The organism is Exiguobacterium alkaliphilum 12/1, assembly GCF_000714435.1.
In the GTDB taxonomy this organism is placed as follows: domain Bacteria; phylum Bacillota; class Bacilli; order Exiguobacteriales; family Exiguobacteriaceae; genus Exiguobacterium; species Exiguobacterium alkaliphilum.
The window spans coordinates 1-80988 of record NZ_JJMW01000060.1 but is presented as its reverse complement, the minus strand read 5'-3'; the positions used below and the strand labels follow the sequence as shown (position 1 = coordinate 80988).

Annotated in this window: 78 protein-coding genes; 58 read left to right on the top strand and 20 right to left on the bottom strand. The window is 54.2% G+C overall.

The genetic code is table 11. The features are described from left to right. Positions 1–35: 35 nt before the first annotated feature. From RT52_RS12480 to RT52_RS12470, 3 genes are read right to left on the bottom strand one after another with little or no spacing between them, the layout of a single operon-like run. Positions 36–254 (bottom strand): YhzD family protein, encoded by a 219-nt coding sequence (locus RT52_RS12480; protein ID WP_034808348.1) that lies wholly within the window; start codon positions 252–254, stop codon positions 36–38. Positions 255–296: 42 nt separating this feature from the next. After that, positions 297–1388: a DNA polymerase IV gene (dinB, locus tag RT52_RS12475; protein ID WP_034808346.1), complete on the bottom strand. Its 1092-nt coding sequence runs from the start codon at positions 1386–1388 to the stop codon at positions 297–299. 36 nt (positions 1389–1424) lie between these two features. Continuing rightward, positions 1425–2348 (bottom strand): CorA family divalent cation transporter, encoded by a 924-nt coding sequence (locus RT52_RS12470; RefSeq protein WP_051690365.1) that lies wholly within the window; start codon positions 2346–2348, stop codon positions 1425–1427. A 115-nt stretch (positions 2349–2463) separates the two neighbouring features. Here RT52_RS12470 and RT52_RS12465 point away from each other — a divergent pair, with 115 nt between their 5' ends. Continuing rightward, positions 2464–3390, top strand: a complete 927-nt coding sequence (locus tag RT52_RS12465) for an HD domain-containing protein (RefSeq protein ID WP_034808345.1) — start codon at positions 2464–2466, stop codon at positions 3388–3390. Positions 3391–3431: 41 nt separating this feature from the next. Here the strand turns inward: RT52_RS12465 and RT52_RS12460 are convergent, their stop codons facing one another. Then, a complete protein-coding gene (locus RT52_RS12460) occupies positions 3432–4421 on the bottom strand; it encodes a peptidylprolyl isomerase (RefSeq protein WP_051690364.1) in 990 nt (329 codons plus the stop codon). Positions 4422–4572: 151 nt separating this feature from the next. On the opposite strand from RT52_RS12460, the gene RT52_RS12455 reads away from it, so the two are divergent. Then, positions 4573–4911, top strand: coding sequence for a DUF1878 family protein (locus RT52_RS12455; protein WP_245175541.1), 339 nt, complete (start codon positions 4573–4575; stop codon positions 4909–4911). Here RT52_RS12455 and RT52_RS12450 read toward each other — a convergent pair. Further along, on the bottom strand, positions 4895–5458 hold the full coding sequence (locus RT52_RS12450; protein ID WP_034817778.1) for an HTH-type transcriptional regulator Hpr: 564 nt from the start codon (positions 5456–5458) through the stop codon (positions 4895–4897). The genes RT52_RS12455 and RT52_RS12450 overlap by 17 nt on opposite strands. 60 nt (positions 5459–5518) lie before the next feature. Beyond that, positions 5519–5806: a hypothetical protein gene (locus tag RT52_RS12445; protein ID WP_245175540.1), complete on the bottom strand. Its 288-nt coding sequence runs from the start codon at positions 5804–5806 to the stop codon at positions 5519–5521. Positions 5807–6049: 243 nt separating this feature from the next. Between RT52_RS12445 and RT52_RS12440 the strand changes: the two genes are divergently transcribed. After that, entirely contained in the window at positions 6050–6379 is a 330-nt protein-coding gene (locus RT52_RS12440) for a hypothetical protein (RefSeq protein ID WP_034817776.1), read from the top strand. Positions 6380–6416: 37 nt separating this feature from the next. Here RT52_RS12440 and RT52_RS12435 read toward each other — a convergent pair whose 3' ends face one another. Further along, the gene (locus tag RT52_RS12435; RefSeq protein ID WP_034817775.1) at positions 6417–6845 is read right to left on the bottom strand and encodes an HIT family protein; all 429 of its coding nucleotides are present in this window, start codon (positions 6843–6845) and stop codon (positions 6417–6419) included. A 131-nt stretch (positions 6846–6976) separates the two neighbouring features. Here RT52_RS12435 and RT52_RS12430 point away from each other — a divergent pair, with 131 nt between their 5' ends. Continuing rightward, entirely contained in the window at positions 6977–8023 is a 1047-nt protein-coding gene (locus RT52_RS12430; protein ID WP_034817774.1) for a hypothetical protein, read from the top strand. A gap of 52 nt (positions 8024–8075) precedes the next feature. Here the strand turns inward: RT52_RS12430 and RT52_RS12425 are convergent, their stop codons facing one another. Then, positions 8076–8327 (bottom strand): GlsB/YeaQ/YmgE family stress response membrane protein, encoded by a 252-nt coding sequence (locus RT52_RS12425; RefSeq protein ID WP_024371796.1) that lies wholly within the window; start codon positions 8325–8327, stop codon positions 8076–8078. Between the two features lie 167 nt (positions 8328–8494). Here RT52_RS12425 and RT52_RS12420 point away from each other — a divergent pair, with 167 nt between their 5' ends. Together RT52_RS12420 and RT52_RS12415 are read left to right on the top strand one after the other, a co-directional pair. Next, on the top strand, positions 8495–9232 hold the full coding sequence (locus RT52_RS12420) for an ABC transporter ATP-binding protein (protein ID WP_034817773.1): 738 nt from the start codon (positions 8495–8497) through the stop codon (positions 9230–9232). After that, entirely contained in the window at positions 9229–10359 is a 1131-nt protein-coding gene (locus tag RT52_RS12415) for an ABC transporter permease (RefSeq protein WP_034817772.1), read from the top strand. The genes RT52_RS12420 and RT52_RS12415 overlap by 4 nt, the downstream gene beginning before the upstream one ends. A gap of 35 nt (positions 10360–10394) precedes the next feature. On the opposite strand, the gene RT52_RS12410 is transcribed toward RT52_RS12415, so the two are convergent. Next, positions 10395–11693 carry an ammonium transporter gene (locus RT52_RS12410; RefSeq protein ID WP_034817770.1) on the bottom strand — a complete coding sequence of 433 codons (1299 nt, stop codon included), beginning with the start codon at positions 11691–11693 and terminating at the stop codon, positions 10395–10397. A gap of 128 nt (positions 11694–11821) precedes the next feature. On the opposite strand from RT52_RS12410, the gene RT52_RS12405 reads away from it, so the two are divergent. From RT52_RS12405 to RT52_RS12330, 16 genes are all read left to right on the top strand, one after another. Beyond that, a complete protein-coding gene (locus RT52_RS12405) occupies positions 11822–12127 on the top strand; it encodes a MerR family transcriptional regulator (RefSeq protein WP_034807472.1) in 306 nt (101 codons plus the stop codon). Positions 12128–12243: 116 nt separating this feature from the next. Beyond that, positions 12244–13293, top strand: a complete 1050-nt coding sequence (hemE, locus tag RT52_RS12400; RefSeq protein ID WP_034807470.1) for a uroporphyrinogen decarboxylase — start codon at positions 12244–12246, stop codon at positions 13291–13293. Further along, entirely contained in the window at positions 13290–14219 is a 930-nt protein-coding gene (hemH, locus tag RT52_RS12395; protein WP_034807469.1) for a ferrochelatase, read from the top strand. The genes hemE and hemH overlap by 4 nt, the downstream gene beginning before the upstream one ends. Next, the gene (gene hemG, locus RT52_RS12390) at positions 14212–15597 is read left to right on the top strand and encodes a protoporphyrinogen oxidase (RefSeq protein WP_034807467.1); all 1386 of its coding nucleotides are present in this window, start codon (positions 14212–14214) and stop codon (positions 15595–15597) included. Before hemH ends, hemG begins: the two co-directional genes overlap by 8 nt. Before the next feature lie 88 nt (positions 15598–15685). Then, on the top strand, positions 15686–16573 hold the full coding sequence (locus tag RT52_RS12385; protein WP_235193426.1) for a Cof-type HAD-IIB family hydrolase: 888 nt from the start codon (positions 15686–15688) through the stop codon (positions 16571–16573). A gap of 69 nt (positions 16574–16642) precedes the next feature. Continuing rightward, a complete protein-coding gene (locus RT52_RS12380) occupies positions 16643–17632 on the top strand; it encodes a lipoate--protein ligase (protein WP_034807464.1) in 990 nt (329 codons plus the stop codon). Positions 17633–17788: 156 nt separating this feature from the next. Further along, positions 17789–18262 carry a PTS sugar transporter subunit IIA gene (locus tag RT52_RS12375; RefSeq protein ID WP_034807462.1) on the top strand — a complete coding sequence of 158 codons (474 nt, stop codon included), beginning with the start codon at positions 17789–17791 and terminating at the stop codon, positions 18260–18262. Positions 18263–18364: 102 nt separating this feature from the next. Continuing rightward, positions 18365–19909 carry a fatty acid--CoA ligase family protein gene (locus tag RT52_RS12370; RefSeq protein ID WP_034817767.1) on the top strand — a complete coding sequence of 515 codons (1545 nt, stop codon included), beginning with the start codon at positions 18365–18367 and terminating at the stop codon, positions 19907–19909. Between the two features lie 89 nt (positions 19910–19998). Next, positions 19999–20301 (top strand): metal-sensitive transcriptional regulator, encoded by a 303-nt coding sequence (locus tag RT52_RS12365; protein ID WP_034807456.1) that lies wholly within the window; start codon positions 19999–20001, stop codon positions 20299–20301. Positions 20302–20313: 12 nt separating this feature from the next. Further along, positions 20314–22428: a heavy metal translocating P-type ATPase gene (locus tag RT52_RS12360; protein WP_034817765.1), complete on the top strand. Its 2115-nt coding sequence runs from the start codon at positions 20314–20316 to the stop codon at positions 22426–22428. Continuing rightward, positions 22421–22627, top strand: coding sequence for a copper chaperone CopZ (gene copZ / locus RT52_RS12355; RefSeq protein WP_034807450.1), 207 nt, complete (start codon positions 22421–22423; stop codon positions 22625–22627). Before RT52_RS12360 ends, copZ begins: the two co-directional genes overlap by 8 nt. A gap of 316 nt (positions 22628–22943) precedes the next feature. Continuing rightward, entirely contained in the window at positions 22944–23606 is a 663-nt protein-coding gene (locus RT52_RS12350; RefSeq protein WP_034807448.1) for a response regulator transcription factor, read from the top strand. Next, positions 23606–24976 (top strand): HAMP domain-containing sensor histidine kinase, encoded by a 1371-nt coding sequence (locus RT52_RS12345; RefSeq protein ID WP_034817783.1) that lies wholly within the window; start codon positions 23606–23608, stop codon positions 24974–24976. Before RT52_RS12350 ends, RT52_RS12345 begins: the two co-directional genes overlap by 1 nt. A gap of 126 nt (positions 24977–25102) precedes the next feature. Beyond that, positions 25103–25573, top strand: a complete 471-nt coding sequence (locus RT52_RS12340) for a competence protein ComK (protein ID WP_034807445.1) — start codon at positions 25103–25105, stop codon at positions 25571–25573. A gap of 87 nt (positions 25574–25660) precedes the next feature. Beyond that, complete coding sequence (locus tag RT52_RS12335) at positions 25661–28729, top strand: efflux RND transporter permease subunit (RefSeq protein WP_034817763.1); 3069 nt, start codon at positions 25661–25663, stop codon at positions 28727–28729. A gap of 125 nt (positions 28730–28854) precedes the next feature. Continuing rightward, complete coding sequence (locus tag RT52_RS12330; RefSeq protein WP_034817761.1) at positions 28855–29265, top strand: hypothetical protein; 411 nt, start codon at positions 28855–28857, stop codon at positions 29263–29265. 28 nt (positions 29266–29293) lie between these two features. Here RT52_RS12330 and RT52_RS12325 read toward each other — a convergent pair whose 3' ends face one another. Together RT52_RS12325 and RT52_RS12320 are read right to left on the bottom strand one after the other, a co-directional pair. Next, a complete protein-coding gene (locus RT52_RS12325; protein ID WP_034817759.1) occupies positions 29294–29650 on the bottom strand; it encodes a hypothetical protein in 357 nt (118 codons plus the stop codon). A 54-nt stretch (positions 29651–29704) separates the two neighbouring features. Next, on the bottom strand, positions 29705–30085 hold the full coding sequence (locus RT52_RS12320; protein ID WP_051690362.1) for a truncated hemoglobin: 381 nt from the start codon (positions 30083–30085) through the stop codon (positions 29705–29707). Between the two features lie 159 nt (positions 30086–30244). On the opposite strand from RT52_RS12320, the gene addB reads away from it, so the two are divergent. The 9 genes from addB (at position 30245) to RT52_RS12275 (ending at position 45776) form a co-directional block, all read left to right on the top strand. Next, on the top strand, positions 30245–33685 hold the full coding sequence (addB, locus tag RT52_RS12315) for a helicase-exonuclease AddAB subunit AddB (protein WP_034817757.1): 3441 nt from the start codon (positions 30245–30247) through the stop codon (positions 33683–33685). Beyond that, positions 33669–37271 (top strand): helicase-exonuclease AddAB subunit AddA, encoded by a 3603-nt coding sequence (gene addA / locus RT52_RS12310; protein ID WP_034817756.1) that lies wholly within the window; start codon positions 33669–33671, stop codon positions 37269–37271. The genes addB and addA overlap by 17 nt, the downstream gene beginning before the upstream one ends. Before the next feature lie 113 nt (positions 37272–37384). Further along, positions 37385–37747, top strand: a complete 363-nt coding sequence (locus tag RT52_RS12305) for a response regulator (protein ID WP_021066686.1) — start codon at positions 37385–37387, stop codon at positions 37745–37747. Then, positions 37744–40302, top strand: a complete 2559-nt coding sequence (locus RT52_RS12300; RefSeq protein ID WP_034817755.1) for a sensor histidine kinase — start codon at positions 37744–37746, stop codon at positions 40300–40302. Before RT52_RS12305 ends, RT52_RS12300 begins: the two co-directional genes overlap by 4 nt. Positions 40303–40417: 115 nt before the next feature. Beyond that, entirely contained in the window at positions 40418–40798 is a 381-nt protein-coding gene (locus RT52_RS12295) for a YisL family protein (protein ID WP_034817754.1), read from the top strand. 101 nt (positions 40799–40899) lie between these two features. Further along, positions 40900–41901, top strand: coding sequence for a class I SAM-dependent methyltransferase (locus RT52_RS12290; protein WP_034817753.1), 1002 nt, complete (start codon positions 40900–40902; stop codon positions 41899–41901). 71 nt (positions 41902–41972) lie between these two features. Continuing rightward, a complete protein-coding gene (locus tag RT52_RS12285; protein ID WP_152545886.1) occupies positions 41973–43496 on the top strand; it encodes a phytoene desaturase family protein in 1524 nt (507 codons plus the stop codon). Next, a complete protein-coding gene (locus tag RT52_RS12280; protein ID WP_034817752.1) occupies positions 43493–44968 on the top strand; it encodes a phytoene desaturase family protein in 1476 nt (491 codons plus the stop codon). The genes RT52_RS12285 and RT52_RS12280 overlap by 4 nt, the downstream gene beginning before the upstream one ends. Continuing rightward, entirely contained in the window at positions 44937–45776 is an 840-nt protein-coding gene (locus RT52_RS12275) for a phytoene/squalene synthase family protein (RefSeq protein ID WP_034817751.1), read from the top strand. The genes RT52_RS12280 and RT52_RS12275 overlap by 32 nt, the downstream gene beginning before the upstream one ends. A 422-nt stretch (positions 45777–46198) precedes the next feature. Here the strand turns inward: RT52_RS12275 and RT52_RS12270 are convergent, their stop codons facing one another. The 6 genes from RT52_RS12270 to ybaK form a co-directional block, all read right to left on the bottom strand. Continuing rightward, the gene (locus tag RT52_RS12270; RefSeq protein ID WP_034807207.1) at positions 46199–47665 is read right to left on the bottom strand and encodes a phytoene desaturase family protein; all 1467 of its coding nucleotides are present in this window, start codon (positions 47663–47665) and stop codon (positions 46199–46201) included. Positions 47666–47688: 23 nt separating this feature from the next. Next, positions 47689–48756: a glycosyltransferase family 2 protein gene (locus tag RT52_RS12265; protein WP_034817749.1), complete on the bottom strand. Its 1068-nt coding sequence runs from the start codon at positions 48754–48756 to the stop codon at positions 47689–47691. Then, the gene (locus RT52_RS12260; protein WP_034807211.1) at positions 48753–49451 is read right to left on the bottom strand and encodes a lysophospholipid acyltransferase family protein; all 699 of its coding nucleotides are present in this window, start codon (positions 49449–49451) and stop codon (positions 48753–48755) included. The genes RT52_RS12265 and RT52_RS12260 overlap by 4 nt, the downstream gene beginning before the upstream one ends. Next, on the bottom strand, positions 49417–50166 hold the full coding sequence (locus RT52_RS12255; RefSeq protein WP_034817748.1) for a carotenoid biosynthesis protein: 750 nt from the start codon (positions 50164–50166) through the stop codon (positions 49417–49419). The genes RT52_RS12260 and RT52_RS12255 overlap by 35 nt, the downstream gene beginning before the upstream one ends. Positions 50167–50256: 90 nt before the next feature. Continuing rightward, positions 50257–50955: a CDP-diacylglycerol--serine O-phosphatidyltransferase gene (gene pssA, locus RT52_RS12250; RefSeq protein WP_034807214.1), complete on the bottom strand. Its 699-nt coding sequence runs from the start codon at positions 50953–50955 to the stop codon at positions 50257–50259. A gap of 17 nt (positions 50956–50972) precedes the next feature. Further along, entirely contained in the window at positions 50973–51437 is a 465-nt protein-coding gene (gene ybaK / locus RT52_RS12245) for a Cys-tRNA(Pro) deacylase (RefSeq protein WP_034817746.1), read from the bottom strand. 155 nt (positions 51438–51592) lie between these two features. On the opposite strand from ybaK, the gene RT52_RS12240 reads away from it, so the two are divergent. After that, positions 51593–52330 carry an enoyl-CoA hydratase/isomerase family protein gene (locus tag RT52_RS12240; RefSeq protein WP_034807217.1) on the top strand — a complete coding sequence of 246 codons (738 nt, stop codon included), beginning with the start codon at positions 51593–51595 and terminating at the stop codon, positions 52328–52330. A gap of 66 nt (positions 52331–52396) precedes the next feature. On the opposite strand, the gene RT52_RS12235 is transcribed toward RT52_RS12240, so the two are convergent. Both RT52_RS12235 and RT52_RS12230 read right to left on the bottom strand, forming a co-directional pair. Then, complete coding sequence (locus RT52_RS12235; protein ID WP_034817744.1) at positions 52397–53755, bottom strand: MATE family efflux transporter; 1359 nt, start codon at positions 53753–53755, stop codon at positions 52397–52399. Between the two features lie 156 nt (positions 53756–53911). Continuing rightward, positions 53912–55696, bottom strand: coding sequence for a glycoside hydrolase family 13 protein (locus RT52_RS12230; protein WP_034817742.1), 1785 nt, complete (start codon positions 55694–55696; stop codon positions 53912–53914). Between the two features lie 374 nt (positions 55697–56070). Here RT52_RS12230 and RT52_RS12225 point away from each other — a divergent pair, with 374 nt between their 5' ends. The 11 genes from RT52_RS12225 to RT52_RS12175 all read left to right on the top strand — a co-directional run bounded on the left by RT52_RS12225 (position 56071) and on the right by RT52_RS12175 (position 69024). Next, positions 56071–57339, top strand: a complete 1269-nt coding sequence (locus RT52_RS12225; RefSeq protein ID WP_081852711.1) for an extracellular solute-binding protein — start codon at positions 56071–56073, stop codon at positions 57337–57339. Positions 57340–57444: 105 nt separating this feature from the next. Beyond that, complete coding sequence (locus RT52_RS12220) at positions 57445–58797, top strand: carbohydrate ABC transporter permease (protein ID WP_051690361.1); 1353 nt, start codon at positions 57445–57447, stop codon at positions 58795–58797. Position 58798: 1 nt separating this feature from the next. Beyond that, positions 58799–59632 carry a sugar ABC transporter permease gene (locus RT52_RS12215; RefSeq protein WP_024371837.1) on the top strand — a complete coding sequence of 278 codons (834 nt, stop codon included), beginning with the start codon at positions 58799–58801 and terminating at the stop codon, positions 59630–59632. 23 nt (positions 59633–59655) lie between these two features. Continuing rightward, positions 59656–61167, top strand: a complete 1512-nt coding sequence (locus RT52_RS12210; protein WP_034817738.1) for an alpha-amylase family glycosyl hydrolase — start codon at positions 59656–59658, stop codon at positions 61165–61167. Positions 61168–61208: 41 nt separating this feature from the next. Then, a complete protein-coding gene (locus RT52_RS12205; RefSeq protein ID WP_034817735.1) occupies positions 61209–62252 on the top strand; it encodes a LacI family DNA-binding transcriptional regulator in 1044 nt (347 codons plus the stop codon). Between the two features lie 450 nt (positions 62253–62702). Next, positions 62703–62942, top strand: a complete 240-nt coding sequence (locus RT52_RS12200; protein ID WP_034817732.1) for a transposase — start codon at positions 62703–62705, stop codon at positions 62940–62942. Between the two features lie 308 nt (positions 62943–63250). Continuing rightward, positions 63251–64216 carry a YsnF/AvaK domain-containing protein gene (locus RT52_RS12195; protein ID WP_034817731.1) on the top strand — a complete coding sequence of 322 codons (966 nt, stop codon included), beginning with the start codon at positions 63251–63253 and terminating at the stop codon, positions 64214–64216. An 81-nt stretch (positions 64217–64297) separates the two neighbouring features. Further along, a complete protein-coding gene (locus RT52_RS16050; RefSeq protein ID WP_024371841.1) occupies positions 64298–65107 on the top strand; it encodes a YsnF/AvaK domain-containing protein in 810 nt (269 codons plus the stop codon). Next, a complete protein-coding gene (locus RT52_RS12185; protein WP_034817729.1) occupies positions 65107–65514 on the top strand; it encodes a general stress protein in 408 nt (135 codons plus the stop codon). The genes RT52_RS16050 and RT52_RS12185 overlap by 1 nt, the downstream gene beginning before the upstream one ends. Before the next feature lie 218 nt (positions 65515–65732). Further along, positions 65733–68030, top strand: a complete 2298-nt coding sequence (locus RT52_RS12180) for a glycoside hydrolase family 65 protein (RefSeq protein WP_034817727.1) — start codon at positions 65733–65735, stop codon at positions 68028–68030. Between the two features lie 145 nt (positions 68031–68175). After that, positions 68176–69024, top strand: a complete 849-nt coding sequence (locus RT52_RS12175; RefSeq protein WP_034804420.1) for a YitT family protein — start codon at positions 68176–68178, stop codon at positions 69022–69024. 334 nt (positions 69025–69358) lie between these two features. Here the strand turns inward: RT52_RS12175 and RT52_RS12170 are convergent, their stop codons facing one another. Beyond that, complete coding sequence (locus RT52_RS12170) at positions 69359–70171, bottom strand: Cof-type HAD-IIB family hydrolase (RefSeq protein WP_034817725.1); 813 nt, start codon at positions 70169–70171, stop codon at positions 69359–69361. 163 nt (positions 70172–70334) lie between these two features. Here RT52_RS12170 and RT52_RS12165 point away from each other — a divergent pair, with 163 nt between their 5' ends. The 15 genes from RT52_RS12165 to nfsA all read left to right on the top strand — a co-directional run bounded on the left by RT52_RS12165 (position 70335) and on the right by nfsA (position 80934). Then, on the top strand, positions 70335–70529 hold the full coding sequence (locus RT52_RS12165) for a YjzD family protein (RefSeq protein ID WP_034817723.1): 195 nt from the start codon (positions 70335–70337) through the stop codon (positions 70527–70529). A 68-nt stretch (positions 70530–70597) separates the two neighbouring features. Continuing rightward, positions 70598–71017 carry a thioredoxin family protein gene (locus RT52_RS12160; RefSeq protein ID WP_034817722.1) on the top strand — a complete coding sequence of 140 codons (420 nt, stop codon included), beginning with the start codon at positions 70598–70600 and terminating at the stop codon, positions 71015–71017. Next, on the top strand, positions 71014–71790 hold the full coding sequence (locus tag RT52_RS12155) for a phosphatidylserine decarboxylase (protein ID WP_051690359.1): 777 nt from the start codon (positions 71014–71016) through the stop codon (positions 71788–71790). Before RT52_RS12160 ends, RT52_RS12155 begins: the two co-directional genes overlap by 4 nt. A 129-nt stretch (positions 71791–71919) precedes the next feature. Beyond that, positions 71920–72546 carry a YqeG family HAD IIIA-type phosphatase gene (locus tag RT52_RS12150; RefSeq protein WP_024371850.1) on the top strand — a complete coding sequence of 209 codons (627 nt, stop codon included), beginning with the start codon at positions 71920–71922 and terminating at the stop codon, positions 72544–72546. Positions 72547–72680: 134 nt separating this feature from the next. Further along, positions 72681–73793 carry a ribosome biogenesis GTPase YqeH gene (gene yqeH / locus RT52_RS12145; protein ID WP_034804410.1) on the top strand — a complete coding sequence of 371 codons (1113 nt, stop codon included), beginning with the start codon at positions 72681–72683 and terminating at the stop codon, positions 73791–73793. Further along, entirely contained in the window at positions 73790–74575 is a 786-nt protein-coding gene (gene aroE, locus RT52_RS12140) for a shikimate dehydrogenase (protein ID WP_034817720.1), read from the top strand. Before yqeH ends, aroE begins: the two co-directional genes overlap by 4 nt. Positions 74576–74580: 5 nt before the next feature. Beyond that, entirely contained in the window at positions 74581–74877 is a 297-nt protein-coding gene (yhbY, locus tag RT52_RS12135) for a ribosome assembly RNA-binding protein YhbY (RefSeq protein WP_034776635.1), read from the top strand. Then, on the top strand, positions 74874–75443 hold the full coding sequence (locus RT52_RS12130; protein WP_034817717.1) for a nicotinate-nucleotide adenylyltransferase: 570 nt from the start codon (positions 74874–74876) through the stop codon (positions 75441–75443). Before yhbY ends, RT52_RS12130 begins: the two co-directional genes overlap by 4 nt. Then, positions 75433–75990, top strand: coding sequence for a bis(5'-nucleosyl)-tetraphosphatase (symmetrical) YqeK (gene yqeK / locus RT52_RS12125; protein ID WP_034817714.1), 558 nt, complete (start codon positions 75433–75435; stop codon positions 75988–75990). Before RT52_RS12130 ends, yqeK begins: the two co-directional genes overlap by 11 nt. A 10-nt stretch (positions 75991–76000) precedes the next feature. Next, positions 76001–76348 carry a ribosome silencing factor gene (gene rsfS, locus RT52_RS12120; RefSeq protein WP_034804400.1) on the top strand — a complete coding sequence of 116 codons (348 nt, stop codon included), beginning with the start codon at positions 76001–76003 and terminating at the stop codon, positions 76346–76348. Beyond that, complete coding sequence (locus RT52_RS12115) at positions 76348–77073, top strand: class I SAM-dependent DNA methyltransferase (protein WP_034817711.1); 726 nt, start codon at positions 76348–76350, stop codon at positions 77071–77073. Before rsfS ends, RT52_RS12115 begins: the two co-directional genes overlap by 1 nt. Positions 77074–77210: 137 nt before the next feature. Then, positions 77211–77789 carry a DUF2238 domain-containing protein gene (locus RT52_RS12110; protein ID WP_034817709.1) on the top strand — a complete coding sequence of 193 codons (579 nt, stop codon included), beginning with the start codon at positions 77211–77213 and terminating at the stop codon, positions 77787–77789. 109 nt (positions 77790–77898) lie between these two features. Further along, entirely contained in the window at positions 77899–79368 is a 1470-nt protein-coding gene (locus tag RT52_RS12105) for a catalase (RefSeq protein WP_034817708.1), read from the top strand. Between the two features lie 68 nt (positions 79369–79436). Beyond that, complete coding sequence (locus RT52_RS12100) at positions 79437–80123, top strand: hypothetical protein (protein WP_051690358.1); 687 nt, start codon at positions 79437–79439, stop codon at positions 80121–80123. 61 nt (positions 80124–80184) lie between these two features. Beyond that, positions 80185–80934, top strand: a complete 750-nt coding sequence (gene nfsA / locus RT52_RS12095) for an oxygen-insensitive NADPH nitroreductase (protein WP_034817706.1) — start codon at positions 80185–80187, stop codon at positions 80932–80934. Positions 80935–80988: the final 54 nt, after the last annotated feature.

Sequence of the window (80988 nt, the reverse complement as noted above, 5' to 3'; positions counted from 1 at the left end):
AGAACTGGCTAGTTATGTCCCAGCCTCGTTTCTTGTTATGAGGCTGTCCCTTTTAGCTTCCCAGGAAGCTTGCAACGCTCGAAATAAATCATTTGGCCGTGCCGGACGATGCGTGCCCCTTTCCCATCATGGTTCGCCTCACGAAGCCGCAAGAGCCCTTTCTCCTTCGCCTCGTGATCGTCCTTCGCGTCGAGCGTCTCGTTCAAGACGATTGTGCCATCGTTTTCAAACGCGGTGATCATATACTGTGCCATCTCCATTGCCCCCTTTGTATCTCCATTGTACTGAATGGTCATTCATTCTTCAAGGGGACGTGTCGCGAGCTCCTCGAACGTGAGTTGACGCGCCGTCTCCGTCCGCGGGATTAATTCGGAGGCCGTCATCCCAATCAAACGGACGGGTTCACTGATTGCCATCTCATCGAACAGACGACGGGCGAGCCGTTTAATCTCGTCATGGTCGTGTGTCGGATGGTTCAGTTTGATTTGATGGCTCCGTGCCTGGAACTCACTCGTCTTGATTTTAATCGTCACGGTCTGGCAACTGAGCTCACGACGGTCGAGTTGACGCAAGACGTCCTCGATTTCCGGGACGACCCGTTCAAACACTTCTTCCGGGTCATCGAGGTCGAAGGCGAACGTCGTCTCAGAGCCAATCGATTTCCGTTCCCGTGTGGGGACGACCGGGCGACTATCGCGGCCGTGGGCGAGTTCAAACAGTTGTGTCCCACGGTCATGGCCGAAGATGGCTTTTAGTTGTGCGACGTCTGCTCGCTGCAGATCGGCAATCGTCTCGAAGCCGTGCTTGAATAAGATTTGCGCGGTCACTTTTCCGACGCCGTGCATCGTGGTGATCGACAGGGGGGCGAGGAACGTTTCGACTTCTTGCGCCGTGACGACGGTCAGCCCGTTCGGCTTTTGAAATCCGGACGCGATTTTGGCGACGAACTTCGACGGGGCGACACCGGCCGAGGCAGTGAGCCCGGTCCGGCGTTTGATTTCTCCGAGGATATAACGGGCCACATATGTGCCGGACGTGCTCATGAGCGCGTTATCGGTGACGTCTAAATACGCTTCGTCGAGCGACAACGGTTCGACGAGTGGGGTGACCGATTTGAAGATGGCCATGACTTGCTCGCTCACTTGGCGGTACGCTTGAAAGCGAGGTTTGACGAACGTCGCCTGAGGACAGAGCGCGAACGCCCGTCGAGATGACATGGCGCTGTGGACGCCGTACTTTCTTGCCTCGTACGAACAGGTCGCGACGACACCACGGCTATGGGGTGCTCCTCCGACGATGACGGGCTTGTCGCGAAGATGAGGCCGGTCCCGCTGCTCGACCGAGGCGTAAAACGCATCCATGTCGACGTGGATGATGAGGCGTTCCATGTCATTCTCCTTTCCATTCAAATCAATTTAAGTCTATTATACCGAACTTTTGTTCGATGTTTTATTTTTCTGCCTCTTGATTGCTTGCTTCGTGTTCACTTGCGTCGGAAACTGTAGGAGCGAGCCGATCCAATTCTTCCGTTTCAACCACACTTGGATGATGACGGTGAAGAGGAGAATCATCGCCCAGGCGAAGACGTAACCGAGCGGCCAGTCGAGCTCGGGCATCTCTTTGAAGTTCATTCCCCAGATGGCGCCGAACGCGACGACGGGGGTCGTCAGCGCCGTGAAGACGGTGAGCGCCTTCATGATCTCGTTCCCGCGAAAGTTCGAGAGCGTCGCGGCGAGGTCGGTCATGGCGATGACGTCGTCCTGATAGTGTTCAATCGATCCGAGCAGTCGTTCGACGCGATACGTCGCGAGCCGGTAAGGCTTCAACTCGTTCAAGTCCATGTCGAGGAACGCCTCCCGACCGGCCTGTAACAGTTCGCGATACGGGACGACTGTATCTGACCAACGTTCGATTTCGCTGCGGAGCCCGAAAATCTCATTCATGAACTCAGGCGGCACTTGTCCGCTCATCTCACGCTGGGCAATCATGAGACGCTCCTCGTACTCGTCAATCCCGTGAAAGTAATAGTCCATTCTCTCGGCGAGCAGCTCATAGAACGCTTCAAGCGGCGTCTCATAATGTTTTGCTTTGACGACTTCACAAAACAAATCGTCAAACCCGATCGTCCATAAGAAATCAGGCCCGACAAAGTAGTGTCCGACCTTTTGAGGTTCCCGCTCAAGCTGTTCATAGTCGAGGGTGAGCGAGCCGTATAGATAGCGATCGCCGACGATGATTTTCGTGACTTTCGCTGTCGTCAGTTGATCGAGCCAATACGTGTACGCCTCCTCGTAACGCTGATCGATGTGCACGGACTCCTCGGGCCGTGTGTACCAGTTCCACTTCATCTTCCATTCCTCCAATTCCATTCTCTATCCACTATTCCCGAATTGATAAGAAAGTTGGCATCTCGGAAGAAGTTTCGTTAAGATGGAGGTACTGAATTAGAGAGAGGTGCTAGCATTGGCGACAAAAATCGGACAGCTCAAAGTGGGCGACACGTTAGACCAATATGTGATGATTAAACAATCTTACCGGGGACTGGCCGGGAACGGGAAGCCGTACTTGACGCTCATCTTATGTGACGAGAGCGGGGAGATTGAGACGAAGCTGTGGGACAGCGCCGACACGGACAAGTATGCGATGAAAAAAATCGTCCACGCCTCGGGTGAGGTGATGGATTACCGTGGACGCACGCAACTGAAGCTGAAGCAAATCTCCATCATCGAAGGGGAGACCGACATCGCACCGTACGTCCGCTCCGCCCCGGTCGCGAAGCCGGAGCTCGAAGCGACGATCCGCTCGTATATCGATGCGATTCGTCACGACGGGATGCGCCAGCTCGTCCAGTCGATCGTCGACCGGAATGAAGAGGCGTACTTGACGTATCCGGCGGCCGTGCGGCACCATCACGCCGTCTACTCAGGCCTCGCTTTCCACGTCATGTCGATGTTGAAACTCGCCGATGCGATGTGCGACCTGTATCCGCAATTGAATCGGGACTTGCTCGTCTCGGGTGTCGTCTTGCACGATTTGGCAAAAGTGATTGAACTGTCGGATGCGATCACACCGGAATACACGCTCGAAGGCAAGTTGCTCGGACACTTGTCGCTCATGGCATCCGAAATTGAAGTCGTGGCCCGTGAGCTCGGTACCGACCGCGAAGTCGTGACGCTGCTTCAGCATCTCGTCCTCAGCCACCACGGCAAGCCGGAGTGGGGATCGGCGAACGCACCGCAACTTCCAGAAGCGGAGATGCTGTTCTTCATCGACAATATCGACGCACGCATGAACATGTTCGACAAGGCGTTCGAAGGCGTCGAGCCGGGGACGTTCACAGAACGCGTCATGGCGCTCGACAATCGCGCTTTCTATAAACCGAACCTATGAAAAAACGGTCGCTCTCATTTGTGAGGGCGACCGTTTATGGCTTATTGTTCAGTTGATTCTTCAGCTGGTGCTTCTTCAGAGGCTTTCACAGCTTCTTTGACTGCATCGAACTGTTGCGAGGCTTTCGCGTCTTTCACGTCGACGTTATATTTTTCAATCAACTCGGCGTAAATCTTGTTCGCATCAACCGATGCTGCTTTCTCGGCTGCGAGTTCTTCACGGATGCGATCTTTCTCATCCTCGAGCTTCAAGTCTTTCTCTTTGCGGTCGACGACTTTAATGACGTGGTATCCGAACTGTGATTGAATCGGCTCAGAGATTTCGCCGACGACATCTTCACGGAACGAGTACTCTTCGAATTCAGGCACCATCGCACCGGCTGAGAAGTAGCCGAGGTCGCCGCCTTGTTCACCAGAACCTGTATCCGTCGATTTCTCTTTCGCGAGTTCTGCGAAGTCCGCACCGTCATTCAACTGCTTGATGATGTCTTGTGCTTCCTCTTCCGTCTCGACGAGGATATGGCTCGCTTGGACTTCAACGTTTTCCTTCGCGAACTGTGCTTCGATTTCTTCGTCCGTCACGTCGACGAGCTCAGATTTCGCTGCATCGACGAGCATCTGGCCACGGAGTGCCTCTTTGAACTCGTCCGTGCCGCTCATGCCGGCTTGTTGAATCGCTTGTTCGAACTCTTCTGTCGAGTTGAACTGTTCTTCTGTTTTACTGTACTCTTCTTCGACTTTGTCTTGCTCGACTTTGTCGCCGTACTCTTTTTCGAGAAGTTCGTTCATCGTCTCTTGGAACGCGAGTTGTGGGACCATGCGGTCGTAACTCATGTTCGCGATTTCACCGCGTGTGATCTCGCCGCCTTCGAATGAGACGACAGTCGAATCGTCCGATGCGCCGCCGCCGTTTGTCGCAGCGTACGTGCCGCCTGCGCCGATGACGAGAGCGAGTGCAGATGCGCCGACGAGGGCGCCCGTTGAAAACTTCTTATCTTGTTTCTTTGGTTCGTTTGTCATTCCGTTTGACATATATTCCACCCCTAAAAATCAATAAGTTTCTATGTCCGACTATATCACATTTTCTAAATCATGACAGCTGTTCTGTTGCCTGTACAGTATCATAGCACAGAAACGTATCGTATAATGGTAAAAGAGAATGTGAAATGATGGGGTGGGAAACGTGTCGTTAGAAGAGAAAATGAAACAATTGTCATATCAAATGGAGCTGTTGATGCAGTCGGTCGACTGGTCGGACCGGCCCTTCGAATATGAAGTCATTCGGGCGAACTTGACACGAGACGACGTCGAAGCGTTCTACGCCTTGTTAGAGGAGATTCGCCAACAACAAACCGAGCAAGGGCGCTACGGTTTGTCGTCCGTAGAACCCTTGCTCGTCAATTTCGTCGGCATGTTACACCCGGCGCTCGAACCTGAAACAATCTTGGCGGCGTGCGTCAAGCAACAGATTGCGCTCGACGTGACCGAACCGCTCTATCGGCAGGTCAAGCTTCTTTCGTGATGTCGTCGTCTTCCGGGCGACGACCGGCTTCTTCGGTGATCATCTTCGACGTCTCTGCGAAAATGTCCATGAAGTTGTCCCCATAGAGGCGACGGACGATCGCGGTGATGTCCGTCAAGTCCGGGTACTTCCCATAAAGTTCTTGGAGCGGCAACGAAGCACGGAACACGCCGTTTTCTTCCGGGTCGAACGCATGAATCGTCTCGAGCAAGAGCGCCTCACCTTCTGGCGTCAATTGGACGTACGTGTTGCGCTTGTCGGTCTCTTTCTTTGAGAACGTGAGCAAACCGCGGTCTTCTAACTTTTTCGAGAAGTTGAACGCCGTCGAGACGTGCATGACGCCGTACTTGGCGATTTCCGAGATTGAGGCGCCCCCGAGCGCGTGCGCAATCCACAAGATGTGATGCTCGTTGATGTTCAAATCGAACGGTTTAATCCAATTTTGCCAGTCCTTCTCGACCGTCTTCCACAATGCTTTACTGAGTTGAATGATTTTATGGCTATACAACATGGCCTCAGGGCCAGTGAACTCTTTTTCTTGCTCCATCTCGATCCACCCTTTCCGGATACAAAGTGACTAAAACGACGGACGATGAGGACAGACCGCTTAGTTGGTCTGTTTCGCTTTCGCTTCGGTCATATCTGACTGTACGTTTGAAAGCTCGTTAAGGTTTCCTTGGATCCGCTCGATTGAAGGCTGAATGTCTTGCTGATAGCGTTCGACTTCGGCTTTCACTTGCTCCGTTAATTCTTTCCCTTGCAGTTTTCCTGCTTGCGCGACATGCGACGCGTTGGCCGCTACTTTTTGGAATTGTTCTTTCAACGTAGTGATTGTAGACGCGCGATGTTGCGTCGAAGCGGCATCGTTCGCCGTTCCGCGCGCGAGTTTTTTCACGGTCGCAACCCCTAAAAACGCTACGACGAAGCCGAAAGCAACCCAATCTCGACGATTGTGACTCGACAATACATTCCCCTCCTTAAGCACGATGATGCTAGAATACATTCTTTTCATATTATTTTACCAAAAAAGAGAGATTAAAAACCTATATCTCAAATAAAATTTTTCAGAACATTCAATTTTGACCGAAAAATCTTTTTATTTTAAAATATAGGTAAAGGAAGGTGACCTCCAGTGAATATGCAAAAGCGTTGGGTCGATGACATGTTGGACCTGTACAACGCGGCGAAACGACTCGGAGATGACACTTGGGCACATACGATCATGAAAGCACTCGAGGCAGGGTACGAAGCATCGGAGTTGAATGAACAAGAGCGCAAACAAACGATATTAGAAAAGCGCCTCATGGAAATAGATGCCCGCCTACACGAATTAAGAAAACAATTTGAACATGCCGAATCTGTCAAATCGCGTCAGCAGCTGTACGAACAGGCGATCAAATTACAAGTCGAACGGGCGCAAATCGAGGAGGAGCGGAAACGCCACCACGATTCGATCAATTCGACATAAAAAACGGACCAGGCGTCGTGCGCCTGGTCCGTTTCGTTCATACGTGCGTTGAGATGTTCGCCGCCAATGTCTTGAGGGCGTCTTGTGAATAGTCGTCGGCGTGCGTCTCCCACTTGGCCCCGAACCCGTCGTCATGACCGAAGCGCGGAATGAGGTGGATATGGAAATGGTACACGGTCTGACCGGCGATCTCCTCGGCGTTCGACAAGATGTTCATACCGATTGCGCCCGTCTCGCGTTGAATCGCGTTCGCAATCCGTGGCACCGTTTTGAATACGTCCGATGCGACCGCCTCGGGCAATTCGTATATGTTCCGGGCGTGATGTTTCGGGATGACGAGCGTATGACCGTTCGTCACTTGCGAGATGTCAAGAAAGGCGACGACAGACTCGTCCTCGTAGACTTTGTGAGACGGGATCTCACCTTTGACGATTTTACAAAAAATGCAGTTATCTTCAGTATGCATGGCACGTCCTCCAATCGAATAGGAATACTCGTCTCCATCATAACACGGAAGCTCGGGCGGAAGAACGATTGTCCGAATCGATGCACCTCCTCTACAATAGAGGGAACAAAAACGGAACAGGAGGCAGACACGTGAATTATGAGCGTAAAAAAAGACATGACCGGAAGCGACGGCTACGAATCGGTCTCCTGAGCGCGACTGTCTTTCTCGTCGCGGCTGGACTCATCTATTTCTTAGGATATCAACCGGCTGCTGAAAACGAACGGATTCATGTTCGATTCAAAGAAGCGCTGTTGACCGAGGATGTCGGATTTTTTGAACAGAACGTCGAATATGCGAACGAGCCGCTCACACGGGCCGAGACGCTCCGCTTCATCCGCTGGTTGAACGACGAACCGAGCATTCGTAGCGAGGCGATCGCCGAAGTCGTGACCGACCGTGAAGACGCAGCAGCGAGCGGGGATGGCTTATTCCGACTGATTGACACAGGGGAAGGGCGGTTCGGCTTCTCCGATTATCGGATTGAGCTGTTACCGAAACAATTGACCGTGACGACCGATGTCCCGTACACGAACGTCTGGGTGGACGGGATTCAAGCCGCGCGACTCGAAGAAGCGGGGGAGACCGTCACCCTCGACCGGATGCCGGGACGATACGACGTGAAAGCGGTCGCGGTCGTGGACGGGACGACACGGACACAGGAAGAGACGGTGACGCTTGTCGACGTGGACGAGCTCGCCTTCTCCCTGCGACCGGAGACGAGCGAAGTGATCGCGGGACAGTTCGACCTCGATCGGACCGAGCTGATTGAAATCGAGGTCGAGGCGCAGACGGGCCATGCCATCGAAGTAATTGACGGGCTTATGAATAAGCGAACGGACGCGGTCAAGGAAGCCGTCGGCGAGCCGGTGAGCGAAACGGAGCGCGTGTGGCGCTATGACGGGTTTGACGTGACGTTTGACGGCGGTCGCGTCAGTCGCATCGACATCGATCTCGCCAAAAGCCCGGATGACTTGATTGCGTTGATTGGTGAGCCGGCCGAGCGAATCGAGGTGGACGGTGGGACGGAGTGGCGTTACGACCGGCCGCTCCTCGAGTCAATTTTCACGTTGTTCGGTTTTCAAACGGATAAACGCTTCTTGGAACGGGACGGCAAACTGTACGTCGTCATCCGCTGAACGAGAAACGGGACCCTCGATGATGAGGGTCCCGTTTTCGGTAGGCATGTGATTAGCGTTTACGCATTGATTTCATGACGAACGATACGATCAAGATCAAGATAATCGCACCGAGAAGTGCTGGTACGATGGCAATGCCGCCAACTGCAGGACCGAAGTCTCCGAAGATGAGGCCGCCAAGCCAAGCACCGATGATCCCGGCAATGATGTTCCCGATGACGCCACCTGGCACATCCTTACCTAAAATAAGACCTGCTAACCAACCGATAATACCCCCGACAATTAACGTGATAATCCAACCCATAAAAACATTCTCCTTTCTGTTTTGTCCATTGTCCTTCTTAACAATTTTATGGAACAATGGAAGTATTGAATAAGTTTTAAAATGCCTTACAGTTCAGATTATTCCCATGTGACAGCTTTTAAAACATATATCACAAAAAAAAGTTGAAAATGAGGGGTGGAGTTTTCATGTTGCACGTCGACAAGTTGAACGGCGGTTATATAGGAAAGCAAGTGCTGCACGATATTTCGTTTGAAGTGAAAAAAGGGGAGCTCGTCGGGCTGATAGGGCTAAACGGAGCCGGGAAGTCGACGACGATTAAACATATTTTAGGACTGCTCAATCCGTTGTCCGGGACGATCACGGTCGACGGGGAGACGTTAGAATCTTCCGAAAAAAACTATCGTAAAAAAATAAGCTATATACCCGAGACCCCTATTTTGTATGAGACGTTGACGCTCCGGGAACACTTGGCGCTCATGGGCAAGGCGTATGGCTTACCAGACGAAGAGTTAGAAGAACGGACGCTGCGTCTGGCGAAAGATATGCGGATGGAGAAGCAACTAGGCTGGTTCCCGTCGGTCTTCTCGAAAGGGATGCGTCAAAAGGCGATGATTTTATGTGCGCTCGTGACGAAGACGCCGCTCCTCATCGTCGATGAGCCGTTCGTCGGACTCGACCCGCTCGCGATTCGACAGCTGCTGCGATTGTTTGACGAATATAAGGAAGACAGCGCCATCTTGATGTCGACCCACATCCTTGAGACGGCGGAACGCCACTGTGATCGCTTCGTCTTCTTACATCAAGGCGTCGTCATCGCGACCGGTACGGCAGCGGAATTGCGTCAGACGTACGGGCTCGACGCGCTCGCGTCGCTCGATGATATTTACGTCGAGGCGATTGAGGCCGAGGAGCGGAAACGATGAACGTATTTCGACAACGGTTTGGTGTCTGGGTCGAGGACGTCGTGAAATATAGCCGCTACGTGGCGAACGGCGGCCTATTGTTCACGCTCTACTTCACGCTCATCTACGGCGCTTTCGTCTATAATCAATTTTTGAGCGGGCTCGACGCTTCGTTCCCGAGCGCCTGGGTCGTCGCGCTCGCGTTCTTGGTCTTGCCGCTCGGTCACCGACCGCGGACGCTGTTGCAAGAAGCGGATCAAGTCTTTTTACTACCGGAACTCGGAAACATCCGGGCTTATATGAACGGTGTTCGCCTGTTCAACGTCGTCTTTGCGTCTGTACGTGCCGTCCTGCTCATGCTTGTCGTGTTGCCACTTCTCGTCCGGACGCTCGACGTCACGCCTGGCGAGGTGCTCGCAATCATCGCGACGAGCGTCCTGTTGTCTGTCGTCGGCCGCCTAGCGAAGCTTGAAAGCATCCGTTACGTCGGGGTCGTCAGTGCCTTCTTCAGTGCGGGCGTCATGCTCGTCGGATTCCCGATTGTCACGCCGGTGCCGCCGCTGTTGGCGCTCATCTATTTACACATCAAACGAAACGAACGCATCCCGCTCGCGGACTGGCTCGTCCTCGAACAGGCGAGCAAGGCACAGTTCAACCGGGTCGTCAGCTGGTTCGTCGATTTGCCGGACATGCGAGAAGAGGTGAAGGCACGACCGTTTATCGTGAACGTCATGAACCGTTATTTACTTAAACGTACCGACGCGGCCCGATACGTGTATGGGTTACGGATCGTGCGGTCGAACGACTCGCTCGACTTGATGTTCCGGCTGTCGCTCGTCGCCATTCTGGTCATGTGGTTGTCTGGCGGTTGGTACGTCGGGTTGGTCGTCCCGCTCTTCGTCGGCTTGACGGCGCTCCAACTCGTCCCGCTGTTCAAACGACTCGACTCCGTCTCGATCGCGTCATGGCTCCCGATCACGCGCGCCGAGCGGCTGGCCGCCTACAAGTGGTGGACGCTCCGTCTCCTCGTCGGGCAAGCGCTCGGACTCGGAATTGCGTCGCTTCTATTTGGCGGGACATGGGACGCGCTCGTCGGGCTCGTCTTGGCTTATGGAATCGTGCGCTATTATTTGGCTAGATTAAAATAAAACGAAGGACACCCGCTAGGCGAGTGTCCTTCGTTTTATTTCTTAGGAGACATGACCGAGACGCTCGATCCGAGGATTTTCGGGAGACGTGTCGGTGTATCCGGTTGTTCTTCGATTTCGCCGTAAGCCGAGATGCCGTGCTCGGCGATATCGAGTCCGATGTCTTCTTGCTCTTCCGTGACGCGAAGCCCAATCGTCACGTCGAGAAGTTTCAAGAACGCATAGCTTCCGCCACCGGCGATGACCATGGCAATCAAGACGCCGAGCGCCTGAACGCCGAGCTGACCGAGACCACCACCGTAGAAGAGACCGGCCGAGCCGATACCTGTGATGTCAACGAGTCGTGGTGAGGCGAAGAAGCCAAGGGCGAGCGTCCCGATGATTCCGGCGACGCCGTGAACCGAGAAGGCGCAGAGCGGGTCGTCGACGTATTTCGCCATGAGGAGGCTCGTCCCGTATGTGGCGACCGCGGCGAGCGCCCCGATGATGACGGCAGCCCACGGTTCGACGAACGCACAAGCGGCCGTGATGGCGACGAGCGCCCCGAGGACACCGTTGACGACTGTCGGGATATCGGCTTTCTTCCGGTGGACCATGACGATGGCGAGCGCCCCGAGTGCGCCGGCAGCCGTGGCGAGCATCGTCGTGAGGGCGACGTAGCCGAAGAACCCGTCAGCGACTGACATCGTCGATCCGGCGTTGAACCCGAACCAGCAAAGCCAGAGGACAAGTCCGCCGACGACCGTTAGGACGTGGTTGTGACCAGCGAGCGACTCTGTCTTCCGACGTGGTTTTAAGATGATCGTTGCCATGAGCGCGGCCATCCCGCCTTGAAGGTGGACGACGGCCGAACCGGCGAAGTCTTGCATCCCCATCGATCCGAGCAGTCCACCGGCCCAAACCGAGCGGGCGACGATCGGATAGAGGATGGCGACGAAGAAGATGCCGAATAGGACGTAAGCAGAGAGCTTAGCCCGTTCTGCGAATCCACCCCATGCGATGGCGAGTGCGACCGCGACGAACGATAACTGGAACAAGAACTTGATGTCGATCGAGACGTTTGCCCAGTCTAAGCTTGTGAACGAACCGTTCAAGAAGAACCCTTCCGTTCCGAACCAGCGCGTCCCGTCCCCGAAGGATAGTCCGAATCCGACAGCCCAAAAAGCGAGTGCCGCCACAGAGAGGCTGATGATTTGTTTGACGGCGACGTGCCCGGCGTTTTTCGCCCGGAGCGTTCCCGTTTCAAGCAGGCCGAAGCCGAGTTGCATCGTCAAAACGAGCAATGCCGCGATGAGTACGAACAGCGTGTCCATATAATACATAATGTCTTCCATGTTGCGATTCCTCCTTTTTTTCATCGGTGTGGGTGAAAAGTTGTTTTCAGTGTAATGCGAATAAACAAGGGTGGATTGCATTTTGTCAGATTATCTGACATAGTTTTTTTAAAAGGAGGATGGGTGTGGTGGACTATAAAACGAAGAAAGTGATCGGAATGGGCGTCATCACGGAATTGACGGGGCTGTCTGAACGCCAAATTCGTTATTATGAAGCGAAGGGACTCATCTTCCCGGAGCGGACGAAAGGTGGTTCACGCAAATATTCTTTCCATGACGTCGAGCGCTTGATTGACGTCGCCTCGAAACTCGAGGACGGGTGGCGTATCCAAGATATTAAAGAGCGAGAGAAGCGTCTGTCGGCGAAACAGCGTGACGATCTCATCCGTGGACAGCTCAATTCGGCGTTCCGGACGTATCCGACAAAGAAATGACACAAAGAAAACACAATGAAAATGCTTCACATTAGCATTATTCTAATTAATTTCTGTATAATGTTTTTGAGTTCACATACCTATAGAAGAAGAGTGTAGGAGAATTAAAGAGGGGAATGACGCGACGTATGAACGATACTATTTTAAGGGCGTTTCGAGGAGAGGCGACGGACTATGTGCCAGTCTGGTACATGCGCCAAGCGGGACGCTACCAGCCGGAATATCGGGAGATTAAAAAGACGAGGACGTTATTCGAGATCACACACGACCCAGAATTGTGTGCGTATGTGACCGAGCTCCCGATCAAACAACTCGGCGTCGACGCGGCCATTCTATATAAAGACATCATGACACCGCTCCCGTCGATGGGCGTCGATGTGGAAATCAAGAGCGGCATCGGTCCGGTCATTGATAACCCATATCGGACGATGGCCGACGTCGAGAGCTTGAAGCCGCTTAACCCGGATGACATCTCGTACGTGTTCGAGACGATCCGTTTGCTCCGGCAGCGCCTCGACGTGCCGCTCATCGGCTTCTCGGGCGCGCCGTTCACGCTCGCGAGCTATATGATTGAAGGCGGTCCGTCACGGAACTACCATCGTACGAAAGCGCTCATGTACGCGGAACCGGACGTATGGAACGCGCTCATGGACAAGCTCGGCGACATGGTCATCACGTATGCGAAAGCGCAGGCCGAGGCCGGGATTCAAGCGTTCCAGCTGTTCGACTCATGGGTCGGCACGCTCAGCCGGAAAGACTACGCCCGCTACATCAAGCCGACGACAGAACGGATCTTCCGTGAGCTTCGTGGACTTGATATCCCGCTCATCATGCACGGCGTCGGGGCGAGCCACCAAATCGAGGAATGGCACGACTTGCCGCTCGACGTCGTCGGCCTCGACTGGCGTCTATCCGTAGATGAAGCACGCGGACGTGGCATCACGAAAGCGGTCCAAGGAAACTTAGACCCGTCATACTTGCTCGCACCGTGGCCGGTCATCGAGGCGAAAGTGAAAGAAATTCTCGATGAAGGCATGAAGCAACCCGGATACGTCTTCAACTTGGGACATGGGGTGTTCCCGGAAGTCGATCCAGCCGTACTCGTCAAATTGACAGCGTTCATTCATGACTACTCACGTGAAAAAATGGGAGGAAAATCATTATGAAAACAGTCGGATTACTCGTCATGGCATATGGGACACCATACAAACCGGAAGACATCGAGCGTTACTACACGCACATCCGTTATGGCCGTAAGCCATCACCGGAAGCGCTTCAGGACTTGACGGAGCGCTACGAAGCGATCGGTGGCGTGTCACCGCTCGCGAAAATCACGGTCGACCAAGCCGAAGCGCTTCGCGACATCTTGAACGAGCGTCACGTCGGCGAAATCGAGTTCAAATTGTATATCGGTTTGAAACATATCGAACCGTTCGTCGAGGATGCGGTCGCGCAAATGGCGAACGACGGCATTAAAGAAGCGGTGTCGGTCGTATTGGCCCCGCACTACTCGTCATACAGCGTCAAGTCGTATAACGGCCGCGCCCACGAAGAAGCTTCGAAATACGGCATCGAGATTCGTTCGGTCGAGTCGTGGTATGACGAGCCGAAGTTCATCAACTGGTGGGCCGAAGCGATCAAGGCGACGTTCGCGAACTTGCCGGTCCCGGCCGAGAAGGCTTGCTTGATCGTGTCGGCGCACAGTCTTCCCGAGAAGATTTTGGCAGGCGGCGACCCGTACCCGGATCAATTGAAAGAGACGGCGGACAAGATTGCGTTAGCCGCTGGCGTACCGCATTACGAAGTGGGTTGGCAGTCGGAAGGGAACACACCTGACCCGTGGATCGGACCAGACGTGCAAGATTTGACGGCTGAACTTTATGAAAAGCATGGATACGAAGCGTTCGTCTATACACCGGTCGGTTTCGTAGCGGATCACCTCGAGGTGCTCTTCGATAACGACGTCGAGTGTAAAGTCGTCTGTGACCGCTTAGGCGTTCACTATGCGCGTCCGAACATGCCAAACGCGGAGCGGAGCTTCATTGAAGCCATCGCCGATCGCATGGAAAGCGTGATCGTACATCATGCGTAATGTAACGATTGTCGGTGGTGGGATTACAGGTCTCACCGCCGCTTTTTATGCCGAGAAATATTTGCCGGAGGACGTGACAATCACGCTGCTCGAGGCGACGGACCGTCTCGGCGGAAAAATCGACACGTTCGAGACGGGGGAGTTCGCGGTCGAACGGGGACCAGACTCTTACGTATTCCGCAAGACGGCGATGACGGAGTTGATTCATGAGGTCGGCCTTGGTGACGAGATCGTACGAAACGGTGTCGGTCAGGCGTACGTCCTCCATCATGACGGCCTGCATCCCATCCCGAAACAAACGGTCATGGGCATCCCACTCGACGTCGATGCGTTTAAGGACACGACGCTCTTATCGGAAGAAGAACATGCCGCGCTCCGAGCGATGCTACTCGCGCCACCGGACGTTGAACCGCCGAAAACGGACGTGTCGCTCGGATTATATCTACGTGAGCGCGTCGGCGACCCAATCGTCGACCGGTTGATTGAACCGCTTCTTTCCGGGATTTACGCGGGAGATATCGACAAGATGAGCGCCTTGTCGACGTTCCCGCAGTTCATCGAAGGAGAGAAAAAGTACGGCAACCTGTATGAAGGGATGCGCCATCTTCGTCCCGAACAGCGTGTCGCCGAAGTCGGGGCGAAGAAAGTCGGGCAGTTCGCCTCGCTCAAGCGTGGCTTGAAGTCGCTCACCGACCGGCTCGCGGAGCGCCTTGAGCGGACCGAGGTCGTCTTGAACTGCTTCGTCGAACACGTCGAAGAGGTCGAGGACGGGTACCGGTTGCTCACGAATCGTGGCGACAAGGAGGCCGACCACTTAATCTTGACCGTGCCGCCGCGCCTCATCCGTCAGTTTTTACCGAAAGTCGACAGCGACTTCTTGGCGGACATGAAACCACACGCGACGGCGACGTGCTCGCTCGTCTTTAAACAAGACGACATCGAGTTGCCGTTCGTCGGGACCGGGTTCGTGACGAGTCAAGAAGCGGACGTGACGATCACAGCGTGCACGTTCATCGACCAAAAATGGCCGCACGCCGTACCGGAAGGGTATCACGTATTGCGTGTCTTCCTCGGGCGTCCGGGGGCCGATGACATCGTCGAGGCGTCCGATGAGACGATCGTGTCGACCGCGCTCGGTGACCTCGGCCGCTTGATGACGATTAAAGGTGCCCCGATTGAAACGGTCGTCAGTCGTCTACGCGACGGCTTGCCGCCCTACGCCGTCTTCCATTCGGACCGGGTGCGTGCCCTCCGAGCCGAGCTGGGCCGGGTCTATCCTGGCGTGCTCTTAGCGGGCATCGCCTACGACGGGATTGGCATGCCGGACTGCATCAAGAGCGTCCATGAACAAGTCAAAACGTTAGGTGAGCACGTGTAAGCTTTTTGTGAAGAGAGGTGTTGGATTTTTCCGAACGCCTCTCTTTTTGTTATAGTTAAGGGCGAAACAGAAAAAGGAGTGGATGTTGATGGCAACGTACAAACTGTTCGTATCGGATATGGATGGCACGATTTTGCATAACCACACGCGGATCGCGAAAGAGACGGCCGAGGTCGTCCGCGAGGCGGAAGCACAAGGGATTCGCTTTGCGATTGCGACGGGACGTAATTATTTCAACGCGAAAGAGATTCTCGATGAGGTCGGCCTGTCGTGCCCGATCGTCTCGTCGAACGGGGGACGGGTGTTGACGGAGACGGGTGAGGTGCTCCACGAAATCGACTTGACGACCGAGGACGCATTAAAAGTCGTCTCCGTGCTTCATCAAGACCACAAGTATGCGGACGTCTTCTATGAGATGTACTCGGAGGCCGGACTCGTGGCGAGCCGTATGGATTTAATCGAAGCTGCAATGGAGAACTTGAAGCAAAACGGTGACGATCGTTCGCTCGAGATGTACGAGTTCTTCCGTAAACGTTATTACGTGAACGAAGATGTGAAACTTGTGGAAGATATCGAACATTTCATCCAACACGAGGCGGGACGCGTCTATAAGTTCATCGCCTTCTCGAGCCATTTTGAGAAGATGTCTGCCTTGTGGGCCGAAATCGATGAACAAGTCGACGGCGTCTACGTGACTTCGTCGGGCGACGACAACATCGAGGTGATGGCGAACGGGGCCGATAAAGGACACGGCGTCACGAAGCTCGCCGAGCATTTCGGCGTCGACTTGTCAGATGTCGTCGTCATCGGCGATAACTTGAATGACGTCCCGATGTTCGAAGTGGCCGGGAAAGGCATCGCCATGGCGAACAGCCACGAAGAATTGATTAAAATCAGTGACCACGTGACGGAGCGCCATGACGAATATGGCGTCGCGAAAGCATTGAAGCGCGTCATGAACGGCGAATGGAAGTAATTCATTTGTCGAGCTGAGCGGTCGTCTCGTATAATGAACGTATGACTAGTCACTAGGAGGACAAACAGCGTGAAATTCATCTTCAATCCGGATATCCGGGACCCAAAGCTCAACTTGGCGGTCGAGGAGTATATCCTCAAGCATTTGAACGTCGAGCATGAGGATTACTTCTTGTTCTACATTAACGGGCCGTCCATCATCATCGGCAAAAACCAGAATACGTCGGAAGAAGTCAATTTGAAGTATATCGAAGAGAACGGCATCGACGTCGTCCGTCGTCTCTCAGGCGGGGGTGCCGTCTATCATGACGAGGGCAACTTGAACTTCAGCTTCATCACGAAAGATGACGGCAACTCATTTAACAACTATAAGAAGTTCACGCAACCGATCGTCGATGCGCTCAAACAGCTCGGTGTCGAAGCCGAGCTGACGGGACGCAACGACATCCAAGTCGGCGAACGTAAAATCAGCGGTAACGCCCAGTTCACGACACGCGGTCGCATGTTCAGCCACGGCACGCTCATGTTCAACTCGAACATCGAAGAAGTCGTCAACTCGCTCAACGTCTCGGAAGAGAAGATGCGCTCGAAAGGAATCAAGTCGGTCCGGAGCCGCGTCGCGAACATCACCGAGTTTTTGGAAAGTGAGATGGCGATGGAGCACTTCATCGAGGCACTCCTTCATTCAATCTATGATGGAAAAGAACCAGAGCGTTACGTGCTTCGTGACGAAGACTGGGAAATCGTCCAAGACATCTCGAAGGAACGTTACGCGAACTGGGACTGGAACTTTGGCAAGTCACCGAAGTTTGATGTCGAGTCGAAACGCCGCTTCCCAATCGGAACGATTGACGTCCGCTTGAACGTCAACAAAGGGACGATCACCGAGGCGAAGATTTACGGTGACTTCTTCGGTGTCGGCGATATCCATGACGTCGAGCAAGCGCTCGTCGGGACGCGTTTCGAACGAGGCGCGATTCGGGAACAATTGTCACACCTTGACATCAAACATTACTTCGGCAACGTCGAGCTCGAAGAACTCGTCGATCTTATTAGCTGAAGCGGCTCTACGGTCAGGATGGTCTCAACGCGAGACCATCCTTTTTTGGCAGTTTCGTGAAACATTGACGGTGGCGTTGCGACGGCTCGGGTAGAGGCGTATCATATTCAGTGCAAGCGCTTTCGTAACGAGCGACGACGTGGAGGAGGAATCAAGATGTACCGTTTCATCACAGAATGGATGGACACGAACCAATTGTGGGTGACCGATCAAATGACGTTCGATCGGGCTGTACAGGCGATCGGCTTAGAATTAGAAGGGAGAGGCATCGTCGACGGAACGTTCACCCGGGCAGTGCTCGAACAGGAGCGGACGATTCCGTCCGGCGTGGCGGATGTGGCCGTCCCGGTCGCCGTCATCGATGTACCGCGTCACGTGACGCGAGAAGATGGGATCACGCTACTTCACTTGAACCATCCGTTCGACGTCCTCAGCATCACCGGCGAACCGGTCCGGGCCGAGATGTTGTTTTTTGTCACAGCGACGACAGAGGCGCGACGGGAAGCGTTCCATAAACTGATGGACGATTTGCTGATGGATGATGAGACGCTTCAGGCACTCGCGCACATAAAGAGTCGAAGCGGATTGTACCATTTGCAGACGATGGATTTGAAAGCGTTTTCTTCCTGAACAGTTTCATGTACAATAGAACTAACTAAAAAAGAGCGCGGAGCCCGTGCTCTTTTTTACGGCGTAAAAGTGAACCGTCATTCATTCAAAAGGGGGATTACTATGGCAAACTTAGTCACGGCGTTACGAGATGTAGTGGCTGAACATCCAGCAAAAGCGGCCTACGTGTTTGGGGAAGACACGGTCAGCTACGAACAATTTTTAGGACAAGTGCAGGCGATGGCGTCGACGCTTGAAGCAAAAGGGGTCAATCAAGGCGACCACGTCGCCCTCGTCCTCGGCAATAGCCCGGCGTTTTTGATTTCATACTTCGCGGTGCTCGCACGGGGCGGGGTCGTGATCCCAATCAACCCTACATACACGCCCGACGAGATGGCGTATATCTTACTTGATGGGGACGTGAAGGCGATTGTTGGCTTATCGCCGCTCATCGCCCAAGCGAAAGCGGCGCTGTCGCAACTGCCGCAATTGAAACTCGTCGTCTCGGTACCGTACGCCGACGTGCCGGCCGAAGCTGAACGTGGCGCCATCGAGTTCTTACCGTTCGCCGACGCGCTTAAAGGCTCAGGTGGGACGTTACACTTCGTCGACGAAGAGGAAGTCGCCGTCATCTTGTATACGAGCGGGACGACGGGCAAACCGAAAGGAGCCCTCTTGACCCATCGGAATCTATACTCCAACGCGCAATCGATAGGGGAATATTTGGAGATCACTCCGGACGACAAAGCGCTCGCCGCGTTGCCGATGTTCCATGTCTTCTGTCTCACGGTCATCGTCAATGCGCCGTTACTACGCGGGGCGACCATCGTCATTCTGCCGAAATTCTCGCCACAGGACGTGTTCGACTTGATTCCGAAGCATCGCGTCACCATCTTCGCGGGCGTGCCGACGATGTACAACTTCCTCCTGCAGACCGCGCTGAAAGTCCCGGCCTATACGTCGGCTTTGAAGCACGTCCGTATCTTCGTCTCCGGCGGGGCGAGCCTTCCGGTCCAGTTGCTCGAGACGTTCGAGACGACGTTTGAATGCAAGATCCTCGAAGGGTATGGCTTGTCTGAAGCATCTCCGGTGACATGCTTCAACCCGCTCCACGGGGAACGGAAAGCCGGATCGATTGGACCGTCCATCGTCCATGTGGAGAATAAGATCGTCGATGAGCTCGGAGAAGAGGTCGGTGTCGATGAAGTCGGGGAGCTCATCGTCCGCGGGCCGAACGTCATGAAAGGCTACTATAAGCTGCCTGAAGAGACGGCGGTGACGCTTCGAGACGGCTGGCTCTATACGGGCGACTTGGCTAGACGGGATGAAGACGGCTACTTCTACATCGTCGACCGGAAGAAAGATATGGTCATCGTCGGCGGCTATAACGTCTATCCGCGCGAAGTCGAAGAAGTGTTGTATCAACATCCGGGAATCGTCGAAGCGGCGGTCATCGGAGTACCGGACGCCGAGCAAGGCGAGGCGGTCAAGGCGTTCGTCGTGACGCGGGAGGACGTCTCGATCGAGGACATCCGTTCGTTCGCGGCGACGAAGCTCGCGAAATATAAGCAACCGACGCAAATCGAGTTGATTGACGAGTTGCCACGGAACACGACCGGGAAGATTTTACGGACCGTCTTGAAGAGCGAGGCGTTCCAAAACAGTTGAACGAAGGGGCGACGTGTTGTCGCTCTTTTTTGAGCACTACATTTGACACCTTTACGGGGTAGGGGTATATTGGTGGTGAGGTGATAACCATGGAAGAATTCATGCATGAGCAACCGATCGTCCCGCGGGACGATGCCGAACGGGAAGCGCTCAGCAAACGGCTGCGCCGGATCGAGGGACAAGTCCGAGGGATTCAAAAGATGGTCGAGAACGACCGTTACTGTGTCGACATTTTGACGCAGACGTCAGCGATTCAAGCCGCGCTCAAACAAGTCGAGTTGCATTTGCTCGAACGACATATGCGGAAATGTCTCGTCCATGCCAGTGAGACGGAAAATATGGACCCGTACATTGACGAATTGATGACAATCGTCAACCGCATTAAAAAGTAGGGAGGTCTGTTCATGAAAACCGTCGAACTCTCGATTCAAGGGATGACGTGCGCCGCATGTTCGGCCCGAATCGAAAAAGTGTTGAATAAGATGGACGGTGTCGAAGCGACCGTCAACTTGCCGCTTGAGACGGCGACGATCCGTGTCGAAGACGGCATCACCGAGGAAGAGCTGATCGCCCGCATCGAGAAACTCGGTTACGGGGCAGCACACAAAGTCGAGATGACGCCAAAGCGGGACTTGCGTCCGCTCGAACGGAAAGTACTCATCTCGTCGCTCCTATCGGCCCCGCTGTTGCTCGTTATGATCACGCACATCCCGGGGTTCATGTTTCATGCCGATTGGCTCATGAACCCGTGGTGGCAGTTCGCCCTGGCGACGCCGGTCCTGTTTTGGATTGGGGCGCAGTTTTATCAAGGGGCATACAAGAGCTTGAAGAGCGGCAGTGCGAATATGGACGTCCTCGTCGCGACGGGGACGTCGGCTGCCTACTTCTATTCGGTGTTCGAGATGCTCGCTCACCCGATGCACCCGGCACTCTACTTTGAGACGAGTGCGGTGTTGATCACGCTCGTCCTCGTCGGGAAATGGCTCGAGGCGCGGGCAAAAGAGAAAACGACCGATGCGCTCAAATCGCTCTTGTCGCTTCAGGCGAAAGAAGCGATTCTCCTCGTCGATGGTGAAGAACGTGCCGTGGCGGTCGAACTCGTCCGCGCCGGAGATATGCTCGTCGTCCGACCGGGTGAAAAAGTACCGGTCGATGGACGAATCATCGAGGGTGAGACGATCATCGATGAATCAATGTTAACAGGTGAATCGATTCCGACTGAAAAAGCGATGGGCGCAGAAATTGTCGGCGGGACGATCAACCGGTCGCACCGCGTGGTGATGCAGGCCGAACGTGTCGGCAGTGAGACGATGCTCGCTCAAATCGTGCGCGTCGTCGAGCAGGCCCAGACCGATAAAGCTCCGATTCAACGGCAGGCCGACCGCATCTCCGGTGTCTTCGTCCCGATTGTCGTCGCCATCAGTGCGGTCACGTTCGCCGTCTGGGCGTTCGGGTTCGGTAATTTGGATATGGCGATTCGATCCTCGATCGCGGTACTCGTCATCGCCTGCCCATGTGCCCTCGGTCTCGCCACGCCGACGTCCATCATGGTCGGGACAGGCCGTGCCGCCGAGCAGGGCGTCTTGTTCAAAGGTGGCGGTCAGCTCGAGTCGTTGAACGGGGCCGACATCGTCGTCTTTGATAAGACGGGTACGCTCACGAACGGGACGCCGGAAGTGGTAGCCACGTTCGGAGATGAGACGTTGATGCGCCAAGCGGTCATGGCTGAGCGCCAGTCAACGCACCCGCTCGCGACGGCGATTGGGAAGCTTGATGGGACGGGGCGGGTCGAACAAATGGAAGAGCTCGCCGGTCGAGGATTGAAAGCGGTCGTGGATGGGAATGAACTTCTCATCGGTTCGGTTCGCTTAATGGAAGAAGCAGGATTCAGCTTGCCCGATTGGAAGATGGGAGCGATGACGCCGGTGTATGTGGCGGATGCTTCCGGGATCCAGGCGGCGTTCGGATTGAAGGACCGCTTGAAACAAGGGAGCCGTGACGTCGTGGCCGAACTCGCGAAGACGCGGGCCGTCTACGTCTTGACCGGTGACCGTAAGGAAGTCGCGCTCGATGTGGCCCGTGAACTCGGTATCCCCGCGTCGAACGTGATCGCGGAGGTGCTCCCCGTCGAGAAGGCCGACCACGTCGAGGCGCTGAAGAAAAAAGGCCGCGTCGCCATGGTCGGGGACGGCATGAACGATGCCCCGGCGCTCGCCGTCGCAGACGTCGGCATCGCTTTTGGGAGCGGCACAGACGTCGCCTTGGAGGCGGCCGATGTGACAGTGATGGGCAAAGACGTCGTCGGTGTGAACCGAGCCCTCGAGATGAGCCGGTTGACGATGAAAAACATCCGTCAAAACTTGTTCTGGGCGCTCGCCTATAACAGCCTTGGTATCCCGGTCGCGGCGGCGGGGCTACTCGCGCCTTGGATCGCCGGCGCGGCGATGGCGTTCAGTTCGGTCTCGGTCGTCTTGAACGCGTTACGATTGAAAACACAAGGAGGACATCCACATGAATGAAACGGTATTGAAAGTAGAAGGCATGACATGTAACCACTGCAAGGCGGCCGTCGAGGGCGCTTTGACGGAATTAGAAGGTGTCGAGTCGGCAATCGTGTCACTCCAAGACCACCGCGTCGACGTGATTCATAACGATCACGTATCGGTGAAAAAAATGATTGAAGCGATTGAAGAGCAAGGCTACGACGTAAACGCCTGACCGAGATCCCGCCCTTGAGGCGGGATTTTTTTGCGTTTTCCATCGAGACAGAAATGTGCTATATTATAGGTGATAATGAGAATCGGTATCAATGAGAGGTGGGGTTACGATGGAACTCGTCATGATTAGTGGCGTCGTGGCGCTCGTGAGCGGAGGAGCGGCTTTCTTGGCTCAACAATTACGCGGACAGACGTCCCGTTAAAGAGGGGAGACCCTCTTTTTTTGTCGAGCAATTGCAGGTTTAGACGTAGTCCTTCCCATCATTTATCCATAATTGTTTGATATGATATGTAAAAACGTTGCAGGAGTGAATCGGATGTATACAATCTATTTGGTCGACGATGAAATCAACTTGAATAAAATGCTCGTCACATATTTAGAGCAGGAAGGTTACCGGGTCCGTTCGTTCGCCGACGGTGCCTCGGCACAAGCGGCGATTAAAGATGAGCCCGATTTATGGGTACTAGACATCATGTTGCCGGACCTTGACGGGTTCCAGCTATTGAAACAAATCAAGGCGACGAACGCCAACACCCCGACGATTTTTATCTCGGCACGCGATGAGGATATCGATAAGATTATCGGGCTCGAGATGGGGTCGGACGACTATATCGCCAAGCCGTTCTTGCCGCGCGAACTCGTCATCCGTGTCAAAAAGCTGATCGATCGCGTGTACGGCTCGAAGTCCAATGAGCATATCGAGTACGGCGAATACACGATTTATCCGGACAAGCGGCTCATCAAACACCAAGAGGACGATATCGATTTGACGTCGAAAGAGTTTGATTTGTTGCTCCTCTTCCTCGAGCATCCCGGTTCGGCGTTGTCGCGCGAACAGATTCTCGAGGGTGTATGGGGACACGATTACTTCGGTTCGGACCGGGTCGTCGATGACTTGGTCCGCCGTCTGCGCAAGAAGTTGCATCGACTCGAGCTCGAGACGCTCTACGGCATCGGGTATCGTCTCGTCAAACCGTGATGTTCGAGCAACTCAAGCCGAAACGGCTCATGTGGAAGATTTGGGTGCTCATCCTGCTCATCATCGTCACGCTCGCGCTCATGATTCTCCTGACGGTCCGCTCTTCGATCGCGCAATTTATCGATGAACAAGTGTACGAGACGCTGCAGGACGTCGATTATTACCTCGGCAATACGAACCAGCTCGAGAACATTCCGCAAAATCCGATCGAGTATGACCGGCGCCAACAAGAATCGCGCTCGGTCAATCAGCTCATCTTTTTGCCGAACGGTCGCATCATTTATGGTTCGGCTCCGCTCGAGTTGACGAATCGGATGTATCGGGAAGCGATTGAACAGACGAGTGAGATCGCGAAATACCAGACGACGATTGACGGAGAGGACGTCTACTATATCATCCGTCAAAACGAATACGACGGGACGCTCATTTATCAGGCGTCTTACGCCTGGGATGCGTATCGCCGTGAGCTCGTCTCGACATTGTTCTGGCGCATCTCCATCTTGATTGGGGTCATCAGTCTGTTGTCGCTCATCCCGGCGCTTTGGATGTCACGTGAGTTGACGAAACCGATCGTCGAGATGGAACGAGCCGTCGAGAAGATTTCGAATCGGCAATGGGAGACCGTGCTCCCGCTCGCAAGAGAGGATGAGCTTGGACAGTTGGCGCGCTCGATTGATGCGATGCGACTCGAACTTCAAGAGCAGGACTTGGCGCAGCAGGCGCTCCTCCAGAACATCTCGCACGATTTGAAGACGCCAATCATGGTCATTCGCGGTTATGCGCAATCGATTGGGGACGGGATTTACCCGACCGGTGATTTGAGAGGGTCGGCCGAAGTGATTGACGAAGAAGCGTCGCGTCTTGAGAAAAAAGTCGTCGATTTGCTTTACGTCACAAAACTCGAATATTTTAAAGGACAGGAGATGCGGCTTGAGCCGATCAATCTCGACAAGCTGATGGAGTTGCTCGTAGCCCGTTTCAAACTGAGAGGGGACCTCGAGTGGGCGGTGACCGGGCACGCCGGAGAGATGCTCGGGGACGGCGAGCAGATTCGGGTCGCATTCGAAAACGTGCTCGACAACGCCCTTCGCTATGCGCAGTCGTCGATTCGAATCCATTTGAATCGCACCGACGCCGGTGTCGAAATTGTCATTGCAAACGACGGTCCGCCGGTCGACGAAAACCTCGACTTGTTCCATCAATTCTCTAGAGGCAAGCAAGGCAAGTTCGGGCTCGGCCTGTTCATCGTCCAACGTATCGTGACGTTGCATCACGGCGAGGTCACGTTAGGAAATACGGCGGACGGAGTGGCTGTGCGTTTCCGTTTCCCGCATTCGAAAACCGTTCAAATCTCAAATTCAGACGAATGATTCTCAAAAACCAGCTGAAACGGCTGGTTTTTTTTATTGGCAATGGGGAAATCCGATTTGCGGCTTTCATAAGAACTTGATATGAATAACGTGTAAGGCACAATAAACGGTATGGAGGATGAACAGATGACGCAGTTGACGAATGACACAAGAGCTTTGATTCCGGTGTTTAACGAGTATGGGGAAGCCGAGACGCTCGTCTATCAGCCGGACGGGATTCATCGGATGAAAGGGGCACCGATGCAGTTGCTCGAGCACGCTTGTCTCTATTATGGGTCGAGCATCCAAGGGCGCATCGAGGCGGCGCGACACGTGCTCGGTCCGCACCGGAAAACACCGGTCGTCATGGATTGGCATGCCGACGCGGTCTTCTTTCCGACGATTGCGAAAGAGAGCCCGGACTGCGCATGGATCAACTTTCAGCATGTCACGGACATCAAGCCGGGGGCGAACGGCACGCGCATTCAATTTTTGACAGGCGAGTCCGTCCAAGTGAACGTGTCCGACCATACCGTCTCGCGTCAGAAGCAACGTTCCATCGAAATCTCCTACGCTTTCCAAAAACGGTTTCACGGCAGCACATTGAAACAAACGTAAGCATTGAAATCGATGTGGAACCCCTCTATGATGAAGAAGAATAGTTCATATGTGTATTTGCACATTATCTGAAAGCGAGGGGTCCATATGTTTTTTCAACAAATGATTGAGCGAGGAAAACTCGTCATCGTGTTTTTACTCGTCGCAATCATCGTCGGCGTGCTCACGTTCTTCCAACTGCCGAAGCGTGAAATCCCGGAGACGAGCATCAACATCGTGCTCGTCCAGACGCCGTATCCAGGGGCGACCGCTGAAGCGGTCGAACGGAACGTCACGAGTGTGCTCGAGGACGAATTAAGGAACATCGAAGGGGTGGAGAACGTGACCTCCCTCTCGGCGTCCGAGTTCTCAAACATCACGGTCGAATACGAGGACGGCTTGAACAAGTCCGAACTTCAGGCGAACGTGCGCCAAGCCGTGTCGGATGCCCAGTCGCGTCTGCCGGATGAGGCGCTCCCGCCGACCGTGAACGATTCGGTCGGTCAACTTCCGGTCGCCTCGTACTTGTTGACGGGGGATGACCGTGAATCACTCGAGACGATTCGAGGCAACGTCGAACAGTTAGAAGAACGCCTGTCCCGCACGGCCGGCGTTACCGGCGTGACGGTTAAAGGGCTCCCGGAAACGGAGTTCGTCGTCTCGCTCGATTCGGAAGCGCTCGGGGAACGCCAACTCGCCTTCCCAGACGTGTTGACAGCCATCAATGAAGAGTACAAGACGACGCCGCTCGGACGTCAATCGACGGAAGACGGCATCTATCAGCTTGCGATCGATAGCTTGACGAACGTCAATGACATGGACCAAGTCGTCATCGGATCGTTCGAAGGCGAGCCGGTGTTGCTCGCAGACGTCGGTACGGTCGAGGAGGCACCGAAAGCGGTGACCGACCTCGTCTCGCTTGACGGGAAGCCGGCCGTCTCGTTCACGGTGACGATTGAACCAGGTCAAGACATTCCAACGCTTCAGGAACGGGTCGACGAAGTCGTCACATCGGAAGTCGGCAACCTCGACAGCGTCGAGCTCGTCACGTACTCCGATCAGGCGGAAGCGGTCGATGCGATCTTCTCCTCGCTCACGCGCGAGTTTTTGATCGCGATGATCGCGGTCATCGTCGTGACGACGATCGGCTTGACGTTCACGGGCTCGCTCATCGTCAGCTTGGCGATCCCGCTCTCGTTCTTGCTCGCGTTGATTCCCCTCCGCTTCACCGGGGTCGATTTGAACCAAATCTCGATTATCGGCGCGATTATCGCCCTCGGGATTCTCGTCGATGACGCCATCGTCGTCAACGACAATATTTTACGTCGATACCGGAAAGGGGACTCGGCGATGCTCGGGGCCGTCCGTGGGACGAAGGAAGTGTGGGGCTCGATCGTCACGTCGACGCTCGCTGTCGTCTTCGCCTTCTTGCCGCTGACGTTACTGTCGGGCGCGAACGGGAACTTCATCCGGGCGCTGCCGACCGTGCTCGCTTTATCGGTGCTCGCATCAATGGTCATCAGCTTGACGCTTGTCCCGATCGCGCAATATTGGCTGAACCGCAAGCAAGTCCGCGTCTCGAAACGCGAGCCGGGTTGGCTCGGTGGACCGCTTAACCGGTTGAGCAACTTCTATGCAGATAAATTGCTCCCGCTCGTCGCGAAACGGCCATGGACGTTCGGTCTCGTCGGCTTCGTCCTCACGACGGCGCTCTACGGCCTCATCTTGTTGACGCCGTTCGAGTTCTTCCCGGCAGCGAACCGCCCGGAAGTCGTCACGAGCGTCACGTTCCCGGTCCAGACGAACCTTGAAGAGACGGAACGTCGCTTGAGGCAGATGGAAGCCGAGTTCCGAGACGTCGACGGCGTCGTCGAGACGTCCGTCTTCGCCGGAAGTGGATTGCCGAGTCTGTTCACGGGTGGGCTAGACCAGTCAGGCGAAAACACAGGACAGATCGTCGTCCGCGTCGATAACGATCAAATTGACGCGATTCAACTGATTGACCGCTACACGACACAATTACGTGAAAATTATCCTGACGCGGAGATTTTCTTAGAAACGCAACAGCAAGGACCACCGGCTTCGGCCCCGGTCGAGTTCACGATGCGCGGTGAGACGATTGATCAGCTTGTCGAAGCCCGCGACACGGTGAAAGCCGAGCTCGAGGCGATAGAAGGTGCGCTCGTCCTCGACGACATCAAAGAGCCGTTCCAGACGCTCACGTACGAGCTCGACCGTGAAGCGATGGCATCCGCCGGTGTGACGGCGAAGACGATCAGTGATCAAATCCGTCTCGTCACAGACGGGGTGCCAATCGGAACGTTCGACGACGGCGTCGAGCAACGTGACGTCAAAATCGTCATCGATGCTGAGGCGAACCGTGAGGCGCTCGCACTAGACGACATTCTCGTCCCGGTGCAAACGGAGGCCGGTCCGCCGGTCGCCCCGCTCAGTACGTTCGTCGATGAGACGACGACCGAGCAAATTCAACAAATCCCGCGGGAGAACGGAGAACGCACCGTGACGCTTCGCATCTATCCGACCGAAGGGATGGACGAGGAAGCGTTCAGAGCGGACGTCGATCGCGTGCTTGAGGACGCGCAAGCCGGCTTGACTGACGATGGCATCTCATTCGCCCAGACCGGGTCGAGTGATACGCAAAACGAGTTCTTCCTCGAACTCGCGACGTTGTTCGTCGTCGTCTTGTTCTTGATCTTCTTGATTATCGCGTTCCAGTTCAACTCGTTGTCCTTGCCGCTACTCGTCTTGTTCACGATTTACTTGGCCATCGCTGGCGCGGTCGTCGGTCTATTCGTGACGCAGACACCGTTTAGCTTCATGGCCTCGATGGGGATGGTCTCGCTCGCCGGAATCGTCGTCCGGAATGCGGTCGTCTTGTTCGAATTCATCGAGCAGGGCATTCGCCAAGGGATGGCGGTCACGACGGCGGTATATGAGGCCGGCCGGGCTCGGATTCGTCCAATCTTGTTGACGGCGCTCACGGCGGTCGTTGCCCTGTTGCCGGTCGCCCTCGGTAGTGATCCGCTCTTCAAGCCGCTCGCGATTGGGATTGTCTCGGGAATCATGTTCTCGACGATTCTCACGCTCGTCCTCGTGCCGGCGTATTACCTGATTTTGGCGAAACGTCGCCACCGTGACAAACCGTTCACGGAATGACTTGAGACCGGCCGCCGTGCCGGTCTTTTGTCTGTCGGCTGTTTCGGCAGCGGGAGAGATGTTTTTTTGAGATGCTCTATGGGTATAATAAGAGAAGGACTTCACAATATTGGAGGGAATCAACGATGAATGATTCATACACATGGTTAAATCGCCGGACGATTCGCCCGGCTTATAGTGCGACAGGGGGACGGGCGTGGACGAGTGAGCGCGTCGTCCGTCCGGATGCGGCGCGTGGAAAGACGGTTCGTGGTGTGAAACGCGTCCGTCGCCCATTCACGGACGAGCATGGCAACCGCCGCTACACGACGAGTCGTGTCGTCATCACCGATGCGGCGCGTAAAGCACGGGCGAATGGACATGGCGAAGCGGCCGTTCAATTCGAACTGTCGGTGCCGACGCCGTATGAGCGCGTGCGTGAGATGATTCCGACGAAGAAAGTGCTCGTCCCGGTCATGGCCGGCCTCGCCGTCGCCGGTGGGATTGCCGGTGCGGTCTATGCGCTGCGGAAGAAAAAGCGAAACAAGAACAAATAAAAAAATCGCCCGGGCTGGGGCGATTTTTTTATTTGAGACGGTCGGCGAGAATTCGGTTCAATTCGGTTTCACCGAGTTCACGCATTTCGTCCTCGTTCTCTTGGTCATACGACTCATCCGTGAAACGTCCCACGAATTCGACTTTTCCGTTCCCGAGTTCACGGAAGACGAGGTTTTTTCGGTCGTTATAAAAGACGACACGATATTCCCGTCCGTTCTCATGCATATAGTTGAACACGCCTTTAATGTGGTCCATGTTCTTTTCTTCAGGCTGATCCTCTTCTTCGTCATCCTCATCGAGCGCATCGGCGAGGACAGCCGTAGGCTCGACTTCTTCCGTTTCTTCCTCAGAGGAAACGGCTTCTTTTTTCTCTTCTTCTGTCATGACAACGACCTCCTTTACTTACTTTCCTATCATACCCGCTTTTTGAGAAGCTGACTACTCAAAATGGTGGGAGCAGACGCGAACGACGTTAGACGAGGACATAATCAAGCGATGGAACAGCTGTCGTTTGATCGGTTCGGGCGCCTCGACCGTCTTGAGCGCCTGTTCCATGCAACCGAGCCAATGCCCGGCGTGTGTCTCCGAAATCGGGTGGTCCCGATGAATCATCGCCAAGTTTCCACCGCCACGTCGTTCCGTATACAGTTTCGGCCCGCCGAGTAGTTGAGTCAGAAACTCAAACTGATGTTGTTTTACCCGCTCTTTGTCATCCGGAAACAGCGGCAGTAAGACCGGATCGGCGTAGACGAGGTCATAAAATGCCTCGACGAGTTGTTTGACGCCGCGTTCGCCTCCAAATTGTTCATATGCACTCATCATCCATCCCCCTCATACCTTTAGTCTAATCGATTTTCATGGAGCATGGGTAAAGGAAAGGGTTAGTCTTTTTTTTGCTTAGGTGAAACGGAGGTTTCGCTCTACAAACCGGGAGCGATACGTCATAATAAAGAAAAAAGGGAAGGGGTGTTCGCCTAAATGACGGTCACTTTTCATGTCGGACGTTCCGGGAGCGGAAAGAGCGAAACGATGATGCGTCACATCATCAAGGAACTCAAACGCGACCCGAGCGGACCGACCATCTACTTATTGGTACCGGACCAAATGTCATTTGAGATGGAACGGAAGATGGCGATGACGGACGGCTTGACGGGTTCGACCCGAGTGCAAGTGTTATCGATGCGCCGCCTTGCGTTCTTGCTCATGCGTGACCACGGCATCTCGACCGAACAGTTTTTGGATCAGACGGGGACGCATCTGTTGTTGCGTCGCGTCGTCGAGATGAACGAGGAGCGGCTGACACTGTTCCGACGGACGATGAACCAATACGGGTTTTATGAGGAGTTGAACACGCTCATCACGATGTTGAAGCGTGGGCTCGTCGACCCGGAACAATTGCTCCGCTTGAGCGAGCAAGATCCGCATCGGGCGTTAAAGTTACAAGACTTATCGATTCTATATGAAGGGTTCATGGCGATGACGGCCGGTAAGGCGCTCCATGCGGAAGACTATTTCAACGTCATGCTCGAGCTGTTACCAGAGGTTGACTTGACGGGCACGCAGTTTTACGTCGACGGGTTCAACGAGTTCTCCGAGCAAGAGCTCGCCGTCCTCGTCGCGATTGCCGAGAAAGCCCCGCTGTCGGTCTTATTGACGATTGATCCGGACACGCTCTATCGGCCGAATCCGCTCTTCGGTCCGACGCAGCGGACACTCATGCGGTTCAAAGAACGACTGTCCGAGTCACGAATCAGCTCGACAGACGTGCCGCACGATGGCGCGAAGCGGTTCACGCATCCGAGTCTCGCCTATCTCGAGGCGACGTTCGGCCAAATGACCGCGGCACCTTATACGCGCGAAACGAACCACGTCTCGCTCGAGGCCGCCGTCGATCGGACGGTCGAGGTGGAGGCGGCTGTCCGTGAAGTGATGCGGCTCGTCCGCGAAGACGGGTACCGCTATCGAGATATCGCCTTCGTCTCGCGTTCGCTTGAAGCGTATGGGGACTTGGCATCACAGGCCCTGCAGAAAGCGGCATTGCCGTTCTTTCTCGATGAGCGGCAACCGATGCTCGACCATCCCGTGGTCGAACTGTTGAAGGCGACCGTCGACATTGCCCTCCGCGGCTATCGGGAAGAGCCGGTGTTCCGCGCGCTCAAGACGGAGCTCGTCTTACTCGACGCCGAGCATCGCCGCACGTCGGTCGATCGACTCGAGGCGTTCGTCATCGAACGCGGCATCAAGCATTACCATTGGCACGACGAGTGGCAATTGAAGCGCCGGGCTGAGGACGAAGCGAAGCTTACCGGGGAAGAACTCGATCTCGAGACCGCGCTCAACCGTTATCGCCAGACCGTCGTCGACACGTTCGACCCGCTCCTGGCTGACTTGAAGGCGGCCAAGACGATGCAGGCATACACGCATGCCATCTATCACTTTCTGGAGCGAATCGATGTCGCCGCTTGTCTATCGTATTGGCGCGACGAGGCGCTCGAGGACGCCCGATTGCTCGAGGCCCGCGAGCATACGCAAGTTTGGGACGCGGTGTTGCACTTACTTGAACAGCTCGAGGCGGCCGCGCCGGAAGAGACGCTCTCGACGGAACTGTTCTTGCAGATGATGGACACCGGACTCGATAGTCTGCGTTATGCCCTCGTGCCTCCGTCGCTCGATCAATTGACGGTGACGGATTATGTCCGGGGGCGTCTCATCGATAAGAAAGTCATCTTTTTACTCGGGGCGAACGAGGACCAAATCCCGCTCGTCGCGACGCAGTCGAAACTGTTGACCGACCACGATCTCGACTTCATGCATGAGCATGGCGTACGGGCCGGAAAAGCGACCGAGCATCTGTTTGACGATGAGACGTATTACGTCTATAAAGCGCTGACGGCACCGAGTCATCGGTTGTACGTCAGCTATGCGCTAGTCGACCGGAGCGGGAAGGCGATTCAGCCGGCTGGGTTCGTCGCCGACATCAAGACGCGCCTGTTGAATGGCGCCGTCGTCAAGACACACTTCGCCGAGGCCGGTGAGCATCGTCCGGCCGATCAACTTCGCTTCATCACGAACGTCAACCAGACGGCGGCCGTGACCGCACTCGAGTTGCAACGCCTCAGCCGACACTATCCGATTCAAGACACATGGTTCGCTGTTTATAACGAGCTACTCAAGCATCCGGAAGGACGCGCGCGCATCCGTCTGTTGACGAGCGCCTTGTTTTATCAGAACGTACCGGAGCCGCTCTCAAAAGACGTGGCCAAGTCACTTTACACGAACTCGATTCGGGCGAGCGTGTCCCGACTCGAGACGTTCCAGGCGTGCCCGTTCCGCCACTTCGCGAGTTACGGGCTTCGCCTCAGGGAGCGCCGCTTGTATCGGCTCGAGGCACCGGATATCGGGAACTTGTACCATCGAACGATCGAACACATGTCTCAAACCGTGAAGATGGACGGGAAGGAGTGGCGCGACGTCGATCAAGCCGAGTGCGTGACACTCGCCGAGTCTGCCGTCGAACTCGTCACCCCGGAGATTCAGCATGCGATTTTAATGAGCTCGAACCGCTATGGATATTTGAAGAAGAAATTGACCGACGTCGTCACGAAGACGGCCGAAGTGTTGATTGAACAGTCGAAACGAGACGGGTTCGATCCCGTAGCGTTCGAGCTCGCATTCGGCAGCGGCAACTTCCCGCCCGTCTCGTTCACGCTCAGCAACGGGGCGACGTGTGAACTCGTCGGCCGCATCGACCGGGTCGACACGGCACAGGTCCATGACCAGCTTTACGTCCGGATCGTCGACTACAAGTCGAGCAAGCGCGATATCGATTTCGCTGAGATTTATTACGGTCTCGCCATGCAGATGCTCATCTATTTGAAAGTGTTGATTGAGCAGGCCGATGCCTGGACGAAAGAGAACGTCGCACCAGCAGCGGCGCTCTATTTCCACGTCCACCGGCCGCTCGTCACACCGGGCGGGACGGAGGCTGACACGGCGCGTAAAGTGCTCGAGTCGTATCAGATGCAAGGGCTGCTCGTCGACGACCCGGAAGTGCTCGACATGATGGACCGGACGGCGAAGGCGGAAGCGAAAAAATCGATCGTCATCCCGGTCAAATATAAGAAAGACGGGACGATTGATGCGAACACGGTGAAGAAAGTCGTCACGCCACCGCAACTCGAACAGTTGATGGACCACGCCATTGATATAGCCGAGGCGAGCGCCGAGGCGATGTATGACGGCACAATCGGTGTCGAGCCGTACGAGTACAAGGAGCGCCGTCCGTGCCAGACGTGTCCGTATCAGAGCGTCTGTCATTTTGACGAGGCGCTCGCCAATGAGCCGCGACAGTTGAAGAAGCTAGAGAAAAACGATGTGCTATCAAGATTAGGAGGTGACGCCGATGAAGTGGACGAATGACCAACAAGCCGCCATCGACGCGAGAGATTCACACGTGCTCGTCTCGGCAGCGGCCGGTTCCGGGAAGACGGCCGTCCTCGTCGAACGGCTCGCGAGCCGACTGCTCGATGAAAACGACGACTTGACGGCCGACCGCATGCTCGTCGTCACGTTCACGAACGCGGCAGCGGCAGAGATGAAACGGCGAATCGCCAAAGCGCTCGACGGGGCACTTCGTGATGACCCGGATAACGACTACGTCCGGCGGCAACGTCAAATGCTCAACCGGGCGCTCATCACGACGATTCACTCGTTTTGCTTAGAAGTGATTCGGGAGAACTATTATTTGCTCGACCTCGACCCGGCGTTTAAAATCGCCGAGGAACGAGATTTGGTGCTCCTTCAAGACGACGTCCTCGAAGACGTCCTTGAAGAAGAATACGGGAAACAAGACAGCGGCTTCTTCGCCCTTGTCGACGCCTATACGTCAGACCGGGGCGACAATGAGCTTGAAGAGCTCATCCTCGGATTGTATCACTATGCCCGGACGCTCCCGGACCCGGAGGCGTACTTGGATGAACTCGTTTCGCTCTATCAGATGGACAGCGACCCGGACGAAGAGCCGCTCTTAATCGAGTTCGGCCGTGTGTTGTTCACCGATATCGAACGGGCGCTTCGGCAGCTCCGACGTGTCGGCATCGAGCTTCGTCTTGCCGGTTACGAGGCCCAAGCTGAGAACGTGCTCGCCGCGATTGCCCCGTTCGAACGAATCGAGGCGGAGACGTTGAAATGGAGCGAGCTCGAGACGGCGGCACGGGCCGTCAAGTTTGGCACGATGAAGTCGGTCAAACGGGTAGACGAGCATGCCATCTATCATAACGTGTTAAAACCCGCGTACGATCAGGCGAAGAAAAAATTGACGGATGCGCTCACGGAGGCGAGCGTGAGCGGGGCCGACCATCTCGAGGCCCTCGCGGCGCAACGTCCGCTCGTCGAGACGCTCGTCGGGACGGTCCGGACGTTCGCCGTCGCTTACGAGCAGGCGAAGCGCGACCGGGCGTTCGTCGACTTCAGTGACCTTGAACATTACGCCCTCGCCATCTTGCGAGAAGGGGACGCGCCGTCCTCAGTCGCTTCGCTCTATAAACAACGGTTCGTCGAGGTGCTCATCGATGAGTACCAAGATACGAACGAGATTCAGGAGACGATTATCGGTCTGGTCAGTCAAGAAGACGAACAAGTCGGCAACCTGTTCATGGTCGGCGATATCAAGCAGTCGATCTATCGCTTCCGTCACGCCGAGCCAGGCCTCTTCATCGACAAGGCGACGCGATTCAAACGAACGGAGGCGGGCCAGCGCATCGACTTGTCACAAAATTTCCGCAGCCGGGCCGAAGTGCTCCACGGCATCAACGATTTGTTCATTCAGTTGATGGACGAGGAAGTCGGAGAAATCGCATACGACGAGGCGGCCCGTCTCGTGCCAGGCCGCGACTACGAGCCGCTCGAGGCGAGTCCGGAGCTCGTGCTCGTCAACGGACAGAGCCACGAGTTGTCGAAGCAAGAACTTGAAGGTCGAGCGATCGCGACACGCATTTTAGAGCTCGTCTCAGGCGACGAACCGTTCAAAGTGACCGATGAAGAGACCGGGTTACTCCGCTCATGTGAATATCGGGATATCGTCATTCTCGTCCGATCGAAGAAAGAACGAGTCGAACAGTTGATGGATATCTTGACCCAATACAATATCCCGGCGTACACCGACTCGGACGGCGGCTACTTCCAGGCGACGGAGATTCGGATGATGTTGTCTGTCTTGAAACTGATTGACAACCCGCTCCAAGACATCCCTCTCGCTGGGGCACTCCGTTCTCCGATGTTCGGTTTCACGGACGAAGAGCTCGCCAAGATTCGCCTCGAGTCGGAGGAGTCGTTCTATGACGCTTTGAAGATGAAGGCGGACGATGAGGATGAGCTCGGCTTGAAGTGCGGTGAGGTGCTCGACCGACTCTCGATGTGGCGAACGTTCGCCCGCAACCACAGCCTGTCTGAACTGATTCAACAAGTGTTCAACGATACCGGGTTTTATGATTTTGCCGGCGGTCTGCCGGGTGGGAAAGGTCGCCAAGAGAACTTGAAGGCACTCTATGACCGAGCGCTCTCCTACGAGCGGAGCGGGTATCGGGGGCTGTATCGGTTCTTACGTGTGATGGATCGATTGCAGGATAACGGGGAGGACTTGTCGGAAGCCAGGTCGCTCGGGGAAGAAGAGAACGTCGTCCGCATCATGACGGTCCATAAATCGAAAGGGCTTGAATTCCCGGTGACAATCGTCGCCCAGCTCGGCAAGCAGTTCAACAAGCGTGATCAAATGCAACGGGTCATCTTCCATAAACGGTACGGCATCTCCTTGGATGCGATCGACGTCATCACGCGGACACGCACCGAGACGTTCGTCAAAGAGATGATTCGCCGAGACCTCGACAAGACGATGAAAGCCGAAGAGATGCGCGTCTTGTACGTCGCGTTGACCCGGGCGAAAGAAAAATTGATTTTAGTCGGCACCGTCGCCGACCCGATGAAGCAAGTGCACGATTGGCTACACGTCGAGAGTCATGGCGAGGCGTTATCGGCCGAGGCAAGACGTGACGCCAAGACGTATTTGGATTGGGTCGCGCCGGCACTTCTCAAACTCGAGGGCGCCGCCCCGTTCCTTGAACGAAACGGCCTCCCGGTCTTTCGCGGGATGCCAGAGGCGACGCGCTGGACGTACCGTATCATCGCCGAAGACGATTTGGCCGAAGTGGCCGCGCTCCAAGAGATGATGGCGCAGCTCCATCACGTCAAACAGTTCGAAGCGATCGACTTCCCCGTCAAACGTGAGCAAGAAGTGACGGAGGCGGTTCGACGGGCGTTCGCTTACACGTATCCGGCCCAGGCCGCGACGGAGACGGCCGCCAAACAGACCGTCACCGAACTGAAACGGGCGATGCAACTGGAAACGGCGGCGTTTGAAGAGACGTTCCGGGCGACGGACACGCCGTATCGGGAACCGAAGTGGAAACAGACGGACCAGACCGGTGCCGAGCGCGGGACGACGCTTCACTTGTTGTTCCAACTGCTCGACCCAAGACAACCGATCGCGCCCCAAATCGACCGGCTCGAGAATCATCAGATGCTCAGCCCGGTCGAAGCGAAGACGGCCCGGCTCGCCATGGCAGATATCGAGACATTTTTTGACGCCCCGATCGGCCGGGCGTTGACCGAGGCGTTAGCGAAAAATCAGGCGTGGCGCGAGTTGCCGTTCACGTATGCCGTGCCGGCCGAACGCGTCAATCCAGACGGTGCGTTCACGGACGAACGGGTGCTCATCCAAGGGATTATCGACTGCCTCTTCTTTGACGGCGAGACGTATGTGCTTCTCGACTATAAATCCGACTCGGTGCTCTACTTGACGGACTCGGATGAGGCGGCGAGACAGATGTTGCGCGAACGCTATACGGTTCAACTCTCGCTTTATCGCGAGGCCATCGAATCGATTTGGGGAATTACGGTCGGGCAGACGGTCATTTACTCGCTCGATTTACAAGACGTTGTTTCAATATAATATAGACGGGAATTGTTTTCAGGTGTACGGTTATAAACCGTGCACCTTTTGTTTTGTGATTATGAAATAAATCCGGTAAAATAATGAAATGGAATGAAAATGGAGGAATCGTCATGGTAAAAATCCTACTCGCAGAAGATGAAGAAGTATTACGCATGCTCGTTTTAGATACGTTAGAAGATGAAGGCTACGACATCGATGAGGCACCAGACGGCCTCGAAGCATACCGTTTGATTGAACAGAATGAATACGATCTCGTTATCGTTGACCATATGATGCCCGGCATGACCGGCCTAGAAGTCATCGAGAAGGTCCGAAAATTACCGGGACGTCAACATACGAAAGTGATGATGTTGACGGCGAAGAGTCAACAATCTGACCGTGATTGCGCGAACGAGATTGGTGTCGACTACTTCATCTCGAAACCGTTCAGTCCGCTCGAACTCGTCAAAATTATAGGAGGCATCGTGAATTGAACAGATGGTTTAAGCAAAAGCTCGGCCGTGACATCATGGTCGTCCTCTATACATTTTTAGCGGTTGCTTTAATTGGGTCTGGCATCGCTTACTGGTACGTCGAGAATCGTCTCGAAGCGAACGAGGCGCGCCTTCGTGAGGTCGACGAGCGCATCAGCCGATTGAACACGCTTTGGGACGAGTGGCAAGGGGCGCAGTACGATTCGCGCGGCTATTTGTTGTTCGGCGATACGGCGGCGCTCGATCGGGCCCGCTCGAAAGAAAATGAGTTCCAACAAGAAATCAATTGGTTCAAGAGCGTCGTCCAGACGCGGCAAGGCGAGATTTTTGCGGACGACCTGCAAAATTTCCATGACTTTTATTTTGATGTGATTTTACCGGTCACGCTCGAATACGGGGAGTCGCGGAGCGAAGGTGAGGTCATCGAGACGTTCATCGACCCGGAGACGGTCGCGTCGCTCCCGACGGCCCAGCGTTTGATTGAGCAAGGTGTCGTCCAGTTTAGTCCGGAGCGCGGCATCGACACGCTCGGTCCGATTCAACAAATCGAGACGTCGCTCACGGACTACAAAGGGCTCATGGGCAGCGAAAAAGAGAAAGTATATACCGAATGGCGGCAAAACAATAACATTTTGCAGTTCTTATGGATTGCAAGCATCGTGTCGTTCGCCATCCTGATCCTTTTGTTCGTCCAACCGTTCTTGCGTCGCCAGTCGCGTCTAATTTCACGCCTCTCGGTCGCATCGGACCGCCTCTTGAAGGGTGAGATCGTCGATTTGAGCGATCAGATGGTCCGCGAAGACGAAATCGGGACGATGTCTCGCTCGTTCAACAAGATGGCCGAGACGCTTCGTGACAATGAGCGCCACTTGATTGAGAAGAATCACGAGCTTCAGGCGCAACAAGAAGAACTGATTGCCCAGCAAGAAGAGTTGCAAGCGCAACAACAAGAACTCGAAGAGATTCTCGAGCAGACGCAACAGAACGAGCAACATTTGGCGTACCGGAACGAGTTGACGGAGACGCTCGCAGCCCGCGACTCGTTGACGGCGTATCCAGAGATTATCGAGAAACTCGTCGCGATCACAGACTCGGAAGTCGGGGCACTCGTCTTCGTCGACGAGGCCGGCTCGTATTCAGTGACGAGCCACGGCCTAAACGAGACGCTCACGCGTCAGCTGCTTGAAAGTGAGAACTCGGTCCTCACCCGGGCGATGACGCTCCGGACGACGGTCCATTCGTCGAAACAAGTCGCAAGTGACCATCCGCTCCCGTATCCGTACTATATGTACGAGACGGCGGTCCCGGTCCACGACCCGACCGACGATACGATTATCGCGTTCATCTATCTCGTCCGCTATAAGGACCGTTTCACCCAGACGCAGATGGGCGACATCATGTCGTTCGCGCGTCAGCTGTCGCTCTCGCTTCTCCGGATGCGTCTCTTCGAAGAGATGACCCGTGAGAAAGGGAAGACCGAGCGGATTCTCGATTCGATTCGCGAAGCCGTCATTTACGTCGAGCACGCGACCGACGACGTCTTCGTCAACCGTCCGCTCTATGAAATGTTCCCGGAACTCGACGAGATCACATCGAACGAACTCGCCGAGCTGTCTTGGAACGAGTGGCGCGAGACGATTTCGACGACGGTCGACCAAGAAGACGATTTCCTGAAATATACGGAACGACTTTTCACTGACGACTTCCCGCATGACAGCGTCAGCTTCTCGATCCGTAAAGGCGAGATGAACCTACAGATGTACGCCGAACGGATCATCGTCGGCGGCATCTCGAAAGGGACGCTCCTCGTCTTCCGTGACATCACGAGCGAGACGGAGGCCGAACGGTTGAAGAGCGAGTTCATCTCGACGATCTCGCACGAGTTGCGCACGCCGCTCTCTTCGATTTATGGGTTCACCGAGCTCATGGTCAAGAAACAGCTGCCAAACGAGAAACAGGCGAAGTATTTGGAGACGATTCATGCCGAGACGGAGCGCCTGACGCATCTCGTCAACGACTTCCTCGACGTGCAGCGGATGGAAGCGGGCAGTCAAATGTATGACCGCGAACAACTCGACGTCGAGCCGGTCATCCGCGACATGATGACGTTCTATGAGGCCTCATCGTTGAAGCACCAGTTCGAGCTCATCACATCCGACGACCGTCCGTATGAGCTGTATGCTGACTGTCAGAAGTTTAAGCAGCTGATGAGTAATTTGCTGTCGAATGCAGTGAAATATTCACCGCACGGCGGTAAAATCACGGTCGAATTGGCCCACCACGACCAGTCCGTGTCGATTAAAGTGAAGGACGAAGGGATCGGAATCCCGAGCGAAGCGCTCGACCGCCTCTTCGACAAGTTCTATCGCGTCGACAACTCGGACAGCCGTGAGATTGGCGGTACGGGTCTTGGACTCCCGATTTGTCAGGAAATCGTCCGAGGCCATGCCGGTCAAATCCATGTCGAGTCCGTGCAGCATCAAGGGTCGACGTTCACCGTCGTCATCCCGAGCTATGAGCATGCTGTTCGCGAAGAGACACCGACGACCGTATAAAGGAAAGAGGGGTGCCCGAAGCCGGGTGTCCCTCTCTTTTTTTGCTCTCGCTTGACCGGTCACAGGTTTATTCGTGTACAATAAGGATTGTATATGATGAAAGGGGGATAAATGAATGCCATTGACTGCATTCCTGCATACGCACGTGACAAGCTGGATTTTACTCCTCGTCTTGTTCGCCGTCGCGTACGTCGGCTACAAGAACGGGAACAAGAGCGGCAAAATCGCGCATATGGCGTTTCGCCTCATGCTTCTCGTCGCGTTCGGGACGGGACTTTATTTGTACTTACAATTGAACAGCGGAGGGATGTTCTACCACGTGAAAATCACGGTCGGACTCTTGACGCTCATCTTCGGCGAGGTGGCGCTCATCCGCATGAAGAAACAAAAGCCGGCCAGCGCCATGCTTGGCGGTTTCGCTGTCTTGTCGCTCGTGACAATCTTCATCGGTTACGCGCTTCCGTACGGCCAATCGTTTTTCAGCAACTTCATTTGAGCCGGATCCCACTTCACACATTGAAGTGGGATTTTTTTGTTTGTCCTCAAATTATTAGGGGAAAATACAAAAATCAGTGATAACGATGATGAGGTGAAACGATGGATCAACAGATGAATGAATGGTCGCGCGTGCTTCATGCGCGGAGATGGATGAAACAAACCGAGTCGTTCCTGCCGTTATGGCATGGCTATATTGGTTATAAGTACGGTTTATTTGATGCGCTCCAAGGCGGGGCCAGCTACGCGGAAATGACGCTTCGATTGAAGCGGCCGCTGACGAAACTCGCGCTCGAGCGCTGGCTTGATGTCGGTGTCGCCGTTCGACACTTGAAAAAGCGAGGATGGCGCTACTATCCAACGCGTAGCTTGAAGTATCAATTATCGCATGAAGATGAGCGTAGTATCGGCTTCATGTTGCAAGAGATGATGGAACTTCACATTCCGGCGCTCATCGCCTATCCGGAGTTTTTAGAGTCGGGGAAACAGAAGACGTTCGACGGGGCCACGCACGGCCAAGTCGTCGCCCAGACGTCGACGCTCGTCGAGACGGTCGCCTTCCCGATCGTGCAGCAACTCTTGCGTCAGGCAGACGTCAAGACGATGCTCGACATCGGTTGCGGCCACGGTGGCTATTTGCGTAAACTGCATGACCTCGAGCCGGACTGGAAATTGACGGGGATCGATTTGGAGGAAGACGTCATCGAAGAGGCACGGGAGAAAGATGAGACGGGTGAGATTCGTTACGAAGTGGCCGACTTCATGGAATGGGACCATGATGAACGGTTCGATGCCGTCATGATGAACAACATGCTCTATTACTTCTCGCCGGACGAACGGACGAAGCTACTCGGACGCATGCTCGAGAATCTAGATGAGCGTGGCGTCGCCGTCCTCGTCACGCCGCTCGCGGAGACCCCGCTCGGCGCACGCTTCGCCTCGGCGTTCAACGCGTTCATGACGCTCCACGATAATTTATATCCACTTCCTACGATTCGCGCCCTCCGTCGTCAAATGGAACAAAGCGGCTTCGGGAACGTCCGCTTCATCCCGTTCATCCCAGAAGGGTCTTGGTATATCGTCATCGCCGAACGTGGCGACTGACATAGACTACACACGGCGAGCCGATTCAGATTTGAACTTGTCTCGACTCGTTTCTATAATGGAGTAGAAGCATAAGAGACTATTCACATAGGGAGTTGTTCAACGTGTCGGAAAAAAGAGTTGCAGTCATCGGTGCCGGACCAGGAGGGCTCGCCGCAGCCATGATTTTGGCGAGCCGTGGCGTCTCTGTCACCGTGTTCGAGAAACAGCCGTTCGTCGGTGGACGGACGTCACGTCTACAAGTCGGGGAGTTCGCGTTCGATCGTGGCCCGACTTTTTTGAATATGCCATATATTCTAGAAGAGATTTTTGAAGAGACGGGACGGAACTTGCACGATTACGTCGAGATGAAACGGCTCGAGCCGATGTACGATCTATACTTCGACCGTGGCCGTCGCGTCTTGTCGATGACGACGGACCGTGACGAGATGTTCGAGGCGATTGAGGCACAGTTCCCGGGCAACGGGGAAGGGTATGAGCGATTCATGTCGGAGCAAGCGATCAAGCTGTCGAAGCTGATGCCGGTGCTTCAGACGGCGCACGACAGTTTGACCGATTACGTGTCGCTTCGTGTCTTGAAGGCGTTGCCGTTCCTCTCGATCGGTAAATCGCTCTATGACGTGTTATCGGAATACTTCACGAGCGAAGAGCTGAAATATGCGTTCACATTCCAAGCGAAATATCTCGGCATGTCGGCTTGGGAATGTCCGGGCGGATTCTCGATTTTGTCCTATATGGAACACGCATACGGCGTCCATCATCCGATTGGCGGCGTGAACCAGTTATGTACGGCGATGGCGCGCGTCATCGAGGAAGAAGGCGGGTCGATTCGTCTCGGTGAAGGGGTCGACCGGTTGTTGCTCGATGGGAAGAGTGTGAACGGGCTCGTCGCGAACAACGTCCACTACTCGTTTGATGAAGTGATTATCGGGGCCGACTTCGCCCACGCGATGACATCGCTCGTCCCGAACGGCACGTTATCGCGTTGGAGCCCCGAGCAGTTGCAGAAGAAACGCTACTCGTGCTCAACGTTCATGCTCTATCTCGGGCTCGACCGCTTGTATGACGTCGGCCACCATACGATTCATTTCGCTGACGATTACGAGCAAAACGTCAAAGAGATGACAAAAGACTTGAAGTTGAGCGACGACTTCTCGTTCTACGTGCAAAACGCCTCGAAGATCGACCCGACGCTCGCGCCAGCCGGCAAGTCCTCACTCTACGTGCTCGTCCCGGTACCGAACAACTTATCGAATTTGCCGTGGGAGACGCTCGAGCCGAAGATGACCGAACGAGTCCTCGACGCGCTCGAGACGCGTTCCCCGTATAAAGACATCCGGGACCACATCGAAGTGAAACAAGCGCTCACCCCGAAAGACTGGGAGGCGTTCGGCGTCTATGAAGGGGCGACGTTCAATCTGGGCCATAACTTGTCACAGATGATGTACTTCCGTCCGCACAACCAGTTTGAAGAACTCGACCACGTCTGGCTCGTCGGCGGCGGCACCCATCCGGGCAGCGGACTGCCGACCATCTTCGAATCGGCTCGCATCACGACGAACTTGCTTCGCGACCGGGCAGGTGTCGGCCAATGAACATCGGATTCGTCGGGGCCGGAATCGGCTCTTTGTATGCGGCGCTCTTATTGACGCATAAATACCCATCGTTGCAGGTCACGATTTATGAGAAGGAAGCGCGCGTCGGTGGACGTCTCAACTATGTCGAGTTCGACAACGGCGCCCGTGTCGATGAAGGCCCGACGATCGTGTTGTTGCCGTCGAAACTGAAACAGCAATTGAAACAGGCGGGTCTTCCCGAGACGGAAGTTGAGCTGCTCGAAATCGACCCGCTCTATCGCCTCCGTTATGAAGACGGGACGGCGTTCTACAAGTACCGCGACATCGAGCGGCAAGCGGAAGAAGTGGAGCGCATGTTCGGGGAAGGGGATGCTTTCCGCGGGTATATGACCCAAAAGCGCGACGAGTATCAAATCGGCTTTGAGTCGTTCTTAGACCGTGGCTATAAAGCAAAGTCGGATTTGTTCGAACCGAAGCTGTTGCTCCTCCTCATGCGCCTGAAGGCGTATGAGACGGCACATGAGAACATGAAACGATTCTTCAAAGACGAGCGTCTGCGCGTCGCCTATAGTCTGCAGACGCTCTATATCGGCGGTAACCCGTATGCGACGCCGTCGCTTTACGGTCTCATCCCATACCGTGAGCAAGAAGAAGGGGTCTGGTACGTCAAAGGAGGATATTTCTCACTCGCGACGAAACTAGAACAAGAGCTGAGACGTCGCGGTGTTCAGTTCAACCTGAACGCGCGTGTCGAACGTGTTCGTGTCGAGAACGGACGGGCGAACGCCGTCGTCGTCGACGGCGTCACCCATCCGCACGATGCGGTCGTCGTGAACGGGGACTTCCCGCTCATGGAGCGACTCATCGATGGCGTCAAACCGAAAGCATACGAGCCATCGAGCGCGACGCTTCTCTTGTACTTCACCGTCAACGGTGAGATTGAGTTGCCGGTGCATCAGTTTGACTTGCCGAACGATTTTGCCGGATCGATGCGAACCATCTTTGAAGATGGTAAACTGAGCGAGTACCCGGCGATGTACACGTTCAATCCGTCCCGGGTCGACCGAACGCTCGCACCCGAAGGCACAAGTGTGCTCTACGTCCTCGTACCGGTGCCGCGAAAGCTCGAGCGCTCTGATTTCGAGGCGAACGGGACGATCGATCACCTCGTCGGCCGGCTTGAGACGCTCGTACCGGGCTTCAGTGAGCGTGTCACCGAGATGAAACTTCGGACGCCGATGGACGCGGAGCGATTCGGTCTCTTTGAAGGCGGCAGCTTCGGCATCGCGCCGAAACTCTCGCAGTCGGCGGCGTTCAAACCGCAAGCCCGACCATATGCGCACATCGAACGGCTCTTCGCCGTCGGCGCCTCGGTACACCCGTGCGGTGGTGTCCCGATCGTGATGATTGGGTCCGAACTACTCGTGAAAAGAATGGAAGAAGAAATGGAGGCATTCTATGACGACACAAGAAGCGTATCGTCAATGTGAGGAAATCATGAAGAAAGGCTCGTTGACGTTTTATCGGGCCTTCTCTTTGCTCTCCAAGCCGGACCGTCAGGCGGTCGCGGCCGTCTATACGTTTTGCCGTCTGCTCGACGACGCCGTCGACGAATCCGACCGACCGGAAGCGAGCCTGACGGAGTTTTTGCATGACTTTAATCGCTTTTTGGCGAACGAAGACGTCGAAGGGGCTCTTTGGGTCGCGCTCCGTGATGTGTGGGGCCGTTATGACATGGACGTCGCGCCCTTCTTCGAGTTGGCCGAAGGGATGAAATGGGATTTACATAAGTCACGGTACGCGACGCTCGAGGAGACGGAACAATACAGCTATTATGCGGCCAGCACGGTCGGCTTAATGCTGTTGCCGATTCTCGTACCAGAGCCGGACGCGACCGAGAAGGCGAGCCTGAGGCAAGGCGCAATCGATCTCGGCATCGCCATGCAGTTGACGAACATCTTGCGTGACGTCGGCGAAGACTTGAGCAGGGACCGGATTTATCTCCCGCAAACGCTACTCGCTGAGTTCGGCGTCTCGGAGGCGGACTTGTTCGCCCGGAAAGTGACACCTGCGTTCATGGACGTCTGGGAGACGCTCGCCCGTCGAGCTGAATTCTTATATACCCGGGCGAGGGAAACACATCACCTCTACCCACCGGCGAGCCGGAAACCGGTACAGGCGGCAGCGCTCCTCTATGAAGGCATCTTAGACGCGGCAAGGGGGAACGCGTATGACGTGTTTACCAAGCGCGCGTACGTCTCGACGTTGCAAAAAGGAAAACTATTGGCACGACTGTGAGCGACCGCATAGGCGGCCGCTTTTTTTGCGCACAAAAAAACCACTTTTGGCGGGGGACCAAAAGTGGCGTAAGCGTTATGTGACCCGTCCGTCGGGGAAACGAACGAATCGGCTTGTGATGAACACCTAAAGATGTGCCTCGTCTCATGGGGAATGAAACGATGGGGCATCTTCGCTGAAACAGGATGCTTGATGGACTAAGGGGGAACATCAGATGCATGCTGATCCAGCTACGGCATACGAGTGGGGAAACTCGCTCATCATTTTTTCTCGGGTGTGACAAGTTCAAAACGCGATTGGCTCGGGGAAGCCATTCGATCGCTACAGGTGTAACAAACGTTACAATACTGCTTGAACTCGAATATGATATTATCACGTCTCAGACTTGTCGACAAGTGTCGAATCTTCTGTTCACAAAATGTTCAAATTGTCAGAGGTATGTCCTCTAACATCGAGCGGGCGGCGAGTTGTCCTGAAAGCGTGACCATCGGGCTCCCCCCGCCCGGATGGGTCGACCCGCCCGCGAACCAGATGTTCGAGACGTCTTCGGACCGGGCTGACGGGCGGAAGAAGGCGCCTTTCTTCGAGTTGGCGGACGTGCCGTAAAGCGCTCCGTAATAAGCGTAGAAGTCTCGGGTCAAGTCATGCGGGGTGACGCGATGATGATAGACGACGTCCGCGTCGTCCCACTCGACGCCGAACTTACGGAGGCGGCGACGGATGAGGTGTTCATACGTCTCGGCATCGATATCGGTCAAGTGGGCCGGGGCGTTGACGAGGATGAACAAGTTGTCCCCGGCTTCACCCATCGATGGGTCCGTATGGGACGAGTTCGAGATGTAAATCGTCGGCTCGTCCGCATAGCGCTCTTCCTCGAACAAGGCACGGAACTCGGCCTCATAGTCGTCAGAGAAGTAGACGTTATGATGGGCAAGATTCAATCGTTTGTTCAATCCGACCATGACGACGAATGCCGAGACGGACGGTTCGACCGTATCACGTGTCGGGACCGGGAACGACGGGCGATGGATCGCATCGACGAGACGCGGGTACTGCGTGAGCAACTCGCCGTTCAATAAGACGGCGTCGCACGATAACACGTCCTCCTCGTCGATGACGACGGCGTGGGCTTTGCCGTTCATCACTTCAATCTTCGTCACTTCTTGACCGAGCTTGAACTCGACGCCGAGTTCACTGGCCCGTTTGGCGAAGCCTTTGGCAATCGTCCAGTTTCCGCCTTTGGCGTAATACACCCCGTCATTCAATTCGAGGTGTGAGATGAGCGCGAACGTGCCCGGTGTGACGTAAGGGCTGCTGCCGATATATGTCGCGTAGCGGTCGAGCGCTTGAATGATGCGCGGGTCTTTGAAGTACTTCTTATGGAGCGCGTGCAGGCTCGTGAGCGGATGGACTTTCATCATATCGCTCCACAATCCGGTGTCCATTTTCGTCTCCATCCGGGTGAAGAAGCGCTTGTTCGCGATCTCGAACAGTTTCTCCGCCTCGTCCAAATAGTCGGCGAGTTGGTTTTGGTCGGCCTTGCCGCCCGTCAAGCGTCGGACTTCCTCTTCCATCTGCTCGCGTCCGGACCGGAACGTGAACGTCGAGCCGTCGGTGAAGTGGTTGACCGTATGCAAATCGAGTTTGACGAGCTCGAAGTAATCTTCCGGGTTCGCCCCACTGTTACGGATGACGGAACGGAACACGTCCGGCATGGTGATCGTGTTCGGACCGAAGTCAAAGCGATGGCCGTCGGTGATGACGGGCATGAGCTTGCCGCCGACGTGCTCGTTTTTCTCGATGACGGTGACGTCGTAACCGCGTGAGGCGAGGGTGACAGCGGCGCTCAAGCCGCCGAGACCGGCCCCGATGATGGCAATTTGTTTCATGGCGATGTGCCTCCTAACGTTTTCTAAGGGTACATGCGGCCTTTCCAAGTGATCGGTTGTCGTCTCCATTTACGGATGACCGCGCTCGCAAGCAACGCCAAGTAGGCGATGAGGCTGAACGGATGCAACCAAAACTGTCTTCCCCCTGATTTCAAATCGATGGCGAGCCGTGCGAGTAGGACGCAGAGGACCGCTCCGAGCGAATACCAGTCGGGCCGGACGAGTAGGGCGACGAACGCCGATGCTTGGACGCCGTAATAAAGAAAGAAATAAAGGGCGATGCCCACTGATTCATTCATTCCCTTGAATACGTTTTTTGAAAACCCGTTCCATACTTCTTCATTCGTGGCATACATGTCACACGTGATATACGGCGACACTTGTACGAGCGACGTCAATTTTTTTCGCCGTTTGAACTCCCGGCATAAATCGATGTCATCAATCAAAGAGTTGTGAATCGAGGCATGACCACCGACCTCGTCATAGCTCGTCCGTTCGACGAGGACGTTCATCCCGTTCGCTGCGGCGAAAGCGGGGTGACGGACTTTTCGCCAAAACAGCGGCAAGTGTTGGGCGATCAAGACGTGTTGCATCGGGATGAGCAGTTTTCCGAGCCATGTCGGGGTCGGGAAACGAGGGAAGCCGGACAAAAAGACGACTCCCTCACGCAGACGTGTCCCGTGTAGCCGGTCGATGAACGTCGGGTCGATGGTCACGTCGGCGTCGAGGAACAAGAGGTACGGTTCCGTCGTCCGGCTCGCCAACTGATGGCAGGCATGAACCTTCCCTGCCCATCCTTCGGGGAGCGGCACCCCACGAAAGATGGTGAAGCGGGGGTCGTCCGCAATCGATTGGACGAGCGCGGCGTATGTACCGTCGTCGGACCGGTCTTCGAATAAATAGACGTGACTCTCACGTGGAACGGCTTCCTTTAAGCTGGCGATCAGTTTCGGGACGTTCCGCTCCTCGTTCCGGAGTGGGATGCAGACGGCCGTCGGGGGAGAAGCGACGGGCTTGGTGAGCGGTCGTAAAAATAACAGGTTGACGAGCGTGAAGACGAGCATACAAAACGTCAGCGCGAATAGAATCATCGGCCGCCCCTCCTGAATGTCAAGAGGTGTTCGGTCCAGTCCGCGAGACTCCGCTTTGGCGGGAAGAGGGGGACATAGTTCGTCGATTGTTCGATGACATCGGCGCGCGTGTCGTCATAGAGCCGCTCGAGCGCCTCTGCCAACTCGCGCTTTTGGAGCCGTCTCGTTTCTGAGACGACCGTATAGTTCCGAAACCGGACGTACACGACCGGTGCGGCATGTGACTCGAACGCATAATAGATGGCGCAGAGCCGCACATCGGGTTTCGTCAGGAGCATCGTCGCCCCGGTGCCAATCTCGAGCGGGCGATGTTCTTGCGGGTACTCCCGTCCTTGTGGGAACACCCAGACGGACTTGCCTGCTTCGAGCAAGTCGGACGCATAGCCGAGCGAGGCCCGCACTTCGGACAAGTTCCCTTTTTGAATCGAAAACGCGCCGAGATGACGAAAGAACGGGAAGCGTCGCAAGCCTTCCTCATCCATTAAGACGTGGACGTCATGTCGTAAGTAATGCTGATTCAGCATGAGCAGGATGAGTCCGTCCCAAAACGAGCTGTGGGTCGCAAGGAACAGGCCAGGGGTCGGGACGTCATCGGCGCGTACGTTAATCGTATGGAAGAACGGACGGATTTGACGCTCTTTCACAAAAAGCGAGAAGACGTCATTGAACCATTTCTTTTTGTTCGACTCGATCATGGCGGACCCTCCGTTCGAAGTAGATGACGCTTGCGGTCAAGATGCTGAGCACGCCGATGCCGTACAAACCGGCGTTGACGGCCGTCACACCGAACAAGGCGTGCAACATGACGAACAAATAGCGGCCGTGCGTCAACAAGAGCGGTTCGGCTTCGACCTCGTAGCGGTCGAGCACCCACGAGAAGATGAGCGACAGACCGAACCAACCGAGGAAGTTCTGCGTCGGGATATCGTAATATAATCCACCGTTCGCCCATTCCCAATACCCTTTCACGTTCGCAGCGACCGGGTCGATCGCCATGTCGAGCCAGACGGCGAGAAACGGGACGAGCCAGAGCGTGCGTCGTTGAAAGTTAAAAAAGCGTGCCACGGCAAAACTTGCCCCGATGACGGCGAGCCAAGCGGCCCCGATCGTGACCGGGACACCGAACACGGTCGGACCGAACGCCTCGGCATAGAGATACTCGCTGAACGGGAAGCCCGTCTTCACACCGAGCGTCTCGACGGCGATTGACCCGAAAAAGATGAACGGGACGATCCATCTGGCGTGACGGACCCCGTCGGCAATCACGAACGCTCCGATGGCGCCAGCGAGCCACAAGAATACCGGGTTCGCCCATTCGAGCCAACTTGGGAGCAGGTCGAAACCGACCAAGATGACCCCGATGACGTACCAAACAACAAACCATTTCCAAATCCATGGATACACTTTCATTTCATCACCTCAAATACTATTCTAAAGAGGTTTTACTCGGGCGTCTAATGAATGCGTGCAAAAAAAGAGCCCCTCATGTCGAGGAGCTCGTCAGTTTGCCATGCTCTTCCGCTTTTTGACGAACGAGAAGGCGATGAAAAGGATATAAAACGGTACGGCGATGAACCAGAATGACGGCCACTCTTTCCAACGAGCGAAAATCATGTACGTCAAGTAGACGAGGCTGACCGTGATGATGAATGAGTGACGCGGGAGCGGCACTTCTTTGAAACTCGGGATGCGGACGCGGCTCACCATGAGGAGCGCGAGCCCCGTGAAAAAGATTGGGGTGAGTAGTTCGCTGACACGATCGCCGAACGTCGTGACGACAGCGAGTAGACCGCCTGCAGCCGTGATCGGGACACCGGAGAAGTAACTCGCAGTGACGTTCGTCGCCGACAAGTTGAACCGGGCCAGGCGATAGGCACCGAAGAGCGGGAATAAGGCGGCGAAGAACAGACCGTAGTTGCCATAGTCGATGAAGAACGTGTAATAGGCGAGTAAGGCTGGAGCCACGCCGAACGTGACGACGTCAGCGAGCGAGTCGAGCTCTTTTCCGAAATCCCCGGCGACGCCGAGCATACGGGCGAGCCGTCCGTCGAGACTGTCGAGCATCATGGCGATGATGATGAGTAACGTCGCGTTTGAGAAATCACCGCGCGCCGCATAGACGATGGCGATGACCCCGCAAAATAAGTTACCGAACGTAAACGAGTTAGGAACCCATGACCGGATTCGTTCTTTCCACATAATATTGCCTCCAATTTCTATTGAGTGAACCAGCGACCGTTCGTGAAACGGAGCAAATCGTCTGGCGTGAGTTCGAGTTGGGCGCCGCGTTTACCGGCGGAAATGATGATCGTTGCTTTTTCTTTCGCACTGTCGTGCAAAAAGACGGGGAACGCTTTTTTCGCCCCGATCGGTGAGACGCCACCGCGGATGTATCCGGTAAGCGCTTCAAGTTCTTTCATCGGGACAGGTGTGACTTTCTTGACGCCCCAAGCTTTCGCGGCCGCCTTTAAATCGATATCACGGTCGCCGGAGATGAGGAAGAAGGCGTGGCGCTTCTGTTCGCTTTCGAGACAAATCGTTTTATACAGTTGGTCGACCGGTTTTCCCATCGACGCAGCGACATGGCTCGCCGATACGTCCGACGGGTCCACCACGTATGTATGGAACGTGAACGGAATGTTTCGTTGCTTCAATTGTCGAGCGGCGTTCGTCAGTTGCATCAAGCCCACCCTTTCGTTGAATGACTTCTCTAAGAATAGCAAATAGTGGTAGTGTCGGGCAATCGTACACACGAAATTTTCATGTCAGGAAGGAAACAGTTTACGAAATGGCGAAATGAATAGCGATTCATTTATGAGAAGGGGGAGCAATAGACATGGAAACGATTCAAATCACGCGACATAACGGGGTAGGCTGGCTCAAATGGAATCGGCCTGAAAAGTTGAACGCGTTAAACGAGACGCTCTTAAAGGAGGCGACCGAGGCGATGAAAGGCCTCGTAGCTGACGAGGACGTACGCGTCATCGTGCTCGTCGGGGAAGGGCGGGCCTTCTCATCCGGTCAAGACTTGACGATTGAAGGGGATGCCGATTACGGGACATATTTAGAAGACGTGTATCATCCGCTCGTACGCGCGCTTGAGTCGTGCAAAAAACCGCTGATCGCCGGCATCCATGGGGTCGTCGCCGGTGCCGGGCTCAGCCTCGCGCTTGCTGCTGACGTCCGCATCGTGGCACGCTCGACGAAATTCAGCTCGGCGTTCATTAAAATCGGACTCGTCGCGGATGCGGGCGGACCGTATCACTTGAAGCGGTTGATGCGACCAGACCTCGCGCTCAGCTGGATGTGGAGCGGGCGAACGATTGACGCCGAACAAGCGGAACGCTTCGGTCTCGTCACCGAGCTCGTCGAAGATGACGCCTACACAAGAGCGTTGACGGAGTACGCCGAGGCGCTCGCGAAGCAGTCGCCGGTCGCCGTCGAAGGGATGAAGGCGCTATTCCGGACCGAATCGTTCGAGGCGGGGCTCGAAGAAGAGATTCAGTGGCAACGAAAATGTGGACAGACCGAGATTCATCGGCAAGCGATGCACGCCTTTTTGACGAAAAAATAAAGAGTGTGGGCAAATGGAGGAGATATTCGAAAAGGGTGTAGACGTTGGTCGTCTACACCCTTTTCGTTATGCCGTTGGTTTTGCTTCGAACTGGAACCCTTTTTGTTGCCACGTGCCATACTTCCAACGCCGGAAGGCGAAGAAGCCGCGGAACCACTCGTCGAGTGAGAAGGCGAGCCAAATCCCGAGAATCCCGAGACCCATCTGGAGCCCGAACAAGTAACTGAAGACGACGGCGACACCCCACATCGAGGCGATCCCAATCATGACCGGGAAGCGGACGTCCCCGACCGCTTTCAGCGAGCCCATCAGAACGATGTTCATCGCCCGCCCTGGCTCAAGGATGAGCGTCGCCCAAAGGATTGGAATCCCGACTGCGATGATGTCTGGGTTCGACGTGAACAAGCCGAGCAACGATTTTCCGAAGACCGCGAGGCCGAGCGAGGCGACGAGCGACGAGAACATGGCGATTTTCAGTGTCCGTACGGCTCGTGTATAAGCCTCCTTGAACCGTTTACCGCCGATGTCACGTGCAATCAATAGCTGTGTCCCTTGGGCGATCGCGACAGTGAGGAGAAAGGCGAGCATCGACAAGTTCATGACGTACACACGCGCCGCGAGCGACGCCTCACCCATCGTCGCGATGAAACCAGTGATGATGATTTGTGAGAACTGATACGATAAGTTCTCGCCGGCAGATGGCACCCCGATTTGAAGGAGTGCCTTGATGTCGTCACCTTGCGGGCGAATCAACTCTTTAATCGGGAAGCGAAGCATGAGCCGTTTTTTGACGATCCAAAACAAGAGTAACATCGCGGCAAAACGAGCGATCACGATGGACCAGGCGACGCCGGCCACACCGGTCACCGGAAGGCCGAACCAACCTGTGACGGCGAGCATGGCGCCGATTGCCGTGATGACGTCAATCAAGAGCGTCGCGAGCATGGCGTGCTTCGTCATCCCGTGGCTGCGGAGCACCGCGCTCAGTGCCATGATGAGCGCCTCGGTGAAGAGCGAGAGCCCTACAATCTTTAAGAATAAAATCCCGTGCGCGAATAGTTCGTCGGACAAGCCGAACAGACGAAGGAACGTCTCGCCGAACAAGAACACGAAAACGACCATGAAGACACCGAGCCACATGTTCAAGCTGACGGCGGACCGGGCGAAGTCCCGGCTCTTCTTCATCCGGTTGGCGCCGATTGCTTGGCCAATCAAAATCGTGGCACCGACCGACGTGACGCTGAAGACGATTAAGAAGACGTTCAAAATTTGGTTGGCGACCCCGACGGCAGAAGCGGCGGCATCGGAATAGTGGGCGAGCATGAGTGTCGCGATAATCCCGGTCCCCATATGGAGCGCGAGCTCGATAAAGATGGGCCATGAGATTTTGAACAGGCTGAGCTGTTCGGTGTTTTTATTCGGCATGTGTATTCTCCCTTGTTTCTACAATTCTCTCTATGAAATATTTACGTTTTAAAAATCACAAGGGTCATGTTACTCCTTTTGAAATGAAAAGGAAAGAGATATCGTCAATTATTTTCAACAAAAAAAACACCCGCCGAAGCAGGTGTCAAACCGAATTTATTTCATTTTCAAAATCGCCGTCCCGTATGGTGCCAATTCGAGCTCAAGTGAGTCAACATCGCGGTCGTTGAGCAAGTCGTAAGCGCTTCCGGTATGCCAGAGCGGGTTGAGCTTCGACGTCGTGTCTGAGTTATTGAAGTATATCAAGTACGTCTCATCTTTCGTACACCGCTCGATGATGAGGGCGTTCTCTTCGTCATCGACGAGATTGAACCGATACGAGCCTGCGTTCGCGAGCACCGGATGCTCTTTACGAAGTTGAATCAATTTCTTCGTGAAACGGAACAACTCACGGTCTTCTTGTTCTTCGTCCCATGGCATGCAGCGGCGGCAGCCCGGGTCTTGTTCACCTTCGAGTCCTATCTCATCTCCATAGTAAATACATGGACTGCCCGTATACGTGAGCATCGATGTCATGAGGAGTTTGAACTTGCCTTTATGGCCTTTCGCCCGGGTGAGGGCACGCGGCGTGTCGTGAGAGTCGATCAAGTTGAACGTCACTTCGTTCACGTTCATCGTGTTCATCATCTCGACGCGCGTCAACTCGTCGCGGAACTGTGATGCCGTCGTCCGGTCGAGCGCGAAATAGTTCAAGCTCGCGTTCGTGAACGGGTAGTTCATGACCGCATCGAACTGATCGCCTTGAAGCCACGGTTGGGCGTCATGCCAAATCTCACCGAGGATGTAGGCGTCCGGGTTCGCTTGTTTCACGGTGCGACGGAAGTCTCGCCAGAACGCGTGGTCGACTTCGTTGGCGACGTCTAGACGCCAGCCGTCAATGCCGAACTCCTCGACCCAATAACGGGCGACTTCTAATAAGTAAGCTTTGAGCGCAGGATGCTCGGTGTTGATTTTTGGCATATTCTTCTCGAACGCGAACGTGTCGTAGTTCGGCTTCGGCGTCGTCTCGATCGGGAAGTCGCGCAAGTAGAACCAATCCCGATACTCCGAGTGGGAACCGTTCTCGACGACGTCTTGGAACCACGGATGATGGTAACCGACATGGTTGAACACAGCGTCAAGCATGACTTTGATGCCATTCGCATGAAGCAAATCGACGAGTTCTTTAAATTTCTCTTTCGTCCCGAACTGAGGATCGATTTCCATATAATCGAGCGTATCGTACTTATGGTTCGTCGTCGCTTTAAAGATCGGGCAGAAATAAATACCGGTAATGCCAAGGTCGACGAGATGGTCGATATGGTCGATGACCCCTTGGAAATCCCCACCGAAGAAGTTTGTGATTGTCGGCTCGGTGCTGTTCCATGGAAGCGTCTCTTCTGGATTGAGCGACGGGTCACCATTTCCGAAGCGGTCCGGGAAGATTTGATACCATACCGTGTCTTTCACCCAAGACGGGGCGTGGAAGATGTCGATCGGATTGATGAACGGGACACAGAAGTAGTAACCGGTATCGTCGAGCGGTTTGTCTTCGAACCAGCCTTTCTCTGTGAATACGGCCGTCTCATTACCGTCATGAAGACGGAAACCGTAGCGGAGACGACGGAAAGGAGGTTTGACGGCGATGAACCAATAGTCGTATTGGTCATCGTGGCCGATTTTTTCCATCGGTGTCTCGAACGTCCGCCAGAAGCTCGGCTTGTCCGGGTCGAAGTTCCACATGGCCGGATCTTCCGAGTGCCAGTCGTAAGGATCGTTCCAAATTAAGTCAACCGATTGGATATCATTTCTTTTTGTATGAAAACGAATGTGAATCGTCTCCCGGTCATACTTGTAAACGAAAGGGGACATGGCACGATGGTAAATAGCTTCTTTGATCAAATGAAATCGTTCCTTTCTCTATTAGGGTTGTTACCATTTTACACTGTCGATTCGGAAAAGAAACAACAGTTGCGAAAACGTTTGCTCAAGCACAGGTTAATAAAGCGTTTACATTTTGTCAATCGTACATTGCGATAATTATTGAAGAAACGACGACAAAAAATTAAAAAAGAGATAAATGGGTTAACGGCAAGAAAAAATCCTAAAAAAAAGACTTGTAAAACGCTTACACAACTGTATAATAAAAATTGAGGTGAGGATGCAAACGTTTTCACTGAACGGTTGATTTCGTAGCGGAGTATCATTTTATAATCAATCGGACAGTACGTTTGCGCAAATCTGACCATACTATTTCCTTGGGGAGGTTTTTCATCATGAAGATGAAAAAGATGGTAGCAGGACTTTCAACGGCAGTACTCGCATTCGGTGCACTCGCTGCATGTGGTGGCGGTACGGACAACGGTTCTTCTAACGAAAACGGCGGTTCTTCTAGCGAGAACAAGCCAGAAAAAATCGTAATTTGGGAAGATATTGAAAAGTCGGAAACGACGAAAGAAGTTGCCAAGGCGTTTGAAGAAGAGCATGGCGTCGTAGTTGAAGTCGTCGAAGTACAGATGACGGACCAAAAAGACAAGTTGGCCCTCGATGGCCCAGCTGGTAAAGGTCCAGACATCGTTCTCGTACCACACGACCAAATCGGAACGATCGCTGACCAAGGTCACTTGGCACCGCTCGCTGACGAAGGCGCACTCGATTCGTTCACAGACGCTTCGAAATCAGCTGTCATGTTCGACGGTCAAGCGTACGGTTACCCGAAATCAGTTGAAACACCAGTTCTCATGTTCAACAAGGACTTAGTATCTGAAGCACCTGCGACAATGGATGAGTTGTACGAGTTGTCGAACGATGTGAAAGGTGACGGCGAATACGGTTTCCTCGGTCTTTGGGATAACTTCTACTTCGCACACGGCGTCATCGCTGGCTTCGGCGGTTACGTATTCAAGGAAGATGGCGGCGCGCTCGACCCGGCTGACATCGGCTTGAACAACGAAGGCGCGGTTGAAGGATTCGAGTACATCGGCAAATGGTACCAAGAAGGTCTCTTCCCTAAAGGGTTGATCGGCGAGTCTGGTGGCCAAGCGATGGACCAACTCTTCACTGAGAAGAAAGCACACACAGTCATGAACGGACCATGGGCCGTAGCTGGTTACCAAGATGCCGGCGTCAACCTCGGAGCGTCTGCAATGCCGACACTTCCAAACGGTGAGCCAATCAAGACGTTCATGGGCGTGAAGACGTATGCGCTCTCTGCTTACACAGAGAACCAAGAGTGGGCTGAAATGTTCCTCGCAGAACTCACGAACGAAGAGAACGCATTGAAGATGTTTGAAGCTTACAACGAGATCCCACCAGTAGCTGCTCTTGAGACGAACGAGACAATCACGTCGAACGAAGTAGCGAAAGCGGTATTCGATCAAGCGACAAACGCGATCCCAATGCCTAACATTCCTGAAATGGGACAAGTTTGGGAGCCAATGGCACAAGCACTTCAGCTCGTTGCAACTGGCAAGCAAGATGCACAAAAATCAGCTGACGATGCTGTGAAAGTCATCGAGCAACAAATCCAAGCGAACAACCAATAAGGAACTGAAATGACGGGGTACGCCAACTGGCGTTCCCCCTCATTTTCTAGAATTGAGCAAACGCTTGCTCGATTGATTTGCTCAAATTGAAAGGAGAAATTGAGGATGGCTTCAATTCCGAAACCGAACACGCCGGATCAACGTCCGGACAAACCGACCAACCATGCCCGGAACGCCGCATTACTCTCGATCATTCCGGGAGCCGGACAGTTTTATAACAATCAACGTGCGAAAGCGATCGCTTTCTTTATCGTCATTATGTCTTATTTCGCAGTAAACTACGATCTCTTTTTCAAAGGCGCGGGCGCAGGACCTGGCGACCGTGGTGGCCTTTGGGGATTGATCACGCTTGGCGAAGTAGCAGGACCTCGTAACGACCACTCCATCTTCTTGATGGTAGAAGGTATTGTCGCATTAATCTTACTGTTCTTCGGGATTGCGTTTTACATCTGGAACATTCGTGACGCATACCGGGTCGGTCGCATTCGTGATCAGCACCTAAACGTGCCATCGTTCCAAGTGCAGCTTCGCAACTTGCGTGACCACGGATTCCCATACTTGATGTTGATCCCGTCACTCATCTTGCTCGTCTTCACTGTCGTTTTACCGCTCATCTTCACGTTCTTGATCGCTTTCACGAACTACCGCTACAATAACGCACCACCGGCGAAACTCGTCGAGTGGATCGGATTCAGCAACTTCACGAGCATCTTCCAAATCGACATCTGGCGTGATACGTTCGTCAGCGTCCTCGGTTGGACGCTCGTCTGGACGGTCGCTTCAACGGTCGGTGTCATCGCGATCGGGATCTTCCTTGCGGTTCTGTTGAACCAAGAAGGACTCCGTTTCCGTCGCTTGTTCCGTTCGATTTTGATCTTGTCATGGGCCGTACCGGCGTTCATCACGATCTTGATTTTCCGTTCGATGTTCAACGAATCGTTCGGTGTGTTCAACACGACGATCCTCCCGGCGTTCGGGCTTGACCCGATCAGTTGGATGACGGACCCGACGGCGACGCGAAGCGCGCTCATCTTGATTCAGTGGTGGCTAGGCTTCCCGTTCATCATGACGCTCATGACGGGTGTGTTGCAGTCGATCCCGGGTGACTTGTATGAAGCCGCGACGATTGACGGCGCAACAATCTTTGATAAGTTCCGCTTGATCACGTTGCCGATGCTCTTGTTCGCAACAGCACCGATCTTGATCACGCAGTTCACGTTCAACTTCAACAACTTCAACTTGATTTATCTCTTCAACGGTGGGGGACCAGCTGTGCCAGGACAGACGGCCGGCGGTACCGACATCTTGATCTCATGGATTTACAAATTGTCTCTCGGTGCCAACCCGCAATACGGACTTGCGGCTGCGATCACGCTCATCTTGTCATTCTTCATCATGACACTTGCCGTCATCCAGTTCCGTCGGACAAAATCTTTCAAAGACGAGGATATGATTTGATATGAAAAAACAAAAACGAATCAATCTGGCGCTCTCTTATGTCATCTTGACGTTGGCGTCGATCATCATCCTTTATCCGATGCTTTGGGTAGTGGGGACGTCGTTCAACCCGGGACGTACGATCACGTCGAAAATCATTCCGGACAATCCGACGCTCATTCACTATAAAAACTTGTTTGATCTAACGATTTCAGATTATAGTTTATGGTATGTGAATACATTGAAGATTGCCTTCATCACGATGGCACTCGCGGTCATTCTCGTTACGATCACCGGTTATGTATTCTCGCGTTATCGTTTCGTCGGACGGAAGAACTCGCTCATCTTGTTCCTCGTCTTGCAAATGGTGCCGCAATTCGTTGCCATCATCGCGATTTACGTGCTCCTGAACATGCTCGGTCTTCTTGACACGCATACGGCGCTCATCCTGCTGTACGCCGGCGGGGCGATTCCGATGAACACGTATCTCGCCAAAGGTTACTTCGATACGATTCCGAAAGAGCTCGATGAAGCCGCTCGGATGGATGGTGCCGGTCACCTTCGTATCTTCTGGCAAATTATTTTGCCGCTCGCGAAGCCGATTGTCGCAACGATTGCCCTGTTCAACTTCATGGGCCCGTTCAACGACTTTATCTTGGCATCGCTCGTCCTTCGTTCACCGGAGAAACAGACACTTGCGGTTGGTCTCTATAACATGATTTCTCGACAGTTCGACAACAACTTCACGTTGTTCGCGGCAGGCGCCGTCCTTTCGGCCCTCCCAATCGTGCTCTTGTTCTTCATGTTCCAACGCTACTTCGTCTCGGGTCTCACTGCGGGTGGTACGAAAGGATAATACTCACTTAAGGGGGAAGCGATATGAGGCGAGGCGTCGTGCTCGTTCTCCTGTCGCTTCTTTTGTTTCCTACAATTGTCGGAGCGAAAGAAGCAGCAACATGGGAACAAGAACGCATGTACTTTATTATGGTCGACCGGTTCGTTGACGGAAATCCCGATAACAACGACCAAGTCGACAAAAATGACCCGAAAGCCTTCCATGGCGGAGATATTCGAGGCGTCATTGAAAAGCTCGATTACATCGAGTCGCTCGGTTTCACGTCCATCTGGTTGACGCCGGTGTTTGAGAATATGCCGGACGGCTACCACGGCTATTGGATTAAAGATTTTTATGAGATCGACCCGCAGTTCGGGACGAAAGAAGATTTACAGGAACTCGTCGACGAGGCGCATAAGCGAGACATGAAAGTCATCCTCGATTTCGTCGTCAACCACGTCGGCCCGGGTCATCCTTGGGTCGAAGAGAAGCCAGACTGGTTCCATGACGAGTTACCGATCGTTTTATGGAACGATCAAGAACAAGTCGAGACACATTGGCTCTTTGACTTGCCGGACTTTAAAACCGAAGACCCGGAAGTGAAAGACTACTTGATCGAGGCGGCGACGTACTGGATTGAAGAGACCGGCATCGACGGCTATCGTCTCGATACGGTCCGCCACGTCGACAAGCCGTTTTGGGAAGATTTCGTCGAAGCGGTGCGTGCGGTCGACCCAGACTTTTATCTGTTAGCCGAGGTGTTCGACCCGAACCCGCAATATGTCGCTGAATATGATGACCTAGGCTTCAACAGCATCACGAACTTTACGTTTTATGACCGCGTCGCCAAGACGATGGCGCAAAAGCAGGCGAACGTCGACGAGATCGATGTCGCCGCAAGCTACGCCCAGACGTTCTTCAACGACCCGAACCAAATGGCGACGTTCCTCGACAATCACGATGTCGAACGGTTCATGCACGTCGCGGAACGGGGCGGTGCCGAATCGGCGGAACGAAGATTGCGTCTCGGATTGTTCGCACTCTATGCGTCGCCGGGTATGCCGATTGTCTTCCAAGGGACAGAGAACGCACAAACGGGCGGGGCTGACCCAGCCAACCGGGAGATGACCGAATTCCCGGGAAATGAAGACCTTCACGGTTACGTCGCGACGATGAACCGGATGCGGGCCGAATATCCGGTGTTCGCGACCGGTGAACAACGCCTCATCGCCTCTAAAGACGGCATGGCCGTGTTTGAACGCCGTGACGGTGACGACGTCGCCTTATATGCAATCAATATGAACGAAGAGGACAGAGAGATTCAATTCGAGGTAAGCGAAGTCGGTGAAGATACACGTCTTCGCGGTCTCCTGTTCTCGCAACTCGTCACCGACAGCCGTGGCACGTTTACCATCAAACTGTCAGGTGAGAGCGCGAACGCCTATATCGTCGAAGAGTCAGAAGTGAACATGTGGACGATCGGCCTGCTCGTGATCGCCATCCCAATCTTTTTGACGGGGCTCGTGATGTGGAAGCGCCGGAGAAGCGTTAACTGACAACAGGGAATCAAGAACTAACGGAAGCAAGGGGGAGCACCATGCAAATCACGATTAAAGATGTCGCGAAACATGCCAACGTCGCACCATCGACGGTGTCACGTGTTATCGCGAACAGTCCACGAATCAGTCAAAAAACGAAAGAGCGCGTGCGCAGTTCGATGGAGGAACTCGGGTACCATCCGAACATTCATGCACGTAGCCTCGCGAACCGCTCGACACAGTCGATCGGTCTCGTCATGCCGAGTGCGGCCACAAAGACACTGCAAAACCCGTTCTTCCCGGAAGTGCTTCGGGGAATCAGCACGAAAGCGCATCAGAACGGATACTCGCTCTATATGACGACGGGCGTCACAGAGGAAGAGGTATTGTCGGGCGTCATCGAGATGGTGCAAGGCCGCCGTGTCGATGGTGTCATCGTCCTTTATTCGCGAGAAGATGACAAAGTCGTCCAGTATTTACGTCAAACGAAATTCCCATTCGTCGTGGTCGGGAAGCCGTTCGGGGATGCTTCATCGATCACATACGTCGACACGGACAACTATTTGGCCGGCCGGGAAGTGACGAAGCATCTGTACAACCTCGGTCATTGCTGCATCGCCTTCATCGGTGGGTCGGATAAACTCGCCGTCACGCAAGATCGGCGTAACGGGTATGCCACGGCGCTCATGGAAGCGGGCATCCCGGTGCGCGAGGATTACATCGCGCGGGCCGAGTTCATGACGAAAGGCGGGGCAAAAGCCGTTCGGGAGCTGCTTCAACTCGAAGAGCCGCCGACAGCCGTCGTCGTCAGTGACGACATGATGGCGCTCGGTGTCATCAGCACGCTCAGTGAGATGGGGCTGAAAATTCCAGAGGACGTCGCGGTCGTCAGCTTCAACAACGTCTACATCGCCGAGCACTCCAATCCACCGCTGACCTCGGTCGAAATCAACATCTTCGGCCTCGGGTTCGAGGCGACGAACTGCCTAATCGAGCAAATCGGCGACAGTGCGCCGCCGTACGGGAAACGCGTCATCGTGCCGCACTATCTCGTTGTACGTCAATCGTGTGGGCAAAAGAAAGCCGGGCAACCGGTCGAGTAAACATGAACCTTTCGTCTTCGGGCGAAGGCACTGAAAAACTTTTAATGATTTTGAACAGAGGAGCGTCGTCCCGGTATGGATGACGCTCCTCTGTTTTCCGCTGTTTTCATCGCCCTTCAGCCGCCCTGTCCGGCACGCCGCTTTCCTGGGGGCGGGCGTCGAGCCGCAACGCGACGTCGTCGCTGCTGGGTCTCGCCTTGCCCGCTAATTTCCCCGGGAGTCGGCGTGCCCTCGGGCGGCGCTGTAGGCGCCTTGCATTCCGGACTATACTGACCGTAACACCAAATTGGAGGCCATCCCGATGATGCCCGACCTGCCGAACATGCCGCCGAGCCCGTATGTGGCGCTCTATGACCTGTTGACCCGGCCGATGACGAGCTGCAGCTCATCCACGACCTTGTCCCGTTCGATCACATCGTGGGCGACGAGGCCAAGTCGAAGCCTTACAGCGTGTCATTGAAGTCGAGGGAGCACAGCGACCAACTCGATTATGAGCAGACGGATGATTTCAAGGACCATCACCGGAAACGCTTCGCCATCGAGGCGAAAAATAGTCAATTGAAGAACCCGCAAGGTCTGGCGCGCAACAAGACGTCAGACCTGAAAGGCATGACGTTACAGGGCGTGATGGCAATCATTGCGGTCAACCTGAAGCGAATCATCGCCCTTCGAAAAGAAAATACAGGATGAGGGCAAGGAAAAAAGAGGGATTGTCCCGACGTGAGTCGGTTCAATCCCCCTTTTTTCTTTTCACGCTCGGATAGAGCGGAGGTTTTTCAGTGCCCTCCTCTTCGGGCGGGAGGTTTTTTTCGTGCATATAATGGAAGGTCGTTCAATCGGACAATAGTCACAACGTTACAAACTGATTACAATCATGAAAGAAATGCATGAAACGGAGTTGCAAGGGAACATATACACTACCGGCAGGATGGCAATTCATAGCGAATCGGCCTAGCCTATAACCAAAAAAATAAAGATTTTGAAAGGGAGATACAATCATGGATAACAAACGTTACGTAGGAACTTACTATCAGGAGTCAGAACTCGTGTCAAAAATTGATGAGCTCCGTGCTCAAGGTCATCGTGAAGAAGACTTGTACGTCGTTGTGAAAGATAAATCGAACCTTTCAATGGTTCGTGGCGAAACCGATGCAGAAGTGAAAGAAACGAAGGCATCATGGCTCGACCGCTTCTTCGGCGTGTCAGATGGCGCAGACGAAGTCCGTCATACGTTCGACAAACTCGGCTTCTCAGAAGAAGAGACGGCACGCCACCATTCAGATATCGAGAACGGCGGCTTCGTCCTCTTGCTTGATACGGACGATGGTGTCCTCGATAACGGACGGAACGATACGTTCGAAGGACGTACGTCAGCAGGCTACGGTTCAGAAGGGAACGAGGCTGGAAACATGACGGCTCGTGACCCGATTGGTACAGGTGTCGGAGCAGCCGGAACAGGTCTTGACGCGACGGGATCGCATCATGACTCGACGCGTCACCACGACATGGACGAGGATATCCGTAACCGCACCGACTTGACGGACGAGCAGAAGTTGCAGTTGCATGAAGAACGTCTACAAGTGAACAAAGAGCGCGTCCAAACGGGCGAGGTTCGCGTCGAGAAAGACGTCGTCGAGCATGAAGAACGCATCGATGTCGAAGTCGAGCGTGACGAAGTGTATGTCGAGCGACGTCCAGTCGACGGTGACCGCGCCGCGACAGACCACTCGTTCGATGCGACGAACGATCGTGACGAGATTCGCGTTCCGGTGACGGAAGAGCGGGTCGATGTGACGAAGAAAGATGTCGTCGCTGAAGAGATTGTCGTCGGCAAGAAAAAAGTGAAGGATACTGAAACAGTACGCGAGACAGTCCGGAAGGAAGAAGCCCATATCGAGGGTGAAGATGACCTCCGCAAGCGTGACGGTGACCATACACGCCGTGACGACCGCGACCGCCTCTAATTTGACCAAGTACCTGAAGAAGGATGGTTCTCTCTAAAGGGACCATCCTTTTTTTACGACATACTTTAGGAGGAATGAGACATGAGACAAGCCATCATTTCTGAACTGTTCGACGATGCCACGGCGTTGCTCGCGCGGACGGTCGACTTGAAACGAGAAGGTTACGACGAAGGAGACATGTTCGTGCTCGTCAAACGTAAAGAGACGGGAGAGGCCGTGAAACGTCAATCGAATCTATACGTTCTCGTCGCCGACGACCCGCAGGCGATCGCTTCGCTCGTCACATCGAGCGAGCGTCCGGTCGAGCGATGGCTCGGCAGTATGCGCTTGACGCCTGAAAGACAGGAGACGTTCGCCCAGGCGATCGAGCAAGGAAAGTTGTTCCTCTACGTCGACGCGGAACAAGGCGAACGGCTCGAAGCAGAGACAGCGACCCGTCGAAAACAAGCGACAGACACCGAAGAACAAACGCTCGCCCTGCATGAGGAACGGCTCGACGTGAAGAAGCGAGCGGTCCAAACCGGTGAGCTCGTCGTGAACAAACGTGTCACCGAGACCGATCAAGAGATTGAAATCCCGATTCGGAGGGAACAGTTACACGTAGAGCGCAAAGACGGTTCGCTAGAAGAGATTGAAGACTATGATTTCGACCGACCGGGCATCCGGACGATCGACGAAGGCGATCACCTTCGGATTCAAGTTATCGAAGAGCGAGCGTTCATCGTCAAGCGACCTGTCGTCGTCGAGGAGATCATCGTGCATAAGCACGTGCGAGAAGACGTCGAAACGGTCACGGAGACGTTGCGCAAAGAAGAGATCGAGGTCCGGGAGGAAGGCGATGCCCGCATCGACATCGATTCATCACTTACAGAGCGAAAGGATGAGACATAATGAGCAGAAGACGATTTGTTGACACGTACCAAGACGAGGCGGCCCTCGTCTCGAAGATTGATCAGTTGAACCATGATGGCTATGACGAGAAGGACTTGTTCGTCGTCGTGCGAGACGAGGATAACGTATCGCTCGTCAAACGAAACACCGATGCGAAAGTGGAAGAGGCTTCAGCTTCATGGCTGCAAAAGTTTGCCGGCGTCGCTGAAGGCGAGCAAGAAGTGAAACGAGCGCTCCTCGACCTCGGACTCGCGGACGATGACGTGAACAAGGCGTACGGAGACATCATGAGCGGTGGTTATGCGCTCATTCTCGATGAACCGGATACCGGCTTCAACGACGGGGACAACCCGGCGTTTGAAGGGCATGAAGGCAATGCGACGTTCGGCCGCGATCGCGACGTTTGATTTGGAACGGCTTCGGGGGAATTCGAAGCCGTTTTTGTCTGCCGTAAACTGTGAGGAAAAAAAGAAAGAAAAAGTTCTATGCAAACGATTGCATTCTTCGTTGAGTCGTGTAAAATGAGAGGTGAGATTGAAATACAGCGCTTTCATAGACAAACGGTTGCATGATTTCGTTGTCTAATGAACAGTAGCCTTGTTAGAGAAAAAGGAGTGGCAGACAGATGAAACGATTGTTTGCAGTCGATGAATGGAAAGTAACCGAAGAAGGGCTTCATCCGAAAGAGAACCGTCTTGCCGAGTCGATCACCTCGCTCGGGAACGGGCATATGGGGATGCGCGGCAACTTCGAGGAAGATTACTCGAACGATACGCACCAAGGGTTTTATGTGGCGGGCGTCTATTATCCGGACAAGACGCGCGTCGGTTGGTGGAAGAACGGGTACCCGGAATACTTCGCAAAAGTGTTGAACGCGACGAACGTCGTCGGTCTTCGTGTCGCCATCAACGGGACACCGGTTGATTTGGCGAAGTGGGAAGTGAAAGACTTCACGCGTGAGCTCGATATGCAACGCGGCGTCCTAACACGGACGTTCACATTGTTGAACGGGACGGAAGAGACGAAAGTGGAAGTCGTCCGTTTCTTCTCGATCGTCGATAAAGAAATCTTAGCGATTCGTTATAACGTCACGCCGGTCAACTACGAGGCGAAAATCGAGTTCACGCCATACTTGGACGGTGATGTCGTCAACGAGGACTCGAACTATGACGAGAAGTTCTGGTTGCCGGTCGAACACGGTGTCGAAGAGCGTTTCGGTTTTGTCACGACGAAGACGAAAAAGCTCGATTGGCACGTGACGGCTTCGATGATTGCAGACGTCGAAGGCGCGCGCTCTGAAGTGCTCGAAGCGACCGACCTGTTCGTCGCGAACAAGTTCACGGTGACGGCGCCAGCCGGTGAGACGGCAACGGCGTACAAATACGTCTCGGTCGTTACGAACCGTGACTACGAAGTCGAGGAATTGCAGTCGACGGGAATGCAACGCGTTGAGATGGCGTTTGAGAAAGGCTTTGAGACGCTCCTCGCCGAGCAGACGGACGCTTGGCTCGCACGTTGGGAGGACGCGGACGTCCGCATCGACGGCGACGCCGAAGCACAACAGGGCATTCGCTTTAACATCTTCAATATGTATCAGACGTACACAGGCGAGGACTCACGTCTCAACATCGGTCCGAAAGGGTTCACCGGTGAAAAGTATGGCGGTGCCACGTATTGGGATACAGAAGCGTATTGCCTCCACTTCTATTTAGCGACAGCCAAACCAGAAGTGTCGTGGAACTTGCTCAAATATCGCCACAACCAATTGCCGCAAGCAAAAGAGAACTCGGTCAAGAACGTCGGCATGGAAGGCGCCCTCTATCCGATGGTGACGATGAACGGCGAGGAGTGCCACAACGAGTGGGAGATCACGCATGAAGAGATTCACCGGAACGGCGCCATCGCACATGCCATCTTCAACTATACGAACTTCACAGGCGATAAGTCATACCTCGGGAAATACGGACTTGAAGTATTGGTCGAGATCTCGCGTTACTGGGCGAGCCGTGTCAACTTTGTCCCGCACAAAGATGTCTACATGATCCTAGGCGTCACAGGTCCGAACGAATACGATAACAACGTCAACAACAACTGGTACACGAACTTGATTGCCGCGTGGACGCTTGAATACACGCAAGAGGTGTACAACTACTTGAAACAAGCGGAGCCGGCTCGTCTTGAAGAGCTCGTCTCGACGCTCGGCATCACGGACGAAGAGATTGCGAAGTGGAACGATATCCAGACGAAGATGTACTATCCGAAAGACGACCTCGTCCCAGACGTGTTCATGCAACAGGACGGCTTCATGGATAAAGAACAAATCTTAGTGAAAGATCTCGATCCGAAACACTTGCCGCTCAACCAAAACTGGTCGTGGGACCGTATCCTCCGCTCGAACTTTATCAAGCAGGCGGACGTGCTCCAAGGTCTCTATACGTTCGGTGACCGTTTCACGATCGAGCAGAAACGGGCCAACTTCGACTTCTATGAGCCGCGCACGGTTCATGAGTCGAGCTTGTCGCCTTGCGTCTACTCGATTATCGCGGCTGAAGTTGGTTACGAGGATAAGGCGGTCGAGCTCTATCAACGTTCAGCCCGCCTCGACCTCGACAACTACAACAACGACACGGAAGACGGTCTTCACATCACGTCGATGGTCGGCTCGTGGATGTCAATCGTGCACGGTTTCGCTGGCATGCGTGCCCTCGAGAACGAGCTTACGTTCAGCCCGATGATTCCGAAGGATTGGAACGGCTATTCATTCAATATGCTCTGGCGCGGCCATCACTTGACGATCACATCGACGCGTGACCATGTGACGATCAAGCAGACGGGCGGCACGGACGTCTCCATCAAGGTCTATGGAAATGTCGTCAACGTCCCGGCAAACGATGCCGTGACGATCGAGACGGTGAAAGCGTAATCAAATGCGTCAGCACAACAAGTCGGCTTCGGTCGGCTTGTTTTTTTTCATCGCGCCTCTGCAGATTGCATTATTTTAATGATAGGCAGCGCTTGGAATCTATGTTATCTTGATTCTTAGCTATTTTTGAAAGGGGAGACAAAACTTGACGGAAGCCGTTAAAGAACATGCTCGCATCGGAATCGTTTCGATTATTGGGGGAGTATTCGTTGCATTATCTATGACATTATTTTTAATCCCGGCGGGGGTATACTCGACCGGATTTACCGGGCTCGCCCAAATCTTTACGCAACTGTTTGCGGGGACACCGTTTGAGCTCGGGGAAGGAATTTGGTTCTTCGTCTTAAACGTGCCGCTACTCATTGTCAGCTACTTCATGCTCGGCAAGAACATGATGATTCATACACTCATCAGTGTCGCGGCAGTCACCGTGTTCATTCGTGTGCTTCCACAATCGCAGCTCCTCTCGGACGACCCGCTCTTGAACGCCGTGTTCGGCGGGGTTTTGCTCGCCATCGGTTCAGGGATCACGATTCGCTTCGGCGCCTCGACCGGCGGATTCGATATCGTCGCGCTCATCTTGGCGAAATTCACGAACAATTCGGTCGGCGTCTACTTGTTCCTCATGAACATGATGATCGCACTTTGGGCCGGTGCGTTATTTGGTTGGCAGACTGCGCTTTATACAATCGTCTTCTTGTACGTGACGTCGAAAGTCATCGACGAGATTTATACGAACACGCAGCGTCAAACACTCTTCATCGTCACGAGCCATCCGGACGAAGTGACGAAAGAGTTGCATCAACACGTCTTCCGCGGCATCACGCTCATGCCGTCGATCGGCACGTACTCAAAAGTCGAAAAGGCGACGCTCATGATGGTCGCCCAGCGCCACGAAGTTCGTGAAATCACGCGCATCTGTAAGGATGCCGATCCGACCGTCTTCATCAACATGGTTCCGACCGAAGATGTCGAAGGTGCGTTTCGACGCTAAAATAACCCCCGCTGAACACTCAGCAGGGGTTATTGTATAGATAGAGGTCAAGTTGGTACGTTGGATGACGTAATCGATCGGCCGTCCAGACCTCAGGAAAATGACGAGAACCTGCTGCTTCGCTCATCCGATGGCGCCGGAGACTCCTAAGGGATTAGCGAGCAAGGGGAGACCCAGCAGCGTTAAGCGATGCGGCTCCCTGCTCGCCCCTAGGAAAGCGGAGGCGCCAGAAGGAAGAGCGCAAAACATTCGGGAGGCACCAAAAGGAAGCGCGCGAAACATTGTGGTGGTCAATAAGCTAAAACACACCGACTGCATTCAGTCGGTGTGTTGATTATGCCTTGATGCCGAGTTTTTCTTCGAGGTAGATGGCGATGCCGTCTTCCATGTTCGACGCGGTCACTTCGTTCGCGACGGCTTTCAACTGGCTGATGGCGTTCCCCATCGCGACGCCGGTGCCGACATAGTCGAGCATCTCGAGGTCGTTCTCCTCGTCGCCGAACGCGATGATGTTTTTGCGGTTGATGCCGAGATGTTTCGACACTTCACGCAATCCGAGCGCCTTCGATGTGTTTTGGCTCATGACTTCGATCATGTGCTCCGGCATGCGCCATTGGCGGTTCAAGACGGCCTCGGCGTGAACTTTATTCAAACGTGCACGGACGTTGTCGACGTGCTCTTTCGTCGCATGGATGAGGAGTGACGTCGGCTCTTCTTGTAAGTGTTTGAGCAAGTTGCCCGATGTGACGCTGAGCGCGCGCTCGGTGTAGGGGCTATAAAATTCTTGCGGTTCTTTTTGGAAGTAGACGTGGTCCGTCACTTCGACGACGATGTTGTGTGCTTTCGTCTCCGACACTTCCTCGATGATCTCGTGCGCCGTCTTGAGTGGGATTGGTCGGTGTGTCACGGCGTATGACGAGTCTTTCGGATGGTGGACGAGCGCGCCGTTGAAGTTGATGAGCGGCGTCGTCAAGCCGAGCTGTTCGTAGTACATGATGGAGTGGCGTTGGGGACGTCCCGTCGCAATCATGACTTCATGACCCGCCTCCCGAGCCGCCTGTAGCGCACGAATGTTCCGGTCGCTAATCGTCTTGTCATCTCGTAACAACGTGCCATCCAAATCTACTGCGATTAAATAACGTGACATTAGTCATCCTCTTTTCTACGATGTGCTGTTTCTCTGACGGTATCATATTTCCGGTTTCAACGGAAAGAATATACAATCGAGGTCGCACATTTATCAGGAACAATGCTATACTAATCTCGTATGAGCAATTCATGCATCATCTGTGAGATGGAGGGGACTTTCGATGCGATATTTAGTCACATTGTTCTGGGCAATTTTGCTTTCGAACACAGCAATCTTTATCATTTCTGCTGTCGACGGCGTGCCATTCAATGCGATGCTCGCGACAGCGTTTGGCGTGGTCATCACAATCTTTATCGTGCTCTTGGATGTCGTGAACCAAGATATGGGGATCAGCGACGTCGCCCAAGAGAAGTAAGACGTTCACAATCAAACTGGCTCACAGTCGAGTCAGTTCTTTTTATATCATTTTAGGAGGGACTTACTATGAAAAATGATGCAAAACGCGCGAACTTTATTACGTTCGCCATTATCGCTGCCATCATCGTGATCGGCATCGGGCTCTTGTTCTTCTTGAACAACGCCAATGAAGAAGAGGGTGTCAACGCGGTCAATGCCGAAGAGCTGGAGACGAAGATTTCGGAAGAAGAAGAGGTCGTCGTTTACTTCTGGCAGACTGGCTGTGAGTACTGTGAGCAGGTGAAGCCGTATATCGAGCCGCTCGTTGAAGAATATGATGCTGTCTCAATCAACTTGGCCGACCATAACGTCTGGACGACGTACGGCATCAACGGCACGCCGACGGTCATCCGGTTTGAGGATGGTCAAGAGACGGGCCGCATCGAAGGAGCCGTATCGGAACAGCAGTATGAGACATTCTTTAAAAATGAGGAGGGCGAACAGTGATTAAAAGCCGTTTCTACCAGACGTTGTTTGAATTGAACGCCTCACCGTTCATCGCCAAACGGCTCCGGTGGTTCGCTGAATCGAACTATAGCCGTCCGCTCATCGCCTCGTTCGCGAAAACGTACAAGATTGACGTTGAAGAAGCGAAAGACCCAATGGATGCGTATCCGAGTCTGCACGCGTTCTTCACTCGACATCTGAAAGAAGGGGCCCGATTGATTGACGTAGATGCACAATCGATCGTCTCTCCGTGTGACGGGAAGTTATCCATCGTCACCGATATCACAGACGATAGCCGCTTTGAAGTGAAGGGCCAATCGTACACGCTCGCTGAGATGCTCGGTTCGCAACAAGAGGCACGTCGCTATGCAGGCGGCACCGTCTGCGTGCTCTACTTGAGCCCGCGCGATTATCACCGCGTCCACGTCCCGCTCGCCGGGCGCGTCCTCAGTCACTACGAGCTAGGCGACCGCTCGGCACCGGTCAACGAGATCGGCTTGACGGAGACGGTTCGTCCGCTCTCGCGCAACTATCGCCGCATCACGCGATTCGATAGCCCTGCCGGTGTCTATGAACACATCATGGTCGGCGCCTTGAACGTCAACACGATCGAGTGGACCCATGACGGGTCGTACGTGGAAAAGGGAGACGAAGTCGGCTACTTCTCGTTCGGCTCGACCGTCGTCCTTTGCTTCGAAAAAGGGCGCGTCCATATCGATTCGTCTAAAATCGGTCCGGTCCGGCTCGGTGAAGCCATCGGCACGATTCAATGAAAATTTCAAACTTTTTCATTCCGGCCAAACGATACACTAGTCGTTTGGTCGGTTTTCGTTTACCATAGAAGGGATATCAATACTTATAAGAGTAGTTGAATCGCTTTAGATAATTGGAGGAATTCAAACGTGTTTAATCGACTTTATCCGAAACAGTTCGTCGCGTCAGTCTTTGACATCGACCTTGAAGAATTAAAAGACCGTGGTGTCCGCGTCATTTTGACGGACCTTGATAATACACTCGTGGCTTGGGACGTCCCGCACGCACCGGAGCTTCTTTTGCTCTGGCTTGAAAAAGTGAAATCACATGGACTTGACGTCATCGTCGTGTCGAATAACAATGAAAACCGCGTCCGGACGTTCACGGAACCGCTCGGACTCCATTACGTATCGCGTGCGAAAAAACCGTTGCCGTCCGGCTTCAAGCAAGCGCTCGCGAAATACGGCTACTCGACGAAAGAAGCGATTTTCTTAGGCGACCAGTTGTTCACGGACGTGCTCGGCGCGAACATGGCCGGCATCCACGTCATTCACGTCGAACCGGTCGTCAAGACGGATGGACTCGTCACGAAGTTCAATCGCATGCTCGAGAAAGTCGTGTTCGCGCATATGAAACGTCGCGGGAAGTACGTATTGATCACGAAAAAAGTCGAGGAAATCGCCGTCGATGCGAAGCGGGCCAAAGTGGCCGTCGCTGAGAAAATCGGGGAAGCGATGCACTCGCGTTCCGAAGATTCACATAAAAAAGATGAATAAGGACCTCGAACGCAAAGGAAGAAGGAGGCTGTCCTTGTACGGCGCGTAAGGCGTCGGAATTAACGCTTCAGGAGTAGCGGCGAGGCGCTACAGTGAATGAAGAAGAGGAAACTCAAATGACAGCAAATCATGCTATGGAAGAAACAAAACGTTATTGCGCCGGTTGCGGCGTTCTCATTCAAACGGAAGACCCGGCTGGTGTCGGGTATGCTCCGAAATCGGCACTTGATCGCGAAATCGTCATTTGCCAACGTTGCTTCAAACTGAAACACTACAATCAGATTCAAGACGTCGAACTGACAGATGACGACTTCTTGCGCATCTTGAACGGAATCGGTTCGCGCGAAGCGCTCGTCATTAAAATCGTCGACATCTTTGACTTTAACGGGAGCTGGCTCCCGGGACTGCAACGGTCAGTCGGGTCGAACCCGGTCCTTTTAGTCGGGAACAAAGTCGACTTGTTACCGAAATCCGTCAACCCGAACCGGATGGCGAACTGGATGAAGAGCGAGGCGAAAGAACTCGGCTTGAACCCGGTCGACGTCCATTTGATTAGTGCGAAGAAAGGGCACGGCATCGACGAGCTCGCCGAGAAGATTGAATATTATCGGAAAGGCAAGGACGTCTACGTCGTCGGTTGTACGAACGTCGGGAAATCGACGCTCATCAACCAAATCATCAAACGTTTCGGCGAAGCGGACGAGGCGATCATTACGGTCAGCCATTTCCCGGGAACGACGCTCGACTTGATTGACGTCCCGCTCGATGATGACGCGAACTTGTATGACACACCAGGGATCATCAACCGCCATCAGATGGCCCACTACGTCGACGCCAAAGACTTGAAGACGATCACGCCGAAAAAAGAGATCAAGCCACACGTGTTCCAGTTGAACCCGCAGCAGACGCTCTTCTTCGGTGGTCTCGCTCGTCTCGACTACATGGAAGGCAACAAGCGCTCATTCGTCGTCTACATGTCAAACGAGTTGAAGACACACCGTACGAAACTCGATAAAGCGGACGAGTTGTACGAGAATCACATCGGTCAAATGCTCAACCCGCCGAACGAGAAGACGCTCGAGAAGTTGCCGCCGCTCGTCCGTCACGAGTTCAGTCTCCGGGACGGCGTGAAGACGGACATCGTCTTCAGCGGTCTCGGTTGGGTCGCCATTCACGGCAAAGGCGGCCGCATCGCTGCCTGGGCACCAAAAGGAGTCGCCGTCACATTGCGTGAGGCACTCGTATGAGACTGGCCGTCATCGGTCACCCGATTGCTCATTCGCTCTCTCCCGTCCTGCACGAGCAGTGGCTGAGGGCGTCTGGGCTTTTCGGGCGTTATGAGGCGCTCGACGTCGCCGAAGAAGACTTGAGCGGATTGTTTCAGGCGATGCGCGATGGCGAATGGGACGGCTTCAACGTCACGATTCCGTATAAAGAAACCGTCATCCCGTACCTTGACGAACTCGATTTGGCGGCTACGGATGCCGGTGCGGTCAATACGGTGTATAAGCGGGACGGCAAATTGATTGGGACGAACACGGACGGTGCCGGTCTCGTCGCCGCCCTGTCTCCTCTGACAGACTGGTCCGGTCGTGTGCTCGTCATCGGAGCAGGTGGTGCGGCGCGCGGGATTATCAGTGCGCTACCGACCCGTGACGTCACCATCACGAACCGGACGATGGAACGGGCGGAGCGTCTTGCCGAACGGTTCGGCATCGAAGCAAAAGCCTTTGTAGACGTTGACATCGCGCGATACGACGTCATCATTCAGACGACTTCGGTCGGGATGGACGGGGTGCATTCGCCGCAATCGTTAAATGGGTTACGACAAAACACGGTCGTTTGTGATATCATATATCGTCCACTCGTCACACCGTTTTTAAAAGAAGCCGCTAAAAAAGGGGCGATCATCGTCAACGGAACAGCCATGTTCGTCGGACAAGGTGCTTTGGCGTTTGAATTTTGGACAGGTGTGAAACCGGATCGATTTGTTGGAATGAAGTTAATTGAGAGCTTATTGGAGGAATAGAAATAATGTTATCAGGTAAACAAAAACGTTTTTTACGTGCAGAGGCACACCACCTCTCGCCGATTTATCAAGTCGGAAAAAATGGTGTCAGCGAAGCGATGTGCAAAGATATCAGTGACGCGCTCGAGAAGCGTGAGTTGTTGAAAGTTCAAGTGCTTCAAAACTGTGCCGACACGCCGAAAGACGTGGCTGGAGAGCTTGCGGAAGGGACGAAGGCAGAAGTCGTTCAAGTCATCGGCAAAGTCATCGTCTTGTACAAACAGGCGACAGAGAAAGAAAACCGCCAAATCAAACTCCCATGAGCCGCATCGGACTGATGGGAGGAACGTTCGACCCGCCGCACCTCGGTCATTTGTTGATTGCCGAGCAGGCGCGTGAACAGCTTGAACTCGACGAAGTCTGGTTTTTGCCGGCGGCCATCCCGCCCCATAAGTCCGGGTTCAGTCAAGCGGAAGACCGAATCGAGATGACGCGACGCGCGATCGCGTCGAACCCGGCGTTCAAGCTCGATTTGATTGAGTTCGAACGGACCGAGCCGTCTTATACGGTGGAGACGATGCGACGGTTGCGCGAGCGCTATCCGGACGATGCGTTCTATTTCTTGATTGGGGCCGACTCGCTCGATGCGCTCGAGAAGTGGTATGACTACGAGACGCTCATCACGCTCGTCACGTTCGGAGCCGTCGCTCGCCCAGGGAGCCGTTATCGTATCCCGAGACGGGCCGATGTCCGGACGATCGACATGCCACAACTCGAAATCTCGTCGACCGATATCCGCGAGCGGGCGAAACGGAATCGTTCGATCACCTATCTCGTGCCGGCGGAAGTGGAAACTTATATCAAGGAGCATGGATTGTATGACGTATGAACAAGCGAGAACGTTGATTGAACAGACGTTGCCTGAGAAACGGTTCATTCATACGCTCGGTGTCGTCGAGACGGCGGAACACTTGGCGAAGACATATGGCGTGAACGTCGAACAGGCCCGTCTGGCCGCGATGTTACATGATTATGCGAAATATATGGACCGTGACGAGATGCGTCAAGTCGTCCGCGCCGAACAGCTCGACCTTGCTTTACTCGAATTTGATGACGAGCTCCTGCATGCGCCAGTCGGGGCGGTCTTGTTAGACCGGGCCTACGACCTCGATGCAGCGGTCGTCTCCGCCATCAAGAACCATACGACCGGTTCCCCTGGTATGTCGCGCCTCGACCAAGTCATCTTCGTTTCCGATGCGATTGAACCGAACCGGCGTTATCCTGGCGTTGAAGCGTTGCGGGACGTCGCCGAGCAGTCACTCGAATTGGCTGTCGTCGCGACGTTACGTCAATCGATTCAACATCTATTGAACAAGTCGGTGCGGATTTTCCCACTGACGATTGCGACATATAACGATTTTGTGAAAACACCTTAGGAGGGTCAATATGACTGTAAAAGAACAACTTGAATTGATTGTGAAGGCTGCCGACGATAAGCGCGCCGAAGAAATCGTCGTCCTCGACATGGAAGGCATCTCGCCGATTGCGGATTACTTCGTCATCTGCCACGGGAACTCAGAGAAGCAAGTCGAAGCAATCGCGCGTGAAATCAAAGACGTCGCAGGCGAGAACGATCTCCCGCTCCACAAGTTCGAAGGAATGGACACGGCACGTTGGGTGCTCGCTGACCTCGAGAACGTCGTCGTCCACATCTTCCACCGTGACGACCGTGACTACTACAACCTCGAAAAACTTTGGGCTGACGCGCCGCACGTCGAAGTGGAAGTCGGCTAATGGCGTACGAAGGGTTCGCCTACGTATACGATGAGTTGATGAAAGATGCACCGTACGGAGAGTGGGTCGCCTTCGTGCGACGCCACGTGCCGGACGGGGCATCGCTCGCCGACGTCGGATGCGGGACGGGTTCTGCGACGATTCAACTTGCCGCACACTATGATGCGATCGGACTCGACTTGTCGGAGTCGATGCTTGAAGTCGCCCAAGAGAAGGCGCTTGAAGCTGGTGTTGCTTTGCCGCTTTGGCAGCAAGACATGCGCGAGCTCGAGTTGCCGAGTCCTGTCGATGCCGTGACGATTCTGTGTGATTCGCTCTGCTATCTTGCGGACGAGGCCGACGTCATCGATACGTTCGAAGCTGTCTATGAGCAACTCAAACCGGGCGGCACGTTCCTCTTCGACGTCCACTCGCCGAACAAGATGCAGACGCTCTTCAACCAAAAGACGTACGCGTCGAACGGAGAGGACTGTTCGTACATCTGGTTCGCCGACCCGGGCGAAGCCCCGCTCTCGGTCGTCCACGACTTGACGTTTTTCGTCGCCCTAGAGGACGGGACGTACGAGCGGGTCGAAGAGACGCACGAGCAACGGACGTATGAGCCGGGGCAATACATGCAGTGGCTCATCGGTGCGGGCTTTCATGTGAAGTCGGTCACGGCCGACTTCACGGACAAGGCGCCAGGACCGAACGCTGAACGAATCTTCTTCGTTGCCGAGAAATGAACTTGGCCCCATCGCGAACGCGATGGGGCCTTTTGTGTACAATCCGACAAAAGAGTGAATTGTTTGAAGGCATCGTTGCGATTCACGTCAAAACGGGAATCGGATAAGGAGTGAATGATAGAAAGAAGGGATTCGAGATGAAACTGACGCGTGGACGGATGCTAGAGTTCGGTTTTGTGTTGTTCATGGCAATCATTCTCGTCGCTTCGGTGATTGAAGAGGCGTGGTTTGACGCAAGCGTCGCCGCTGCCGGCATCGTGTCTGGATTGATTCCGTTCATATTAGAAAAAGTGTTCAAAACCGAATTTGACGCCAAAATGAAAGTCGCCTATATCTTGTTCCTGTTCGCCTCACAATATTTGGGTTCGATCGTCGGATTGTATTCGAACGGGTGGTGGGACACGTTCCTCCACGTATTGAGTGGAGTATTTATCGCGTTTCTCGGGTATGACTTCTTTAGTCGGCTCGATGACGACATCCGGCTCGAGATGCCGAAGCGCTTCGTCTTCGTCTATATCGTCGTCTTCGCGATGGCAGGGGCGGCGCTTTGGGAGATGTATGAATTCACGTCCGATCTCGTCTTGAACACGACGATGCAAGGGAACGGTAACGACGATACGATGGTCGACATCATTGCTGGCTCGCTCGGTGGGATTTTGGCTGCGTTTTTAGTCACCGAGATGCACCGAAATGAACAGACGAAAAACGGAGTTTGATAACGCTTTCAAAACAGTTCGATTAAAGTCGAGCTGTTTTGTTTGTAATAATTATTATCTTTTTATATTATTAGTTTTGTAAGAATGATTATAAAGAGGAGGCAATAATATGGATCAACATCGTCGTCTAACTACTAACCAAGGCGTCCCGATCGGGGATAACGCCAACTCCATCACTGCGGGTCGCCGTGGCCCGACGCTTCTCGAAGACTATCAACTTATTGAAAAACTCGCCCACTTTGACCGTGAGCGCGTGCCGGAGCGGGTCGTGCATGCCCGTGGTGCCGGAGCACACGGTGTCTTCAAAGTTAAAAATAGCATGAAACGATATACAAAAGCCAAATTTTTGCAGGAAGAAGGACAAGAGACACCGGTTTTCGCTCGCTTCTCGACTGTCATCCATGGTCTCGGCTCACCGGAGACGCTCCGTGACCCACGTGGATTCTCCGTCAAGTTTTACACGGAAGAAGGGAACTACGATTTCGTCGGAAACAACTTGCCGGTATTCTTTATCCGTGACGCTATCAAATTCCCAGACGTGATTCACTCACTCAAACCGGACCCACGCACGAACCTACAAGACCCGGACCGTTTCTTCGACTTCATGTCGCTCACGCCGGAATCGACGAGCATGCTCATCCACTTGTTCAGTGATGAAGGAATCCCGGCCTCATACCGTCATATGCGCGGTTCATCGGTCCACTCATTCAAATGGGTCAACGAATACGGGAACACGGTGTACATAAAACTCCGTTGGGTTCCGAAACAAGGGATTAAAAACTTGTCGATGGAAGAAGCGGCCAAAGTACAGGCCGAGGACTTCAACCACGCGACACGCGACTTGTTCAACGCCATCGAAGAAGGCGACTTCCCAGAGTGGGATCTTTACGTCCAAATCCTCGACCCGGCCGATATGGACAACTTCGACTTCGATCCGCTCGACGCGACAAAAGATTGGTTCGAAGACGTCATCCCGTATCAACTCGTCGGAACGATGACATTGAACAAAAACGTCGACAACTACTTTGCTGAGACGGAATCGGTCGGCTTTAACCCGGGCGTTCTCGTCCCAGGGATTCAACCGTCTGAAGATAAGATGCTTCAAGGGCGTCTCTTCTCGTATTCGGACACGCAACGGTACCGCATCGGCGCGAACTATCTCCAACTCCCGATCAACTGCCCGTTCGCCCAAGTGTCGAACAACCAGCGTGATGGGGCGATGCCGTTCAAGCAACAGACGAGCACTGTGAACTATGAACCGAACCGTTATGAAGACACACCGCGACCGGATGCTGCGTATATTGAACAGGAGCAACCGCTCAATGGCGTAGCCGGTCGTCAAAAGATTGAGAAGACGAACGACTTCGGTCAAGCAGGCGAAGTGTACCGTCGTTACTCGCAAGAAGAGAAAGATGGCCTCGTCCGTAACCTCGTCGCCCACATCAAAGAAGTCCGTCACGAGAAGACCGTCCTTCTCTTGATTTGCAACTTCTACCGGGCCGACCGTGACCTCGGCGAGCGTCTCTCGAAAGAGTTGAACGTCGATATCACACCGTTCTTGAGCCAAGTGACAGAATAAGCACGTAAGCAGAGTGGAGAAAACGCCACTCTGCTTTTTTTGCGTATACTAGAGAAGGCGGTGTCGAGATGAATGTACGAAGTGGAGGTTACTTACTGATTGAACGAACTGAGCGAGCCGACTATATGGACGAGCAACGGATTCCGGAGTTCGTGCAGTCAGCGAGTGCATGCATTTGTGAGCAACACCCCACGCTTGATGTACTTTGGGGGACATCGAAACGTCGTAAGGAGGCGTATCGAGAACGATTGCGACTCAGCGAGGAAGACTTCCTCCTGCTCATGGAATGGGTGGAGGTGTTTCACGAGAGTGGAGAACTCGGATATCCCCAAACGTTTCAGACGATTGAACTCGCCAAGACGTTTCGGGACCGCTTCTTCACCCACATCGAACTCGACATCATCGAGCTGAAACTGCCTGTATCCTATGTCGCGGACTTTTTAGCAGAAGGACAAGTTGGGGACCATCCCGAGCAGTACGGCGTCGAGCGGTTCATTTTGCGACACGAACACGACGAACCGCTTGGACGACCTCTCGGTTATGAAGTGCTCGGGTATGAGTACGGCACGTTCCACTCATACTTATGTAATGGGCTAGAGCATGACTTCGCCGAACGATTCACGTTTCGGTTGAACGACCATGGCTTTATTGCGACGCTCGAAGAAGCGGAACGGTATTGCGCATACAGCAATCAAGAAGATGTGGGGACGGAGCCTGTCTTATGGTTACCATGGATCATTTCGAAAGTAGAGTGAAGTCTCTAAAATTGTCGGGAACGTTCCGCTATGTCAAGATTAGACAAAAGGGGGAAGCTGCATGAACCAAGTCATCGAAACGTTATTGAACCACCGCTCCGTCCGCTCCTTCACGGACGAGCGTTTGACCGAAGAACAAATTCGGCTCATCGTCGAGAGTGCCCAACGTGCCTCGACGTCGAGCTTCATCCAAGCCTATTCCATCATCGGTGTGACCGATTCGGACAAGAAAGCACGGCTCGCCGAGATTGCCGGTAACCAAAGCTACGTCGCCGACAACGGGCACTTCTTCGTCTTTTGCGCCGACTTGTATCGCCATGAAGTGATTGGAGACATGCGTGACGCCGATGTGACCGGGACGCTCGAGACGGATGAGAAGCTCCTCGTCGCCGTCATTGATGCGGCGCTCGCCTCACAAAACGCCGTCGTCGCTGCGGAGTCGATGGGACTCGGCATTTGTTACATCGGGGGCATTCGAAACGACATGTTCGCGGTGAAGGAATTGCTCGGCCTGCCGGAACGTGTGTTGCCGCTCTTCGGGCTCGCGGTTGGTGTCCCAGACCACGTCGAGGACCAGAAGCCGCGCTTGCCGTTCGAACACGTCTATCACGAGAATACATATGAACTCGACCCGAACGAGCTGAAGCGCCAACTGTCGCATTATGACGAGACGATTCATGGCTACTATGCGGCGCGGGGGGCGAATCGCCGGGACGACACGTGGACTGCTCAGATGGGACGGATGCTGTCGAAGCCGACTCGGCTCGACGTCAAAGATTTCTTGAAGGCACAAGGTTATTTGAAGCACTAAAAAACCGCCGAAACTTCGGCGGTTCAGATTGTAGAAAAAGTCACGTTTCAGGCG

Coding starts and splice junctions, on each gene's coding strand:
- ybaK (WP_034817746.1), bottom strand. CDS start 51,437: ATGCAACTGACGAACGCCGCTCGACAATTGAAGCAACGAAACATTCCG.
- RT52_RS12270 (WP_034807207.1), bottom strand. CDS start 47,665: ATGAAACAAATTGCCATCATCGGGGCCGGTCTCGGCGGCTTGAGCGCC.
- RT52_RS12330 (WP_034817761.1), top strand. CDS start 28,855: ATGAATGATTCATACACATGGTTAAATCGCCGGACGATTCGCCCGGCT.
- RT52_RS12105 (WP_034817708.1), top strand. CDS start 77,899: ATGGATCAACATCGTCGTCTAACTACTAACCAAGGCGTCCCGATCGGG.
- RT52_RS12115 (WP_034817711.1), top strand. CDS start 76,348: ATGGCGTACGAAGGGTTCGCCTACGTATACGATGAGTTGATGAAAGAT.
- RT52_RS12350 (WP_034807448.1), top strand. CDS start 22,944: ATGTATACAATCTATTTGGTCGACGATGAAATCAACTTGAATAAAATG.
- RT52_RS12340 (WP_034807445.1), top strand. CDS start 25,103: ATGACGCAGTTGACGAATGACACAAGAGCTTTGATTCCGGTGTTTAAC.
- RT52_RS12275 (WP_034817751.1), top strand. CDS start 44,937: ATGACGACACAAGAAGCGTATCGTCAATGTGAGGAAATCATGAAGAAA.
- RT52_RS12385 (WP_235193426.1), top strand. CDS start 15,686: ATGGCAACGTACAAACTGTTCGTATCGGATATGGATGGCACGATTTTG.
- rsfS (WP_034804400.1), top strand. CDS start 76,001: ATGACTGTAAAAGAACAACTTGAATTGATTGTGAAGGCTGCCGACGAT.
- RT52_RS12290 (WP_034817753.1), top strand. CDS start 40,900: ATGGATCAACAGATGAATGAATGGTCGCGCGTGCTTCATGCGCGGAGA.
- RT52_RS12205 (WP_034817735.1), top strand. CDS start 61,209: ATGCAAATCACGATTAAAGATGTCGCGAAACATGCCAACGTCGCACCA.
- yqeH (WP_034804410.1), top strand. CDS start 72,681: ATGGAAGAAACAAAACGTTATTGCGCCGGTTGCGGCGTTCTCATTCAA.
- RT52_RS16050 (WP_024371841.1), top strand. CDS start 64,298: ATGAGACAAGCCATCATTTCTGAACTGTTCGACGATGCCACGGCGTTG.
- RT52_RS12460 (WP_051690364.1), bottom strand. CDS start 4,421: ATGTCAAACGGAATGACAAACGAACCAAAGAAACAAGATAAGAAGTTT.
- hemE (WP_034807470.1), top strand. CDS start 12,244: ATGACGCGACGTATGAACGATACTATTTTAAGGGCGTTTCGAGGAGAG.
- RT52_RS12365 (WP_034807456.1), top strand. CDS start 19,999: ATGGAAGAATTCATGCATGAGCAACCGATCGTCCCGCGGGACGATGCC.
- RT52_RS12325 (WP_034817759.1), bottom strand. CDS start 29,650: ATGACAGAAGAAGAGAAAAAAGAAGCCGTTTCCTCTGAGGAAGAAACG.
- RT52_RS12415 (WP_034817772.1), top strand. CDS start 9,229: ATGAACGTATTTCGACAACGGTTTGGTGTCTGGGTCGAGGACGTCGTG.
- RT52_RS12450 (WP_034817778.1), bottom strand. CDS start 5,458: ATGGAGCAAGAAAAAGAGTTCACTGGCCCTGAGGCCATGTTGTATAGC.
- pssA (WP_034807214.1), bottom strand. CDS start 50,955: ATGTGGAAAGAACGAATCCGGTCATGGGTTCCTAACTCGTTTACGTTC.
- dinB (WP_034808346.1), bottom strand. CDS start 1,388: ATGGAACGCCTCATCATCCACGTCGACATGGATGCGTTTTACGCCTCG.
- RT52_RS12210 (WP_034817738.1), top strand. CDS start 59,656: ATGAGGCGAGGCGTCGTGCTCGTTCTCCTGTCGCTTCTTTTGTTTCCT.
- RT52_RS12335 (WP_034817763.1), top strand. CDS start 25,661: ATGTTTTTTCAACAAATGATTGAGCGAGGAAAACTCGTCATCGTGTTT.
- RT52_RS12280 (WP_034817752.1), top strand. CDS start 43,493: ATGAACATCGGATTCGTCGGGGCCGGAATCGGCTCTTTGTATGCGGCG.
- RT52_RS12185 (WP_034817729.1), top strand. CDS start 65,107: ATGAGCAGAAGACGATTTGTTGACACGTACCAAGACGAGGCGGCCCTC.
- RT52_RS12480 (WP_034808348.1), bottom strand. CDS start 254: ATGGCACAGTATATGATCACCGCGTTTGAAAACGATGGCACAATCGTC.
- RT52_RS12225 (WP_081852711.1), top strand. CDS start 56,071: ATGAAGATGAAAAAGATGGTAGCAGGACTTTCAACGGCAGTACTCGCA.
- RT52_RS12220 (WP_051690361.1), top strand. CDS start 57,445: ATGGCTTCAATTCCGAAACCGAACACGCCGGATCAACGTCCGGACAAA.
- RT52_RS12265 (WP_034817749.1), bottom strand. CDS start 48,756: ATGATTCTATTCGCGCTGACGTTTTGTATGCTCGTCTTCACGCTCGTC.
- RT52_RS12170 (WP_034817725.1), bottom strand. CDS start 70,171: ATGTCACGTTATTTAATCGCAGTAGATTTGGATGGCACGTTGTTACGA.
- hemG (WP_034807467.1), top strand. CDS start 14,212: ATGCGTAATGTAACGATTGTCGGTGGTGGGATTACAGGTCTCACCGCC.
- RT52_RS12100 (WP_051690358.1), top strand. CDS start 79,437: ATGAATGTACGAAGTGGAGGTTACTTACTGATTGAACGAACTGAGCGA.
- RT52_RS12255 (WP_034817748.1), bottom strand. CDS start 50,166: ATGAAAGTGTATCCATGGATTTGGAAATGGTTTGTTGTTTGGTACGTC.
- RT52_RS12305 (WP_021066686.1), top strand. CDS start 37,385: ATGGTAAAAATCCTACTCGCAGAAGATGAAGAAGTATTACGCATGCTC.
- RT52_RS12165 (WP_034817723.1), top strand. CDS start 70,335: ATGCGATATTTAGTCACATTGTTCTGGGCAATTTTGCTTTCGAACACA.
- RT52_RS12110 (WP_034817709.1), top strand. CDS start 77,211: ATGAAACTGACGCGTGGACGGATGCTAGAGTTCGGTTTTGTGTTGTTC.
- RT52_RS12295 (WP_034817754.1), top strand. CDS start 40,418: ATGCCATTGACTGCATTCCTGCATACGCACGTGACAAGCTGGATTTTA.
- RT52_RS12370 (WP_034817767.1), top strand. CDS start 18,365: ATGGCAAACTTAGTCACGGCGTTACGAGATGTAGTGGCTGAACATCCA.
- RT52_RS12425 (WP_024371796.1), bottom strand. CDS start 8,327: ATGGGTTGGATTATCACGTTAATTGTCGGGGGTATTATCGGTTGGTTA.
- yqeK (WP_034817714.1), top strand. CDS start 75,433: ATGACGTATGAACAAGCGAGAACGTTGATTGAACAGACGTTGCCTGAG.
- RT52_RS12130 (WP_034817717.1), top strand. CDS start 74,874: ATGAGCCGCATCGGACTGATGGGAGGAACGTTCGACCCGCCGCACCTC.
- RT52_RS12345 (WP_034817783.1), top strand. CDS start 23,606: ATGTTCGAGCAACTCAAGCCGAAACGGCTCATGTGGAAGATTTGGGTG.
- RT52_RS12235 (WP_034817744.1), bottom strand. CDS start 53,755: ATGCCGAATAAAAACACCGAACAGCTCAGCCTGTTCAAAATCTCATGG.
- RT52_RS12195 (WP_034817731.1), top strand. CDS start 63,251: ATGGATAACAAACGTTACGTAGGAACTTACTATCAGGAGTCAGAACTC.
- RT52_RS12435 (WP_034817775.1), bottom strand. CDS start 6,845: ATGCATACTGAAGATAACTGCATTTTTTGTAAAATCGTCAAAGGTGAG.
- RT52_RS12360 (WP_034817765.1), top strand. CDS start 20,314: ATGAAAACCGTCGAACTCTCGATTCAAGGGATGACGTGCGCCGCATGT.
- copZ (WP_034807450.1), top strand. CDS start 22,421: ATGAATGAAACGGTATTGAAAGTAGAAGGCATGACATGTAACCACTGC.
- RT52_RS12440 (WP_034817776.1), top strand. CDS start 6,050: ATGCAAAAGCGTTGGGTCGATGACATGTTGGACCTGTACAACGCGGCG.
- RT52_RS12410 (WP_034817770.1), bottom strand. CDS start 11,693: ATGGAAGACATTATGTATTATATGGACACGCTGTTCGTACTCATCGCG.
- nfsA (WP_034817706.1), top strand. CDS start 80,185: ATGAACCAAGTCATCGAAACGTTATTGAACCACCGCTCCGTCCGCTCC.
- RT52_RS12160 (WP_034817722.1), top strand. CDS start 70,598: ATGAAAAATGATGCAAAACGCGCGAACTTTATTACGTTCGCCATTATC.
- aroE (WP_034817720.1), top strand. CDS start 73,790: ATGAGACTGGCCGTCATCGGTCACCCGATTGCTCATTCGCTCTCTCCC.
- addB (WP_034817757.1), top strand. CDS start 30,245: ATGACGGTCACTTTTCATGTCGGACGTTCCGGGAGCGGAAAGAGCGAA.
- yhbY (WP_034776635.1), top strand. CDS start 74,581: ATGTTATCAGGTAAACAAAAACGTTTTTTACGTGCAGAGGCACACCAC.
- RT52_RS12240 (WP_034807217.1), top strand. CDS start 51,593: ATGGAAACGATTCAAATCACGCGACATAACGGGGTAGGCTGGCTCAAA.
- RT52_RS12260 (WP_034807211.1), bottom strand. CDS start 49,451: ATGATCGAGTCGAACAAAAAGAAATGGTTCAATGACGTCTTCTCGCTT.
- RT52_RS12215 (WP_024371837.1), top strand. CDS start 58,799: ATGAAAAAACAAAAACGAATCAATCTGGCGCTCTCTTATGTCATCTTG.
- RT52_RS12470 (WP_051690365.1), bottom strand. CDS start 2,348: ATGAAGTGGAACTGGTACACACGGCCCGAGGAGTCCGTGCACATCGAT.
- hemH (WP_034807469.1), top strand. CDS start 13,290: ATGAAAACAGTCGGATTACTCGTCATGGCATATGGGACACCATACAAA.
- RT52_RS12180 (WP_034817727.1), top strand. CDS start 65,733: ATGAAACGATTGTTTGCAGTCGATGAATGGAAAGTAACCGAAGAAGGG.
- RT52_RS12420 (WP_034817773.1), top strand. CDS start 8,495: ATGTTGCACGTCGACAAGTTGAACGGCGGTTATATAGGAAAGCAAGTG.
- RT52_RS12375 (WP_034807462.1), top strand. CDS start 17,789: ATGTACCGTTTCATCACAGAATGGATGGACACGAACCAATTGTGGGTG.
- addA (WP_034817756.1), top strand. CDS start 33,669: ATGAAGTGGACGAATGACCAACAAGCCGCCATCGACGCGAGAGATTCA.
- RT52_RS12320 (WP_051690362.1), bottom strand. CDS start 30,085: ATGAGTGCATATGAACAATTTGGAGGCGAACGCGGCGTCAAACAACTC.